Annotated in this window: 96 protein-coding genes and 1 tRNA gene (1 of these 97 only partly in view); 65 read left to right on the top strand and 32 right to left on the bottom strand. The window is 51.8% G+C overall.

Features of this window, described 5'->3' with window-relative positions:
• Nucleotides 1-665: 665 nt before the first annotated feature.
• From ACCI51_RS08270 to ACCI51_RS08245, 6 genes are all read right to left on the bottom strand, one after another.
• Complete coding sequence (locus ACCI51_RS08270; RefSeq protein WP_371843256.1) at nt 666-1,829, bottom strand: acyl-CoA dehydrogenase family protein; 1,164 nt, start codon at nt 1,827-1,829, stop codon at nt 666-668.
• Between the two features lie 11 nt (nt 1,830-1,840).
• Complete coding sequence (locus ACCI51_RS08265; RefSeq protein ID WP_371843255.1) at nt 1,841-3,865, bottom strand: acetyl/propionyl/methylcrotonyl-CoA carboxylase subunit alpha; 2,025 nt, start codon at nt 3,863-3,865, stop codon at nt 1,841-1,843.
• Nucleotides 3,865-4,668 carry an enoyl-CoA hydratase/isomerase family protein gene (locus ACCI51_RS08260; protein ID WP_371843254.1) on the bottom strand — a complete coding sequence of 268 codons (804 nt, stop codon included), beginning with the start codon at nt 4,666-4,668 and terminating at the stop codon, nt 3,865-3,867. Before ACCI51_RS08260 ends, ACCI51_RS08265 begins: the two co-directional genes overlap by 1 nt.
• A 10-nt stretch (nt 4,669-4,678) precedes the next feature.
• Complete coding sequence (locus ACCI51_RS08255; protein ID WP_371843253.1) at nt 4,679-5,845, bottom strand: acyl-CoA dehydrogenase family protein; 1,167 nt, start codon at nt 5,843-5,845, stop codon at nt 4,679-4,681.
• Between the two features lie 83 nt (nt 5,846-5,928).
• Nucleotides 5,929-7,536, bottom strand: a complete 1,608-nt coding sequence (locus tag ACCI51_RS08250) for an acyl-CoA carboxylase subunit beta (RefSeq protein WP_371843252.1) — start codon at nt 7,534-7,536, stop codon at nt 5,929-5,931.
• Nucleotides 7,536-8,429 (bottom strand): SDR family oxidoreductase, encoded by an 894-nt coding sequence (locus ACCI51_RS08245; RefSeq protein ID WP_299587511.1) that lies wholly within the window; start codon nt 8,427-8,429, stop codon nt 7,536-7,538. Before ACCI51_RS08245 ends, ACCI51_RS08250 begins: the two co-directional genes overlap by 1 nt.
• A 204-nt stretch (nt 8,430-8,633) precedes the next feature.
• Here ACCI51_RS08245 and ACCI51_RS08240 point away from each other — a divergent pair, with 204 nt between their 5' ends.
• Both ACCI51_RS08240 and ACCI51_RS08235 read left to right on the top strand, forming a co-directional pair.
• Nucleotides 8,634-9,278 carry a TetR/AcrR family transcriptional regulator gene (locus tag ACCI51_RS08240; protein WP_371843251.1) on the top strand — a complete coding sequence of 215 codons (645 nt, stop codon included), beginning with the start codon at nt 8,634-8,636 and terminating at the stop codon, nt 9,276-9,278.
• Between the two features lie 175 nt (nt 9,279-9,453).
• On the top strand, nt 9,454-11,949 hold the full coding sequence (locus ACCI51_RS08235) for a hypothetical protein (RefSeq protein WP_371843250.1): 2,496 nt from the start codon (nt 9,454-9,456) through the stop codon (nt 11,947-11,949).
• On the opposite strand, the gene yciH is transcribed toward ACCI51_RS08235, so the two are convergent.
• On the bottom strand, nt 11,946-12,269 hold the full coding sequence (yciH, locus tag ACCI51_RS08230; protein ID WP_371843249.1) for a stress response translation initiation inhibitor YciH: 324 nt from the start codon (nt 12,267-12,269) through the stop codon (nt 11,946-11,948). The two genes, ACCI51_RS08235 and yciH, sit on opposite strands and share 4 nt — an antisense overlap.
• 185 nt (nt 12,270-12,454) lie before the next feature.
• Between yciH and ACCI51_RS08225 the strand changes: the two genes are divergently transcribed.
• Nucleotides 12,455-13,288 carry an ion transporter gene (locus ACCI51_RS08225; protein ID WP_299587522.1) on the top strand — a complete coding sequence of 278 codons (834 nt, stop codon included), beginning with the start codon at nt 12,455-12,457 and terminating at the stop codon, nt 13,286-13,288.
• 116 nt (nt 13,289-13,404) lie between these two features.
• On the opposite strand, the gene ACCI51_RS08220 is transcribed toward ACCI51_RS08225, so the two are convergent.
• Nucleotides 13,405-13,869: a PaaI family thioesterase gene (locus ACCI51_RS08220; protein WP_299587525.1), complete on the bottom strand. Its 465-nt coding sequence runs from the start codon at nt 13,867-13,869 to the stop codon at nt 13,405-13,407.
• 110 nt (nt 13,870-13,979) lie between these two features.
• On the opposite strand from ACCI51_RS08220, the gene ACCI51_RS08215 reads away from it, so the two are divergent.
• The 14 genes from ACCI51_RS08215 to ACCI51_RS08150 all read left to right on the top strand — a co-directional run bounded on the left by ACCI51_RS08215 (nt 13,980) and on the right by ACCI51_RS08150 (nt 31,872).
• Nucleotides 13,980-15,125 (top strand): serine hydrolase domain-containing protein, encoded by a 1,146-nt coding sequence (locus ACCI51_RS08215; protein WP_371843248.1) that lies wholly within the window; start codon nt 13,980-13,982, stop codon nt 15,123-15,125.
• A complete protein-coding gene (locus tag ACCI51_RS08210) occupies nt 15,125-15,352 on the top strand; it encodes a SlyX family protein (RefSeq protein ID WP_299587530.1) in 228 nt (75 codons plus the stop codon). The genes ACCI51_RS08215 and ACCI51_RS08210 overlap by 1 nt, the downstream gene beginning before the upstream one ends.
• Before the next feature lie 687 nt (nt 15,353-16,039).
• On the top strand, nt 16,040-16,687 hold the full coding sequence (locus ACCI51_RS08205) for an OmpA family protein (RefSeq protein WP_299587533.1): 648 nt from the start codon (nt 16,040-16,042) through the stop codon (nt 16,685-16,687).
• A 327-nt stretch (nt 16,688-17,014) separates the two neighbouring features.
• Nucleotides 17,015-17,485, top strand: a complete 471-nt coding sequence (locus ACCI51_RS08200) for a hypothetical protein (RefSeq protein ID WP_299587536.1) — start codon at nt 17,015-17,017, stop codon at nt 17,483-17,485.
• Nucleotides 17,486-17,788: 303 nt separating this feature from the next.
• The gene (locus ACCI51_RS08195; RefSeq protein WP_371843247.1) at nt 17,789-18,352 is read left to right on the top strand and encodes a hypothetical protein; all 564 of its coding nucleotides are present in this window, start codon (nt 17,789-17,791) and stop codon (nt 18,350-18,352) included.
• A gap of 42 nt (nt 18,353-18,394) precedes the next feature.
• Nucleotides 18,395-18,802, top strand: coding sequence for a SpoIIAA family protein (locus ACCI51_RS08190; RefSeq protein WP_299587541.1), 408 nt, complete (start codon nt 18,395-18,397; stop codon nt 18,800-18,802).
• Nucleotides 18,803-18,837: 35 nt separating this feature from the next.
• Nucleotides 18,838-19,641 (top strand): class I SAM-dependent methyltransferase, encoded by an 804-nt coding sequence (locus tag ACCI51_RS08185; RefSeq protein ID WP_371843246.1) that lies wholly within the window; start codon nt 18,838-18,840, stop codon nt 19,639-19,641.
• Between the two features lie 366 nt (nt 19,642-20,007).
• Nucleotides 20,008-21,381 carry a glutamate decarboxylase gene (locus ACCI51_RS08180; RefSeq protein ID WP_299587546.1) on the top strand — a complete coding sequence of 458 codons (1,374 nt, stop codon included), beginning with the start codon at nt 20,008-20,010 and terminating at the stop codon, nt 21,379-21,381.
• Nucleotides 21,382-21,496: 115 nt separating this feature from the next.
• Nucleotides 21,497-22,387: an SMP-30/gluconolactonase/LRE family protein gene (locus ACCI51_RS08175; protein ID WP_371843245.1), complete on the top strand. Its 891-nt coding sequence runs from the start codon at nt 21,497-21,499 to the stop codon at nt 22,385-22,387.
• 604 nt (nt 22,388-22,991) lie between these two features.
• Nucleotides 22,992-30,137 (top strand): FG-GAP-like repeat-containing protein, encoded by a 7,146-nt coding sequence (locus ACCI51_RS08170; protein ID WP_371843244.1) that lies wholly within the window; start codon nt 22,992-22,994, stop codon nt 30,135-30,137.
• On the top strand, nt 30,130-30,504 hold the full coding sequence (locus ACCI51_RS08165; protein ID WP_371843243.1) for a hypothetical protein: 375 nt from the start codon (nt 30,130-30,132) through the stop codon (nt 30,502-30,504). Before ACCI51_RS08170 ends, ACCI51_RS08165 begins: the two co-directional genes overlap by 8 nt.
• Before the next feature lie 122 nt (nt 30,505-30,626).
• On the top strand, nt 30,627-30,923 hold the full coding sequence (locus tag ACCI51_RS08160; RefSeq protein WP_371843242.1) for a hypothetical protein: 297 nt from the start codon (nt 30,627-30,629) through the stop codon (nt 30,921-30,923).
• Between the two features lie 121 nt (nt 30,924-31,044).
• On the top strand, nt 31,045-31,377 hold the full coding sequence (locus ACCI51_RS08155; protein ID WP_371843241.1) for a hypothetical protein: 333 nt from the start codon (nt 31,045-31,047) through the stop codon (nt 31,375-31,377).
• A gap of 162 nt (nt 31,378-31,539) precedes the next feature.
• Nucleotides 31,540-31,872, top strand: coding sequence for a hypothetical protein (locus tag ACCI51_RS08150; RefSeq protein WP_371843240.1), 333 nt, complete (start codon nt 31,540-31,542; stop codon nt 31,870-31,872).
• Between the two features lie 198 nt (nt 31,873-32,070).
• Here the strand turns inward: ACCI51_RS08150 and ACCI51_RS08145 are convergent, their stop codons facing one another.
• Together ACCI51_RS08145 and ACCI51_RS08140 are read right to left on the bottom strand one after the other, a co-directional pair.
• Nucleotides 32,071-32,625, bottom strand: a complete 555-nt coding sequence (locus tag ACCI51_RS08145; RefSeq protein WP_371843239.1) for a BON domain-containing protein — start codon at nt 32,623-32,625, stop codon at nt 32,071-32,073.
• 544 nt (nt 32,626-33,169) lie between these two features.
• The gene (locus ACCI51_RS08140) at nt 33,170-34,060 is read right to left on the bottom strand and encodes an AraC family transcriptional regulator (RefSeq protein ID WP_371843238.1); all 891 of its coding nucleotides are present in this window, start codon (nt 34,058-34,060) and stop codon (nt 33,170-33,172) included.
• A 220-nt stretch (nt 34,061-34,280) separates the two neighbouring features.
• Between ACCI51_RS08140 and ACCI51_RS08135 the strand changes: the two genes are divergently transcribed.
• The 4 genes from ACCI51_RS08135 (at nt 34,281) to tnpA (ending at nt 38,365) form a co-directional block, all read left to right on the top strand.
• Complete coding sequence (locus ACCI51_RS08135) at nt 34,281-35,624, top strand: flavin-containing monooxygenase (protein ID WP_371843237.1); 1,344 nt, start codon at nt 34,281-34,283, stop codon at nt 35,622-35,624.
• A 13-nt stretch (nt 35,625-35,637) separates the two neighbouring features.
• Nucleotides 35,638-36,606 carry an SDR family oxidoreductase gene (locus tag ACCI51_RS08130; RefSeq protein WP_371843236.1) on the top strand — a complete coding sequence of 323 codons (969 nt, stop codon included), beginning with the start codon at nt 35,638-35,640 and terminating at the stop codon, nt 36,604-36,606.
• A gap of 7 nt (nt 36,607-36,613) precedes the next feature.
• Entirely contained in the window at nt 36,614-37,441 is an 828-nt protein-coding gene (locus ACCI51_RS08125) for an SDR family NAD(P)-dependent oxidoreductase (protein ID WP_371843235.1), read from the top strand.
• A 489-nt stretch (nt 37,442-37,930) separates the two neighbouring features.
• Nucleotides 37,931-38,365 (top strand): IS200/IS605 family transposase, encoded by a 435-nt coding sequence (gene tnpA / locus ACCI51_RS08120; protein WP_371843234.1) that lies wholly within the window; start codon nt 37,931-37,933, stop codon nt 38,363-38,365.
• A 158-nt stretch (nt 38,366-38,523) separates the two neighbouring features.
• Here the strand turns inward: tnpA and ACCI51_RS08115 are convergent.
• Nucleotides 38,524-38,611 (bottom strand) — tRNA-Ser (locus ACCI51_RS08115).
• A 165-nt stretch (nt 38,612-38,776) separates the two neighbouring features.
• Nucleotides 38,777-41,707 carry a ribonuclease E gene (gene rne, locus ACCI51_RS08110; protein WP_371843233.1) on the bottom strand — a complete coding sequence of 977 codons (2,931 nt, stop codon included), beginning with the start codon at nt 41,705-41,707 and terminating at the stop codon, nt 38,777-38,779.
• 802 nt (nt 41,708-42,509) lie between these two features.
• Here rne and rluC point away from each other — a divergent pair.
• Nucleotides 42,510-43,505: a 23S rRNA pseudouridine(955/2504/2580) synthase RluC gene (rluC, locus tag ACCI51_RS08105; RefSeq protein ID WP_299580991.1), complete on the top strand. Its 996-nt coding sequence runs from the start codon at nt 42,510-42,512 to the stop codon at nt 43,503-43,505.
• 11 nt (nt 43,506-43,516) lie between these two features.
• Complete coding sequence (locus ACCI51_RS08100) at nt 43,517-44,161, top strand: HAD-IA family hydrolase (protein ID WP_299580994.1); 645 nt, start codon at nt 43,517-43,519, stop codon at nt 44,159-44,161.
• Here ACCI51_RS08100 and ACCI51_RS08095 read toward each other — a convergent pair.
• On the bottom strand, nt 44,151-44,750 hold the full coding sequence (locus tag ACCI51_RS08095) for a Maf family protein (RefSeq protein ID WP_371843232.1): 600 nt from the start codon (nt 44,748-44,750) through the stop codon (nt 44,151-44,153). The genes ACCI51_RS08100 and ACCI51_RS08095 overlap by 11 nt on opposite strands.
• 107 nt (nt 44,751-44,857) lie before the next feature.
• On the opposite strand from ACCI51_RS08095, the gene ACCI51_RS08090 reads away from it, so the two are divergent.
• The 22 genes from ACCI51_RS08090 (at nt 44,858) to ACCI51_RS07985 (ending at nt 63,148) form a co-directional block, all read left to right on the top strand.
• Nucleotides 44,858-45,400, top strand: coding sequence for a YceD family protein (locus ACCI51_RS08090; RefSeq protein WP_299581000.1), 543 nt, complete (start codon nt 44,858-44,860; stop codon nt 45,398-45,400).
• Nucleotides 45,401-45,473: 73 nt separating this feature from the next.
• Complete coding sequence (rpmF, locus tag ACCI51_RS08085) at nt 45,474-45,668, top strand: 50S ribosomal protein L32 (RefSeq protein WP_299581003.1); 195 nt, start codon at nt 45,474-45,476, stop codon at nt 45,666-45,668.
• A gap of 3 nt (nt 45,669-45,671) precedes the next feature.
• Nucleotides 45,672-46,718, top strand: coding sequence for a phosphate acyltransferase PlsX (plsX, locus tag ACCI51_RS08080; RefSeq protein WP_299581006.1), 1,047 nt, complete (start codon nt 45,672-45,674; stop codon nt 46,716-46,718).
• Nucleotides 46,719-46,770: 52 nt separating this feature from the next.
• Nucleotides 46,771-47,715 carry an ACP S-malonyltransferase gene (fabD, locus tag ACCI51_RS08075; protein ID WP_371843231.1) on the top strand — a complete coding sequence of 315 codons (945 nt, stop codon included), beginning with the start codon at nt 46,771-46,773 and terminating at the stop codon, nt 47,713-47,715.
• Nucleotides 47,716-47,759: 44 nt separating this feature from the next.
• Nucleotides 47,760-48,515, top strand: coding sequence for a 3-oxoacyl-ACP reductase FabG (gene fabG / locus ACCI51_RS08070; protein ID WP_371843230.1), 756 nt, complete (start codon nt 47,760-47,762; stop codon nt 48,513-48,515).
• A 222-nt stretch (nt 48,516-48,737) separates the two neighbouring features.
• The gene (gene acpP / locus ACCI51_RS08065) at nt 48,738-48,974 is read left to right on the top strand and encodes an acyl carrier protein (RefSeq protein ID WP_152453358.1); all 237 of its coding nucleotides are present in this window, start codon (nt 48,738-48,740) and stop codon (nt 48,972-48,974) included.
• A gap of 190 nt (nt 48,975-49,164) precedes the next feature.
• On the top strand, nt 49,165-50,406 hold the full coding sequence (fabF, locus tag ACCI51_RS08060; protein ID WP_371843229.1) for a beta-ketoacyl-ACP synthase II: 1,242 nt from the start codon (nt 49,165-49,167) through the stop codon (nt 50,404-50,406).
• 46 nt (nt 50,407-50,452) lie between these two features.
• Nucleotides 50,453-51,223 carry an aminotransferase class IV gene (locus ACCI51_RS08055; protein ID WP_371843228.1) on the top strand — a complete coding sequence of 257 codons (771 nt, stop codon included), beginning with the start codon at nt 50,453-50,455 and terminating at the stop codon, nt 51,221-51,223.
• Between the two features lie 68 nt (nt 51,224-51,291).
• On the top strand, nt 51,292-52,281 hold the full coding sequence (mltG, locus tag ACCI51_RS08050; protein ID WP_371843227.1) for an endolytic transglycosylase MltG: 990 nt from the start codon (nt 51,292-51,294) through the stop codon (nt 52,279-52,281).
• Between the two features lie 5 nt (nt 52,282-52,286).
• Entirely contained in the window at nt 52,287-52,907 is a 621-nt protein-coding gene (tmk, locus tag ACCI51_RS08045; RefSeq protein ID WP_299581018.1) for a dTMP kinase, read from the top strand.
• A gap of 63 nt (nt 52,908-52,970) precedes the next feature.
• Complete coding sequence (locus ACCI51_RS08040; protein WP_371843226.1) at nt 52,971-53,999, top strand: DNA polymerase III subunit delta'; 1,029 nt, start codon at nt 52,971-52,973, stop codon at nt 53,997-53,999.
• A 91-nt stretch (nt 54,000-54,090) separates the two neighbouring features.
• The gene (locus ACCI51_RS08035; protein ID WP_371843225.1) at nt 54,091-54,444 is read left to right on the top strand and encodes a PilZ domain-containing protein; all 354 of its coding nucleotides are present in this window, start codon (nt 54,091-54,093) and stop codon (nt 54,442-54,444) included.
• A 6-nt stretch (nt 54,445-54,450) separates the two neighbouring features.
• The gene (locus ACCI51_RS08030; RefSeq protein WP_371843224.1) at nt 54,451-55,227 is read left to right on the top strand and encodes a TatD family hydrolase; all 777 of its coding nucleotides are present in this window, start codon (nt 54,451-54,453) and stop codon (nt 55,225-55,227) included.
• 27 nt (nt 55,228-55,254) lie between these two features.
• The gene (locus ACCI51_RS08025; protein ID WP_299581024.1) at nt 55,255-55,881 is read left to right on the top strand and encodes a dUTP diphosphatase; all 627 of its coding nucleotides are present in this window, start codon (nt 55,255-55,257) and stop codon (nt 55,879-55,881) included.
• 130 nt (nt 55,882-56,011) lie between these two features.
• Nucleotides 56,012-56,992, top strand: a complete 981-nt coding sequence (locus tag ACCI51_RS08020; protein WP_299581026.1) for a malate dehydrogenase — start codon at nt 56,012-56,014, stop codon at nt 56,990-56,992.
• Nucleotides 56,993-57,161: 169 nt separating this feature from the next.
• Nucleotides 57,162-57,683 carry a DUF2244 domain-containing protein gene (locus ACCI51_RS08015; protein WP_299581028.1) on the top strand — a complete coding sequence of 174 codons (522 nt, stop codon included), beginning with the start codon at nt 57,162-57,164 and terminating at the stop codon, nt 57,681-57,683.
• 82 nt (nt 57,684-57,765) lie between these two features.
• Nucleotides 57,766-58,242 carry a thioredoxin-dependent thiol peroxidase gene (bcp, locus tag ACCI51_RS08010; protein WP_371843223.1) on the top strand — a complete coding sequence of 159 codons (477 nt, stop codon included), beginning with the start codon at nt 57,766-57,768 and terminating at the stop codon, nt 58,240-58,242.
• Between the two features lie 423 nt (nt 58,243-58,665).
• Nucleotides 58,666-59,112 (top strand): helix-turn-helix domain-containing protein, encoded by a 447-nt coding sequence (locus ACCI51_RS08005; RefSeq protein ID WP_020415217.1) that lies wholly within the window; start codon nt 58,666-58,668, stop codon nt 59,110-59,112.
• A 111-nt stretch (nt 59,113-59,223) separates the two neighbouring features.
• Entirely contained in the window at nt 59,224-59,556 is a 333-nt protein-coding gene (yajC, locus tag ACCI51_RS08000) for a preprotein translocase subunit YajC (protein ID WP_299581034.1), read from the top strand.
• A gap of 131 nt (nt 59,557-59,687) precedes the next feature.
• Complete coding sequence (locus ACCI51_RS07995) at nt 59,688-60,278, top strand: OsmC-related (seleno)protein (protein ID WP_371843222.1); 591 nt, start codon at nt 59,688-59,690, stop codon at nt 60,276-60,278.
• A 77-nt stretch (nt 60,279-60,355) separates the two neighbouring features.
• On the top strand, nt 60,356-61,381 hold the full coding sequence (locus ACCI51_RS07990; RefSeq protein ID WP_371843221.1) for a D-cysteine desulfhydrase family protein: 1,026 nt from the start codon (nt 60,356-60,358) through the stop codon (nt 61,379-61,381).
• 108 nt (nt 61,382-61,489) lie between these two features.
• Nucleotides 61,490-63,148, top strand: a complete 1,659-nt coding sequence (locus ACCI51_RS07985) for an alanine/glycine:cation symporter family protein (protein WP_299581043.1) — start codon at nt 61,490-61,492, stop codon at nt 63,146-63,148.
• A 123-nt stretch (nt 63,149-63,271) separates the two neighbouring features.
• Here ACCI51_RS07985 and ACCI51_RS07980 read toward each other — a convergent pair whose 3' ends face one another.
• Together ACCI51_RS07980 and ACCI51_RS07975 are read right to left on the bottom strand one after the other, a co-directional pair.
• Nucleotides 63,272-65,404 carry a M4 family metallopeptidase gene (locus tag ACCI51_RS07980; RefSeq protein WP_299581046.1) on the bottom strand — a complete coding sequence of 711 codons (2,133 nt, stop codon included), beginning with the start codon at nt 65,402-65,404 and terminating at the stop codon, nt 63,272-63,274.
• 434 nt (nt 65,405-65,838) lie between these two features.
• On the bottom strand, nt 65,839-67,173 hold the full coding sequence (locus tag ACCI51_RS07975) for a glutamine synthetase family protein (protein WP_299581049.1): 1,335 nt from the start codon (nt 67,171-67,173) through the stop codon (nt 65,839-65,841).
• 295 nt (nt 67,174-67,468) lie between these two features.
• On the opposite strand from ACCI51_RS07975, the gene ACCI51_RS07970 reads away from it, so the two are divergent.
• The 4 genes from ACCI51_RS07970 (at nt 67,469) to cysB (ending at nt 71,605) form a co-directional block, all read left to right on the top strand.
• Nucleotides 67,469-68,758, top strand: a complete 1,290-nt coding sequence (locus ACCI51_RS07970; RefSeq protein ID WP_371843220.1) for an NAD(P)/FAD-dependent oxidoreductase — start codon at nt 67,469-67,471, stop codon at nt 68,756-68,758.
• Between the two features lie 87 nt (nt 68,759-68,845).
• Nucleotides 68,846-69,526, top strand: a complete 681-nt coding sequence (locus ACCI51_RS07965; protein WP_371843219.1) for a TetR/AcrR family transcriptional regulator — start codon at nt 68,846-68,848, stop codon at nt 69,524-69,526.
• Nucleotides 69,526-70,428 (top strand): 5'-nucleotidase, encoded by a 903-nt coding sequence (locus tag ACCI51_RS07960; protein ID WP_371843218.1) that lies wholly within the window; start codon nt 69,526-69,528, stop codon nt 70,426-70,428. Before ACCI51_RS07965 ends, ACCI51_RS07960 begins: the two co-directional genes overlap by 1 nt.
• Nucleotides 70,429-70,633: 205 nt before the next feature.
• Complete coding sequence (gene cysB, locus ACCI51_RS07955; RefSeq protein WP_299581061.1) at nt 70,634-71,605, top strand: HTH-type transcriptional regulator CysB; 972 nt, start codon at nt 70,634-70,636, stop codon at nt 71,603-71,605.
• Between the two features lie 20 nt (nt 71,606-71,625).
• Here the strand turns inward: cysB and ACCI51_RS07950 are convergent, their stop codons facing one another.
• The 3 genes from ACCI51_RS07950 to ppsR all read right to left on the bottom strand — a co-directional run bounded on the left by ACCI51_RS07950 (nt 71,626) and on the right by ppsR (nt 74,346).
• Nucleotides 71,626-71,922, bottom strand: coding sequence for a hypothetical protein (locus tag ACCI51_RS07950; RefSeq protein ID WP_299581064.1), 297 nt, complete (start codon nt 71,920-71,922; stop codon nt 71,626-71,628).
• A gap of 180 nt (nt 71,923-72,102) precedes the next feature.
• Nucleotides 72,103-73,434, bottom strand: a complete 1,332-nt coding sequence (gene pabB, locus ACCI51_RS07945) for an aminodeoxychorismate synthase component I (protein WP_371843217.1) — start codon at nt 73,432-73,434, stop codon at nt 72,103-72,105.
• Nucleotides 73,435-73,518: 84 nt separating this feature from the next.
• On the bottom strand, nt 73,519-74,346 hold the full coding sequence (gene ppsR, locus ACCI51_RS07940) for a posphoenolpyruvate synthetase regulatory kinase/phosphorylase PpsR (protein ID WP_299581068.1): 828 nt from the start codon (nt 74,344-74,346) through the stop codon (nt 73,519-73,521).
• A gap of 198 nt (nt 74,347-74,544) precedes the next feature.
• On the opposite strand from ppsR, the gene ppsA reads away from it, so the two are divergent.
• The 3 genes from ppsA to rraA all read left to right on the top strand — a co-directional run bounded on the left by ppsA (nt 74,545) and on the right by rraA (nt 78,522).
• Nucleotides 74,545-76,908: a phosphoenolpyruvate synthase gene (gene ppsA, locus ACCI51_RS07935; RefSeq protein WP_371843216.1), complete on the top strand. Its 2,364-nt coding sequence runs from the start codon at nt 74,545-74,547 to the stop codon at nt 76,906-76,908.
• 519 nt (nt 76,909-77,427) lie between these two features.
• Nucleotides 77,428-77,910: a L,D-transpeptidase gene (locus ACCI51_RS07930; protein WP_299581074.1), complete on the top strand. Its 483-nt coding sequence runs from the start codon at nt 77,428-77,430 to the stop codon at nt 77,908-77,910.
• Between the two features lie 132 nt (nt 77,911-78,042).
• Nucleotides 78,043-78,522 carry a ribonuclease E activity regulator RraA gene (gene rraA / locus ACCI51_RS07925; RefSeq protein ID WP_299581077.1) on the top strand — a complete coding sequence of 160 codons (480 nt, stop codon included), beginning with the start codon at nt 78,043-78,045 and terminating at the stop codon, nt 78,520-78,522.
• An 83-nt stretch (nt 78,523-78,605) separates the two neighbouring features.
• Here the strand turns inward: rraA and ACCI51_RS07920 are convergent, their stop codons facing one another.
• Nucleotides 78,606-80,042 (bottom strand): di-heme oxidoredictase family protein, encoded by a 1,437-nt coding sequence (locus tag ACCI51_RS07920; protein ID WP_299581080.1) that lies wholly within the window; start codon nt 80,040-80,042, stop codon nt 78,606-78,608.
• A 267-nt stretch (nt 80,043-80,309) separates the two neighbouring features.
• On the opposite strand from ACCI51_RS07920, the gene ACCI51_RS07915 reads away from it, so the two are divergent.
• Nucleotides 80,310-82,544, top strand: coding sequence for an acyl-CoA dehydrogenase (locus ACCI51_RS07915; protein WP_299581083.1), 2,235 nt, complete (start codon nt 80,310-80,312; stop codon nt 82,542-82,544).
• A gap of 24 nt (nt 82,545-82,568) precedes the next feature.
• The gene (locus ACCI51_RS07910) at nt 82,569-84,776 is read left to right on the top strand and encodes an acetyl-CoA hydrolase/transferase C-terminal domain-containing protein (RefSeq protein ID WP_371843215.1); all 2,208 of its coding nucleotides are present in this window, start codon (nt 82,569-82,571) and stop codon (nt 84,774-84,776) included.
• Between the two features lie 4 nt (nt 84,777-84,780).
• Here the strand turns inward: ACCI51_RS07910 and pta are convergent, their stop codons facing one another.
• The 3 genes from pta to ACCI51_RS07895 form a co-directional block, all read right to left on the bottom strand.
• Entirely contained in the window at nt 84,781-86,946 is a 2,166-nt protein-coding gene (gene pta / locus ACCI51_RS07905) for a phosphate acetyltransferase (RefSeq protein WP_371843214.1), read from the bottom strand.
• Between the two features lie 2 nt (nt 86,947-86,948).
• A complete protein-coding gene (locus ACCI51_RS07900) occupies nt 86,949-88,157 on the bottom strand; it encodes an acetate kinase (RefSeq protein ID WP_371843213.1) in 1,209 nt (402 codons plus the stop codon).
• A 262-nt stretch (nt 88,158-88,419) separates the two neighbouring features.
• Nucleotides 88,420-90,018 (bottom strand): isocitrate lyase, encoded by a 1,599-nt coding sequence (locus ACCI51_RS07895; protein WP_371843212.1) that lies wholly within the window; start codon nt 90,016-90,018, stop codon nt 88,420-88,422.
• A 114-nt stretch (nt 90,019-90,132) separates the two neighbouring features.
• Here ACCI51_RS07895 and ACCI51_RS07890 point away from each other — a divergent pair, with 114 nt between their 5' ends.
• The 7 genes from ACCI51_RS07890 (at nt 90,133) to ACCI51_RS07860 (ending at nt 100,861) form a co-directional block, all read left to right on the top strand.
• Entirely contained in the window at nt 90,133-91,068 is a 936-nt protein-coding gene (locus tag ACCI51_RS07890) for a LysR family transcriptional regulator (protein WP_299581098.1), read from the top strand.
• Between the two features lie 189 nt (nt 91,069-91,257).
• Nucleotides 91,258-93,432 carry a malate synthase G gene (locus ACCI51_RS07885; RefSeq protein WP_371843211.1) on the top strand — a complete coding sequence of 725 codons (2,175 nt, stop codon included), beginning with the start codon at nt 91,258-91,260 and terminating at the stop codon, nt 93,430-93,432.
• A gap of 1,151 nt (nt 93,433-94,583) precedes the next feature.
• Nucleotides 94,584-96,764: an FUSC family protein gene (locus ACCI51_RS07880; protein WP_371843210.1), complete on the top strand. Its 2,181-nt coding sequence runs from the start codon at nt 94,584-94,586 to the stop codon at nt 96,762-96,764.
• A gap of 17 nt (nt 96,765-96,781) precedes the next feature.
• Complete coding sequence (locus ACCI51_RS07875; RefSeq protein ID WP_371843209.1) at nt 96,782-96,994, top strand: DUF1656 domain-containing protein; 213 nt, start codon at nt 96,782-96,784, stop codon at nt 96,992-96,994.
• Between the two features lie 2 nt (nt 96,995-96,996).
• A complete protein-coding gene (locus tag ACCI51_RS07870; protein WP_371843208.1) occupies nt 96,997-98,118 on the top strand; it encodes an HlyD family secretion protein in 1,122 nt (373 codons plus the stop codon).
• Nucleotides 98,119-98,170: 52 nt separating this feature from the next.
• Nucleotides 98,171-99,625, top strand: a complete 1,455-nt coding sequence (locus tag ACCI51_RS07865; protein WP_299581235.1) for an efflux transporter outer membrane subunit — start codon at nt 98,171-98,173, stop codon at nt 99,623-99,625.
• Nucleotides 99,626-99,976: 351 nt separating this feature from the next.
• Nucleotides 99,977-100,861, top strand: a complete 885-nt coding sequence (locus tag ACCI51_RS07860) for an arylamine N-acetyltransferase family protein (RefSeq protein ID WP_371843207.1) — start codon at nt 99,977-99,979, stop codon at nt 100,859-100,861.
• A gap of 314 nt (nt 100,862-101,175) precedes the next feature.
• Here ACCI51_RS07860 and ACCI51_RS07855 read toward each other — a convergent pair whose 3' ends face one another.
• Entirely contained in the window at nt 101,176-102,597 is a 1,422-nt protein-coding gene (locus tag ACCI51_RS07855; protein ID WP_371843206.1) for an 8-oxoguanine deaminase, read from the bottom strand.
• Between the two features lie 522 nt (nt 102,598-103,119).
• On the opposite strand from ACCI51_RS07855, the gene ACCI51_RS07850 reads away from it, so the two are divergent.
• On the top strand, nt 103,120-103,701 hold the full coding sequence (locus ACCI51_RS07850; RefSeq protein WP_299581119.1) for a TMEM175 family protein: 582 nt from the start codon (nt 103,120-103,122) through the stop codon (nt 103,699-103,701).
• An 18-nt stretch (nt 103,702-103,719) separates the two neighbouring features.
• Here the strand turns inward: ACCI51_RS07850 and ACCI51_RS07845 are convergent, their stop codons facing one another.
• From ACCI51_RS07845 to ACCI51_RS07820, 6 genes are all read right to left on the bottom strand, one after another.
• Nucleotides 103,720-104,142, bottom strand: a complete 423-nt coding sequence (locus tag ACCI51_RS07845) for a GNAT family N-acetyltransferase (RefSeq protein WP_371843205.1) — start codon at nt 104,140-104,142, stop codon at nt 103,720-103,722.
• Between the two features lies 1 nt (nt 104,143).
• Complete coding sequence (locus ACCI51_RS07840) at nt 104,144-105,298, bottom strand: cupin domain-containing protein (protein WP_371843204.1); 1,155 nt, start codon at nt 105,296-105,298, stop codon at nt 104,144-104,146.
• A 150-nt stretch (nt 105,299-105,448) separates the two neighbouring features.
• Nucleotides 105,449-106,822 (bottom strand): adenylosuccinate lyase, encoded by a 1,374-nt coding sequence (gene purB, locus ACCI51_RS07835; protein ID WP_371843203.1) that lies wholly within the window; start codon nt 106,820-106,822, stop codon nt 105,449-105,451.
• Nucleotides 106,823-106,837: 15 nt separating this feature from the next.
• The gene (gene hflD / locus ACCI51_RS07830; protein ID WP_371843202.1) at nt 106,838-107,473 is read right to left on the bottom strand and encodes a high frequency lysogenization protein HflD; all 636 of its coding nucleotides are present in this window, start codon (nt 107,471-107,473) and stop codon (nt 106,838-106,840) included.
• Between the two features lie 9 nt (nt 107,474-107,482).
• Nucleotides 107,483-108,643, bottom strand: a complete 1,161-nt coding sequence (gene mnmA / locus ACCI51_RS07825; RefSeq protein ID WP_299581131.1) for a tRNA 2-thiouridine(34) synthase MnmA — start codon at nt 108,641-108,643, stop codon at nt 107,483-107,485.
• Nucleotides 108,644-108,718: 75 nt separating this feature from the next.
• Nucleotides 108,719-109,339, bottom strand: a complete 621-nt coding sequence (locus ACCI51_RS07820; protein WP_299581134.1) for a pseudouridine synthase — start codon at nt 109,337-109,339, stop codon at nt 108,719-108,721.
• Nucleotides 109,340-109,488: 149 nt separating this feature from the next.
• Between ACCI51_RS07820 and icd the strand changes: the two genes are divergently transcribed.
• On the top strand, nt 109,489-110,739 hold the full coding sequence (gene icd / locus ACCI51_RS07815; protein ID WP_299581137.1) for an NADP-dependent isocitrate dehydrogenase: 1,251 nt from the start codon (nt 109,489-109,491) through the stop codon (nt 110,737-110,739).
• A gap of 113 nt (nt 110,740-110,852) precedes the next feature.
• Here the strand turns inward: icd and cspD are convergent, their stop codons facing one another.
• Nucleotides 110,853-111,161, bottom strand: a complete 309-nt coding sequence (cspD, locus tag ACCI51_RS07810; protein WP_299581140.1) for a cold shock domain-containing protein CspD — start codon at nt 111,159-111,161, stop codon at nt 110,853-110,855.
• 280 nt (nt 111,162-111,441) lie between these two features.
• Here cspD and clpS point away from each other — a divergent pair, with 280 nt between their 5' ends.
• On the top strand, nt 111,442-111,822 hold the full coding sequence (gene clpS / locus ACCI51_RS07805; RefSeq protein WP_299581143.1) for an ATP-dependent Clp protease adapter ClpS: 381 nt from the start codon (nt 111,442-111,444) through the stop codon (nt 111,820-111,822).
• Between the two features lie 134 nt (nt 111,823-111,956).
• Nucleotides 111,957-114,236 carry an ATP-dependent Clp protease ATP-binding subunit ClpA gene (clpA, locus tag ACCI51_RS07800; RefSeq protein ID WP_299581147.1) on the top strand — a complete coding sequence of 760 codons (2,280 nt, stop codon included), beginning with the start codon at nt 111,957-111,959 and terminating at the stop codon, nt 114,234-114,236.
• Between the two features lie 92 nt (nt 114,237-114,328).
• Here clpA and infA read toward each other — a convergent pair whose 3' ends face one another.
• Nucleotides 114,329-114,547, bottom strand: coding sequence for a translation initiation factor IF-1 (infA, locus tag ACCI51_RS07795; protein WP_252465869.1), 219 nt, complete (start codon nt 114,545-114,547; stop codon nt 114,329-114,331).
• Nucleotides 114,548-114,673: 126 nt separating this feature from the next.
• Nucleotides 114,674-115,343, bottom strand: the 3' portion of a protein-coding gene (locus tag ACCI51_RS07790) for an arginyltransferase (RefSeq protein ID WP_371843201.1). It continues 50 nt past the right edge of the window; the window shows 670 of its 720 coding nt (coding positions 51-720); its start codon lies beyond the right edge, outside the window; the stop codon is at nt 114,674-114,676.

Genomic DNA, 115,343 nt, shown 5'->3' with positions numbered 1-115,343 from the left:
TTTCGAGCTCTCGTGGTGACACGTTGGCGTGGCGTGGCTTGGCTGTGCGCTTCCCTCTCTCGTTATAGAGGCGGGAAACTGAGCGTTGAGACGGTAGCCTACGGCTGCCAATACTGCCGATTACCACAAAATGATTGTTAATTTCATCCCATACTATTTGTCTTCAAGGGTAATCGATTAATGTGGGGCTAGGAGATGCTTTAGAGAAAGCAGATTCTCGGTTACGAAATATACGACTTTAAACAGAGTGACCGAATACTCACAAGTGGCATAAGCGGGCAAGTAGAATTTCAACGGTGTGTTTAGAAAGTAACCAAAATATCGTTAAAGGATAAGGTAGACTTAAGTGGTGATACTCCAAGAATTTAGTCGCATCCTGATTCATATTGTCGATGTTTGAGCAATATGTTGTTCTCCTGTTTTTATACTGGCTATTGGTTTCTGTGTTCAATGGTCCTAGGTTAAAAGTGTAGTAGTTCATGCCTAGGGAATCTTCGTTCTATGGCTTTCACGCCACGTGTACTAGATTCTCCCGGGGAGAGAGGCCCTCTTGGACCTGGGCGATTCTTACTCAGAACTTTTGTACAAGAGGGTCGAATTTCGGGGTGCGTTCTCAAAATATCATATGGTGTTCTTTTATATTTCTTTGGTTAATATTTTGTTTGCTAAATCCCCATCTGCCTGGAAGCTAGGTCCCGCATAATTTCTTCAGAGCCTCCACCAATCGCATTCACCCGAACCTCCCGATAAATTCGCTCAATCCGCCCACCGCGAATATAGCCAGAACCGCCCAACACCTGCATAGCTTCACGCGCACAGAATTCGAGGGTTTCTGTCGCCTGTACTTTGAGCAGGGCAATGTCAGCGACTTTTAGCTGGTGTTGTTGTTCTGCCCAGGCACACAGATCGAGATAAGCTTGGGTGGCATTGATACGTTGCAGCATCTGCGCAAATTTATGTCGGATGACCTGATGATTGGCCAGACGCTTGCCAAAAGTCTGGCGTTCTTGCGCCCATTCGATAGCATCTTGAAGGCAGACGCGGCTGTACTCGACACAGGAGGCGGCGATACCCAGGCGCTCGCGATTAAAGTTGTGCACTATCGGCAAGAAGCCTTGGTTTTCGCCGCCGATCAGGTTGCTCTCGGGTACGCGCACTTGATCAAAAAAGATACTGGCGGTATCCGAGCACCACCAACCCTGTTTTTTATCGAGCAGCTGCCGGCTCACGCCCTCTGCATCTGCAGGGATTAACAGTAAGGAAATCCCGCCGAAACCCTCGTCACCGGTGCGTACAGCAGCGGTAAACCAATTGGCGCGCATGCCGCCGGTTATATAGGTTTTTTCTCCGGTCACAATGTAGCTATCGCCATCACGTACCGCGCGACATTGGATATTGGCCACATCGGAGCCGGCTCCGGGTTCGGTGACCGCCAGGGAAATATGTTTGTCGCCGCGTAAAACTGAGGGAATAACCCTATCTTTCAGAGCGTCGCTGCCGTAGTGCAGCAGCGGGGGCAGGGCGATGCCGTGGACCATCAGGCTAGCGTAGAGGCCGCCGGCGCCGGTGCGGGCCAACTCCTCGGCGGCGATGATCATGTGGAATGCATCGGTTTCAATACCACCGTAGTTTTCCGGATAGCCCATCTTTAGAAGGCCAACGTCCGAAGCTTTTTTCCAGAGTTCTTCGGGCAGCTGCCCCTCTTCGTCCCATTGAGTGATGTAAGGGATGATCTCCCGGTCGACAAAGCGGCGCAGCTGGTTGCGCCATGCCTGGTGGCTTTCGTCGTAATAGGGGCTTGCTATGCGGGAGGCATCGATATCGTACATGGTGAACTCCTTTAGGATGTGGCGTCGCTGGGAATTTTGGCGCTTTCACTGGGTGCGGCTTCGATCTGCACCAGCAGTTGTCCGCCGCGCACCTGGTCTCCGGCTTGAGCGCCGAGTTTCATCACGGTGCCATCGCGGTCTGCCCTTAGGCTGTGTTCCATTTTCATGGCTTCCATCAGGGCAATGGTATCTCCACATTGAACGGCTTGATTGGGCTCGACCAGAATTTTCACCAGGCAACCGTCCATAGGCGCAGTAATTCGGCCGCTGCCCTGATTCAGGCTAGATTTTGCCGGTGCGTGGGTGGTGTCCTCAAAATGGTACTGCCTGCCATCGCACAGTAGATAGAGGTCATTTCTGCGATGTAGGAACAGCCTTTTATAGCTGACGCCATTTACCAGTAGTTCTGTACTAAAGAGCTCGACTTCTTCTTGAAGCTTTACAAAATTGATTCGTTGAAGCTGGAATCGTCGGTCTCCAAGAGTGACTTGATATGTATTTTTTTCCAGCGCCAGTAGTTCGCAATTAAGTGGTTGCCCAGAAATTTCCAGGCGATAGCTTAGGGGAACGCTGCTATCACCATTGCGCCAGTCATTGCGACCGCTACGTTGATCTTGAGGGTTGGCGTGGCGCAGGTGATTGAGTAGCACCGCTTGGACCGCAACGTCCACTGGAACCGGTTCGGGAGACGTCAACGAGTTGTTTTGGTCAAGGAAGCTGGTGTCCGCGTCGCCGGCAATAAACTGGGGTTCCGCCAGGATCTTTTGCAGGAAGTGAATATTATTTTTCGGGCCGATAAATTGCAGCTGGGTTAGGGCACGGGTGAGTTTGCGTCGCGCTTCCTCGCGATCCTGCCCCCACGCAATTAACTTGCCGAGCATGGGGTCGTAAAACGGAGTGATATCGCCGCCACTCTTTAAGGCGTGGTCGATACGGACTCCTTGCCCCTTTGGCGCCCTCCAGTGGAGTACTTTCCCAGCCTGGGGCAGGAACTGCTGCTCGGGGTCTTCCGCGTAAAGACGCACTTCTATGGCGTGCCCCTGCTGCGTCATTTGATGTTGGGCGATGGGAAGGGCTTCGCCACGGGCTACGGCCAGTTGCCAGGCGACCAGGTCAAACCCGGTCACCATTTCCGTAACAGGGTGCTCTACCTGCAGGCGAGTGTTCATCTCCAGAAAATAGAATTCGCCGTTGGGGCAGAGCAGGAATTCCACGGTACCTGCGCATTGGTAGCCACAGGCGTGTGCGACGGTGACTGCGGCATTTCCCATTTTCTCTCGCAGATTGGTATCTACTGCGGGTGAGGGGCACTCTTCAACGACTTTTTGATGACGCCGCTGTACGGAGCAATCCCGTTCTCCCAAGTGAATGCAGTTGCCTTGGCTGTCTGCAAAGACCTGGATTTCAATATGTCGCGCATTGATCAGTGCTTTCTCCAGGATTAATTCATCGCTGCCAAAGGCACTCATGGATTCGCTGCGTGCCGCACGCAGCTGGGAGGCCAGTTCGGCATCTCCCTGGGCCAGGCGCATGCCGCGCCCGCCACCGCCGGCAGCGGCTTTGATCATCAAGGGAAAACCGATGCGCTGTGCCTCGGCGATCAGAGTGTCGTCGTCCTGGGCTCCCTGGAAGCCGGGAATACAGGGTACGCCGGCGGCAGCGACAAATTCTTTGGCTTTGCGCTTGTTGCCCATCAGTTCTATGACTTCAGCGCTGGGGCCGATAAAGCGCAGTCCGCTCTCCGCACAGGCATTCGCGAAGTCCGCATTCTCGGCGAGGAAACCGTAGGCGGGGTGTACCGCAGTGGCCCCGGATTTTTTTGCTGCGTCGAGAATTTTGTGGATATCGAGGTAGGATTCCGCTGAGGTCTGTCCGCCGATTGCCACAGCGATATCTGCGCCCTGGGTGTGTAGCGCATCGCGGTCTGGGTCACTGTAGACAGCAACAGTGCGATAGCCCTCCGCCTGGGCGGTACGTATTATGCGCAGGGCGATTTCACCACGGTTGGCGATAAGCAGGGTTTCTGTTGTCGACATCAGTGCTGCCACTCCGGTGATCGTTTTTCCAGAAACGCGCGGGCGCCTTCTCGGCCCTCATGGCCCTGAATTGCGCGGGAAAATTCCTGTGCGGCGCCGTCCAGCAGTTGGCCGAGGGCGGTTTCGTCGCTGACTCGCGCCGCATCCAGCAATATCTGTTTGGTGGCGGCCAGTGCGCCGGGGGCACAGGCGTTGATGGCGCCCAGGTGTTCCTGAAGCGCGCCTTCGAGGGCCTCGGGTCCGTCGAGCAATTGATGAATTAATCCAATCGCCAAGGCTTGTTGCGCATTCACTTTTGCCCCGCTGAGGGCGAGGCGCCGGGCCTGGGAAAGACCAACCCGCGCCACCACAAATGGGGCGATCTGCGCAGGCGGTAAACCCAAACGGGTTTCCGGCAGGGCAAAGCGACAACTGTGATCGGCGATGGCAATATCAGCACTACAAGCGAGGCCAAAGCCTCCGCCCATCACCGCGCCTTCGAGTACGGCAATGACTACGAGGGGAGTCCGGTTAAACTGCTGCATCAATTCGCCGAAGCGACGGTTGAGGTGAAAGAAAGCATCGCGATCACCGTCACCCGCACCTTGTTGGGCGTTGAGCATATCGGCAATATCGCCGCCGGCGCAGAAGTTGTGTTCCGCACCCCGTAGTACCAGCGCCCGTACCTGTGGATCCTCTTCCGCTTCTGCAAGTTTTTGCAGAAGCTCATCCACCATTTGCAAACTAATCGCGTTGCGCTGCTGGGGGCGGTTCAGAGTAAGATGGCGGGCGATACCGATGGTTTCAACAATAATTGTCTGCACGGGACTTACCTCACGCTGTGGGTTTACGCTTGCCGGGCAATATGCCCATCAGCTTGCAGATGATGCCGAGCATCACTTCGTCGGCACCGCCGCCGATGGCGGTGAGACGGCTGTCGCGATAGGCGCGGTTGATAACGGTTTCCTCGATATAGCCCATACCGCCCCAAAATTGCAGGCATTGGTCTGGAATAGAGCGGGACAGGCGGCCCGCCTTGAGCTTGGCCATAGAGGCAAGGGTGGTGACATCCTCTCCCGCCACATAGGCTTCCACCGCGCGCCAGGTCAGTGAACGCAGGCACTCCACCTCTGTTTGCATTTCCGCAAGGGCGAAATGGATAGTTTGATTGTCAATTAATGGCGCTTTAAAGGCGTGGCGTTCGCGCACATAGTCGATCGTCGTGCTCACACAATTTTCTAGCCCCTTTAAATTCAACGCGGCACCGGCAAGGCGCTCTTCCTGGAATTGCAGCATCTGTAACAGGAAGCCGGCACCTTCATCACCGATACGGAAATGTTTGGGTACCCGCACATTGTCAAAAAAGATAGGGGCGGTTTCTGATGAACGCATGCCAAGCTTGTCGAGCTTTTCACCGATGCGTACGCCTGCGGTTTTGGCCGGAATAATAATCAGGGATTTATTACTGTGTGCCTTGCCCTCACTGGTGTTGACCAGGGTGCAGAAAAAGTCGGCACAGGGGGCGTTGGTGATCCACATCTTACTGCCGTTGATCACATAGTCATCGCCGTCACTTTTGGCGGTGGTTTTTATCGAGGCCACATCGGAACCGGCTCCGGGTTCGGATACGGCAATGGCGCCGACCATTTCTCCGCGTACGGCGGGAATCAGGAACTGCTCTTTGAGATCCTGGCTACCAAAATTTGCCAGGGCGGGAGTACACATGGAAGTCTGGACTGAAATTGACAGGGGCACGCCGCCGCAGTGGGCACCGCCCAACTCCTCCAAGAAAACCGTTTCATAGCTGAAGTCGAGGCCGAGGCCACCGTAATCGCTGGACTTACTGATGCCGAGCAGGCCGAGGCCGGCCAGTTGCTGAAAGATTTCGCGAATAGGAAAGTGACCGGCTTTTTCCCATTCTGCCACGTTGGGGTTGATTTCCAGCTGAACGAAATTTTGTACGGTGCGCTGCAGTTCCCGGTGTTGATCGCTGAGTATCATTATTGTTTTCCCTGCCTTGAAGTGTGAACCCGGTGATTGTGATAATGGGCAACGGCACTTCCTTGTTGCCCGGCGTTTTCGCTTTAAAACCTCGCCACGCCGAAGGTGTTTTTATTCAGTTGGCTGTACTCGGCCTCTTGGCAAACCTCCAGCAGCATACCCAACAGTTTGCGCGTATCGCGGGGATCGATAATGCCGTCATCCCACAGGCGGGCGCTGCAAGCGAGCGCATCGGAATTGCCTTGCATAAAGGCACTGGTGTCGTTTTCCAGTTTGTCCAATACCGCCTCATCCACATTGCCGCCACGCTGCATTTTTTGTTCGGTGACGATACGCATAACTTTGCCGGCCTGTGCTGCGCCCATCACTGCCGTACGGGAGTTGGGCCAGGCAAAAATAAAGCGCGGATCGAACCCGCGTCCGCACATGGCGTAGTTGCCGGCACCATAGGAACCGCCTACCACTATGCTGAGCTTGGGCACGCTGGCGTTGGCTACGGCCTGAATCATTTTCGCCCCGTGCTTGATAATGCCGTTGTGCTCCACTTCGGTACCCACCATAAATCCGGTGGTGTTGTGTAAAAACAGTAGTGGGGTACCACTCTGTTCACACAACTGGATAAATTGCGCGGCCTTATTGGCTCCTTTGGGGGTGATGGGGCCGTTATTGCCGATAATGCCTACGGGAAAGCCTTCGATACGGATATGGCCACATACTGTCTGCCGGTCAAATTCCGGTTTGAAATCCAGCATGGCGGAACTGTCGGCGATTCGCGCGAGAACCTCGCGAACGTCGTAGGGTTTTTTGCTGTCGGCCGGAATCAGGCCGAGCAGGTCGTCGATCGGGAGGAGTGGATCTTGGTAATCTCTTTCTAAAGTATTCTGTTTTGGCGAGGGCAGGGCAGCGACAATTTCTCGCGCCATACGAATGCCATCGGCATCATTTTCGGCCAGGTAATCGCCACTGCCGGATTCGGTGCAGTGCATTTCTGCCCCGCCGAGACTCTCCTCATCGGCAATCTCACCGGTGGCGGCTTTCAGCAGCGGCGGTCCGGCCAGGTACATACCGGTTTGCCCACGCACCATGATCACATAATCCGATAGCCCTGGCTGATAGGCACCGCCGGCAGTGGCGCCACCATGCACAACGGTAATCTGTGGGATACCGGCGGCGGACATACGCGCCTGATTGGCGAAGCCGCGTCCGCCGGGGGCAAAAGTATCGGTTGCGTACATTAAGTTAGCGCCGCCACTTTGTGCCAGGCTGACCACCGGCAGGTGGTTCTCCATAGCGATGCGCTGCATGCGCAGAGCTTTATCCATTCCGGCAGGGGAGATGGTGCCGCCTTTCACTGCGTAATTATCCACTCGGACCATACAGCGGCGCCCGCTGATCTGGCCGATGCCACAAATAGCACCGCCGCCAGCGCCGCTACCATCCTGATCGTCGTAGAGTTTGTAGCCGGCGAGTGAGCACAGTTCGATAAAAGGGGCGCCGGGATCAAGCAGCAGGTTGAGGCGCTCTCGCGGCAGTAGCCAGCCGCGATCGCGGTAGCGGGCAGCCTTGTTTTTTTCCGCCTGTACCGGTTTTTGCTCAGCCTCGCGAAATTCGCTGATCTGCTTCAGCATTGCGACTCTGTTGTCATTAAATTCTGCCGAGCGGTTATCCAGCTGGGAATCAATCGGCTGCATTAGAGCTTGCCCTCCGCTTCCAGCTCTTTCACCACCTGTGGCCGGTGTTTGCGATGGAAGCCGTTGAACCGGTTTGAGTTATTGGCGGCCTGTGGTTGCCACAGGGGGGAGTGGTGTTTGAGGCTGGAGCCTCCGTCAATGCGCAGGGTTTGCCCGGTGATATAGCTGGCGGCATCGCTCAGTAGAAAGCATACGGCGCCGCTCACTTCAGCCTCTTCGCCCAGTCGGTAGAGGGGAATACTGTCGCGGAAGCCTGGTAGCAGCTCGCGTAGGAATTCCGGATCGTAGGTGTCGAAGCCGCTGGAGAGGATGTAGCCGGGCGCCACAGCGTTGACTCTAACTCCAGAGGCGGCCCACTCCAGTGCGGCGGTTTCGGTAATATTTTCCATGCCCGCACGGGCGGCACCGGAGTGTCCCATCATGGGCATGCCACCGGAATTATCTGCAGTGATATTCACGATGCTACCGCCATGCTTTTTCATCGATTGCAAAAAAACTTCGCGTGACATTAGAAAACCGCCGAGCAGATTGCTGCGCACGACCGCATCGAAGCCTTTTGTATTGATCTGTTCAAGGGGGGAGGGAAACTGTCCACCGGCATTGTTCACCAGTCCGTGAATCGTCCCCTGTGCCAGAACGATCTGGCCGATAGTTTCCTTTACGCCTTCCTCATCGCGAATATCCAGGCTGAATACGCTGCACTCGCCACCATCGCTGTTGATCTCACCGGCAACGCGTTCCAGTTTGTCGAGTTTGCGTCCGATCAGCACCACATGGGCGCCAAGACTGGCGAGTTCATGGGCAATACAGCGGCCGATACCACTGCCGCCACCCGTGACGATATGGGTTTGTTCGCTAAAGCTGCCGGGGCGCAGCTGGCTTTGATAGCGCATGGGCATTTCCTCTTCTAGAGCCCTTGAGGGCTTTCTCAGTTTTTATTGTTTTAACGAGCGCTTGCGCCCGTGATTGGTAATGCGCAGAATAGCTTAACGCTACCAAGCAAGCGCTTGGTATTCAATAGTTGGCGCTTATTTGATTATGTAATTGATGAGCCGCTGTTTTGACCGCTATCAAAATACAAAGTAATGGGAGTCACCGTGCAAGAGGCTGCACAAGTACTGGAGGAGGCGCAGAGTGAGCTGTCGCCGCAACAACTCATTGGAGCCCTGGTAAAAAAGGGTGAGCTAACAGACCCGGGATCTCCACGTGGACGTTTACTCAACGCTGCTGCGCGCCTGTTTGAGCAAAAGGGATTTTCCCGTACCACTGTACGAGATCTTGCTGCCGAGGTGGGTATTCTCTCCGGTAGTATTTTTCACCACTTCTCCAGTAAGGAGCAGATCCTCTGTGAGGTGATGAAGGAGGTCACTATTTTTGCCAGTGCGCGCATGCGCAGTGCGATGGAAAGTGCTGGTTCGCCACAGGAGAGATTGCGGGCTTGTATCCAGTCCGAGCTTGAAGCCATTCACGAGCAGGCGGTACCGGGGTTTTCCATCCTGGTGATGGAGTGGCGTAGTTTGTCAGAGGCAAGCCAAAAAGAAGTGCTGTTGCAGCGCGATGAATACGAGCAAATATGGCTGGATGCGATCAATACGGCCCAGTGTCCTGGCGGCGATGCCGCCGTGGTGCGTCGCCTTTTGGTCGGGGCTTTGAGTCATACCTACAGCTGGTTCAAACCGAGGGAGAAAGGTTTGACTATTCCAGAGCTGTCAGATCGTGTCTTTCAGATATTTGCGCCGTGATACTGCCGGCAAAGTGTCGTTAAAACTGTGCACTTTGCCACCTTTCCTGCCAAATTATCCGCCGGCACCAGTTTCCTGAGAACTGGTGCCCACCTGACGTTCTCTGAATCTTTTACCCTGCGCGCAAGATGTATTAATTGTGACAATAAGTGTCACTTGGTGACAGGAGAGGGAGATGGCGGGCCAGGATTTCTATCAGGTGGTTTCCACGGGAAGGATGCTTCACGCCAAAAAACCGGAGTCGGTCACAAGCGCCGTGGCCGAGTTGTTCTCAATTCCTGAAGCCCAGGCCCGCAGGCTGTTGTTAAAGGGCTGGGTGATTAAGGACAGGCTGAGTTCGGCACAGGCTGTGGAGTACCGGACCGGTCTGCATAAAATTGGTCTGCGTGTCGAGGTTTGCCCCGCGGGAAAATTCGATAACCAACGATTGATTGCGAAGATCAAGGTGGCCCAGCGCCGCAAGGCCAAGGCGATTCAAAAAGAGGGATCAAAAAATACGGCTGCTGTAGACGGGGCGACAGAATCATTGTCGCCGGCGATGAAAAATATAGATTCCAGGCGATCTAAGGCTTCCGTCAGGCCCAAAACAACCACAAAAACTGAGCCTCTCTTTAGTGATATAAAAACACCTGTGACCTCCATGGGGTGGCGAGCGCTACTGGGGTTGCTGCCTGCTCTGGTCATACCCGCCGTTTTTATCTGTGCAGCGGCACTGTGTTTGTACGGTGCCGGCTTGGCTTTCTGGCAAATCCCCGCGGCCGTTTGGCAGGGTGAGCTAAGTGGTGGAATTGTGTTCGCCGGTCTGGGGGGGGCAACCTTCTGTATTTTTCTACTTCTGTTGCTGGCCTTTCCCTACTTTTACTTTCCAAGGGATACTCGCGCGCGATCCGCTGAAATATCCCTGGAGCACCCTGAAAGCAAGGATGTGTTCGCACTATTTAAGCAGCTATCCAGCGCCACAGGGCTACCGAAAATTCACACGATTATCATTCGCCCCGATGCCAGAGTTTTCAGTATGCCCAGATTTTCTGAGGTGATGCGCCAGGAATTACCGCTGCACCTGGGGTTGGCCAGTGTGGCCTCACTGGATGGGCGTGGAACTCTAGCGCTGGTGGCGCGGGGGCTCGGTATCTATCAGGGCAAATTAAACGGATTGTTGGCCTGGCTGGTATTAGATGGTGTGCGCCGATTGGAGCAGATGCAGTGGGCATTGGAGAACGAACGGAGTGTGCTGAGTAGTACCGGTGAGCCGGGTCTGCTAAAGCCCTTGCATCAAATACTGGTGACCTGTGGGCATTTTTTACTGCCGCTAATTGAGCGGTTGGAGAATCTGCATCGGGCGGTAACCCGTGGTAGCGCGCAGTACCTGGAATCCCGCGCTGACCTTTGGGCTGCCGACTTGATTGGCAGTGCGGCTTTCGCCGAGTTTGCAGAAAACTGGCATCGCTTGGTACATGCAGACCTGGTTGTTGCCGAGACGAGCCGTGAGGCGGCAGCCGTCGGGCAGTGCTTTGAAAATATTCCTGCCGCTGTGGCTTGGACCGGGGAAAACCTGGATGAAGAAACCCGCAAGGCCATAGAGTTGGCGATGGGGCAGGCCAGCGACCCCTGGGATATTTTCGAGGCGGCAGACCTGCAACGTATAGAGGCTGTGCAACAGCGCAGTTTGAGTGCGCGTATGCAACGAGAAATATGTCTGCGTACGCTTTTTGCCGATTTTCCCAGGTTGGCTCGCGATATCAGTGTGATTAGCTGTGCACCCGATTGCCAGGTGGTGGAGAATCGCCGCTTACTTTGTGCCAGCCGTGAGGCGGAAGAGGCGCAACAGGTGTTGGCGGTGTATTTTAATCGTCTGCCGCCGCTTACCTTACTTCCTCTGCGTCGTCCGGCCTCACCGGAAATGCAGGCGATGGGGTTACAGGCCAGTATCGACTGGCTGCGCGGAAAGTTAATAGAGCTGCGAGAGTTGCGAGAGCAGCGCGAAAGCCGCCGCACGCAGATGGTGACGGTGCAACTGGGCGCGGCGTTGATTCGGGCCAAGGTGCGCATCCAGCCACAAGACTACTTATTGACCAGTGTGAACCTTGCCACAGCGCAGGAAGTGGCGGCGGTGAAGAGATCGGAGTTCGAAGAAGTAGAGCAGCAGTTACAGCACATCTATGCAGTTTTTTACCAGCGCTTGTGTCTTGCAGTAGTGGCAATGCCAGCCCGCGAGCGACAACAAGCGCGGACTCTTCTGAGCCATCTGGCCGCTTATGATGTACTCGCCTCCCACCTGGAGCGCCTTGCGGGCTACAGTGTCAGCCTCACGTTGTTTGCCCACCGTTTGTCCCAGGACTTGGCTGAACGTGAATTGGTACAGAAATACCTGGCGCTGTCTGCGCGGGAACTGGATGCGACCTTTGCCACGGTGGAGTCTTCTGAGTTATTAAAAGCTCAGGGGTTGGATAGCGCTCTTTGTATCAAAGCAAAGCGCGAGCCATTACAGCAACTGCCCCAGCGTCACCAGGAAGCACTGGCTGTGGTAGGTACTGCGGATGCGCGCTGCAAATACGCCAGTGCGGTAATCATGGAGCACTATCAGATCCAGCTGTCTGCACTGCTGCAGTGCTGTTTGCGCCGGGAGGAGCAATTGGAGCTGAGTCCGTTGCGCCTCTTGCAGGCTGTCTAGCCGCCAGCGAGTTTTACTTTGTAGTTTTTGGACTCCAGCAGGGCTTGGATTTCAACGCGTTTGTCTCCCTGGATTTCGATCACCCCGTCTTTTAGGGTGCCGCCACAGCCGCAGCGCTTTTTCAGTTCGGCCAACAGCAGCTTCAGTTCACTGTCGCTGCCGGCTAGGCCGCGCACACAGGTGACTCCCTTGCCTTTGCGCCCCTTGGTTTCGCGCTGAATACGCACAACCCCATCTCCTTGGTGACGCTTCGGCTCTGCTGCCTCCTCTTTGATGCGGCCGCGGTCGGTGGAATAAACGAGACGATTTTCCTTGGCCATAAACTAGGGCTTCCCGGTAAATTGATGTACAGAGTGTTTGGGCGCGATTGTGCCCGAGACAAGGGGGAAGTCAAAGTGTCGGCGAAGCTGTAATCCCGGTGAAAAAGGAATTGGGGGCGACCCGCCAGCCGGCAGGAGGTAAAATTTCCCCTAAAGCAATAGCATTTGGTCCTAGAGGTGAATCCATGGCGTTGACTGGGCGTCGCAAACTGCTCAATGAAGTGATCTTTGGCACTGAGACGCCCGCCGGGCGAAACTTCGATGTGTTTTTGATCTGGGCGATTTTAATTAGTGTGGGCCTGATACTGCTGGCTTCCATTGGTCCCATAGCAGAACGTTATGGGCCATTCTTAACCATGTTGGAGTGGATCTTCACGGGTCTGTTTACCGTGGAATATGCCGCTCGTATTTATTGCTCGGTGAATCGACGCAAGTATATTTTCAGTTTTTATGGGATCGTTGACCTACTGGCCATTCTGCCCAGTTACCTAGCTCTCCTTTATACCGGTGCCACTTATCTGTTGGTGATACGCCTGTTGCGGGTATTGCGTATCTTTAGAATACTCAAGTTAGTCCGCTACCTGCAGGATGCCAACCTGTTACTGCGGGCCCTCGGTTTGGCCAGACGAAAGATCCTGGTGTTTTATTCCAGCGTTTTTGTAATGTGCATTATCTTCGGATCGCTGATGTTTGTGGTGGAAGGGCCTGAACACGGGTTTACCAGTATTCCCACCAGTGTGTACTGGGCTATCGTGACCATTACCACTGTAGGCTATGGGGATATTTCGCCGCAGACGCCGCTGGGGCAGACGATTGCAGCCATGACGATGTTAATTGGTTACTCAATTATCGCTGTACCCACAGGTATTCTCACCGCGGAGCTCGCCGGGGAAATGAATCGTGAGCGCAGGTACCATCGCTGTAATAACTGTGGTCGCAGCGCTCATGATCCGGATGCGGAGTACTGCAAGTTTTGCGGATATAGGTTGGAGCCGCCCGCTGTTTCGGGCTGGGGTTGATGCTGCTTCCATAGGCGCCGACTGCCCCAGGCCCCGTTTAGGCGAGATCTGGGGTTATCCCCTGAGGTGAATGATAGAGGAGGGGGAGTCTCCTTGCGCGAATCAGCTTGTATGGATCACCACTGGTCGGGCACACGCACAGCGACAACCTCGGCCTTGGCGCAAACGCGCCCATCGCTGCTGAGCTCGCAGTGCAGAATGGTTTTCTTGGGCCCGCGTCCGACAATAGTGGCTTCCAGGATCACCGGTTTATCAATGGCCGCCGGTGCCAGGTACTTGATGTCCAGCTTGCCGGTGGCGAACCAGATTTTGTCTCCGCTACCCGCTTCACGGCCCGCTTGTAAGTAGCCATCGGCAATTGCACTACATACGGTGTGGCAATCAATGACCGTGGCGATAATGCCACCGTTCAAATATTGAGCGGGTCCAGCGTTGTGGAAGGGGCTGGGGGTGAACACACAGCGGGATTTATCCGGCTCCACCCAATAGCTTTTAATGCGCAGGCCCTGGTCGTTATCTGGCCCGCAGCCAAAACAGTGGTTGCCCTGAATTTGATCCTGAATGGCAGTTTTTTCAGTCATAACTATCCCTCGCTGTGGACGGGCCATGGTACCGATTTGCGCCAAAGAGGGGAAGAAACTAACCTTGCGGACTTGCAATCGAGTTACCTGAATTATCTGGACATAGATACATGGAAATATACGGCTTTTGCGCCCCTGGTTTTGAAGCCTTGCTCGAGGCCTTCGCCAAGAATTTTCGCGAGTGTGGGGATACTGGCGCAGCCTTTGCGGTGCGCCAACACGGTGAGCTGATCTGTTCGCTATGGGCGGGCAGCGCCGACCGGGATGGGCAGCAGCCCTTTACTGAAGAGACCCTGGTGAATGTATTTTCATCCAGCAAAGGGGTGCTGGCACTGCTCGCCATGCAGCAGGTAGCGGCGGGCAGGCTGGACCTGGATCGCCCGGTGGCAGATTACTGGCCGGAATTTGCAAAGAATAATAAAGAGTCTGTCACCGCGCGCCAACTTCTCAGCCACCGCAGTGGGTTGGTCGCTTTCCGCGAACGTGTAGAAGAGAGTCTTATCTACGACTGGCAAGCGGCTTGCGATGCGGTTGCGGCTACCAACCCCTGGTGGGAGCCGGGCAGTGCGCAAGGGTATGCCCCTTTTCTGTACGGTTGGAGTTTGGGCGGTCTAATCGAAAAGGTTGCGCAAAAACCCCTATTGGAACTTTATCGGGAATCGCTAGCCAAACCCCTCAACCTCGATGGCGGCTTTGGTGCGCTGGGGCATCGTTCCGCCCGTATTGCCGATGTGAGCCCACTGAAGCAGCCACTGCCAGAGCTGCGTGAAAATGCCATTGGCCGCGCGATTAAAGAGGACCGCAAAGGTCCGGTAGCTATGGCCTTTAGTAATCCGGTTAGCTTGATGATGGGGACTAATAGCAGCGAGTGGCGCGGTGCCCTGATACCCGCCGCCAATGGTCACTTCAGCGCGCGGGACTTGGCGGCTGTTTATGGTGACTTGGCAGGGGAAAACCCCACAACCCTAGAGAAAAGATGGGTCAATGAAGCCGCCCATGAACAGAGCCGTGGGCGGGATAAAGTATTGCAGGCTGAGGTGAGCTTCGGCTGCGGCTTTATTCGCAGTAGCCATTCCGCCGACCTGCGCTTCGGTGGAAAGCAGGGTTTTGGCCACCCTGGAGCCGGCGGTAGTGTTGGATTTGCCGATCCGGAGCAGGGGCTGGGGGTTGCCTATATCACCACACGACTGGGGCAGAGCCTGTTTATGGATCGCCGTGCGGTTGGCTTGGTAGAAACACTGTACGGATTAATATGATGACAGAAGACGTTATGCAACTGGTTGAGCGGGTAGATGAACTGGAGAGCCGCCTGGCTTTTCAGGAGGATACAATCTCGCAGCTAAATGACGTAATTACACGCCAGGATGCGGAGATTCGCACGGTGGTGGCGAGAATGAGCGAGCTTGGGGAAAAATACAGAACACTGACTTCTGAAATGCATGGCGGTGCGAAGCAGGCCGACGAGAAGCCTCCCCATTATTGAGGGCGTTGGGCGAGCAGCCTGAGAATGAAATCGATGAATCTACATTTATTTTATGGCTGCCAGAATAATGCGGATTCTTTGCCCTTTTTTTGACCTGTTTAGCGTGGGTAAAAATTGGCACCAGGCGCCAAGGGGCGGTGGAAATTATTTGGTGCCAACTCGCCATAGCTTTAAGTCTTAATGTGTCTAAAAAAATTCTGACTTGTGACCGCTTTGCTATTGACAAACTTTTCCACATTCAAAACATGGCGGCTTGGCGTCCTGATATTTGTCGGTATTGCCAGTACACTATTTTAGTGAAAAGTTCTAACTTATTGTTTTTAAAGTAAAAAACCAAAGAGTTTAAAAAGTATGCAAAGTGCTGCAAGCGAGGGTTTACGCCGCCTGGCGCAGAACCTGGTTTATTAGTGCACAGAGTTATCCACAGAAGCTGTGGAAGAAGTTTGTTCTGTTGGTTTTTCGTTCAACAAATAAGTACCCCAGTCCCTCATCCGCCGAATTCAAGTCGCGCAATGGGGACTGGTCAATAGAACTGGTGATCAGTTCGCCGTAATCTACACAAAATTTGGTTGGGTTGATTCAGCCGCCGGTCAGCTTTTAGTTGGATAATACCGGCACTGTGCAGGGCGCACTGGATTCAGTGCATCCGATACCCGTTTATTAAAAAATGCGTTAGGAGAACCAATAATGAAACATTGGGTAGCAATTCTCGCTATGGGCTCACTGGTAGGCTGTTCCACTTTGGACCCTTACACCGGAGAGCGTAAAACCAGCAATGCCGCCAAGGGGGCTGGCATTGGTGCTGTCACCGGAGCCATTATTGGCGTGGCCACAGCGAGCAAGAAAGATCGCGGTAAAGGCGCCCTGACCGGGGCCCTGGGTGGTGCGGCAATTGGTGGTGGTGCTGGTTACTACATGGATCGCCAGGAAATGGCACTGCGCCAACGTTTAGAAGGGAGCGGTGTGCGGGTTCAGCGCGAGGGGGATAATATTCGCCTGATTATGCCCGGCAATATTACTTTTGGTACTAATCGCTCAGATATTCGCACCGATTTCTACGATACGCTGGAATCGGTCACGGTGGTTCTTCAGGAATTTGATAAAACCGCCATTCGCGTAAGTGGTCATACCGACAGCACGGGTTCGGACGTGCACAATCAGTCTTTGAGCGAGCAGCGAGCCAATTCTGTGGCGAGCTTCTTCAATCAAAATGGTGTTTCCTCCGGCCGCGTCCAGGCAGTTGGTTACGGAGAGCGCTACCCGCTGGCCAGTAACAGCTCGGATTCTGGTCGCCAGGCCAACCGCCGTGTTGAGCTTGAGCTCTTGCCGCTGTAATCACCCTGTGCAGTTGATGCTCAGCTGCACGTCACTGCGCCGATATTGCCCTTCATCAGCGGGAATATTGTGTGCAGTGGCTCCTTCCTCTTCTACCCGGCCAATCCCTGCACCGACCCCATAAGCCCGCTCTTGGGCAAACTCCCCCTCCAGACTCTCTTTCCACTCGCTAGCTTATGTTGACTCAACGGCTTGGGTTTATTCGCTTCACGCCCTTGGTTTCAGTGAAAAGGAAAACTTGCTGATTCCTACCGGGTAAAACCGACGGTTAGCGGGCTGACTGTGCTATCTCTACATCAGCGAATAAATGAATAGTGGAGTGGAAGCGTGAATCGTTACCTTTTCAAATGGAAATCCGTGTGGAGTTTTGTCTTGGCGCTACTTTTCATGGGGGGATTTACCGCGGCAGGCTTCGCCTGGGAGGGGTCGGCAGTGGAATCCAGTGCCCACCTGGAGATCCGTTTTAGTGAGGCGGCCGTCGTTGCGCAAGTGAAGGTGATTGGTATTCACCGGGATGTGGACAGTGCGCTTTCAGAGCCGGGAGTGACCGCAATATCCGGCTATGTGTATTCTGCTGAGCCGAGCCAGGTATGGAAGGGCATGGTGGCAGATCAAATTACTTTCCGGTTGGGGCTAGAGTATTGCGATAAGAAACTTGAGCAAGGTGAGCACTATCTGATTTTCGCCAGCTTAGATAGCTACGGTAGGTTGCAGTTGCACAGTTGCGATTCGGCGGTTGTGGAGTCGGAGGCTGAGGCGCTGTTGGCGGAGCTCAATGCGTTCACCTCTCAGGGTTGAGGTGAACTGGGGGGCTCACTTCAAGCCGCTTAGAACATCCCGTTGTAAGTTATCCTCTATTTACAGCAATCCAAACTCTCCCGCTATAGCTCATTGCCTTGAAGAACTCTAATGCCGGGTTATTCTTATTTATATTGGCGCCATCTTCTTTAGCCGATAGAAGTTGATGTCCCTTTGTCCCGGCGTCAAAAAGGCTTTAAGTCAGCGAGTGCTTCGCAAGTGGTGTACTCCCCTATCGTTGAGTGCTGGCTGGCCAAGTAAGAGCGCAATGTCTAAAACTGCCTGGGGTCGAGAGGTCGACGTATGAAGAAGTTATTGATTCCACTGATCATTCTGCTGCTGATCATCGGATACTTTATGTCGCGCAGTGGTGAGCATAAGGCCAAGGAAGCCTATGACTCGATGAATTCCCCCAACAGCGGGCAGATGAATGACAATTCTAAGCCAGCTGGCAGCGGAAGTGATTCAACCACCCCAAATGGAACCACCACACCTCCAGATGGCATGGGCGACCCCGATGCACAAATGCCTCAGGACTCAGATCAGACCGATCCAACACCGCCGGGAGGCGCTGGGGGGAGCGGCGAGGGCAGTGGTGCCAGCGGACCCGTACCTATGCCCGGTAGCACCGGCGCTGGGTCACCAGGAGATAGTGACGCTGGTGGTCCTCCCCCTGTCCCCGGTGCCAATGGCCAATCTGCAGAAATGCCTGGAAGTGGGGATAACGGCCAAGCCGATCAAGTGATCGATGATGCATCGAAGGAAGCCGATAAAGCGGTGGAGGGTGCCGAAAGTCTCGATAGCAATATCCCGAACTCAGAGACTGAGACGGATCAGGGTATGGAGAGTAATTCCGACGAACCTTAGTGTGTATGACAAAGCACACGCGTAAAGTCGCAAGGAGATAAGGTGGGCCGCCACGTCAGGCGGCCCACCGCTTTTGATAGAATGATCGAACATAAATGGATTCAGGGGCATAAAATTTTGCAGATTCAGCCTCACGGGGCATTTACCGTGGAGGATTTCCATCGCCTGGCGGAAAAAATAGACCCAATTATTCGCGAGCAGGGCAGGATTGAGGGGCTACTAATCGATACTCGAGACTTTGCCGGCTGGAAAAGCTTTGTTGCGATGATCTCGCATTTCCGCTTCGTACACGATCATGAAAAGCATATCCAAAGAATCGCGGTGGTGTCTGATAACCCCGTGTTGAAATTTATGCCTCATCTGGTTTGCCATTTCATTAGCGCAGAGGTGCGACCTTTTACGCCTGGGGAGTATTCCGAGGCCCTGGAATGGCTGGAAAATTCGGGTTAGCATCGCGCACCGTTTAACTGTGTTATGGAGTGCCGGTGAGCCCAGCATTGGCCATTATTGCCGCGACGATTGATGATTTACCCGCGGCTCAGCAATTGTCCCGTCAGCTTAGTCTTCCCTGTTTGGATCTTCTTCCTCCTTCTGAGATCAACGACTTTCCCCAGGTTTTATCCTGTGGCGAGCAGCTAAAGCTCTGTGCAACCGGGCGCAAGGCGCCGGGCCCCGTCTCTGTGGATTTTGTCGGAGGAGCCCTGGCACATCGACGAAAATTCGGCGGAGGCAAGACCCAGCCGGTGGCGAAGGCTGTCGGTATACGCTCGGGCTTTCACCCTCGTGTACTGGATGCAACGGCTGGATTGGGTCGCGATGCTTTCGTACTGGCAACGCTCGGTTGTGAAGTGCAGATGCTTGAGCGCAACCCAGTAGTGCATCTACTTCTGCAGGATGGTCTACGGCGCTTACAGGAAGCCTCGATCAGTGACCCTGAACTCAACGCTATTGCCGGGCGTTTAACATTGGTCGATCACGACCTACCTGCGGCCGAGTGGCTCCAACGCCAGGATGCGGCGTCTTGGCCAGTCGTATATCTGGACCCTATGTTCCCATCCCGAGGTAAGAGTGCCAAGGTAAAGAAGGAGATGGTGGCATTTCACCATCTGGTTGGAGAGGATCAAGATGCGGATGAACTGTTGGAACCCGCATTCAGGGCCTGCTATTACCGCACCGTGGTCAAACGCCCCAAGTTGGCTCCTTATCTTGCGGGGAGGAAACCGACACTTTCTTTTGAGGGAAAATCTGGTCGTTTCGACATCTATACCAAGCATGGCGTGCCGGGTTGAAAACCGGGGACTCAATACCCTTAATGGCCACAAGCACAAGCACAAGCACAAGCACAAGCACAAGCATTAGTTTCTATATGGCTGGCTTTTGTCTTGATCGCCGTAATGGCGCTCAGTCTGAGTAATCATTCTCTATTTACGGATAGTTGCCGTAGTGTCTTTTGTCCTGGCGGTGTCTTTCCTCTCTCTCCACTGGCTGACCGTTGCCATTTTCAAAATCCAGGTAATGCAAGTCATTGCTGGGATTGTGATTTCGATCGCTATTCCTCTGCTAATTTATAACCTGTGAAAGTCCTCCCTGCGAAAGTAAGGCGGGGATTTTCAGCAATCAATTTTCGATATTGACGAGTGACAAGGAGGTCGTTCGTGAAGCAGAAATCGCCATTCGATATTTTTTTTGATGAATACAACGAAGATATTCCAGAGGATCACTTTCCCAGGGATAGTATTTCCGCTCATGCGGCAGAGGCCATAGTGACCAGTGAGACTTGGTCTGATGCCAAGCCGGCTATGAACCTGTCTTCCTTTGTTACCACATTTACCGAGCCTGAAGCTTTTGAGGTGGCCAAAAACCACTACTTGAAAAACTATATCGACCATGACATGTATCCCCAGCTGTTCGCAATGGAAGCGCGTATGGTGCGATGGCTGCATGAATTGTGGAACGGGCCCAAAGATATGGAACCCTATGGTGCCGCTACCATAGGGTCCTCTGAGGCTTGTATGCTGGCGGGCTTGGCGCACAAATGGAACTGGCGAAAACAGAGGGAGAAGAGCGGCAAGGATGCATCCAAACCAAATCTAGTAACCGGGGCCAACGTACAAATCGTTTGGGAAAAGTTTATGCGCTACTTCGATGTGGAGCCGCGTATAGCACCACTAAAACCTGGGCAGTATCGATTTAATAGCAAACACCTGGATGAGCTGGTCGATGAAAACACCATAGCCGTGGTGGCGATTGCCGGGCAGACGTTCACCGGGGAAGATGACTCCTTCCGGGCGATTCATAACTGGCTGGATCGCCATCAAGAGAAAACCGGCCATGATATTCCCATGCATATTGATGGTGCTTCCGGGGGATTTGTAAACCCTTTTTTATATCCAAACTATCATTGGGATTTTCGCCTGCCGAGGGTGAAATCCATCAATGCATCGGGGCATAAGTTTGGGCTGGTGCCGCCAGGGTTGGGCTGGGTAATTTTTCGTGAGCGCTCCGTTTTCGATGAAGACCTGATGTTCTATGTCAATTACCTGGGAGGGGAAATGCCCACGGCCACGTTGAACTTCAGCAGAAATGCTTCACCGGTTGCCTACCAGTATTATAATTTTATTCGTCTCGGCTTTAAGGGTTATAGGGATATCATGCAACACACGCTGGCCAATGCTCAGACGCTGCGTGGCAGATTGGTGGACAGTGGTTACTTCGAGATTATGAATAAAACGCAACGTATACCCGTAGTTGCCATGACCCTGAATACTAAATACACCAACTTTAATGAATACGATATTTCCGACAAGGTACGCGAACGCGGCTGGGTATTGTCGGCCTACTCAATGCCACCCAATGCCCAATCGGTAAATTCCCTGCGCATCGTAGTGCGCCCACATCTCAATCTAAACGCCATTCAGGGGCTTGCCGACGATATTATCCACGCGTGTGAATGGTTGGAAAAACATGGTGGCAACGCCACACCACCCAAGCTTCATGACCCCCACAAAGTGGCCGCGAGTAAATGTTAAGCGTCGAGGCTATATCGGCTGTGCTTGTTTCATAGCTGAGTCGATAAGAGTTAACCATAAGAATACAATTGACTAATTTGAGTCACGGTGTTGATAGAATTTCAAGGTAAATCCTATGAAAAAACGTGTGCTTTACAGTGACTTGCAGGAACCAGAGGGGCCTGTCTGTCTGCCGGATGGAAAAATCTATGTTGTCGAAATGTCGAGTACGCGTAACTGTGTGAGCCGCATTGATACCTATGGGCGATACCAGCAGGTAGGTCATCCCGGATGGCGCCCGAATGGTATGGCAATCGATGGTGATGGCAATTTGTGGATTGCCGGAGCTGGGGTTAAAAAGCTGGTGCGTATGCGGCCCGATGGCGTAATCCTCAACACCTATGAGGGGCCTGAGGGTCGCCCCTACCTTTGGCCAAATGATCTGGTGTTTGGTCAAAATGGTTTGCTCTATATGACAGACTCCGGGATTGATCCAGACAAATTTTTTGAGGGGCAGACTATTCGTGCTGACTTCCGGGATTGTGAATACGATGGGCGAGTATTTGAAATTGATCCCTCTAATGGCCGCGTATTGCGAGTCATTGATTCTGGGTTATCTTTCCCAAATGGCATCGCATTTGATGCTAATGATGTATTGTATGTGGGTGAAACCCTAACAGGAAATATTTATCGTTACGATCTTATCTCTTCGGCCTCTATTGAAGCGAAATTGTTTGGTAATGTTGTTATTGGGTTACCGAACGACTGTGTTGGGCCGGATGGAATGGCTTTTGGCGATGACGGCCAACTTTATTGTGCCGTATTTGGGCAGGGGGATGTGAGTGTCCTCGACTGTGACGGCAGGATTGTCGAGCGTATTCCAACCTGTGGTATACGTCCCACTAATATCGCATTTTGTGAAGACCGCACGGGTGGAGCGGTAGTAACGGTATTAGATCTCGGCTGCCTGGAATGGCTGGACCTACCATGCCGAGGCAGAGGTTTGTATCGTCCAAAGCTGAAATGACTGTCTTTGGCGCGCTGGTTTTCTATTAAGTTATTAGCGAGTATTTCGCTTTTCCCTTTCCCTTTTTCTTAATGTTGCTTTTTATAGGTGGATCTTAAAAGAAAAATTATCTCAATTTCATTTTTTATTTGGGTGGGTGTTCCTTTTTTATCCTTTTTTTAGTGGTTATTTTTTGTTTGGGGTTTGAGTGAGGTAGCCTGCCAAAGCGATTGGCTGGTAATGTGTTTTAGGGGGGGCAAAAAAATTTGAACTTTTCTTCCTTTTTTAGATGTCTTTTTTTAAAACGATTTCCTTTCTTTTTGAGACTGTTTTGTTTTTTTTATCTTTAAAAACCTTTTAGATAAAATGACTTTACCTTCCTGGTCTGACCTGTAAGTCAAAAGCATCTTTGTTGCACACTTTCGGTTTGTTTGAAAAATGTACGGCTATTATACTCCGCGTCCTTCTTGGGCGCAGAGTTGATCATGGTAAATGCTGCGTGCTGAGTTTGTATGCTAATAAAGATTGCATTGAAAAAAATACTACTGAAGCAGTTTAATAAGGTATAAATTCCCATTTTATGGCCTTAAAGGATTGCCCTGTTGATGTCTTTGTAGAGATAGTTATGCGCATTTCTTATTTTTTCCTGTTGGTCCTTTGTGCCACTTTCTCTTCTGCAGTGCTTGCTGCTTCGGGAATTCAAAAAAATGGATATACGGTTTATAAAGGAGATATAGATGATGATGGGCGTGAAGATCTATATTTTGAGTATAACCGACCGATAATTCTTATTCATGGAGACATAATTACCCCTCTGGTAATGCCTCAACTTCCGAACTTTGTCTTGTATTTAAAAAGGGATAAAGAGAGTTATGAAGACCCGGAGGAGGTAACCCTAACGGAACTGGAAATCGCAAATCTTGAAAAATTAGATGGGGGCCTTTCACTACTGGGCGACTTTAATGGTGACGGCGCAACAGACCTATTGCTTCTTGCAGCTATGCCTCTCGTCATACATGCTCAGGGGAATGGTTTGCCAGTACTGATGCAAACCCTCTCTACTGATAATAGCGATGACACAATTTCTTATGCAGCAGCCATCCTGGCCAGTGTAGGCGTCGACTCTGTATTGGTGCAGGATAAAAATGAGGATGGGAGAGAAGACATCACTGCGGGAGATTTTGTTTTCCATGCCGATGAATCTGGCACCTTTGGTGAATATTCCACTCCGGCCAATATCCAAACGCCCAATATGGCAGGGGCTTCTGGTGGTCAATTCCGAGTCAATGAATCCGGCGCGGCAACTTATGCCTTTCCAATAGCAACTGCCGCAGGCACAGCGGGAGTTGTACCCGAGATTTCACTGAGCTATAGCAGTAGTGGTGGTAATGGTCTGGTTGGTAAAGGCTGGGGTATTGGTGGCCTATCTGGAATTTCTCGTTGCCGTCAGACACTGTCAATTGACGGTAGTGTTGGGCCCATTAACTGGACCGAGTCCGACAGGTTCTGTCTGGATGGACAGCGCCTAATAATTGAAAGTGGTTCTCAATATGGCGCTGTTGGCGCGACATATAAAACGGAAATGGATTCTTTTGCCAGAGTCACATCAATAGGTGGCAGCCCTGGTAAGCCATCTTATTTTAAAGTGGAGCGCAAGGATGGTTCAGTTAGTTATTACGGCAATAGTAGTGACTCCAAGCAGCTTGCAGGTAGCAATGTACTCACTTGGGCCCAGAATCGTTTTGAGGATAATGTCGGCAACCCTATTGAGTTTTTGTATGAGGGTAATTCGGAATCAGGGCACCGTGTTAGGTCTATCCGCTATGCCTACGGTTCGGGTTCCTATGAAGCAGAAGTAGAATTTTTCTATGAAGATCGCCCTGAGCACCTTCGTGGCTTTACCGCAGGCTATGAATTCATTACCACCAAGCGTCTGGAAAAAATTGTCTCAAGCTCCAATGGCAAAGTGATTCGCGAGTACAATCTAGGATACAACCCAGTCCTGCCCTTTATTCCCCGTGAAAAGTATAATGATAGAACCTCATTGCTAACCTCATTACAGGAATGTGTAGGTTCAAGCTGCCTTCCCGCAATTAGCTTCGAATGGCTGCAGGCGCCGTGGAGGCAATATGGAGATAAGTCGGAAGCTATTGACTTTTCACCCACTAAGCATCGCTTCCTGAGTGATTATAAATACGCCGATTTTAATGGCGATGGTAAGCAGGATATTGTCTGGATCGAAGGGTATGCTGATGATGGGAGCGATACCGATATTCGCGTTAAATATGCGCTCTCATACGGATCTGTTTTCATCAAGCAGGACTTCACAGGCGGTGCATTTTCTTCGGAATACTTCACCCAGTCCAATGTTGATGAGGGATTCGCCATACGAGTATTGGATTTTAACGGTGACGGTCGCCATGATCTGGCGATATATGATCCGCGCTCCAGTTATGGTCTGCCTGCGAAATCTTGGCTTGTCTTCCTAAGTCGCTACGATACTGGGAGTAAACGCTGGAAGCTGCACTCCTCGCCGATTGCTACCGACCGAACAAATAAAGATGCCATCTTTGCCGACTTTAACGGCGATGGTCTGGCAGATTATATCTCTGTGAGCTACAGCAAAAGTTCTGGGGCGAAAGTAGTTGTACGCCTTTTGGAGTCCGTAGGCAGGGCGGTTTCCTCAAAAAATTACTATAAATTCAGTGATGAATACACCAGTTACCCATTGAATATTTCTGGCGCTGCCAGCATGAAGTCCATCGGCCGCGTGCCCGATACCTTGGGCGATTTTAATGGCGATGGCGCTATGGATATTCTGGTGGCCACTTCGGCTGGATTTGAAGCTGCGGTATTTGATCAAGAGGCACAGGAATTCCGCTCCATTGGCGTGCTCTCGACGACGAATACTTCAAAAAGCCCAATTGCGGTCGATATTAATGCCGACGGCCTCACGGATATTGCCTACCCAGGAAATTCTGGTAGCTTTTATAGCAAGCTCAGTACTGGGACAGGCTTTAAGGATCTGGGGTACCTTGGAAGCAGTAGGGGTTCTTTTGTAGACCTGAATAACGATGGTTATCAGGATTTTGTCTGGCCGGTTTCCAGTCCCTATAATGATGTGAAAGTTCGCTATTTTGACCAAAATACCGGCGATTTTATTGACTATGATGATCGCAGAACTTTTGATCATCTCTCTGATTGCTCGGGTAGTGCTTCGTATTGTGGCACGATAGCTTCTAATGACATGGTATGGTTTGCGGACACGAATGGCGATGGAGAGGCCGATTATCATCGCTATGATGCATCCAGTGGTATCGTTTACACTCGCCTGGATAATACCCGCGATTCTCAATATAAGAATATTCCGCGGAATGTGATTAATAAGATTGATAATGGTCTTGGTAATGTTACCAATATCACTTATCAGAACATGCGGTACGATGAGCTTTACACCCGCTTGGACGTAGCAGCGGCAGGCAGCACGGATGCTTTCTATACCGCACTGAATGGCGATTGGGATCTGCCTGCCGATAGCCACACTTTAGGTAAAGATAAGCCGGTATTGGATATTCTGAGCCCTATGTACCTGGTTGCTAAGGTGGAGAGTTCAGCCCCTGCCGCCGCTGCCGCACCGGGTTCTGTTGACCCGTCTGCCCTCAGTTCCGTGTCTTACCACTACCATCAGATGAAACTCCAGGCTGCCGGCCGGGGTATGTTGGGCTTCCAGAAAATCCGCACTACCGATGATCAAACCGGCGTAGTGACGGAAACTACCTACCGCCAGGACTTCCCCTTTGTGGGCATGCCATTACAGACCGAAACCCGTACAGCCGAAGGGCAGCTACTGAGCCGGGCGACCAACAATTGGCGTCTGCAGGGCTGGAATGGTAGCGGGAAGCCTCTGCCACCTTATCAACCCTATATTTACGAAGCGGTGGAAGAAACGTATGACCTGAAGGATGCGGGTACTTCGCAGGGAGAATTGCTGCAAAGCGTGACCACCACAAACAGCTACGATGCCCATGGCAATGCGCTGAGTATCGATGTTGTCACCAAAGACGGTATCTCCGGCGACCAGTTTGTTAAGAAAACGGAAAATACCTATGGCAGCAGCGTTTGGGAGAAAGAGAAGGGCCGCTTAATCGCAACAAAAGTGACCAGCACCCGCCAGGGTATGCCAAGCCATATCCGCGAGTCGGCCTTTACCTATTATGCATCGAGCACACAGAAAGGCCTTTTGAAAAGCGAAGTTATTGAGCCCAATAAGCCGGAATACAAGCAGACCACCGCTTACGAATATGACAATTTCGGCAATGTGAATAAGAAGACGGTAACGGCTCCCGGCGAAACCGCCCGCAGTGCAAGAACGGTCTATGACCTTTCCGGCCGCTATGTGTTTGAAAGCTACAATGCCCTCGATCACCTCACCGAAAGGGTGGTTTCCCGTAACCACTTCGGCGCTCCGCTGGAAGTTCAGGGGATGAATGGGCTGGAAAGCGTGTTCGCCTACGATAAGTTTGGCCGCGAAACCATCAGCCGGAGTAGCACCGGCGCGGATAAACTGACAGATTATGAGCGCTGTGTTATCGGCTGCCCGGCCGGCGCACAATATATGGTGACGACTCACAGCAGTACCGGTAGTTGGAGTAGGGAATACTTTGACGCACTGGGCCGCTCTATGCGGACTGAAACCAAGGGCTTCAATAGTAAAATCTATACCGATAAAGAATACGATAATCTGGGCCGGGTGAAGTTTGCCAGCGAGCCTTATTTCTCTGGTGATACCCGCCTGTGGTCCACAATGGAGTACGACCTGCTCGGTCGCCCGAGCCGAGTGACTGCGCCAGATGACTCTGAGTCCAGCATGACTTATAGCGGCTTTAAGACCATCACCACCAATGATAAAGGTCAGCAAAAAACGGAGATGAAAAATGTGGCTGGTGAGTTGGTTGAAGTCATCGATGCGATCGATGGTCGACTGACTTATGAATACGACAGCCAGGGCAATTTGCATAAAGCCAAATCCTGGGGCAAGGCGAATACTGCCGGTGCCCATATCGATGAGGGCGATGGTCTTAGTTATCCCATTGTGGTCACAATCGAATACGACGACCTGGGTCGCAAAATCCGTATGGACGACCCGGATAAGGGAGAGTGGCACTACGAATATACCGGCTTCGGCGAACTGAAAAAGCAAACCAACGCGAATGGTCATACCGTCGAGTTAACCTATGATCGATTAGGTCGACAGTCCACGCGCATTGAAAAGCCTAAGGGTTCCTCTAACCCCGCTAGCGATGTCTCCTGGTTCTATGACAGTGCCACCAATGGCTTAGGGCAGGTGGAGATGGTCATGGACAGCGTCTCTGGTTATCAGGTGGTGTATCAGTATGACCAGGTTGGCCGAAACCATATCCAGGCGGTGGATGTTGATGGGGCCGGTGCGCAACCCTCCTACGTCACCACCACGGTATTTGATGGCCATGGCCGTGTTGAATACAGTTACGATGCGCTGGACAGCATGCTCGATGGGGGTAAATCAGGGACTCAGAATTTCTACAATGCCTATGGGTATCTCTACAAGGTGGTAGACCTGGCCACTGGAGACCTGGTTCAGGAAGTGAAAGCCCAGACCGCTCGTGGCCAGTTGAAAGAGCAGCTATTGGGTAACGGCGCAACGTCTAATTTTACTTACGAAGCGGCCAGCGGCCGCCTAACAAAGCAGACCTCTACGGTATTGGGAGCCTTTGGTATCCAAGATATCAGCTACCAGTGGGATACCCTCGGCAATCTCACCAGCCGTCACAACCAGAGCGGAAGCAAGGATCTGCGTGAGAGCTTCTGCTATGACAAGCTCAACCGTTTGATAAAAACCCATATTGGTAACAGCAATGTCAACTGTAGTGGGCTCAGTACGTCCGAACAGGATATCCGCTACAACGCTATCGGCAATATCACCTTTAAAGCCGGCGTGGGAGAGTATATCTATGGTGAAAATGGCGCTGGCCCCCATGCGGTGACAACCGCTGGAGGCGTTAGCTATAACTATGACCTCAATGGCAATATGACTTCGGATGGTTTTGATGGTGGCCGCACCATCAGCTACACCACCTTCGATAAAGCCTCCCTGATTAAAAAGGGAAATAACACCACAGAGTTCCTCTATGGCCCCAGCCATAGCCGCTACTACCGCAAGGACACCAATAGTAGTAATGGGGAAGTGACAGAGACCTGGTATATCGGCGGTATCGAGCGTATCCAGAAGTCCAGTAAGCCCAATGAGATCGAGTGGAAGCGTCACCTGGTGGGCACGGCGGCCTATACCGTAAAAACCGACAAGGAATTCAAGGTACTCTCGACTGATAAACTGTTCCTCTACAAGGACCACCTGGGTTCCATGGACCTGATTACCGATAAAACCGGTAAGGTGGTGCAGGAAATGTCCTTCGATGCCTGGGGGCAGCGCCGCAATAGCGCCAATTGGAATGCGTTATCCCTGACTGCACTTTCAAACTTCGATGACAGCCGCACAACCCGTGGTTACACCGGCCATGAAATGCTGGATGAGGTAGGGCTGATTCATATGAATGGCCGTATCTACGATCCGCGTTTGGGGCGCTTTATGCAGGCGGATCCGTTTATTGATGGGGAAATAAATACCCAAGGTTATAACCGGTATAGCTACGGGAAAAATAGTCCCCTTAGCGGCGTTGATCCAAGTGGTTACGGATTTTTCTCCGAGGTATTTGATGACATCTTAGGTATTACTGAGAGCTCAATTCTTAATGCTGTTGCCCAAGCTGCTGCTTGTTACTATGGTGGCCCAGCGGGTTGTGCTGCCTACGCAGCGGCATCTGCTAAAGGACATGGAGCATCTTGGGGGGATGCATTTAAAGCAGGAGCTATAGCTTATGTTTCGGCCTACGCGTTTGGAGAAATTGGTACTGGTTATGAAGCAGGTGCTATTTCCTTGGGTGAAGCAGCTCTCTATTCTGGGTTAGTAGGCGGAACAATGAGTGTTTTGCAAGGTGGAAAGTTTGGGCATGGTTTTGTTTCTGCTGGAGCAATGGCAGCTACGGGCCCACTAATAGGAAATATAGGCAACAGAGCTGCTCGCGTTACTGGCCGAGCTATATTGGGTGGTACAATTTCTAAGCTTACTGGTGGTAAGTTTGCAAATGGTGCAGCGACAGGAGCATTTCATGAGGCGGTTAGTTCAAGGACATCTGATAAAAATATCTCTGATGATGATTTAGTGGGGAAAATGGTTCCTGAAGTCCAATGGAATCAACTTGATGATGCAGCTGCATATCAATATGCCGCAGAAGGGTTAGCGGCAATGGAGGGGGATTTGAATGTCGATCAGGGGGCCCTTCGAGTTGCCCAATATAGGTTGGGTGCCCATCGAGTTATATCAAGCTTGGCTGCATCTACACTAACTTCTAAAGAGGTTTCTTGGGCAGTGTTTAACCATAATTTTTATCGCGATCAAAAATATATTGCTATTGGTGGTGCTGGCGTTTTGTGTGGAGGTTTTTTCTCAGCCTGTACTAGTGGGTTAAGTTATTACGGTTATGGCCAATTAGGAAAATCCACTTATGATTTGGTTACTGACCCTTCTGCCGGTAATGGGTATCGTTTTGGTGTAAATGTTACTAGAGAAGTGTTTACAACAATGGCACATCAAGGGGCACCAGCACCAATCAAACCTATCATTTGGTTTAATGCAGCTGTTGGTGAGGCTGCGGGGAGGATTCCAGTTGAATAGCCATAGAAAAGTTCGGGAATTTATTTTAATCTTTAGTACTGCTTTAGCCTTAGTTCCTGTTTGGTTTGTAGGGATAGTCGAGGTCGAGATTTGGGTTTTGCTGCGAGTAATTTTGTTGTTTTGTGCATTGATGCTCGGCCTAAAAATTTATGATCTACTTGGTGTGTATGAACTAAAGGTAAGGCTCGTAAGGTATGGTTTTTTATCTTCTGCGCTTATCTCAGTAATTTCTTTTCAGTTTTTAAGGGGAGGGTTTGCTGGGGTTTCAGAAAGAGAGTGGTTTGTTGCGGTTTCTTTTTTGCCGTTAATCACTGTTGTGCTTATGCAGAAAATAGTTTCTTTTAGGGGGTTGGGTAAGGATGAGTAAGGAATAACTGGGCTCAGAGTAAAATGTTGGTGTTATATGTCTCTTTGTGAGAACAATAGGGCTGGGAGTAAGTGGTCGGTGCTGATTTGACTTTCGAAAATGTCTTTTTATAGGGTATTTTGATGGCTGGGTCTTTAATAGTTTTAATAGTGCTTCTCTGCGGCTGTTCTCAGGCATATTCAGATTCTGAGAGTTCAGATTTGAATGGAAAGGTATCTGGTTTTATAGATGGGGCAGAATCAACTTTGATAAAGTTGATTCCGGAAATGCGTAATTATTCGAATGGTGAGCCTGTCTATACTGATAAGTTTTTATGTTCTATAGATCCTGATACAAATGGGAGGGGAAAGTATTTGTTCATAAAAAATTCTTTGCTCTTGATAACAGGAGAGGAGTTTCCTTGTGAGCGAGGTATATAGGTAAACCAGCACTCCTGTCGGTGTTGCTTGGTTGTAAAGAGGTTACGCTCAAGTTGAGTTTTGTTTAAAGCTGGTTTTTTCATTTTAGAATGTTAATTTTTTATTAGTTGTGGTGTTGATGGTGGAAATTTTTAAAAATATATTATTTTTTGGCATTTTTTTGTTAAGTGTATCTGTGGCAGCAGCTGAAGGGCCATTCACCACTGATGTCCCTCCTTGGGCTAGGGTGTCATCAGACGGGAGTTTTGTGATTTATCCTATTCCCGCTTCGGCTAACTGCCATGATAATAAAGTTGGTGTGGTTGATTTGGGGGGTCCAGATGTGAAAGGGATGGTGCTGTCCTTAGTGCTTGCTGCACAAATGTCTGGAAAGAAGGTAAGTGTCTGGGTGGATAGGTATGGTTCAACGACGCCGCAGCGCTGCAAAATTGCATTTATCGAAATTGATCAGTAGTTCGGGTAAAAATAATAGATTTTCAGTTGATATTGTTCTTATTGCATAAAGCATCGCGTTATTTAAGATGGTGTTTTGTGTGATCATCGCTCAGTTATCTGTTGTCGAAGTCTGTGAAGTCATATTCTATCGTAATATTATTTTCCTATATTAGAGGTAAAAATGAAAAGCTTAAATAAGCCCTTATTCTTTTGGCTGATTTTTCTCAGTGTGTCTGTGTCGGCCCTTGAAGGGCCTTTTGTCAGTGATGGTGCTCCTAAGGTTCGGGTGTCATCCAGTGGGGGGGTTACTATCTATCGTATGCCTAGCTCGGCCAACTGTTATGGCGATAAAATTAATTTAGAAAGCACAGAGAGCGTGGACTTTAGGAAAATGGCATTGTCTATGGTAATTGCTGCGCAATTATCCGGGAAGAAAATTAATGCATGGATAGATCGTTATGATTCTACTACGCCGCAGCGTTGCAAATTGGCGTTTATGGAAATTGAGCAGTAAGTGCTTATTTCCAGTTATCTTTAGTTGGATTTTCTGGTTGGTTCTTATCGATGTTGATGGTTGCTAAAGTCTGATTTTGGGGTTTTTTTTAAAATAAATCCAAGTGACAGGCTTAAGGTGCGCAGTGTATTGGGGGCGACCTAGTCTACCACATGCGAAGAATATATGGGGCCATGACGGCCCCGCTGAGTTAACTCTTTATTTAACTATGGTTAAATTATTCACAACCTTCTTAACGTCTTCGGTATTTTCTGCAATCGCTTGAGCGAGATCTTTCTGTGCACTGGATTTTACTGACCCTTTGAGGGTGATAGTGCCACCTTGGGCTGAGACGTCAATTTTAGTTCCTGGAATTTGTTGGTCGAGCAATAGTCGGGTTTTTACTACGGTTGCGATCTTGGCGTCTGTGTATTCGCTAGAAATGGTATCGCTGATACTTTTTTTGTCGGTAACCATCAGTTCGTTGTTTATTTTCTTGACGCCGTCTATTCCGGCAACCAGTTCGCCAGCCAGGCGTTTATCAATATCGCTATTGACCTCTCCTGTTAAGGTGACAATGCCATTGTTGACTTTTGTGTCAATGGTGAAGCTATTTAAATTTTTGTTGAGTAAAAGCACGGTCTCGGCTTTCCCGTCGAGCCATGCATCGCTCATGGCTGAAGATTTCTGGCCAGGTTTTTCCTCGGCTATAACCACGGCTGATGCAAGCATGGCTATTGCAATACAATTTAGGGTATTTTTTATGAGGGGCATAAATGAATCCTTCAGTTGTTGAGGGGCATGTCTACAGATAGGTAGGATATTGCATGTAGATTTTTTGGATAGTTTCTAGTTTGCGTTCGTTGTAGGAGATCAGGTGATTTTAACGCGGTGGATGGTGTTCAGTAGCGCATCGACCTGTGAGCAATCCAGTTCTAGAGGGTAGCTGTGTGAAATATGTGTTGTGAATGATCATTTTTGCCGTTGAAAGCTGGGCGATAATTTGGGTGTTTATACGCCGGAAATACACTGTGAACATCATGACCTGTGAAGCCATATAGTAGAGTTCAGCGTGCCTGTCAAACATACGGCGCAACACTCATTGAGTGCTGGGGTTGGCAGTAGTGTTTTATTTACTTCTGGTTTGCATTATTTATTAATACCTCGCCTCAGTTGGATGTGATGTGTCGCTCACCGATTAAGCGGTTGTCTATATAATAAGGCGGTGCGCATGCTCTATAAAAAGTTAGTATTTAAATCTAGGAAGGTTACTAAATTCAACGGGGTTATTTATTAAGCAGTCCGTCAGATTTAGCGATTAAGTAGTTAGGCATTCTCGATAACAGCCGGGAGAGACTCCCTCCCATCGTCTGAAGGCTTTGCCAAAGGCACTCTCATCGGAGTACCCCAAGGCTGTGGCGATCTCGACAATCGATTTGTTGCCTTCCATTAACCATTGCTTAGCATAATAACTGCGTACCTCATCCTGAAGTTTACGAAAATTGACCTGCTCACCTTGCAGTTTACGACTCAAATGCCTGGGACTAAGGCAGAGATGTTTGGCAGCCTGTTCACGGGTTAAGTCGGGGGATTGTTGAAGTAAGAGTGACACCTTACGGTGTAGGGACTTTTCTGCGAGTGCCTGTAAATGGGCATCTGCTTTTGGCTTTAAACAGGCCACAACATCTCTATCAGCTGCGGCTAGAGGAAGTGCCAAGTAATGGGCGGGGAATCGGATGGCTGAAACCTGTGCATTGAACGTTACTGGTGTTTGTAGAAGCGCTTGATACTGTTGTTGTAGGGCGAGACTGGGGGCGGGATAGGAGAGCATTATCTTGTGTGTTTGAAACTTTCCACCAGTCATAATCCGGGTTTGAGCCAGACAAGCAGCGAGTACCGTTTCTACACGGATCTGTGCGTAGCTTAAGAAATTGGGGTGGTAGCAGAGATTTACAGTCAGGGCATCGCGACGCATTTCAAAGTGACCCCCTTCCCCAAGTAACGGGTGGTAGGTAATCAACTGTTCTATCGTTGCACCCAGGTCTTTTTGGGTCATCAGTAAGTAACCCACTAGTCCAATCTGATTGGTTTGCATGGCAAGCCCAAGCCTTATTCCCAGTAAGGGGTCTGGGTAGCTGTCAATTAGCGCTTCCCAAAGCTGCTCCTGCTGATGAATTGGAACACGTTCCTCCCGGTTTATTTGGGACAAAACTTTGTGGGCCCCTTTTGGTTGAGGAAGCCCCAAGCTGGACAGTGCCTCAACTAAAGCCCTGGCATAGCTGAGGTGCACACTTCTAGAGTCGTTCAACACTATCTATATGTCCCAAATTAACCAGTATCTGCCCGATAATGACGATCTGCTGTGAATTTGTCACGGTATATTCTTTTGGCTTGGTCCTAAAACGAATAAAAAGGCAAGGGGAGCGACCATGAAACCCTACGCAGTGATTGGCGCCGGCCCCATGGGCCTGTGTACCGTGCGACATTTGCTTAAGCTTGGTATCCCCTGTGTTGGCTTTGAGGTGCACAGTGAGGTCGGTGGCTTATGGGATATCGATAACCCAACCAGCACAATGTATGCATCGGCACATCTTATTTCCTCGAAGAAGATGACTGAGTTTGCCGATTTTCCCATGGATGAGGACGTCCCTGATTATCCCAGCCATCGTGCTATGCGTGATTATTTCCGGTCCTATGCGAGAAAATTTGGACTTTACGGCCACTACGAGTTTAATACGGAAGTCTTGAAATGCACTCGTAGCGGAGGAGGCTGGCTAGTTACTACTCGTCGAAAGTGGCAGGAAAAAACGCGAGCGTTTAGTGGTTTACTCATTGCCAGCGGCACATTACACCACCCGAACCAACCCGAACTTCCTGGTAAGTTCTCTGGGGAGTTATTGCATTCCGCGCAGTACCGATCGCCCGAGGTCTTTACCGGGAAAAGAGTCCTGTTGATTGGTTGTGGTAATAGTGGAGCAGATATTGCTGTAGATGCGGTACAGAGAGCGAGCAGCGTGGAGATCAGTCTGCGTCGCGGCTATCACTTCTTGCCGAAGTATATTGCCGGTAAACCTGTCGATCAGCTGGGTGGAAAACTTAAGCTCCCCGATTTTTTCAAGCGCCGAATAACCAGGGCGCTCACGAATTTCTCATTAGGGCGTCCATCTCAATACGGATTACCCGAGCCAGATTACCAACTCTTTGAATCCCACCCCGTAGTCAATTCCTTACTGCTGCACCACATTGGCCATGGGGATATCAATCCAAGGCCGGATATTACATCGGTAAATGCCGCTAAAGTGCGATTCTCGGATGGTGAATGCCGGGAGTATGATCTGATTGTGCAAGCTACGGGTTATACGCTTAATTATCCGTTCATAGAGAGCCGTGAGTTGAACTGGAGTGGCCATGCGCCTAGCCTTTATCTAAATGTATTCCATCCAGAGTCAGACAACCTTTTCATGATGGGGATGGTCGAGGCGGCGGGGCTGGGGTGGGAAGGGCGTAACAAACAGGCAGAACTTGTTGCGCTTTATATACACCAGTTAATGGCTGGGGCTCCCTCTGCGAGTCGATTCAGGAAAACGATCCAACAGAGAGCGGGTATACGCATAGACGGTGGTATGCGGTATCTGAACCTTGAGCGCATGGCGTATTACGTTCATAAAGAAGCGTACTTGAAGGCTCTTGCAGTTCACAAGGCAGATTTGCAGAAAGATCTTCTCCCGCGAGCAGCGTTTTACCAGACCGGCGGATCAGAAGTGACTTCTTGATGGAGGCTTCACGATGGAACAGCGGATTTTGATTACAGGGGCCTCAGGCTATATCGGCCATCAGCTGGGGGAACGATTGAGTAAAACTCTTCCGGTTTTCGGGATTGATATTCGATCTAAAGCTGCGAGCTTTCCAGTTTATGTTATGGATATCTGTGATAAGGCCCTTGGGGCATTAATGCAGTCGAAATCTATTACCCATGTGATTCACTTGGCGTCGGTAATGTCTGCAGGGCGCGATCAGGCGGCCGAGTATCGCATCGACGTGGAAGGCACCAGAAATGTATTAGATGCCTGTCTCTACGCGGGTGTTGAGCATATCACTGTGTCAAGCAGCGGTGCGGCTTATGGCTATTATCCTGATAATCCATCCAAACTCGATGAACATCATCCACTGCGTGGTAATCCCGAATTTGGTTACTCCTACAACAAGCGTCAAGTTGAGGCGTTACTGGCTGAATACTGTGAAAAGCACCCACGCCTCAAACAGCTGATTTTTCGCGTTTCTTCCGTTTTGGGGGCCAAGACCAATAACAAAATCAGTGCCCTGTTTAGCCAGCAGGTAATCCTGGACCCGGGAGGCCACAATTCTCCGTTTGTTTTTGTTTGGGACCAGGATGTTATCCGTGCAATATCCTTCGGCGTGAACACTAATGCCGGAGGTATCTTCAATCTGGCTGGTGACGGTCGTGTCAGCCCCAGGGAAATCGCACATACACTGTCTAAATCGCTTATAAAGCCACCGATATGGCTGGTAAAAGCGGTTCTTCGACTAGGTTATAGTCTCCACTTAACAAATACCCATCCCAGTCAAGTGGCCTTTTTGCAATATAGGCCTGTCCTGGATAACCGTCGCTTGAAAGAAGAGTTGGGGTTTCTTCCGGAGAAGACGTCCAAAGAGGTTTTTAATTTTTTTGCAGAAAAGGCACTCGGCATAGCACCGGCTTCTCGCAAGTGCTCTTTGCCTATGGGGGAGATCTGAGGTGGCTGTGAATAAAGCTGAAACCCCAAAAAAGACTTTTGTGATTACTGGTGCTGCGGGGGGCTTGGGCTGGGCGATTACCGAGTGCCTTACGAGAAAATTTACTGCCGAATTCGCCCTGGTTGATAGTGCCGTCAATACACTTCGCCAAAGAGAAGCTCAGCTTAAGGCTCGCGGTATTCGAGTTAGGGTTTTTGTGGTTGATTTATCTAATAGCAAAGCACTTGAGGCGTTGATTCAGCTCTTAAGAGGCGCGTATTCAAGGGTTGATCTGCTAGTAAACAACGCTGGCATTACGCATCGTAGTCCCTCCGTTCAAACGACCAGCGAGGTCCTCCGAAGAGTGATGGATGTCAATTACTATGCCCCGGTAGGACTTGCTCAGGGGTTGTTTACAGAACTAAAAGCTGCTTCTGGCTGTGTGGTAAATATTAGCTCCATGGCCGGCTGGATGCCCGTATTGGGCCGTGCGGGTTATTGCGCAGCCAAGAGCGCTTTGCACCAGTATTTCGAGACATTCCGTGAGGAGGTGCGGCGTGAGAGGGTAAAAGTGCTGATGGTGTACCCAAGTTTCCTAGCTACAACGATCGAAGAAAATGCTTTAGCCGGCGATGGTGGGCTGGCCAAGCACCAACGAAGTACTATAGGAACTGTGCGCAGTGCTGAATGGATGGCCAATCAAATTGTAGCGGCTTTAGAAAAGGGGAGGGAGCGGTGGTTCCCAAAAGATGTAAGCCTTGTAGGTGCTTTTTTGTATCGACTGGCTCCGACTACCTTCCTTAAACAGATGAGGAGGAGCTTCCCGCTTGAGATGTCGGCAGCTTCGGAGAGCTAGGCCGCTCAGGCTGATGAGCACCTCGATATATTCGAAGAAAAATTTGCGATCTCAAGGGGTACTTTTTAGTGAGTTTTCAGCTGTAAATTTAGCTTTATTCAAATGTTTTTTTGGTTTAAACGCCCTCATCAAAAGCGATAAACCCTTCGTTTCAAAGGGGTGCGTCAGGTTTTGCCTTAACCAATGTATATAGCTTGTAGCATCCCGTGTAAAACCCTCTTCAAATGGTTTTTCTGTTCTTCCTTTACGGCGTATGTATACAACGTTTTGCTCTATTCTAGTCAGCCTTGCTCGCTAACTAATCGACAGGGAAGCGGGGGAGAGTAGCGGCGCAGTCATGTGCACTTCCCGCCTCCTTGGCAGCAAGAGATAATTAACAAATAGGTAAACCACCGCCTCAGGCGGTGAGACTTGATAAGGCTCTGCCGTTCCGGCGTGCAGAGTAAAAATATGGCCTCCATGAACCGGCAAGTTCTTTAAGGAGGCCATATGCGAGATTGGCAGTGCCAAGCTCACGTTAAACATTATTGCAGGTACCATGTGGTATTTTTGCCCAAGTATCGAAAGAAAGCGTTATTTGGAGCATTGAGACGTGAGATTGGAGCAATATTCCGAGACTTATGTTGTCAGAAAGGCATTGAGTTGGTCGAGGGGTACGCAATGAGGGACCACATTCATATGTTGTTAATGATTCCTCCAAGGTTAAGTGTTTCCAATACGGTTGGGTTTCTGAAAGGGAAATCTGCGATCCAGACATTTCGGAAGTACAAGCATGTGCAGAGAAATTTCACAGGAAGACATTTTTGGGCTCGGGGCTACTGCGTGAGTACAGTAGGTCTTGATGAGCAGATGATTCGAGAGTACATCAAGAATCAAGAGGTTGAAGAGCGCCGGCAAGAGCAGATGCAACTGGCGGGGTTGTAAATAGCCCCCTCTGGGGGCTTTCACCATACCACCCGCTATGCGGGTGGTTGCTGATTTTGCGTTGAGACTTTGTTGAGACCTGAACGAAAAAGGGCGGTACCAAGAAAATTGGTACCGCCCTTGGTTGCTTGTAACCCATTGATTTACAAGACTTTATATGGCGGTGGGGCAGGGATTCGAACCCTGGGACCTGTTACAGTCAACGGTTTTCAAGACCGCCGCTTTCGACCACTCAGCCACCCCACCAAATTATGCTGCGCATTATACCCAGCTTCGTGCTACATACAAGTGCCCTTGTGAATTTTTTTAATAAGTTCAATAGGTTAGGTGATTTATTGACCAATCCCGACACGTGCTCGGGAATAAAAAAGCCGCCAACACCTCAGGTGTTGGCGGCTTCACGGGGCTCTGTTAGCCGGCTTCTGCAGAGTTGCGGTTAGAATCCGCGTCTGCCTGGGCTACGCTTCGAGCCAGGCGAGGGTCGTTAGCCGGGCGGGTGAGGGGGCGAGGATTGTGCTCAATGGCCGCTGGTTGGGCGGTATCCAGCGGCTGCTGGATGCCGACTTCACGGTGCTCGGTAACGATTGCCAGCTCAAGTAATGGCTTGGGATTGTTACGAGGGTCATTACCTGCGCGACCGCGAGTTGCCGGGGAGGTGATTTCTTCGGAGGCTTTGGCCTCAGCGGTCATTACCTCTTCCCTGGCGAGAGCGTTGCTCAGCTCTTCCTTTGCCTTAGCCGCTTCACTGGCCTCTTGCAGAGCGGTCTCTTCCGCATCCTCCGGCGATTCCACGGCAGAAGGTGTTTCTTCAGCTGCTTTATTTGCCGTTTGATGGGTGGTGGATCGCTCTTCTTGGGCAGCGGCGGGTGCTACTTGTGTCGCAGAGGTTGCCGTTACTTTGGGTGCCTCCACGGCAGTGGCCGCCGGTTTCGCTCTTTCTTCGGTATTTGCTACAGATTTTGCTTCCTCTTGTCTTGTGGTGGCTTCTTCCGCAATCGGGGTGCGTGCGGGGGCCTCTACAGAGGGTTTGGCTTGGCCTGCCTGTGCGGGTTTCGATGGCCTCCGTTCTTTGCGCTCGGTTTTACGCTTCGGAGTTTCGCTTGCTGGCGTCTCACTAGCGACATTTGTGGCAGTGTCCCTGGACTTTCTGGCTTCACTTTCAGCTTCGTCAATGGCTTCATTAACTTCGCGGTCCAGCTCTTCCTGGCTTTGGGCAACGGCGGTAGCGGCAGTATTCTCCGGGCGGCGGCCTCGGCGGCGAGCCTGCGGGCGGCCGCGTACATTGCTGGGGCGGCGTGCCGGGCGCTGTTGATCGGTGCTTTCGTCTACCTGGACACTGCTTTCTGTGGCGCTGCTTTCAGTGATGTTGCTGCGATTTTCGTCTTTGCGACGATTGTCTCCGCTGCGGCGGCGGCGACGGCGGCGCTGCCCTTCTCCACGCTCTGCTCCACCTTCACGATCATCAAATTGCTTGGAGGTTTGTCTGGCCTCTCGCTGATCTTCGCCCTTAGCATCTTCGCGACGATCGTCTTTGCGGCGCGTCTGGCGCTCACCGCGATTGCTGCGGTTACCACTGCGTTGATTGCGATTACGGTTGCGGTTGCGCTGGTAGTCTTTACCTCGGTTTTGAGACTTTTGATGCTTTTGGGGCTCTTCCTCTTTATTGGAGAAAAGCTCAGCGATGGCACTGATCAGGCGACTGAATAGGCCCGGTTCCGGTTTTTTCTCCGGAGTGGGCGCCGGTATAGTGTGGGTGATCGGCTTCACCGCAGCCTGGGCCGGGGCGCGCTGGGGTTGCTCTTCTTTCTTGGTAACGGTTTCCTCTGCACTTCCGGAAATCTTGTAGGAGGTTTCCAAGGTGGCGGTATCGTCATCGCGCAGGCGCTGAACTTCAAAATGCGGTGTTTCAATGTCCGCATTGGGTACAACAACCACTCGGGTCTTGTTGCGGGACTCGATTTGGGAAATGGCTTTGCGCTTCTCGTTGAGCAGGTAGGTGGCGACATTCACGGGGGTGATTGCGCGAATCTCTGCACTGCGCTCTTTCTTGGCTTCTTCTTCCACCAGGCGAAGGATAGAGAGTGCCAGCGATTTAGTGCCGCGTATGGTGCCCTGTCCACTACAGCGGGGGCAGACGCGGAAGGTGGTTTCACCTAGAGACGGACGCAGGCGCTGGCGCGACATTTCCAAAAGGCCAAAGCGGGAGATGCGGCCAACCTGTACGCGTGCGCGGTCCATGCTGAGGGCCTTTTCCATACGCTTCTCAACTTCGCGCTGGTTGGACTTGCTCTGCATGTCAATGAAGTCGATGACGACTAGGCCGCCCATGTCGCGCAGTCGCAGCTGGCGGGCAATTTCGTCAGCTGCTTCGAGGTTGATGTTGCGCGCGGTTTCCTCAATATCGCCGCCCTTAGTGGCGCGAGAGGAGTTGATGTCGATAGAAATCAGCGCTTCGGTGACATCGATAACGATGGAGCCGCCGGAGGGGAGTTTGACCTCGCGTTCGAAGGCCGTTTCAATCTGGCTTTCGATTTGGTAGCGGTTGAACAGCGGAATAGAGTCTTCGTAGAACTTAACCTTGTGGCTGTAGTGGGGCATTACCTGGTCGGCGAAACCTTTTGCCAGCCCGAAGGAGTCTGCGTCATCGACAATCACTTCACCGATATCGTCGCGCATGTAGTCGCGGATAGCGCGAATAATTACGTTACTTTCCTGGAAGAGGAAGTGTGGGGCTTTAGAGGTGTCCGCCTCGTCTTTTATGGCGTTCCACAGTTGTAGAAGGTAGTTGAGATCCCATTGCAGCTCCTCGCCGCTGCGGCCAACACCGGCGGTGCGCACGATAATGCCCATGCCTGAGGGGACATCTACGCTTGCCAGGGCATCACGCAGCTCGGAGCGTTCGTCGCCTTCGATGCGGCGGGAGATGCCGCCGGCGCGGGGGTTGTTTGGCATCAGGACCAGGTAGCGCCCGGCGAGGCTGATAAAGGTGGTCAGAGCGGCCCCTTTGTTGCCTCGCTCCTCTTTATCTACCTGAACGATGACTTCCATGCCCTCTTTGACGACATCTTTAATCTTGATGCGGCCTTCGATGTCCTTGGGCTGTTTGAGGAAGTATTCACGGGAAATTTCTTTCAGGGGGAGGAAGCCGTGGCGCTCTTCACCGTAGTCGACAAAAGCGGCTTCGAGGGAGGGTTCTACACGGGTAATTTTGCCTTTGTAGATATTGGCTTTTTTCTGCTGACGGGTGCGGTTTTCAATGTCCAGGTCGTAGAGCCACTGGCCGTCGACCAGGGCTACACGCAACTCTTCAGGTTGGGTTGCGTTGATTAGCATTCTCTTCATGCGTGTCGTTTTCCTTGCGTTGCGCAAAGGTATGACACCGCTGTTTGCAGACTTGCTTGTGGGCCACCAAATGGAGAGGACCAGATGGCGGGGCAGGGAAATCAAAAGCGCTGTCTCTGCCGCAAACTCAGTCTACGCGGCTTATCTGAGACGATCGTTCGCCTATAGTTCTCACTGCAAAAACTCCGGATAAACGCTGTTGTGGTGCTATCCGTTGGTACTTTGAGTACCTTTTTTCCTTGAGTACCTTTTGTTAGTACTGCCCTGTACCAGGGCCGTGGATTTCCATGGCCGGGTTGGGCGCCACCCTTCGGTCAGTTTCAAGCTGGGTGGCAAGGTTTGCGTCGTTGTTACTGGCTCTGCAGCTCGGCTTTTGGCCGGTGCCTATCTTCTTTTACTTTGTTCACCAGGTTATTGGAAACAGTTGAACCCTGGTTGCCAGTTCGGTCGCTGGCATCATCATCTGCAGAGCGGGACGCAAATTTTATGAGTTGTCCTTTCAAGCGCTGCGGGTTGCGGCCCGTCTTACCTTCGCGATAGTTACCCACTTAACTGTGGGCTGTTGTGCCGGTGAGGCCCCTTGAGATTCTCGTTTTGGGGTGCGCTCATCAGCTAAGTTTTTTATCAATGACGCGGTATGCCCGCGCACTGGCCGAACAGCGGTATTTTCTCTGAAACCTTGGCTATCTCTTCATGTGGGAAGCCGCCAATGGCCGAAAACCAGCCGAATCCAGGCCGGCCGAATATAGCACGGGCAGGGTGGTGCTTCAATTGTCCTGGCCGCGGCGCTATGATGCGCGTCATGCGAAGTACATCCCCCCATAAAGCGGCTGCGGCCGACACCCCCTCTGATACCTGGAAAGCCTCTGGTGGCGTACAGTTCTTAACTGTGCCCGATGAGCTGGCAGGGCAGAGGGTTGATAATTTTCTAATGGCGCGCCTTAAGGGCGTGCCCCGATCGCGAGTTTATCGAATCCTGCGTAAGGGTGAGGTCAGAGTAAATAAAGGACGGGTAAAGGCAGAATACAAGTTGGTGGCTGGTGATGTAGTGCGTGTGCCGCCAATTCGTGCTGCGGAACAGGCTCCTGCTCCGCTTGCGGGAGAACCGCTGCGTCAGCTGATAAAAGATTCCATACTTTACGATGACAAGGGCCTGCTTGTGATCAGTAAGCCTGCCGGCCTCGCTGTCCATGGCGGCAGTGGAGTGCGGCTCGGTTTGATTGAGGTGCTCAGGCAAATGTATCCGCAGAGCCCGTTTATCGAGCTTGTGCATCGCCTTGATCGGGATACGAGCGGCGCGATTATGGTGGCGCGCAAGCGCGCGGTTTTACAGCATGTGCAGTCAGAGCTGCGCGATGGTCGTATCGGTAAGTCTTATTTGGCTCTGGCAGTGGGTAAATGGCCCAGGGGTCAAAAGGTGGTTGAGGTGCCTTTGCGCAAAAATACGCTGAAGAGCGGTGAGCGAATGGTCTCGGTCCACCAAGATGGCAAAGCTTCCGAAACGCGCTTTCAAGTGCTGGAGCGCTTTAAGGCGGCGACGTTGCTAGCCGCAGAGCCTGTGACCGGGCGTACTCACCAAATTCGAGTGCATGCTCAATTTGTTGGCTGCCCCCTGGCGGGTGACAGCAAATACACGGCTGATGAGGATAATCGGGATTTTCGCGAACGGGGCCTCAAGCGTCTTTTCCTTCATTCGGCCTCGGTGCGCTGTACGCTACCAGATGGTACCAGTGTGCATGTTGAGGCGCCTCTGCCAGGTGAGTTGCAGGGGTTGCTGAAGAAGTTGCGGGATGAGTAGGGTTTGTAGTTATGCTGGTAATACTTGACTGGGACGGCACAGTTTGTAATTCCGAGGCTCGGATTGTGGCATGTATGCTGCGTGCAGCTGAGCGGGTAGGGTTGCCAGTGCTCGCTCCAGAGGCCGTAAGCAATATTATTGGGTTGGGGCTGCCGGAGGCCGTGGCGAGCTTGTTTCCTGAGGCTGCCAGCGAGGATAAGCAAGCCCTGCGGCAGTTCTATTCCGAGGAGTGGATGGCTGCCAGGGTGGACCCTCTGCCTTTGTTTGAGGGTGTATTGGACACCCTGGACAAACTGCTTTGTGGGGGGCATCGGCTGGCGGTTGCTACAGGAAAGAGTCGGCGCGGTCTCAACCGGGAGTTTGATGAGCACGGCTTGGGGCATTTGTTTGTAGCGAGTCGCTGTGCGGATGAGACGGCGTCCAAGCCAGATCCGCGAATGCTTAGTGAGCTGCTGACCGAAACAAGTTGTGGTGTCGATGAGGCCGTCATGGTGGGCGATACGGTTTACGACCTAAATATGGCTGCGGCGATTGGTATGTCTTCTATCGGGGTAAGCTATGGTGCCCATTGCCCGACTCGTCTACAGGGGTGCAAGCCTCAGATCATCATAGATGAGTTTGCCGACCTGCTTGGTTGGTCCCCGCTTAGCACTTAATTTCTGGGTTTAGTGGGTCTATACCAAATTCGCTGAGGAAGTCTACCAGTCGGATCAGGGGGAGGCCCACAAGGGTGTTGATGTCGCCCCCGTCAAGCTTCTCAAATAAGGTAATGCCCAGGCCTTCTACCTTAAAGGACCCGGCGCAGTCGTAGGGTTTCTCCAATTCTACGTATCTTTCGATCTGCGCTGAGTTCAATGTGCGGAAGTACACCGTAAAAGTCTCCACCGTGCTTGTTTGTCGCCCACTTTCGCTGTCGAGGAGTGAGAGGCCGGTGTGAAAGGTGACTTTGTGGCCGGAGCAGGTCTGAAGTTGGGCGATGGCCTTGGATCGATTGCCTGGTTTTCCTAGTATTTGCCCGCGGCATTCGGCCACCTGGTCTGACCCTATGATCAGGGCGTGCGGGTTGTTGACGGCCAAAGCCTCAGCCTTTCTTTTGGCTAGTCTCAAGGCCAGCGCGTCGGCACCCTCTCCGGGCCTCGCCTCTTCATTTATATGGGGGGCCGCGTACTGGAAGGGAAGTTGCAACTGTTGCAGTAGTGCTCTGCGGTAGGGGGAGCTGGAGGCTAGTATCAGTGGGGTGGCCATTATTTGGACAATTCCATGGTTGGTTGGTCAAGGTTTGTGCGTGGGCGATACTGCAGTGGCTTAATTGTTTTGACAAGGGTGGGGCGAGTCCATAGAATTGCGCGCTTATGTCGATAGCCCCCCCTAAATCAGTATTGCCGAAGAGCGTTGACGCTCGAAAATTGGTGCAGCGCGAACAGTTTCTGGACGGTATTTTACCTCTGGAGTCACTGGAGCGTCTCAGTGAGGCTGTAGAGTCTGTGGATGGGGAGATCGCGACTGAAATTCAGTTTGGCCGTGATCTGCAAAATCATCTCACTGTCAGCGGTAAGGTATCGTGCGCAGTGGACCTGCTATGCCAGCGTTGTTTGCATCCTGTGCGAGAACAGCTGGAGGCGCAGTTTTGCTGGGGTATCGTTTGGTCTGAAGAGCAGGGCAGGGCCCTCCCTAAAGACCTGGATCCGGTTATTCAAGACGGCGATGAGCTGGACTTGCACTTGATCCTTGAAGATGAAATTTTGCTCAATCTGCCGATGGTGGCTTATCACGATGAGGAATGCGTCTCTAAGGAGAGCTTTCACGTTGGTGAGGAAGAAACTGAAGCGGGGGAGCAGCAGGAAAACCCCTTTAAAGTGCTGGAGCAGTTGAAGGGTTCTTCGGGTAAATCCTAGATTTTCCGGGGAGTTTGGGCTCGCCGGTAGGCGCCCCGGTTCCAGCGAAATTTGTTTATTTTAGGAGCTAGCAATGGCTGTTCAACAAAACAAGAAGACTCGTTCCCGTCGCGGCATGCGCCGCTCTCACGACGCTCTGGGCGCCGGTGCCACCCTTTCCGTAGATCCGACTACCGGTGAAAAGCACCTGCGTCACCACGTGACCAAAGACGGTTTCTACCGTGGTCGCAAGGTGCTCGAAATCGGCGGCGGCTCCGAAGAAGAGTAAGCTTTGTCCAGCCAATTGCGATTGGCCGTGGATGCAATGGGCGGGGACTTAGGTCCCCGCTCTGTCGTTCCGGCCTGTGTTAGATTCCTTCAAAACTTCCCCGCAGCGCAGCTGAAACTCTTCGGTCCCCGCGCGCAACTAGAAGCACTGTTCCTGGAGCAGCGCCACCCCCGCATTCCCGATCGTCTTGAAATTGTTGACTGTGAACAGGTGGTTACCCAGGAGTGCAACCCTCTTCAGGCTGTGCGTCACAAGCGTGATTCCACAATGGCCGAAGCGCTGAGAGCGGTTGCTGAGGGCGATGCTCAGGCTATGGTGACCTCTGGAAATACCGGCGCGCTTTTAGCTTTGAGCCGTAGCGTTCTGGGTAATATTGAGGGCGTTAGAAAGCCGGCACTGGGTAAGTCTGTCCCTTCGGGGCACGGCTCCTGTTACCTTTTAGATCTGGGTGCAAATGTGGGGTGCAATGCGGAGGACTTGTTGCAGTTCGCTCGGATGGGGATAGAGGCGCAGCATCTTCATACCGGAACCCCCCGCGCAGACATTGAAGTGGCTCTATTGAATATAGGCGCTGAAGCGCACAAGGGAACCGCTGAGATCCGTAGGGCTGCAGAGCTCTTGGAGGCAGACCCGGAAGTCAATTATGTGGGGTTTGTGGAGGGGCACGATATCTTTACCGGTGCCGTCGACGTGGTTGTATGCGATGGGCTGATGGGGAATGTGGCCATGAAATCCGCTGAAGGTGTAATTAGACTTATGGGTCAAAAAGCGTTCACTATTGAAAAGAAGGGTTGCTTTAAGCGTTTTTTTGGCCAATTAGCCATAAAGTTGTTGCGAAAATGGCGCACACAGGTAGAGCCTGCTCGCTATAATGGCGCCAGTTTTGTAGGAGTGAAGGGTAACGTGATCAAGAGTCACGGAGGTGCCAGCAGTGAAGCCTTTTACCGGGCCATGGTGACGGCTAAAGAATGTGCCGATGCTAACCTAGCCGCGAGAGTCGGTGCCGCTTTGGTGCAGGCTGGCGAGCGAAACTCAAGGGCAATAGGGTAGAAAGCATGCCCTTCTCTTACTGAAATTTGCCAAACAGATTTAAGGATGTCTTATGACCAATGCCGCGCTTGCATTCGTCTTTCCGGGGCAGGGATCTCAAAAGATCGGAATGCTCTCCGAAATTGCCCAGGAAGCCCCTGAAATCCTCGCCACTTTTGCCGAAGCTTCGGAAGTCCTCGGTTATGACCTTTGGGACCTCTGCCAAAATGGCGAGCAAGAAGCAATCAATCTTACTCAGCGTACCCAGCCACTGCTTTTAGCCTCAAGTGTTGCTCTTTACCGACTCTGGCGTGCCCGTGGCGGCGCCCTGCCCGCAAGCATGGCGGGACACAGTCTTGGAGAGTGGTCAGCATTAGTTTGTTCGGGAGTCTTGGCGTTCAAGGATGCAGTTCACTTGGTCCGTGAACGCGGCCGCCTGATGCAGGAGGCCGTCCCTGTCGGCACGGGGGCTATGGCTGCTGTGATAGGTCTTGACGATGCCGAGGTAGAAGAGGCTTGTACCAGTGCGGCACAGGGCGAGGTAGTTGCCGCGGTGAACTATAACTCTCCGGGTCAAATTGTCATCGCTGGCAGCAGTGCTGCGGTTGGGCGTGCTATTGATGCCTGTAAGGCGGCGGGTGCCAAGAGGGCAATGCCTCTGCCGGTGAGCGCACCATTCCATACTGAGTTGATGCGTCCGGCAGCGGAAAAGCTTGCTCCCCAAATTGAGGCGGCAGAATTCAGTGCACCTGAAATTCCCGTAGTACACAATGTACATGCCGAAACCGAGGCTGATCCGGCGAAGATCAAAGCGCTTATGATTGAGCAGATCTATAGCCCTGTGCGCTGGTCTGCCTGCTCCCAAAAGTTGGTGGCTGATGGTGTTATGCAGCTGGTTGAGTGTGGGCCCGGCAAGGTGCTGGCGGGTTTGGCTAAGCGAATCAATCGCAGCGTTGCCTGTCATGGCATCGACACTCCCGGAAGCTTTAATGAGGCACTGAGATCCACAGCCATCTGAGTTGCTCGGGTGATTGGAGATGATCGAATAAGGATAAAGCAAGTATGAGCTTAATGATTTCCCTTGAGGGTAAGGTAGCCCTGGTTACCGGTGCTAGTCGCGGTATTGGTGCGGCAATTGCAGATATGCTGGGCGGTCAGGGGGCGACGGTGATTGGCACTGCGACCAGTGAGGGTGGAGCAGAGAAGATCAGTGCCCGTTTTGCTGATAAAGGAATCCGTGGGGCTGGTATGGTGTTGGATGTCACCAGTAAAGAAAGTATTGCCGAAGTGCATGCGGCGATAAAGGCCAATTTTTCTGTGCCCACCATTTTGATTAATAACGCTGGTATTACCAAAGACAACTTGCTCATGCGCATGAAAGACGATGAGTGGGACTCGGTGGTTGAGACGAACCTATCGGCGGTCTATCGAATGGCCAAAGCTTGCCTGCGGGATATGACCAAGGCCCGCTGGGGGCGTATTATCAACATCAGTTCCGTAGTGGGCAGTATGGGCAATGCGGGACAGAGTAATTATGCGGCGACCAAGGCCGGTGTGGCGGGATTTGCGCGTTCCCTGGCTGCAGAAATCGGCTCTCGGGGTATCACTGTGAATACGGTTGCGCCGGGATTTATTGATACCGATATGACCAAAGTACTGCCAGAAGCCCAGCGCGAGGCGCTGCTTGATAGGATTCCCTTGGGCCGTCTGGGCCGGCCCGAAGAGATTGCCTCGGTTGTGGCTTTCCTGGCAAGTGATGCCGGGGCCTACGTCACAGGGGAGACAATACAGGTCAATGGCGGCATGTATATGACCTGATGTACGTCGCAAAAATTTTAATAAATTATTGATTTTTAAGATATTTTTGTATTTGCTGATGGTGTTGAAGGGCCGTGCATTACAACCCTAAAAAGTTGGGGTACAATGGCCTCTGAATTATCCAAAAGCTGTGTGAGCCGGTCGTTATCGCCGTTAATTGGATTGGCGAAATAACAATAGCGACTAAAACAGATTTTTACCCACTAGGAGTTAAATTGAATCATGAGCAGCATTGAAGAGCGCGTGAAAAAGATCGTTGCTGAACAACTGGGCGTGAAGGAAGAAGACGTTAAGCCTGAAGCCTCTTTTGTTGAAGATCTGGGCGCGGACTCACTCGACACAGTTGAGCTGGTAATGGCTTTGGAAGAGGAATTCGAGACCGAAATCCCCGATGAAGAAGCAGAGAAAATCACTACTGTTCAGCTGGCAATCGATTACATCAAGGATAACCTTGGTTAATTCCTGCTGGGTAGTTTAGGTGCGAACAGTCTAGTTGCTGTACGTGGCCAAGCGTTTCTGAGAGCCGTTCTATGTTTCATAGCGCGGCTCTCTTTTTATTAGGACTATGGAATTGTAACTGCTGTTCGTTGGTAATTTTCTTCGCAAGGCGAGGGAGAGCAGTAGTAGTAAGAGTTTCGGGGGGACCGCAGTGTCGCACAGAAGAGTTGTTGTAACCGGTATGGGCACAGTGAGCCCACTGGGTAACACCGTAGGAGAGACTTGGTCTGGCATCCTCAGGGGGGTCAGTGGAGCAGCTCCAATAGAAACGTTTGATGTCTCGACGTTCTCAACCCGTTTCGCAGCTACGGTAAAAGATTTTGATCCTACCCCTTATATGCCTGCGAAAGACGCCCGCAAGATGGATAAATTCTTGCAGTATGGTCTGGTCGCCGGTATTCAGGCGATGGAAGATAGCGGTCTTGAGGTAAGCGAGGGGAATGCACCGCGTATGGGGACCTGTATCGGTTCCGGTATGGGCGGTATTATGGCAATCGAAGACAATGCGCTATTGATTGCGGAAAAGGGACCCCGACGGGTTTCGCCATTTTTTGTGCCGGGCGCCATTATTAATATGGTGGCCGGCAACCTATCGATAAAATACGGTCTGAGAGGGCCAAACCTAGCGGTAACCACCGCCTGTACTACAGGCACTCATGCCCTGGGACTGGGTATGCGGACCATCCAATACGGTGACGCGGATGTCATGGTTTGCGGTGGGGCTGAAATGGTTACCACACCGGTAGGTCTCGGTGGTTTTTGTGCGGCCAGAGCGCTCTCCACCCGCAATGATGATCCAAAGACGGCGAGCCGCCCATGGGATAAAAGTCGGGACGGCTTTGTCTTGGGGGAGGGGGCTGCAGTTCTTGTCCTGGAGGAGTATGAGCATGCGAAGGCCCGCGGTGCGACAATTCACGCTGAGCTAGTGGGTTTTGGTATGAGTGGAGATGCCCATCATATGACTTCGCCTCCGGAAGATGGGGCTGGAGCCGCACTCTCAATGCAAAATGCGCTCAATAATGCGGGCATGGCCCCTGCTGATATCCATTACGTCAATGCCCACGGTACCTCTACGCCTCTGGGGGATACCGCTGAAATCAAGGCTGTTCGCAATGTATTTACCGATTCTGTAGAAAAGCTGGCTGTAAGTTCGACTAAGTCAATGACCGGGCACCTGCTTGGTGCCGCTGGAGCTATTGAGGCGGTCTTTTCTGTCCTCGCATTGCGTGATCAAATGGCCCCGCCAACGATTAATCTCTACGATCCCGATGAAACCTGTAGGGATATGAATCTGGTGCCGCAAGAGGCTCAGCCGATGATTATTGATTCAGTACTTTCCAACTCCTTTGGGTTTGGTGGTACCAACGGCTCATTAATCTTCAAGCGAATCTGACCTACCCGCCCGCCTTTTGGCGGGCAACTCCCAGCCTGAGGCGTGCATGCTCAAATTGCCGCAGTGTTTCCACCGGGGCCAGCTTGTCCAGAGCTTGCCTGCCGATGGGCATTATCAAAATGGAATCCTGGAAACCATGCGCTGTCACAACGGAAGATTACCGCTGTGGCCGTTACATAGGCGGCGTCTCGCTCGCAGTACGCTTCCAGCTGGGCTGACTCTGGATGAAATTGAAAAACATCTTTTTCGGCTAGTGGCGGAGCTTCGGCACCGGGAGGCGATTGTTCGTTTGCGCTTAGGCCGTGTGAGTGGTAGTGACTGTTGGGATCTTACTTTTTTGCCTCTAATACAGAGCTCAGAAAGTGAACTGGGAGTCCACCTTTTTCCTTGTGAAACGTATCTGCCGGTATCAAAAAGTTGGAACTCTGGCTGCAAACTTCTGCACCGCAGTCGATATAATAGGGCGAAATCTGAACTGCCTGAGGGAGAGCACTTGGATGGCCTTATGCTCGATAGTGAAGGGCGGGTCATTGAGAGTTTGCGATGTAACTTGTTGGCGCGTTTTGGCGATGCCTGGGTAACGCCCAGTTTGCAGCGCTGTGGTGTGCGTGGAGTCATGCTGGATTGGTTGCACGGTAGGATTCAGTGGCAGGAGCGGGATATGGATATTCGGGCCCTATGCGGCGCCGATGAGTTGGCACTGTGTAATAGTGTTCGTGGAATCATGCCCGTTATCGAGATTATTGGCCATAAAAGTTGGCCGATAGGGGCTGGTGTTCAAGGGTTACAGCATTTGATCGTGGAATCGTTGTGGTAAAGAAAAAACAGAAAAGCTCTCCAGCGAAGTTTTGGAGACCTCTGTTTGGAGGTTTTCTGCTCGCTTGCATGCTAGTGGTAGCATCCCTCTGGATACTACAGGTGGCGCTAGCTGCGCCCCTTCCATTGGGGGAAAAAGGGTTGCGGTTCCAGGTAGAGAAAGGCAGCAGCCTCTCTGGTACCCTGCGCAAGCTTGAAGGGAATGGAGTCATACATTGGCCGCGGTTGGTCCTCGCCTACGCCTATTGGGAGGGGAAAACTGAGATCCACTCCGGCGAATATTTAATACCCCGCGGCAGTACCGCTATGGATCTGATCGGCCGTCTTAATCGAGGGGAGGTCACTACCTATCGCCTGACCTTGGTCGAGGGTTGGACTTTCCGGCAAGCCCTGCAGAAAATCCGCTCCGGGCAGAGGGTTGTTAAATCAGAGGCGGCCAGTAGCGTCCGCGCGGCGGCTCGGTTACTGGGCTTGGAAGAGGGCTCCGTGGAGGGGTGGATATTCCCGGACACCTATGTGTACCGTTCTGGCACTACGGATATTGAGCTGCTGCGCCAGGCCCATGAACGTATGCGGCGTGTGTTGGAAGAGGAGTGGCAGGCAAAAGGGGAGGGGCTTCCCTACGCTTCTTCTTATGAGGCTCTGATTATGGCCTCGCTGATTGAAAAGGAAACAGGGCAGCCCTCTGAGCGCAGCGAAATCGCAGGGGTATTCGTGCGTCGCTTGAATAAGGGGATGCGCCTGCAAACCGATCCCACCGTGATCTATGGATTGGGGGAGGATTACGATGGGAATCTCACGCGGGCCCACTTACGTGCGTCAACTCCGTATAATACCTATGTAATCAACGGGCTGCCTCCGACGCCTATCGCGTTGCCGGGTCGTGCGGCTATTCGCGCAGCACTCAATCCAAAGCCCGGTAAGAGCCTTTATTTTGTAGGTAAGGGTGATGGCTCCCATCATTTCTCAGCCACTCTGACAGAGCACAACCGTGCGGTGCGAGAGTATCAGTTGAAGAGACGGGCGGATTACCGCTCCAGTCCGGCAGAAGGAAATTAGAGATAGTGTCGCGCGGAAAATTTATCACCCTGGAAGGCGGGGAGGGGGTCGGTAAGTCCACCAACCTGCAATTTATCACCCAGTGGCTAACCGATCGCAATATTCCATTCATTCAAACCCGTGAGCCCGGTGGTACACCACTTGCCGAACAGCTGCGAGAATTACTCCTGGCGAAACGCGAAGAAATTGTGAATCCTACGGCGGAGCTGCTCATGGTTTTCGCGGCTCGGGCACAGCACTTGGCCCAGGTGATCGTTCCAGCCCTGGAACGCGGCGACTGGGTGGTTTGTGATCGCTTCACCGACGCCACTTATGCCTACCAGGGTGGTGGGCGAGAGCTGAATAGGGCGTTTATAGAACAACTGGAAAAAGACGTGCAGGGTGAATTGCGGCCAGATAAAGTGCTCCTTTTAGACCTGGATCCGCAAATAGGTTTACAGCGAGCAGCCCACACCGGAGCTGCCGACCGTTTTGAGAGTGAACATTTGGCATTTTTCCACCGTGTGCGTGCAGCCTATCGTGAGCGCGCGGAGGCGGCGCCGTCTCGCTATTCTATCGTTGATGCCAGCCAGACTTTACCAGAGGTCCAGCAGCAGCTGGCGCAGGAGTTACAGCGTTTACTCTAATGTACGCCTTGAATGATCAGCCCAGCTTGGCTGAAGAGAATTATCTGATTATCAATTTGGCGAATGGCTGTGTCTGAAATTCCTGAACATACTCCCATCCCCCAGTTACTGCCTTGGCAAGCCGAGCAGTGGCAGCGTCTCAGCACTCAGTGGCGAGCAAGGCGGTGCCCGCATGCTCTATTGTTGAGTGGCCAACCGGGTCTCGGTAAGCGGGCTTTTGCCGATGCTTTTTCTGCGGTGGTACTGTGTGCACAGCCTCAGGATGGACAAGCCTGCGGTAGCTGCAAAGACTGCCATCTTTGGCAGGCAGGGTCACACCCGGATTTTCTTCGGGTAGAACCGGAAAAAGTGGGTGCTCCGTTGAAAGTGGAGCAGATTCGGCGGTTGGATAATTTTGTATCCCGCACCAGCGGGCGCGGAGGCGCGCGCTTGGTGTGGCTGGCACCGGCGGAGGCAATGAATATCAATGCGGCCAATGCCCTGTTGAAAAACCTGGAAGAGCCTGCGGCATCGGTTATTTTCTTGCTGATCAGTGATTCTCCTGCGGGTTTACTGCCAACCATTCGCAGCCGTTGCCAATCTATTGTGTTTCCCTCCCCGCCAGAAGAAATGGCGCTGCAATGGTTGCGCGGACGCGGACTGGAAGAGTCTGCGGCAGTTAGGGCCTTGCCGCTTTCCGGTGGGGCGCCCCTACTGGCGGCGGAACTTGCGGATACTAAGTGCGAGGAAGTCCGGCAGCAATTTCTTCAGGAAGTTACGGCATTATCCCAAGGGCGTGTCGGTGCGGTGGCAGTCGCCGGGCGCTGGGAAACCCCCCCTGAACACACAGATTTGGGTCAGCTTTTGCAATTTTGGCAGCAGTGGGTTACGCAGATGGCGCGGGTGCGCAGCTGTAATTCGATGGGGGATACCCAGGTGATGGCGTTATTGCAACGGTTACCGGGTGCGGGAGAGGGGAGCCTGCGTGCATTGTTTGCTTTTTACGACCAGTTGCTTCAAGCGCGCAAGGGGCTTGCAAGTGGAGCGAACCCCAATCGCCGCTTGCTTCTGGAAGAATTGATGATCCGTTGGTCCAGGCTCTTTTCCCAGTGAATACTTGCCCATTTTCGAAAGAGCGGGGGTTCTGGACAGAAACAGTACGCTCGGATAAGTTAGCGCAACATTAAAAACATTGAGGTTGAGCATGAAAGCCATGGGAGGCGGTGCCCGAAACGGCATCCTATCGCTGAAAATTCAGGATAAATCGGTTCTCTATGCGGCCTATATGCCTTTTGTAAAAAATGGCGGCCTGTTTATCAGTACGGATAAATCCTACAGCCTCGGTGATGAAGTGTTCCTGCTGTTAAGCCTGATGGATGAGCCGGAAAAAATTCCGGTGGCGGGTAAGGTAATTTGGATTACTCCCAGCGGAGCCCAGGGTAACCGTACACCGGGTATTGGTGTTCAGTTTGGGGATAAAGACAACATTGCGCAAAACAAGATAGAAACTTACTTGGCTGGTGCTCTTGAATCCAGCCGGCCCACTCACACGTTGTAACTTCACATGCTCGTAGATTCTCATTGCCACCTGGATAGATTGAAACTAGATACCGTTGAAGGCGGCCTGGACGCGGTTCTGGAGCTCGCTCGCAGCCGCGGGGTCGGTAAGTTCCTGTGTGTTGGTATCAGCCTTGATAATGCCGATACCGTCGTAGAGATCGCCTCCAGGTATCAAGATGTGGTTTGTTCTGTGGGTATTCATCCGCTGGATGTGGAATCCGGCCTTGCCGGAGTGGATGAATTAATTGCTATGGCCGCACGCCCCAATGTAGTGGCTCTTGGGGAAACCGGTCTCGATTATTACTACAGCACCGATACCAAAGAGACCCAGCAGCAGAGCTTTATTGCCCACCTGCAGGCCGCAGGCCAGGCAGAGCTTCCCGTTATTGTGCATACCCGCGATGCCCGCGAGGATACCCTTCAGCTGATTCGTGAGCATGGTAACTTGGATACTGCCGGTGTATTGCATTGTTTTACCGAGAGCTGGGAAATGGCGAAATCCGCACTCGATCTCAACTATTACATCTCCCTTTCGGGCATTGTTACGTTTAAAAATGCTGAGGACTTGCGCGATGTGGCCCGCAAACTGCCACTCGAGCGTCTGCTGGTAGAGACCGATTCGCCCTATCTGGCACCGGTTCCCTACCGTGGCAAGCCAAATATCCCGGCCTATGTGCGGGAGGTGGCTGAATTTATCGCCGAATTGCGCAGTATCTCCTACGAGCAGCTGGCTGAAATCACCACTGAAAATTTTCTTCGATTATTCCCCCGGGCTGCCTGAGTCCGGCTATAGGAAGTACCCCCCTTGATGATGAAACAACAATTGCAGGTCATGCTGACCTTGCAGGATGAAATTAATACCGTCGTTAACGAAAATTGGCGTGCACAAAGCTATGCATGGTACCGCGCAATCTGGGTTGAAAGTGCGGAACTCCTGGATCACTATGGTTGGAAATGGTGGAAAAAACAGCAGCCGGAAATGGACCAGGTAAAACTGGAGCTGGTAGATATTTGGCATTTTGGGTTGAGTCTTGAGCTGCAGCAGGGTTCTCCGGCCCAAGTAGCTGAAAAGATGTTGAGCGAGCTGAGTACTGGTGAGTGGACGCCCGGTGATTTTCGCGAAAATCTGGAGGCCTTTACTCTCAATACATTGGCGAGTAGGCAATTTGATCTTGTCGGATTTGCCCAGCTACTTGCCGATGCCGAAATGCCTTTCACCGAGCTGTATCAGCGCTATGTCGGCAAGAATGTGCTCAATCGTTTCCGCCAGGACAACGGTTACAAAGATGGTTCATACATAAAGAATTGGGGCGGTCGGGAAGACAATGAGCATCTCGCTGAAATTGCCGGTCAACTCGATGCGCACGCTGAAGATTACAGTGAGCAGATTTATCGCTCACTAGATGAGCGCTACCGGGAAATTGCGCTGGTGTAAGCCATTTTTATCCCCCTGTTGGATAAAGTGAACATTTGTTAAGCCGATTGCGCTGGTATTTTTTCAGCTTGAGGTGAAATTTACTCGCGAGGCCCTATAATGCGGCCGCTTACAAACGAGGAGAACTATCGTGAAAGCACCTGTTCGTGTTGCTGTTACCGGCGCTGCCGGTCAGATCAGCTATTCGCTGCTGTTCCGCATCGCTTCCGGCGAGATGCTGGGTAAAGATCAACCGGTTATTCTGCAGCTGCTGGAAATTACTCCGGCACTGGAGGCGCTAAAAGGCGTGGCCATGGAGCTCGAAGACTGCGCTTTCCCGCTGCTCTCGGGTATTGTTCAGAGTGATGACGCCACTGTTGCGTTTAAAGACGCTGACTACGCTCTACTCGTGGGTGCACGCCCCCGTGGACCGGGTATGGAGCGCAAAGATCTGCTGGAAGCTAACGCCGCTATCTTCTCTGCACAGGGTAAAGCCCTGAATGACGTTGCCTCCCGCGATGTAAAAGTACTGGTTGTTGGCAATCCAGCCAATACCAATGCTTTGATTGCACAACGCAATGCACCGGACCTGGATCCACGCAACTTTACCGCAATGACTCGTCTTGACCACAATCGCGCGCTGTCGCAGCTGGCCAATAAGACGGAGTCTAGTGTTAATGACATTACTCACATGACTATCTGGGGTAACCACTCTTCCACTCAGTATCCGGATCTGCACCAAGTGAAGGTTTCTGGTGCTGCGGCGATGGATAAAGTGGAGCAGGATTGGTACGAGAACGACTTTATTCCGACCGTTCAACAGCGTGGCGCTGCGATCATCAAGGCGCGCGGTGCTTCTTCCGCAGCCTCAGCCGCGAATGCCGCGATCGATCATATGCACGACTGGGCTTTGGGCACCCCTGACGGTGACTGGACCAGCATGGCTGTTTACAGCGATGGCTCTTACGGTATCCAAGAAGGCCTGATTTACTCTTTCCCTTGCACTTGCAAAGGTGGTGACTGGGAGATTGTTCAGGGTGTTGATATCAATGAATTCTCCCGCGAGAAAATGTCTGCTACTGAGCAGGAGCTTGCGGAAGAGCGTGATGCGGTTGCCCACCTGCTGCCGTAATCTTATGGACACACCGGCCTAAGAGGCTGATCTGTCTTAAAGGCCCGCACATCTGTGCGGGCTTTTTTTTTGGCGGTACACAGCTAGAAAACTGGCGGGTCGTTATACAACTGTGGGCTGATGATGGCGGCACTACACTGATTGTAAGTACTATTCGGAAGCGCTTGCCATGGTTACAGAAGTCGGTCGCCAAGCCCCCCGATGCGCCTGCATCCTTCTTCAGCCAAATCAATCCCTGTCTGCATCAGGCAACCTCTGGGTGTTTTTTTCCCTAGTCGGGGTCTCCCTTGGTATTAGTCTGGCATTTGCCTTTGCTGGGGCCTGGATGATCCTGCCCTTTGCGGGGCTGGAAATTCTGCTTCTGGCGGTTTTGTTTACCTATGTCTACCTCGAGGGTACTCGTCGAGAGGTCATCCGGATTAACGACGAGCGTGTGGTTTTTGATTGCTGTAAAGGGGTGCGCCAACAATCTGTCTATCACCGGGAGTTTTCTCGGGGCAATTTGGCGTTGTTGGTGCGTATGGGAAGCAGTGCGGCTGAGCCGGCCTCAGTGACTTTTAGTGGGCCTGAGGGATGCCTTGAGGTGGGTGAATTCCTCACCGATGCAGAGAAAGCGGACTTGGTACAAAAGCTCGGGCGAATGGGCATCATTGCGCGTCGGGAGAGGGAGTTTCGCCTGCATCAATTCTGATTTAAAGGTGCCCTCGGCCTCTTGGTAAGCAGTTTTCGTTATAATCCTCCAAAGATTTACAACAAAACCCAGGGGATTTCTCATGGCTTTTCCCAAGATTGGCAATTTGGCACCGGCTTTCACTCTAACAAACCAGAAAGGAGAGAAGGTGTCGCTAAAGGATTTTCGCGACAAAAATAATGTTGTGCTTTATTTTTATCCCAAGGCCCTCACGCCGGGTTGCACTACCCAAGCGTGCGGCATACGGGATAGCGCTGAGGCGTTTGATGAATTGGATACGGTTGTTCTCGGAGTTAGCCCAGACCCGGAAGCTAAATTACAGCGCTTTATTGACAAGCATGAACTGAACTTTGACCTCCTCTCAGATGAAGACCATAAAATTGCGGATAAATATGGTTGCTGGGGGCTAAAGAAGTTTATGGGCAAAGAGTACATGGGCTTGATCAGAACCACGTTCATTGTCGATAAGAGTGGCCGTTTATGCCATATTATCGACAAGGTTAAAACCAAGACTCACAGTGAAGATGTGCTCAGTTGGGTCTCTGAAAATCTGAACTGATTTTTGTTTTTCGCGGAGGCTGCCAGCTCTTCCAGCGAAGGCCTGCTGGCCCCGTTCCCTCGAATTCCCTTATGTTCTATAGGGGGCTGAGCAGATCAGTCAGTCAATTTTGACTTATACAGCACAATAAGATGAAAAAAACCGCTGTCGCCCCTTGCATTCTTAATTCTTGGTCTATACTGGCAGATGTAAAGGAAAGGTGCGCCGGCGAGAGAGTGTTTCTCTTTGGGTATTGCCGGAGCGGTTAGTTTAAAAATTGTACATCTCTGTGAAGGATTCGATGTCTGTTTTTGGTGCATCCCCCATCGAGTAGTAGTCCGCCGAAGTTTTTGGTGTGTTGGTGTGGGCAGGAGTAACCGGGATTCGCTGGATGCGGACATAGAAAAATAACTGCGGCTCACGGAACTCAAAAGGAGCAGCTCGATGAACCATACTCAGCCCGACCAAACTTCGCTCTCTGAAGACAAATCCCTTCAGCAGGCCAGAATATCCGGTGATCCGAATATTCTTGACCAGCTGCTGGCCCCCCCGGAAGCCACCAGCTTTGGCATTGCTGCCAGGGTCATCGATGTGCTGGAGCAGCGCATTGGTAAGGCTTCTCTCGCCATTCGCCCCGTTGCCTCCGATCTAAGCATGTCCACCCGGACCCTGCAGCGTCGTTTGCAGGAGCACAACCTGAGCTTTGCCTCGCTCCGGGATCATGTGCGTTTTCGCCACGCGGTGCATTTCCTCAAAGATACCGCTCTCAGCGTTGACGGAATTTCAAGGATTTTGGATTTTTCCGACAGGACCAGCTTTACCAGTGCCTTCAAGCGCTGGACTGGAATGTCGCCAACTGGCTATCGTCGCCAGGTTCGCCAGCGCTTTTAAGTGGGAATGGGTTAGGCCGATCCTTTTTGGATCGGTCCGATCCGTTGCCTCAACGGGGTAAACCCGTTAGAGTTGGCGGCAATTTTATAGGCTGACTCTTTGAGGTTTTGCATGAGCTTTTTTATTCCCTCTGCCATGGCACAGCAAGCAGCGCCGTCACCACAGGGCAACCCGATGATAACCCTGTTGATGTTTGCGGGTCTGTTCGCATTCATGTGGTTTTTTATTATCCGCCCTCAGCGCAAGCGCCAAAAAGAGCACCAAGAGTTGGTTGGTGCCCTCAAGAAAGGGGATGAGGTGGTGATGAGTAGCGGTATGCTGGGGCGTGTTGATAAAGTTGATGAGGACTACATCGTGCTGGAAGTTGCAGACAATATGTCTCTGAAGTTCCAGAAGGTGTCAGTTCATGCTGTTTTGCCGAAAGGCACAATTAAAAAGATCTGATCACTTTGTTTTGATCTTTTATTTGTCACTTGAGAGCCCGGCAGTCGCCGGGCTTTCTCGTTTTTGCCAGTTTGATTTTTATAGGCGATGTTCTAGGTTTATTGGTGTAGGAAAACTTATAGGAAATACCTATGCCAAACAGTAGTCAAGATAAGCCGGGGGCCGCTATTGTCAGAAAAGTAAAGGCCCTTCCTGGACTATCAAAAATTCAAGTGGGTATCCCGGATAGGAAAGAGGGCGGCTTTCATTTTCAAGTTAACCTCTCTGCTGAGGCTACTTTGGGGGAGGGATTCCTGAAAACTGCTACGGTCCAGGCCAACGTGCCGGGGTGTGGGGCTTTTGAATTACTGTGTGACGAGGGCACTATCATTGGAGGTAAAGATAGCGCACCGGCGCCACTGGATTACCTGTCAGCGGGCATCGCTTTTTGTTTTCTTAGTCATCTATCTATCTATATCGACCAGACAAAACTCAACATTGAAAGTGTTCAGGTTGAGCAGCAGATGCGTTTCAAGGCTGGGGTTTACAAGATGCAAGAAGTTGTAGAGGCGCCTCATAGGGGTATTTGTGAGGGGATAGATACTGTTGTCTTTATAAAATCTGATGAGCCTAGGGAAGTGGTTGAGAAAATGATGTCTGTTTGCCAGGCTGCCTGTATGGGGCTGCAAACTGCGATGAATGCTGTTCCCGTTAAGATGACATTAGTTTACAACAAGCCCTAGAGGTCACTTATTTCTGGAAAGTGTCAGTTAGGCAGGGTTCCCAAACTCTAATCCCGCTATTCTAAGTGGAGTTTTCTGTGTCTGAAAGCTTGCCAATCCCTTTGCCCAGTCGCTTACGTCTGGCTCATCTTCCCACGCCTCTGCAGCCTCTTGATCGAATCAGTGAGCGCCACTCTTTTCCTTATGGTGGGCCGAGGATATGGGTGAAAAGGGATGATCTGACAGAGTCTGGGATGTCCGGCAATAAATTGCGCAAACTTGAGTTTGTTGCGGCTGAAGCACTTGGTCAGGAGTGCGATACCCTCATCACTTGCGGGGGTGTTCAGTCCAATCACTGTCGCACCACAGCGCTTGTCGGAGCGCGTTTGGGATTTAAGGTTCATCTATTGTTACGCGGTGAGCGAGATGCTGCGATAGATGGAAACCTGCTGTTGGATCACCTTGCTGGTGCAGATGTAACTATCTACCCACCTTCGGAATACGCTGGAAATTTGGGCCGGATTTTTACTCATTGGCGTGAGCGTTACACTGCGCTGGGGCGCCGTGCATTTTGCATACCCACCGGAGCCAGTGATGGTCTGGGCATTTGGGGTTATCTGGCCGCCTCAATGGAGTTAATGCAGGATTGCCGTGCCCAGGGCTTTGTGCCCGATCATATAGTTTGTGCGACTGGCAGCGGAGGAACCCAGGCCGGGTTGACATTAGGCTGCCAGTTGCTTGAGGTAGAAAGCAGGGTTACTGGATATGCAGTGTGTGACAATGCAGCATACTTTCAGAACAAGGTTCGCGAAGATATTCGCCACTGGGTGGACCTTACGGAATGCAGTGTTGATTTGGCATCCCTTACAATTAATGTTAATGCGAACTATATGGGGCCAGGGTATGGGGAGGCGGGCCCAGAGGTCTATCAAACAATAAATAAGGTGGCGAATCTCGAGGGACTTTTATTGGACCCGGTCTATACCGGTAAAGCGTTCCATGGGCTTTTACAGGAACTTGGCAAGGGCCGTTATTCGGGCTGTAGCAACTTGGTATTTGTGCATTCGGGAGGGCAATTCGCTTTGTTTCCCCATCGTGACAATTTCTCATTTAGCGGGGTTTAGGCCCCATTACTGTTCTAGTGCTGCGGAAGCTGCTAACCTGCGCAACAAATTGCGGCTACTGCTGTATATAAAACAATCAGAATTAGATCAGAGAAGTGGGGGGTTAGTTTGGATTCCTTTAATCAGCTACTACTGTCATTGGACGGTGTGCTCGGTTCAGCGCCTTGGTTCCCCTGGGTGTTGCTCGGGGTAGGTTTCTTTTTCACTATCTATTTAGGGTTTCCACAAATCCGCTACTTTGGACATGCAATCAAGATTGTTCAGGGTAAATACGATAAACCCAGTGACCCCGGTGATACTTCTCACTTCCAGGCATTGGCCACGGCTCTTTCCGGGACTGTGGGTACCGGTAACATTGGTGGTGTGGGTCTTGCTATCTTCCTGGGCGGCCCAGCCGCGCTTTTCTGGATGTGGATGACCGCCTTCCTTGGTATGACAACCAAGTTTGTTGAGGTCACACTTTCACACAAGTACCGTATCAAGGCAGCAGACGGCTACTATGCCGGTGGCCCCATGTTCTATATGGAGCGCCGCCTCAATATGAAATGGTTGGCGGTGCTATTTGCCATTGCCACAGTGATCTGTTCCTTTGGTACTGGAAGCCTCCCTCAGGTAAACAATATTGCCCAGGCCATGCATGATTCCTTTGGTATTGAGAAAGCGCTTACCGGTGGTGTGCTCGCAATACTGCTGGGTATGGTCATCATTGGTGGGATCACTCGGATCGCCAAGGTAACCTCCACAATTGTTCCCACTATGGCATTGATTTATGTGGTTGGTGCCTTAGGTGTGATCATCTATAACTACGAGAATATTCTTCCATCTTTTGCTGCTGTGTTCCGCGATGCCTTTTCTGGTAGTGCCGCGGTTGGTGGCTTCCTGGGTGCCAGCTTTGCCTATGCTTTTAACCGCGGTGTGAATAGAGGGCTCTTCTCGAATGAAGCGGGCCAAGGTTCCGCGCCTATTGCCCACGCCGCCGCGCGTGCCGATGAGCCGGTTTCAGAGGGGATGGTCTCTCTGCTCGAACCATTTATCGATACCATCATTATTTGTACCTTAACTGGCTTGGTGATCTTGTCTTCTGGTGTTTGGAGTGAGAAGCACGAGAACTTATTTGAAGGTGCGGACACTTATGTCGTCGAAGGGCGTTACGAAGAAAGTAATCCGGAGGAAGTTAAGCAGTTGTTTAACTACCTGAGCAGTCAGCCCAGTGATGTGAAGCCCTATAACGGTTCAGTGGTGGTCACGGATGGACAGCCGCTCAATGTCCAGGACTTTACCCTGATCCATGCTCGCTCTATTGCTGAGGATCTGAATTTTAAAGTTGGAGAGGATGAATTTAGCGGTGTTCTCAATGTTGTAGATGGGAAGTTTGCCAACGAAAAAGTGGAAATTTGGGGTAAATCCTTGGTTCACTCTGTGGCGCTGACGAATAAAGCATTCCAGCGTGGCTACTTTGGTGAATACGGCGGGTTGATCGTGACCCTTGGTATTCTTCTGTTTGCTTTCTCAACTGCGATTGCCTGGTCTTACTATGGTGACCGCTCCATGATTTACCTGTTTGGCCCCAAAGCGGTGATGCCTTATAGGATCGTGTATGTGATAGCTTTTTTCTGGGCGGCGATTGAGGATACAACCGTGATTTGGAACCTGTCCGCCGTAGCCATCGTGATTATGACGCTACCTAACCTGTTTGGTATTACGATATTGGCTAAAGAAATGAAGGACTCGGTGAAGGATTACTGGAAGGATCCCAGCCATAAATAACAGGGGTTCACCAAACGCCCCGTAGCAAAAACAAAAAAGGCAGCCAATTGGCTGCCTTTTTTGATGCCTGGGTCAGCTGGTGTGTCTGCTGACTCAGGTTATCTATGCGCTTAGCAAAACAGCTTATTGTGCTTGAGCGCTGAGAGTAATACCGGAGTAGGAGGAGTAGCCACGGATGCTGATGTGCCAAGTACCTGCCTGGGGGTTGCTGATGCTGCAGCTCTCCTCATTGCCCCATTTATAAGGGCGGCAGTCCCAGTTGTTGCGAGTCGGGGTTGAACCGTAGCGTACGTAGAGGTCTCCGTCGCCGCTGCCACCCTGCATGTTGACGCTCAGGGATGACATGCCACTATCGACAACCAAAGTGTAGTGGTTCCAGCTATCTGTAGAGCCGGATACGTCGGTTTCTTCCCAGCCATCGGGGTTGCCGCCGCCATCACCCTCAGTGAAGCTGCCTACCAAGCTGACGCCAGAGAAGGAGCTATAGCCGCGCACCATGACATAGTAGGTGCCAGCTTGAACATCCCCATCGGCGATTTCACAGACTTCATTATTTCCACCGCTGAATGGACGACAGTCATAAGTGGAGCTTGTTGGAGCTGAGCCAAAACGCACGTAGAGGTCTGCGTCGCCGGTGCCTCCGGACATCTCAAATTTCAGATCGGTCGCATCGGCTGTAACGTCCAGAGTATAGAGTAACTCATCGCCGGAGCCGCCAGATAAGCCGCTTACTGGTACACCGTTGTCTAGTGCACCGGGGGGTGGGGGTGGGGTGTCATCACAGGTAACACCGACGGTATCGAAAGCGGCAGTGACATCGGCAGAGTTATATCCGAGATCTTCTGCTGCAGAAATCACACCACAGGCCCCATCGTCATATTCAGTTTGTGCTTGCCAGTACATCTGATTGGCGAGAACGAAAGCGTCAAACGCCGTGCGAGTATTCCAGCCGTTGGTATTGGCGAGAAGATAGAAGGCACGATTGTAAACCCCGGAGCTATAGTGTACGTCCATGCCGTCATAGTAATCGTCCGCATGACCGATAGAGCTACCGTCTTGGGTGGGATCCGCAAAGTAACGTAGGGCGCCGTTGGATTTGAAAATCTGGGAGCCCACCAGCCAGTCATTACTACCAGTCATATAATATTCAGCAGCTTCACCAGAGATGTCCGAGAAGGACTCGTTGATGCCACCATATTGTCTAGTGTATTCAAGCCCGGAATTCTGCTCCGTAAAACCGTGGCTGACTTCGTGTGCGGTCACATCCAGGCTAACCAGGGGGTAGAAGGTGTTGCGGCCATCCCCGAAGGTCATCTGGCTGCCGTCCCAGAAGGCATTTTCATAGTTGTTGCTGTAGTGAACTCGTAGACGCAGCTTCTGGGTGAGTGGTGAGGTGTTGTACCAATCACTGAACATATCGAAGACCACACCGCCAAAGAAGTGGGCGTCGTTCAACGGAGAGTAAGCGCCGTTGATTTCTTTGTGGTCATTGTACGGGCAGGTGAATGAGTGAACGCTGCCACCACTGGTAGCATGATTCAAGTCAACGGTTTCGACGTTGGTGGTATCCATACGGCAATTACTATCCACTTCCATCGATGGGAAGTCGATACCGTATTCATAGCGCCCGGTTTTCTGGTTGCCGCCTGGGCCCTGTGCATCCTGGAAGGTAAGGCCATCCCAATGCTTGATCACCTCACCGGTCATAGCATCAATGAAGTAGAAGGGGCGCTTGGGCTCGTCACCATACTCAACCCAGTTCACCAGATAGGCAAGGCGAGCTTCATCTTGATCATTGATATAGACATAGAGTTCTTTCTTCTGGTTTTTGGCTTCCAGTTTAAGAACCGGTAGTGAAAGTGCGCCCTGCATAACGCCCTGCTGGGCGCGTAGGGTTACCTGGTGATTCATTGCGCGATCTATTGCATTTTTTGCATCGATAGATGCGCGCACAGTGGGTACTTCGAGTTCAAGGCCGGTGAGAATGTTGCCGCGTACTTCGGTAATAAGACCCTGACCTGAGCTGGTTACGGATTGCCCCCACACAGGAATGCCCTTGTGGGTTTGTTGATAACGGGCGACAGTTTTGCCACTTCCAAGAGTACGCTCACGAACCTTTACCAGGGCCATATCAGATCCGGCAACAGTACTTAATGTCTGAGGCGAGAGCATATCTGGGGTGGCTGGGACACGGTCGGCGGCCTGAGCACTGATAGCCATGGCTAAAGTGCAGGTAATTCCTACGAAATGCTTCATTGCTAGCTTTCCCTTTATATAACTTTTTTATTAGTTGCCGAGCACCGCCAACCGAAAACAGTGAATATAGAAATCACTGAATACTTCGGCAGTTCGATGCAAACGGTCTTTATGGGTGGTAAGACAGCAGAAGAAGGCCGGGCATCAGTGGTGGGGCCATAAAATGGCATTGACGTCCGCTTTCTCAAACCGGTTGCCCAAAATTTCCGGGCAACCTGAGATTACCTTGCATGCGCTTAGTGGCAACAAAAAGGTGATGACAAACTCATATATTTGAATTCTTTTCAATATTTTTGCATGGGTAGTCACAATTCAGCAAATAATATCCTGCCGAAGAATCCAAGTGATAGCGCGTAAATAAACCTGATAAATGGGTGGTGCGCCAGTCAATTACCATTTTTCATAAAAGTCTCAATTTTTTTTCTTGGGAATATCTACACGTTAAGAAGAAGATATTCCCGCTCCCAGGAGCTGATGACCCGATTAAATTCTTCGTACTCATCGCGCTTGATTGCACTCCATGCTTTTACGAATTTTTTGCCAAACATTTCTGCGGCGGCTTCACACTCGGTTAAAAGATTGAGCGCGTGTTCCTGTGTGCGTGGGAGAGTGATCGCTTCTTTGGAGCAGTCGCCCTGATAAGGTGCGCTGGGTGCCACTTTATTAATCATACCCAGATAACCGCAGGCGAGAGAGGCGGCAATGGCGAGGTAGGGGTTACAGTCGGCGCCGGGAAAACGGTTTTCCAGTCTTTTTCCTTGTGGTGAGCTGTCCGGAACTCTAAGTCCTGTGGTGCGATTGTCATAGCCCCAGTGCAAGCTGGTAGGGGCCGCCATTTCCGGAGTGAAGCGCCGGTAGGAATTTACGTTTGGGGCTAGAAAGCTAATAAATCCAGGGGTGTACTCCTGCATGCCGCCAATAAAATTCAGGAAGGTATCGTTTTCTTTGCCGTGACTATCGACAAAAATATTTTTTCCGGTTTTTATGTCGACAATACTTTGGTGTAAGTGCAGTGCGCTGCCCGGCTCATCTTCCATGGGTTTGGCCATGAAGGTGGCATAGATGCCGTGGCGAAGGGCAGTTTCACGGACTGTGCGTTTAAAAGTAAAAACCTGATCGGCGAGATGTAATGGGTCCCCGTGAAGGAAATTTATTTCCATCTGTGCGGTCCCGGATTCATGAATCAGGGTATCGACATCCAGGCCCTGCGCCTCACAAAAATTATACATGTCGTCGATAATAGGTTCGTATTCATTGGCGGCATCAATGCTATAGGATTGTCTGGTTTTTTCTGTACGGCCGGATCTTCCTACGGGCGCTGAGAGCTTTTCATCCGGATCCAGGTTGCGCTTGACCAGGTAGAATTCCACTTCTGGAGCGACAACCGGTTTCCATCCTTGCGCTTTGTATTTTTCCAAAACAAATTTGAGAATATTCCGCGTGCTAATCGGATGAGGTTGACCATCGCGGGTATAGCAATCATGAATAATTTGAGCAGTGGGATCATTGGCCCAGGGGTTAAGTCGAACAGAATCGGGATCGGGCACCAATAACATATCGGTATCGGCAGGATCTACTAGCTCATTGTGTTCATCGACAAAATCACCGGTGACGGTTTGTACAAGGATGCTCTCGGGCAGGCGGCTATCCTGGGTGAGAAACTTGTCCGTGGGGGTAAATTTACCCCTGGCGTTGCCCGACATATCTGGTACCAAGCACTCCACCTCGGCAATATCATGCTCGGCGAGCCAATTTGTAATCTTGTCCATTCGGTTGTTTTACCTGGTGTGATCCAATCTAAAGGTTGCTCCAGTATATGCTTGACTCTCTCAGTTGCGGTAGCTGGGTAGCTGGGTAGCTGGGAGTTGGGCAGTGCCTTGGTAGGCCCAGGTTGTGGGGTTGCTTAAGTGTGTCTGAAAACGGTTTTGAAATGGACGGTGAAAGGAGTGCTGAACTAGGATCTGGAATAGGGGCTAAAAGCGAATTACCATTTGACAATTCTCGGGGCTTGAGCATTCTTTGTCTGAATCCCCGACCGGCTCAACGCCTTAAAGGGCTATATCAATGAATACCATACCTGGGTATACAAATTCCTATTATTCCGCGAGCGCCAATTTACAATCTTTGTACCCCCAGTTAGAGGGGGATATGGAGGCGGATGTTTGCGTGATTGGAGCTGGCTATACCGGTCTCTCTACGGCGTTGCACTTAGCTGAACGAGGTTACAAGGTAGCTGTATTGGAGGCGGAACGAGCGGCTTGGGGAGCCTCTGGACGCAATGGGGGGCATGTGGGTGTAGGGCAGCGGCGCTGCCAGAGTGAGCTGGAAGAAATGTTCGGGCTCGATATTGCTAAAAGGCTTTGGCAGTTCAGTCTTGAGGCGGTGCAACTGGTTGAGCAATTAATCGGTAAATACCAAATAAATTGCGACTTGAAGCGCGGCATAATGCACCTTGCCGCCAAGCCTAGTCATGACAATTATCTGCGCGAGGAAGCCGAGCTACTCCGGGAGCGTTATGGTTACTCTGGTGTGCGTTATGCGGATGAGCAGGAAGTGGGTGGCCTTGTGGGTACCCGGCGATACCTGGGAGGGCAAATTGACAGCGGTTCACTACATTTGCATCCCCTGAACTACGGCCTGGGGCTGGCGGCCGCCTGTGCTGGCGCCGGGGTTGCGCTTTTTGAGCAAAGCCGGGTAACGGGATATCGGAGTGGGCGCCCCTGTAGTGTTGAAACAGCCAGGGGGCGGGTGAAGGCACGCAATATTGTATTGGCTTGCAACGGCTACCTCGGGAATCTCGAGCCCCGCTTAGCCGGTAAAATTATGCCGATTAATAACTTTGTCCTGGCAACTGAGCCCTTGTCCGAACCCTTTGCGCAGAAACTGATCGCTAATGATTACGCGGTTCAGGACACGCTCTTTGTCATCAATTACTGGAAACTCTCTGGTGATAACCGCCTGATTTTTGGTGGTGGAGAAAATTATACGACCCGCTTTCCCGCCGATATCCGCAAGTTTGTGCGAAAAAATATGCTGAAAGTGTATCCGCAGCTGGAAAAGACCCGCATTGATTATGGTTGGGGAGGCACTCTGGCCATCACTATGAATCGCATGCCACATATGGGGAGATTGGAGCCCAATATCTACTACAGCCAGGGTTATTCTGGCCATGGGGTGCCGACGGCCACCTTTGCCGGCAAGTTGCTTGCGGAAGTGATTGCAGGGACTGAGGAGCGCTTCGATATTATGGCGAGGATTCCGACCGATACATTTCCCGGGGGCACACTACTGCGTTGGCCGGGGTTGGTACTGGGGATGCTGTACCACAGCCTGCTCGATAGGTTTGGGCACTGATTGGACTTCTTCTGAGTCCTATTCTGAGCTGAAATAGATGGCTGGATTGGTGGTAATATGCCCAGAGTTTCAATTGGGAACCCGATCTTGTCCAACGCCGAACAGCAAAAACGTAAAAGTCAGCTCTCCCCTCGCCGTGAACCAGTACAGGCCCGTGCACGGGCTCGGGCACGGCAAATTCTCGATGTCACCGGGCGCCTCCTCGAAGAGGTGGGTCTCAATGATCTGACCACTATTCTGATTGCACGAAAGCTCGATATTTCGGTGGGTTCCCTCTATCACTACTTTCCCAATAAGCATGCGATTCTCTACGCAATGGGTGAGCAATGGCTTGCCAGCATCAATACGGTGTTGCGTGAATTGGCCGAGCTCGACCTTGAAGGCATGGCACTTGAGGCATTTATCGAGGAGCTTACTGGGCGCCTGCTGTCTGTGTACCGTGAGCAGCGCGGTTTGCTGCCGCTGGTACAGGCCATGTGGGGGATTCCCGAGCTGCATGAGCTGGATGAATGCCACGATGAATTGGTGATCGGGCACTTGGTGGATACCTTCCGGCGCCTTGGCTTTGCCTGTCCGGCCAATGAACTGAATCGTCTTGGCAGACTCACCTTGGAAACGTGCCACGCACTGTTGCTGGTTGTTGTCAATCAGGCGGAAATTCGGGCTTATCGTACCCGCCAAGACCTGCAGCGGATGCTGCTCACCTTGCTCAGTAACAGGCGCAGTGATAGTAGTCCCGAGGGGCTCAACGATGTGGAGACCCCCTGATGAGCGCCCGACCGGATAAGTTGGTAATTGCCATTTCCTCACGGGCCCTGTTCAACCTGAAAGACAGCCATCAGGTTTTTGAAAAGCAGGGGTTACAGGCTTTTTCCCGTTACCAGGTAGAGCGGGAGAATGATATTTTACAGAAGGGCGATGCCTTCCACTTGGTAGAGAAATTCTTAAAGATCAATTCTCAGCTTGGGGGGGAGCCCAGAGTCGAAGTTATCCTGCTTTCGCGGAATAGTGCCGATACAGGCCTGCGGGTATTTAATTCTATTGAGCACTACAGACTGGATATTACCCGGGCTGCTTTTTGCAATGGCGAAAGCCCCTACCGTTATATCGCCCCTTTTGGTTGCAATTTGTTTCTGTCGACCGATGGGGTGGATGTGCGGCGTGCTCTGGAGCAGGGGGTTGCTGCGGCTACTCTGGTGGCTGGCGGCCATCGCGAGCATCGCGACGATGTTTTACGTTTTGCCTTCGATGGTGATGCGGTGATCTTTTCGGATGAAGCCGAGCAGGTTTACAAGCGGGATGGGCTTGCCGCCTTCACCGAGGCTGAGCGGGCCTCTGCCCAGATGCCACTTGGTGGCGGGCCGTTCAAAGGGTTTCTTGAGGCCCTGCAAAAATTGCAGGCAGAGTTCGGCCTGCAAGGCTGCCCGATCCGCACCGCACTGGTAACAGCCCGATCCGCACCGGCACACGAGCGGGTTATTCGCACTCTGCGCGCCTGGGATATCCGCGTGGATGAATCCGTTTTCCTGGGTGGCTTGCCGAAGGGGGAGTTCCTGCGGGCCTTTGGCGCAGATGTTTTCTTTGACGACCAGCCGGCGCACTGCGCCTCTGCTGCCGAGCATGTGGCTACAGGCCATGTACCTCACGGTATTGCCAATAGTGAGGCTTAATCCGGACCCCAGGTAGGTAGCTTTATCCCCAAAGTCGATTGACACCTGGGGCTCATCACCGGATATTCGTCTGTCCGTTGGCCCCGACTTCAATTGGCTGCTATTCTTTTCTCGCATAACTCAAGATGTTTTTTATAACTAACAATTTATCTGTCAGAGTTGCACTCGTCCTGAGGCGGGGTGATTGATACTAAAGGGAGGACTTATGAAGCTGCAGCAGTTGCGATATATCTGGGAAGTGGCACATCACGATCTCAACGTTTCTGCTACTGCGCAGAGCCTCTATACCTCTCAGCCGGGTATCAGCAAGCAAATTCGGCTGCTTGAGGATGAGCTGGGAGTAGAAATCTTTGCCCGCAGTGGCAAACATCTCACTCGTGTGACGCCCGCCGGTGAAGCCATTCTTAAGACCGCTGGCGAAATTATGCGCAAGGTGGAAAACATCAAGCAGGTCGCGCAGGAGTTTAGCAACGATAAAAAAGGTAGTCTCGCGGTTGCCACCACCCATACCCAGGCGCGCTATGCACTGCCGCCGGTGATCAAGTTATTTATGTCTCGCTACCCGGATGTATCCCTGCATATGCATCAGGGGACGCCCATGCAAATCTCGGAAATGGCGGCGGATGGCACTGCGGATTTTGCTATCGCCACTGAGGCGCTGGAGCTTTTCAGTGACCTGGTGATGATGCCGGTCTATCGCTGGAATCGCTGCGTGCTGGTACCGAAGGATCATCCCCTCTGTCATGTCAGTAAACTGGACCTGGAAGAGGTCGCGAAATACCCGATTGTAACTTACGTGTTCGGTTTTACTGGCCGCTCAAAACTGGATGAGGCTTTCCTGGAAAGGGGGCTCTCACCAAAAGTGGTGTTTACCGCGGCAGACGCGGACGTCATTAAAACCTATGTTCGTCTGGGGCTCGGTATAGGTATCGTGGCGGATATGGCGGTGGATGGCGAGGATGAAGATCTGGTGGCGCTCGATGCCAGCAATCTCTTTGAGCCCAGTGTGACCAAGATTGGCTTCCGTAAGGGAATTTTTCTGCGTGGCTTTATGTACGAATTTATCCAGCAGTTTGCCCCGCACCTCACCCGAGAGCTGGTAGATCAGGCTGCACACGCGAATTCCAGAGCGGAGGTGGATGCGCTATTCGCTGAAACAGAGCTGCCTGTTTATTGAGGTGGGCCGGCGGGTAGAGGCTATGAAGCCTCTACTTGCTGTGCCAGTGGCCGCAAAACTTCTTTGGCGAATTTGAAGTAGACAGTATAAATTTCCGCTTCCTGCCCTTCACGCTCAACCACAAAAAACGGCGCTCGCTGCACATCAAACTGTTGCGCAACTTGCATACCGGCACTTTGCGGGTCGCGCACATCGGCTATCAGGGTCTGGTCGATAAACTTGAGCTGAGCGTTTTCTTCCAGCTTTTCCTGCACGTCGCGGCACTTGGCGCAGGGGGAGCCATCGGCGAGTACTTTTTTGACCAGTGTGATCTTCACGATAAATTCCTTGATCCAAATAAGTGCCGAGATCGGCACTAGTGGCATTGAATCTATCAGATGGCCTAATAACTTTGAAATATCAATCCTAGATAGATCTATAACTAAAAAGCTGTAGTGAGACTACAGAAATGCCCGCCAGAAAGGTAACTTGAAGATAGATTCCGGCGAGTGAGTTGATCAGTGCAGGAATTGCTCGGCAGTTTCCAGCAGCAGGCGTACTTTGGCCAGGCACTCGTTGTATTCTGCCGCGGGGTCGGAGTCGGCGACGATACCGCCTCCCGCTGCGCAGGTCATACGGCCGTTACTGGCACTGAACGTGCGAATGGCGATATTGGTGTCGGCGCGGCCGCAGCTGCTGATATAACCGATACTGCCACAATAAATACCCCTGGGGCTGCTCTCCAATTCGCGGATCACTTCCATCGAACGGCGCTTGGGGGCCCCGGTAATTGAGCCACCGGGAAAACAGGCCGCTAGGAGATCACTGTAGGAGGCGTCCCCGTGTATCTCGCCGGTCACGACACTCACCAGGTGGTGAACATTGGCAAAGCTGGCCAGTTGAAATAGTTCAGGCACCCGCACGCTGCCACTGCGGCACAGTTTGCTGAAGTCATTGCGAAGCAGGTCGACAATCATCAGGTTTTCCGCGCGATCTTTTGGGCTTTTCTGCAAAGTAAATGCGGCGCGCTGGTCTTCTATTGGATCGGATACCCGGGCAGCGGTGCCTTTAATGGGCTCGGTGCGCAAGCTGTCGCCATCGGCGCGGATAAAGCGCTCTGGCGATAAGCTCAAGAGGCTGCCTTGGGGCAGTTCCATATAAGCAGAAAAGGGGCCCGCAACCCGCTGGCGCAGCGCGAGGTAAACACTAAAAAGGTCCCCCTCATAGGGCGCGCTGAAGCGCTGAGTGAAGTTTGCCTGGTACACATCCCCAGCCGCAATGTATTCGAGGATGCGCTCGATACGCTTCCGGTAGTCTCTTGCGTCGAGTTCGTGGGCAAACGGGGCCAACAGGCGAAAAGCCTTAGGTGTCAGCGAACGCTCCCACTGCACCGCTTTAAAACGGTCGATAAGTTCTCGAACTTGCCGGGGCGGACAGGCCGGATGGAACACCAGATGGCTACTGCCCAGTTGGTGGTCGGCGATAAATGCCCAGCTGTAGAGGCCAAAGAAACCCGCGGGCAGATCTGTCGCGCGGGTGTCGGCTGACAGGTAGTTACCTTCTCCGCCCAACTCATAGCCTGCAAAACCAATGACCCCACCACAAAAGGGAAGCTGAGAATCCCGTTCCTGCGGGCAGAGCTCGCAGGTTAGATCATCCAGTTGGGAGAAGGGCTCTGGACTGTTAGCGGTCAACGCCAGGGTGCTGAGGGGGTCGGCGCTGATTATGTCGTAGCGCCCGCCACTGCTGAGTGGGCGGCCGCTATCGAGCCAGACTGGTGCGGGTAGATCCGCTACCGCCTGGAAAGCTGCTGCTGAGTTGAGTGAGTAGGGTAGGGAGACTATTTGCATATCAAAACACGGCAGTCTGGAAGACGGCGCACACTACACATTTTGACGCGGTGTGAAAAGGGCGCGTGGCCCTTTAGTCAATCCTTAGTCAATTCTTCGCTCGATACCTGCCTGGGACATTAGGCGGGTGGCGAGCTCCTCCACGGAAAGCTGGGTAGCATTGAGGAAGGGCACCTGAGCCCGCCTCAGCATCTGTTCGACCTGTCGTACCTCAAATTCGCACTGTTCTTTAGAAGCGTAGCGGCTGTTGGCGCGCCTTTCCTGTCGAATCTGCATCAATCGTTTCGGATCAATGGTGAGACCGAACAGTTTGCGATGATAGGGGCGCAGTATCTTCGGTAGAGTGGTGGAGTCCATATCCTCTTCGGTGATGGGATAGTTGGCCGCACGCAGGCCAAACTGCAGGGCAAGGTATAGGCAGGTGGGGGTTTTACCGGAGCGGGAAACGCCGAGTAATATCACATCGGCCTGTTCGAATTCGCTGATACGGCGGCCATCGTCATTATCGATAGCAAAGTGCACCGCATCGATACGCTCGCTGTAGCGCCGGTTGTCGGCGATACCGTGGGAGGCGTTGACGGTTTGGGTGGGATCACACCCAAATAAATTGGCCAGGGGTGTCAGGTAGTTCTCAAATACATCCAGCATCAGGGCAGAGCTTTGGTGCAGCTGATCACGAATCCGGTCGGAAACGATACTGGTAATAATAATGGGCTGAAGGCCCGATTCCTGCGCGGTCCGCTCTATACGCTGGAGTGCCTGCTGGACTTTTTCGCTGGAGTCGATATAGGGCAGGGTCACCTGCTCGACATGCTGGTCCTGAAACTGCGCCAACAGACTGTGGCCAATGGCCTCCACGGTGAGACCGGTTCCATCGGAAATAAAAAAGGCGGTGCGTTTATCTTTTGCCATGCTTTTTCTCTGTCTGTTGGCGGGTGCTGCTGAGAGGCCGCTAGTATAGGGGCGGCGGGCCAAAAGGTCTTACCTTCGTGCGGTTGTCATTTTTTGTAGAAAATTTACAACATATTGGCCATTTTTTCTGGGCTATTTTTTACAAGACTCATCCTTATAATCAGCGCCCAACAAAACCTGATTTCAGAGGGGCTTCACTTGACGAATTTCACCATCGACTTTGCAAAACTGGGAATGGACGATGTCGATAAGGTCGGCGGTAAAAACGCATCGCTCGGCGAGATGATCTCATCTCTGGCCGGTGCTGGTGTGAGTGTACCGGGCGGCTTTGCAACCACAGCGGATGCCTTCCGGGCATTCCTCGTCCACGAACAGTTGGAGCAGCGCATTGCCGAGCGTCTGAAAGGGCTGGATGTTGGCGATGTTACAGAGCTTGCGAAGGCTGGTGACGAGATCCGTAACTGGATCTTGCAGACCCCCTTTCCCGCACAGCTGGAAAAAGAAATCCGCGAAGGTTACGAGGCCCTGGGGGGCGGTGCTACCGCTGTTGCGGTGCGCTCCTCTGCAACCGCGGAAGACCTGCCCGATGCCTCTTTTGCCGGCCAGCAGGAAACTTTCCTGAATATCCGTGGAATCGATGCGGTTCTACAGGCTGTGAAAGAAGTGTTTGCTTCCCTCTACAACGACCGCGCTATCGCTTACCGAGTGCATACCGGTTATGCGGATGTGGGCGTGGCCCTGTCTGCGGGCATCCAGCACATGGTGCGTAGTGAAACCGGCGCCGCTGGTGTGATGTTTACCCTCGATACCGAGAGTGGGTTCCGCGATGTTATTTTTATCACTGCGGCCTTTGGTCTGGGAGAGACGGTCGTTCAGGGTGCGGTGAACCCCGATGAGTTCTACCTTTACAAACCCGCCCTGGATGCGGGCCGTCCGGCTATTCTGCGTCGTAATCGCGGCAGCAAGGCCATCAAGATGGTGTACGACCAGAGTGGTGAGTGCGGGCGCTCCGTAAAAACTGTCGAAGTTGCAGAAGAAGACCGTCAGCGTTTTGCCCTCAATGATGAAGAGCTGACCAGTCTGGCTGTGCAGGCGCGCAAGATCGAAGAGCACTACGGCCGCCCGATGGATATCGAGTGGGCCAAAGACGGTGACACCGGCAAGCTGTTTATCGTACAGGCGCGTCCGGAAACCGTGCGTTCTCGCGATCAGGGTACCAGTATTGAACGCTATAGCCTACAAGAGCGCAGCGAGGTGCTGTGCGAGGGGCGTGCAATCGGCCAGCGTATCGGTGCCGGCCGTGTGCGCAAGTTGAAGTCCGTAGAAGATATGGCGGCGATGCAGGATGGTGAAGTCCTGGTAACCGATATGACTGACCCCGACTGGGAGCCCGTTCTAAAGAAGGCCAGCGCAATTGTCACCAATCGCGGCGGCCGTACCTGTCACGCGGCAATTATTGCCCGTGAATTGGGAATTCCCGCAGTGGTTGGTTGCGGAAACGCCACCGAACTTCTGGAAAACGGCACTCCGGTAACGGTGTCCTGCGCTGAGGGTGATACCGGTTTCGTAATGTCTGGAGAACTGGATTTCCAGCGTGAGGAGACCGAAGTCGCCGAAATGCCAGATCTGCCCTTCAAGATCATGCTCAATGTGGGCAATCCGGATCGCGCTTTTGCCTTCAGCCACCTGCCCAATCAGGGGGTTGGCCTCGCGCGTTTGGAGTTTATTCTGAACCGCATGATCGGCATCCACCCCAAAGCCCTGCTGGATCTGGATAAGCTACCGGAAGACCTGCAGCAGAATATACGCGAGCGCATCGGTGGCTACGCATCACCGGAAGACTTCATTGTTGAGAAACTGGTGGAAGGTATCGCTACCCTCGCGGCAGCGTTTGCCCCCAATCGCGTGATCGTGCGTCTATCGGACTTTAAGTCCAACGAGTACGCACACCTGGTGGGCGGACAGTTGTACGAGCCCAGCGAAGAGAACCCGATGCTCGGTTTCCGCGGTGCGGCTCGTTACCGCTCCGAAGATTTTCGTCAGTGCTTTGCTCTGGAATGTCGCGCGCTGAAGAAAGTGCGTGATGAGATGGGCTTGACCAATGTGGAAATCATGGTGCCCTTCGTGCGCACGCCGGAAGAGGCCGAAGAGGTTGTCGGTCTGCTCGCCGAAAACGGCCTTCGCCGTGGAGAGGGTGGCCTGAAGGTCATCATGATGTGTGAGCTGCCCTCCAACGCACTTCTGGCTGAGGAATTCCTACAGCACTTTGACGGTTTTTCTATCGGTTCCAATGACCTGACTCAGCTCACTCTGGGCCTGGATCGGGATTCCGGTCTGGTGGCCGACCTGTTTGACGAGCGCAATCCGGCTGTGAAAGCACTGTTGTCCCGCGCTATTCAGGCTTGTAAGAAAGCGGGTAAGTACGTGGGTATCTGTGGTCAGGGCCCCTCTGACCACAAAGACTTTGCTCGCTGGTTGATGGACGAGGGGATCGATAGTGTTTCCCTGAATCCCGATACGGCCGTAGATACCTGGCTATTCCTGGCGAACGAAGAAGCCTAATTTTCCTCTAAAGGCGGCCCCAGTGGGCCGCTTTCCTATCTCATGGTTGCTCTGGCCTCCTAGAATTTTTTTTGCATGGGCCAATGCGTCTTTGCTGGAAATTTAGACCCCTGTTGCGGCATTCCCCAATTACCCCGAAATTTATCCTGCATTTTTGTGTGTGATATTTGTGCATCACACCCTACCTAAAAAGTTCAAACCTCTATGGCTCCCCATCGAGAGAAGAAATCATTCTAAGTTTTTACGCCTGCCTCAATAGAATCCAAAGAGTCCTGAGGCAGCGCATTAACAAAAATACTCCGCGCAATTTGCTTTGGTGCTGATTCACCTGTTGGGGATATTTCCCTCGGTGTTGAAGTTCAAGTGGTATCGGTTCGGCTGTTTTCCTTACCGCCCACTTTGGCAGAGCAGAAAAAATTGTTGAGGTGAGCTATGCATACGAGCAGACAGTTACAAGTCCCGATTTTTCATATATTTCTGATGTTGTGCCTTCTGGCATTTCTCGCAGTACCCCCTGCAATGGCCAAGCCACGAGGCGGTAATTGGTTTGATGACCGAGCCGCAGCCCGCGGAGGGAGCCCATCGATCAGAATTGATTTGAGTGAGCAGCGCGCCTACCTCTACAAGGGGGGTAAGTTGGTCGGGGTATCACGAATATCCTCAGGCAAGCGAGGCTATAGCACACGGCCTGGGCATTTCCGTGTGCTCTCCAAACACCCAAATCATCGCTCTTCGATTTACGGTAGCTATGTGGATAGACGCACGGGCCGTGTGGTTAGGTCCAATGTAAACACCCGCAAGCATCGCCGTCCTTCCGGTACGGTATATCGCGGTGCAAAAATGAATAATTACATCCGTTTCAACGGTGGTATTGGCTTACACGCTTCGGGCCATGTACCCGGATATCCCGCCTCCCATGGTTGTGTACGCATGCCGCCGCATATGGCGAGTAAGTTTTACCGACATGTGCGTGTAGGCACTCCGGTTCGCGTCACACACTAAACAGTTTTGTAGCAGCGAAGCCTTAGCCGGGTATTATCAATAGGGGTGATACCCGGTATTTTTTTGTCCGCCTGCCACCAGAGTAACAGTACCGCTATCATAATTTTTTTAAGGAAGCTTGCGAGAGAGATTATGTCAATTTCAACACCTGATTTGTGTGATGCCCACGGCGATGCGGTACAAGTAGTCGAACCTATGTTTATTAATTATGGTGGCCGTGAGCGTTTTGGCGGGCAAATCGTAACTATCAAATGCTTCGAGGATAATTCCCTGGTCCGTGAGCTAGTGGCGGAGCCGGGGCAGGGCAAGGTTTTGGTAGTCGATGCAGGGGGCTCTATGCGCCGTGCATGCCTGGGAGATATGCTCGCCGAAAAAGCGGTAGCCAATGGTTGGGAGGGGATTTTGATGTATGGCTGTATCCGCGATGTTGACCAGATCTCAGCTTTGAATCTGGGAGTCCAGGCCCTGGGTACACACCCCATGAAAACTGAAAAAAAGGGGATCGGCGAACGGGATCTGGCAGTGACTTTCGGTGGGGTGACATTCCGCCCGGGCGATTATCTGTATGGGGACAACAACGGTATCATTGTTGCTCAACAATCTTTAGTGTGAAATAAATTTTTAATAAGAACTTACCGAGTGAAAATGCCCGCAGGTAATTTGCGACTCCACAGGCATTTTCCTCGCGGCACTTCCTAGCGATTGATTAAATCAGAGACTGGATCTCTGGGCATTCTCAGAGACATCAGAAAATACAGAATTTTGTTTTTGTCATCGTCACTGAGGTTGTTGAAATTTTGGGCCGCATAACCGGCTTCGCTACCGGGATTATCGTGCAGCAGAATAGCTTCAACCAGGGTGAGTGCCCGGCCATCGTGCATATAGGGCGCCGTATCCGCAACCCCCCATAAGCGCGCGGTGATAAATTCCCTGTTTTGCACTTCATCCTGGAAGAAGGCTGTTTCAGCCAGCGCTATACCCATATCATGTCGCTTGAGATCTGAGAACATCTGGACTTCAATTCCAGCCCCAAAAATGGACTTGAAGATCGTGGGTGGTTTGCTCAGGTCCACCTCATAGAAGGTATCTTCGAAGGGAGTGTGTGGGGAGCCGGTTAGTTTAAAAGGTAACTTTCTGCGTTCCGTCGTCATAACGGGACGATGACAGTCGGCGCAGCCTATCTCATTGAATAACCTGAAACCGTTAGTGTTTTTTGAGGACTCTATTTGGAATGGGCGATCCAGAGTCGCAACAAAGATACTGAGTGCAGAGAGATCGCCGACAGAGATTTCATTGGTGACGCCATCTTTATCAAAATCGGCATCCGCGCCACCAAACTTCTCCGTCGCCTGCATCCCCATATGGAAGACCAGGGCGTTTAAACCAAACTCACGGGCTGAGGCATTATCCCCTTTCCTGCCAAAAGGTCGCACGACTAAGTCTTCATCGACACCTTGAACATTGCTGGTGTCCAGGTTGCCATGCTCATCAGCAGCGATAGTGCCAAAATTAACGGATTTTGTATCCAGGTTGACAATCACTCCGGGGTTGTCCAGGGCATACTGCTTGAGATGCTGAAGATCTTCGGTCATTTCCCTAGCCACTAATTCGATGCCCCCAGAACCAAATAAAAAGAGGGGGTTGATCAGGCGACCGTTATATTCGGCAGTCCCATCGAAGTCTTCGTCAATCACATCGATATTTACCGGACGAAGCATTGCACTGGTGCTAAAGCCACCACCGCCGCCAATACCGAGGGTGGCTGGCACTGTGCGGTTGCTGACGATGCTATGGCACTCGAGGCAGTTTTGAGAATCGAGTCCATTTACCCTCAGGTAGGTGCCATTGCCCTGTAAGGTTGGCCTGTTGCCGGACTCGGCCGAGTTATTATCTGGCTCGGAGCTGTCGTGCTCGCCATCCCCATAACCATCCTGGCGATTAAATGGGGTGCTAAAGATAAGCAGTCCAGCTTTGCGAATTTCATCCAGGGTCAGCTCGCCCTCGACTATCTGCCCTTGAGTAATTCTGTCTTCCGGGGCTAAGCGGGGGCCTTCTCCCGCCAGGTTGGCGAAGAGTAGGGTGGGTGATAGCAGGCCGACAACGACAACCGAATTCATTAGAGTCAGCTTCATATGAGCATCCTAATTCAATGCTTTACATCAATAGATCCTGATCTTCACTGGCGGCGTCCATTCCATTTTTTTAAATATAGGTAGTTTTTCTTAGGGATATGACGACAAGTGGCGCCTATTACATCTTATCGGTGTTTAAACGATAGGATCTCCTGGGCGCCGGCTCTTTTATTCCATTCGTTGCCTATCATTGTGTTTTGATAACTCTCAATGGCCTGTGGGAAATGGCAGGGTATTTCGCCGATACTGCAGCTACAGAAGGTAAAAATGAGCGAGTTGCGTAAGAAGTTCTTTACCAAACCTCTTCTGAACATTATTAAGAGGGTTTTGCCGCCAATTTCTCAAACTGAGCGTGAGGCCATGGAGGCCGGTGAAGTTTGGTGGGATGCCCAGCTACTTTCGGGCAAGCCAGACTGGAAGCAACTGCTGGATATGGGCCCGCCGGAACTGAATGAGGAGGAGCAGGCCTTCGTGGATGGCCCCGCTGAAGAACTCTGTAAGATGGTGAACGACTGGCAGATCAGTTTTGTCGATCACGATATCCCTGAGCATGTTTGGGCCTTTCTGCGCAAGAACCGCTTCTTTGGCATCATTATCCCCAAAAAATACGGCGGCCTCGGCTTTTCCCCTACTGCGCATGCTGAAATTGTCACCAAAATTTCTACACGCAGTAACACTGTGGGGGTGACGGTCATGGTGCCCAACTCGCTGGGACCGGGGGAGTTGTTACTAGCCCACGGGACCCAGGAGCAGAAGGATTTTTATTTGCCTAGGCTCGCCGATGGCACTGATATTCCCTGTTTTGCCCTCACCAGCCCCCAGGCGGGCTCCGATGCCGCATCCATGATTGATCGCGGTGAGGTCTGCTATGGAGAGCACAAAGGGGAGAAGGTCCTGGGTATGCGTGTTAATTGGCATAAGCGCTACATCACCCTGGGGCCAGTGGCTACTATATTGGGGCTCGCTTTCAAGCTCTACGATCCAGAGCATATCCTCGGTGATAAAGAGGAACTGGGGATCACAGTGGCTTTGGTACCTACTGATACCGAGGGCGTTACTATCGGCCAGCGCCACCTTCCCGCCATGCAGTCGTTCCAGAATGGTCCCAACTGGGGCAAGGACGTCTTTATTCCCATGGAGTGGATTATCGGCGGCCAGGACAATGTCGGGAAGGGGTGGGAAATGCTGATGAGCGCCCTGGCGGCGGGGCGGGGTATTTCCCTACCTTCACTCTCCACTGGCGGCGCGAAAATGGCGGCCAGGGCCACTGGTGCTTATGCGCGTATTCGCGAGCAATTTAATATGCCCGTGGGGCGTTTCGAAGGGGTTCAGCGGCGTTTGGCAGAGATTGCCGCTATCGCCTTTGTGCTCGATAGCGCTCACAAAACTACCACCAGGGCGCTGGATGATGGGCTCAAGCCGGCAGTGATTACCGCAATCATGAAAGCCAGTGCTACGGGTGGACTGCGCCAGGCGATCGATGATGCTATGGATATTCATGCGGGCAAGGCGATAATGGACGGCCCGATGAATTACCTGGGCAATGCCTATCGCGCGGTGCCCGTGGCGATTACGGTGGAGGGGGCCAACCTCTTGACTCGCAGCTTGATGATCTTTGGTCAGGGGGCAATACGCTGTCACCCGTATCTACTCGATGAAATGCTCGCGGCAGAAAATCCCGATGAAGAGGAGGGCCTGGAGCAACTGGATAACCTTCTCCCGAAGCATATGTGGTTCCAGATCAAGACCTTGTTTCGGGGCGTATTCCACGGGTGGACAGTGGGGCTCTTTGCCAGTAGTCCTCGCAATGTGGGCGGCGCAGCCAAGTATTTCCGCCAAATTAATCGCTATTCCGCTGTGCTTACGCTAGTGACAGAATTCTCCCTGATGACACTGGGGGGGGAATTAAAAAGAAAAGAACTGATTTCTTCCCGCCTTGGCGATGTGCTTAGTCAGTTGTACTTGCTCAGTTGCACGCTCAAGCGTTTCTATGACGATGGTAACCCCAAGGATGATTTGCCGCTGTTGGAGTTCGCTATGCGCGATGGCCTGTACAAAATTGAAGTTGAACTCCTGGAGGTTTTTCACAATTTCCCGCGCCCATTTTTTGGTCAGTTGATGCACTTCCTGACCATGCCTTGGGGGCATAGTATCCATACCGCATCGGACCGTCAGGCACGGGCCTGTGCCGAACTGTTGTTGAACCCGTCCAAAACCCGGGACCGCCTCACTCGTGGTGTCTTCCTCGGTAACCCCGGCGATGGAATTGATATTGTTGAGCAGGCTTTCAACAAGGTGTGCGCCTCTGAGCGCGCGCGGCAAAAACTGAAGAAAGGTGGTATACGCACTCTTAGCCGCGAGTCTGTGGAGGAGGGGTTACAGCGTAACCTGATCAGCGATGAGGAAGCGGGTGCATTGCGAGAGGCCGCAGATGCGGTGGACAAGGCTATTCAGGTGGATCATTTTGATCACTTAGGAGAGGAGGCGGGAAAAATCGAATAGCCTTGCCTGGGAAGCCAGATATCAATGGGAGCACCCCTCAGCAAAGTCCCGCAGCGCTTTACCAGTGTCGATAAGTGCATCGATACACTTTTGCAACAAGTCGGCAAAAAAATTGTACTGGGATTGCCCCTGGGGCTGGGCAAGGCCAACCACTTCGTTAACGCCCTCTATGCACGCGCAGCCACCGACCCCTCGATTTCCCTCACTATATTCACTGCACTGACCCTTGAGCGCCCCAGGGGTAGCAGCGACATCATGCGTCGTTTCGTGCAACCGTTACTGGATCGTCTCTACAGCCACTACCAGGATCTGGGTTATGTGCAGGCGCGTAGCAAGGGGCAGCTTCCGAAAAATATTGAGGTGATCGAATTTTTTATGGAACCCGGCGCACTGCTGGGCAACCGCTACGCGCAGCAACACTATATCAGTGCAAATTATACTCAGGTACCCGCGGATCTTTTGCGCGGGGGGGTTAATGTTATTGCGCAGATGGTGTCACCTTCGCCGGAAGGGGGTAAATACAGTTTGAGCTGTAACCCAGATCTGACTTTGCCACTTTTAAAAATGGCGGAAGAGCGCAAAGAGCCGCCTCTGCTTTTACTGGGTGAGGTCAATCCCCAGTTGCCTTACATGGTCGGTAGTAGTGAACTTGCCGAAGCGGAGTTCGATTTTTTGCTCGAAGGGAAAGCCTTCGATACCCCCCTTTTTGCGGCGCCCGCGATGCCGGTGAGCTTTACCGAATACGCGATCGCTTTCCATGTCGCCAGCCTGATCGCCGATGGTGGTACTTTGCAAGTGGGCATCGGGGCGCTGGGCGATGCAGTTTGCCATGCGCTGCGCTTGCGACAGACAGAGAATGCGCTCTACACGCGACTACTTGAATCGCTCAGCGGAGTACGCCTTGCCGCTTACCGGGAAAACCTACCCCTGCAAAAAGTACCGTTTCAACAGGGGCTTTATGGAGCCAGTGAAATGGTTCCCCATGGCTTTTTGCATTTGCGCAGGGCGGGAATTCTGATCCGTGAAGTTTTTGGGGATAGGGCATTACAGGAGCTGCTCGATTCTGATGCTATTACCCACACCGTCAATGAGGAAACCCTGCTTGCGCTTAAAAAATGTGGCCGTATCCACTGCCCGCTCACCCCGGAGGATACGAAGTTCTTGCAGCGCTTTGGCATTGTCGATGAGAGCTATAGTTGGCGCGGCCACAAGTTACTGACACCGGATGGCGAGGAGGAGGAGTGCGACCTCCACAGTGAGCACGGCCGCCGGCGCCTCATCGGTGGCTGCCTGAATCAGAAGCTGAAGGGTGGCATTTGGCTTCATGGCGGTTTTTACCTCGGCCCTGAAGTGATGTACCGGGAATTGCGTGACCTGGCTCCAGCAGAGCGGGCCGGTATCGATATGACGTCAATCGGGTTCACCAATGACCTATACGATCAGTTGGCGCTGAAACAGGCCCAGAGAAAACATGCGCGTTTTGTCAACTCTGCCATGATGGTCACCCTCGGCGGGGCGGCCGTTTCCGATGGATTGGTGGACAATCAAGTAGTGAGTGGTGTCGGCGGGCAGTACAATTTTGTGGCCCAAGCTTTCGCCCTGTCCGGTGCTCGTTCGATTATTGCGCTGCCCAGTACTCGCGTTCGCGATGGAACCTGTGAGAGTAATATTGTGTGGGAATACCCCCACACAACCATACCCAGGCACCTGCGCGATATTGTGGTTACCGAATACGGAGCGGTGGATCTGCGCGGTAAAACAGACCGGGATGTAATGGTCTCGATGCTGAGTATTTGCGATGCGCAATTCCAGGCGGTATTGCTGGAGCAGGCAAAACATGCGGGCAAGATCGAAAAAGACTTTAATATTCCCGCTGAGTTTAATCAAAATACGCCGGAACATATTGCCGAAACTTTCTCTGATGAGAAATCTCTAGCGATGTTGCCTTACTATCCTCTGGGGACCGATTTTACCGATGACGAGGGGCTGCTTGCCGTTGCGTTACAGCAGCTGCGGGCGGCAGATCGCAGCTGGTGGCGAATGCTGGTAGCGGTGATCAAAGGGCGCAAGGTCTGGCGCGACAAATCTGATAAATTGACGTACCTACAGCGCTGCCTGGAACGAATGGGTTGTGATCATCCTGCCACTTATGAGCATCGTCTGGAGGCCTATATGATTGCCGCCGCGTTGTATCAGTATATCGATCCCCGTCGCCCCCTCAGTTGGGAGTAAGCGGTTATTTGTTTTTCTGATCCTGTTGTCGCAGCTGGGCCTGAATGGCAGTGAGCGCAATGGTGTAAACAATATCGTCGACTAAAGCACCACGAGAAAGGTCATTCACCGGTTTTCGTAGCCCCTGCAGCATGGGACCAATACTGACTAAATCTGCACTGCGCTGCACCGCTTTATAAGTGGTATTGCCGGTATTCAGATCGGGGAAAATAAACACAGTCGCATGCCCGGCTACAGGGCTGTCCGGCGCTTTTTGTTCGGCCACATTTTCTATCAGTGCCGCATCGTATTGCAGCGGTCCATCAATTATCAATTCCGGTCTTCTTTGTCTAGCAATTTGGGTGGCTTCACGGACTTTATCTACGTCGGAGCCTGTTCCCGACGTGCCGGTGGAGTAACTGATCATCGCCACGCGTGGTTCGATACCAAACGCCGCAGCGGAGTCCGCCGACTGTATCGCGATCGAGGCCAGCTGGCGCGCATTGGGATCTGGATTAATGGCGCAGTCCCCGTAAACCAATACTTGATCGGGCAGAAGCATAAAGAAAATCGACGATACCAATTCCTCACCCGGTGCCGCCTTGATTAATTGCAGGGCGGGGCGGATGGTATTGGCTGTGGTGTGAATAGCGCCCGATACCAATCCATCTACCTCGTCCAGTGCCAGCATCATGGTGCCCAGCACCACATTGTCCCGGAGCTGCTCTTTGGCAACCACTTGGGTGAGCCCTTTACTTTTACGCAGAGTCACCATCGGCTCTATATAGTTCTCACGCACATCCTCTGGGTTGATGATCTCAACGTTGTTATTGAGTTTCAGGCCCTGTTGCTCAGCCACTCTTCCAATGGTTTCGGGCCTCCCCAACAATACGGGCTTTGCAATATCGCGATCTGTACAGGCCAGAGCAGCTCTGATGGTGCGGGGCTCTTCCCCCTCCGGCAGAACAATCCGTTTTGGGGCGCGTCGGGCCAGTTCCGTTAGGTGGTAGCGAAAAGCTGGGGGCGCTATACGGCGCGGGCGCTGAGAAATTTGGGTGAGGGATTTCACCCAATCGTTATCCAGGTGGCTGGCGAAGAAGTCTTGCACCCTGTTTATCCGCTCGCGGTCATCAGCGGGCGTGCGCAGGTTAAAGCTTTGCAGGTCCATGACGGTACGCCAGGTATTGGACTCGACCAGTAGGACTGGCAGGCCGGTCTCCATGGCTGGGGTACAAAGCTTGTGTACACCGGGATCGAGTCGAAAACCCCCAGTCAGGAGCAGGCAACCAATTTTCACTCCGTTCATTGCTGCCAGGCAGGCTCCTGTTACCACATCGGGTCTATCGGCCGATGAGACCAACATGGCTCCCGATGTGAAACGGTGGAGCATATTGGCGAGTGATCGCGAGCAGAAAGTCACACTGTGCAAGCGGCGGCTTTCGAGCTCTCCGCGATTGATCATCTGCGCATCGAAGTGCCGAACGAGATCCAGGGCGCGAGGGGCTAGAAGCTTTGCGTTCCAGGGTATAGCACCAACAATCCGCAAGGGTATCTGGCGGTACAGCGCCTTGCGGTCGATGGCGGCAGCGGGGGGCTCCTGCTGGGCGCCCACAGAGATAAAATGCGCACCCGGTGGGTCAGATACGCGAGTGGGTGCGTCCAGTTTATTGAGAATGCAGCCCACTACCGGGTTGGATGGGCCCCGGCCAAATAAGCGCATCGCAAATTGCAGGCGCTCTTTTAGCTGGTGAATATCCCCTGCATGGGGGCTGGCCACCAAAATCACTTCCGCATCCAAGGTCTTGGCCACCTGGCAGTTCAGTTGGTCGGAGAACTGGTTTAGCCCACTGGGTAAGAGGCCCTCCACCACAATCACTTCCGCTGCCTGAAAGCTGCTGCGGTAGAGGCGCAATATCTTCTCCAGCAATTCTGTGGTCTCTCCCGCTGCAATCATGCTTTCCGCTTGCTGTGCACTGAAAGAGCGGGGAATTTTTAAGCTGGTCGTTTGTCGCAATATCTCTGTGGTTCTCTCGATTGTGCCATCGCGGGAAGGGGGCTCACTCACGGGTTTGAAAAACTGAATTTCCGCTCTGTTACGCTCAAGTGCCCTTATCAGGCCCAGGCTTACCGAGGTGATTCCGACACTGATATCAAGAGGAACCAGCATGAGACTGCGTGCGCTGTGCGACATTCTTATTGCGCCTTGGCCGCGAGGCGGGCGGTGTCGCGGGCGATTACCCAATCTTCCCGAGTGGGAATGACAAAAATATCCGGTGTTCCGATTCTGGAAATTCTTCCCTCCGCCCCAAAGCGGATTTTTTCGTTGCGCTCGGCATCCAGCTGATAGCCCAGTGGAGAGAGCCAGTCTATGGTTTTGCGCCGCACCCAGCTGGAGTTCTCGCCGATGCCACCGGTGAATACCAGGGCATCGAGCCTTTTGAGCGGTACCGTATAGGCGGCGATATATTTGGCCAGTCGGTAGCAGAATATATTCAACGCCAAGCGTGCTCCAGCATGCCCCTTAGCCATGGCTTCTTCCAGTTCGCGACAATCATTACTCAGCTCAGAAATCCCCAGAAGCCCACTTTTGCGGTTTAGGAGAAGCTCGAGTTCCGCTAAGGAGTAGTCTAACGCCTCGCCCAGGTGCAGTAGCAGGCCGGGGTCCAAGTCCCCGCAACGGCTGCCCATCACCAGCCCCTCTAGTGGGGTCAGCCCCATGCTGGTATCCAGGCTTTGCCCGCCTTTAATGGCGCATATGGAGGCGCCATTGCCAAGGTGCCCGGAAATGATGTTGACCTTATCGATGGGCGTCTTCAGCAATTGAGCGCCGCGTTCGGCAATAGAGCGATGACTACTGCCGTGCATGCCGTAGCGGCGGATATGGTGGTCCCGGTAGAGGCTGTAGGGCAGGGCGTATAAATAGGCGTAGTCCGGCATGCTTTGGTGAAAGGCGGTATCGAATACCGCCACTTGTGGCAGTTGCGGGAAGGCTGTTAACGAGGCCTGTATTCCTTGCAGGGCAGCGGGATTGTGTAGCGGCGCCAGTTCACAGCAGTTGCGAATAGCCGATAGGACCTTTGTATCGATCAGGGCGGAGTCGGCAAAGTGCTCACCGCCGTGGACCACTCTGTGACCTATGGCCATAAGGCGTTCTCGAAGGTGAGACCAGGATTCAGCAAAGCGCCCCACCAAGGCCTCGATAATGCTTTCGCAGTCATCGGTGGGGGAGAGCTGCTCGTCTCCCTCCTCATTGTGCTGACGCCATTTCAGTCTTGCGGCAGAGGTGCCCAGGGCTTCGGCCTGGCCATATAAGGATTCTGCGCCATCCGCGGGGTCAATGGCGGAGAACTTCAGCGAGGAGCTGCCGCAGTTGAGGATCAATACAAGGCTTGGGCCGGGCATAGGCTATGCACACTCCAGCAGATATAACCTAAGGCTAGACAATTTGTCGTAAAAATCTTCAGAAAGGGGCTTTGCGGAGAAACAAAAAAGGGCCGCGATTGCGGCCCGGATTCAAAGTGCAGAGATTAAAGCGCAGTTTGCAATAACTGTTCTTCTTCGGCGGAACCATAAACCGCTGGCCGATTTGGCCAAGGGGGGGAGTTCCTGAAGAAAAAGGCGGCTCACGCCGCCTTGAATCTACCTAAAAGGTATAAGAGCGTACTTAGCCGAACTGGTTCATGGTGTTGTCTTTACCAGAAGCTTTCAGGGCAGCTTCACCGGCAAAGTATTCTTTGTGGTCGTCACCGATATCGGAACCGGCCATGTTCTGGTGTTTAACGCAAGCGATACCCTGACGGATTTCCTTGCGCTGTACACCTTTCACGTAGCCCAGCATGCCTTGCTCACCGAAGTACTCTTTGGCCAGGTTGTCGGTGGACAGGGCCGCAGTGTGGTAAGTGGGCAGGGTGATCAGGTGGTGGAAGATACCCGCTTCACGGGCAGCATCTGCTTGGAAGGTGCGGATCTTCTCGTCAGCCGCGGCAGACAGCTCAGAGTCATCGTACTCAGCGCTCATCAGGTTGGCGCGGTCGTAGGCGGAGATATCTTTGCCTTGTTCAGCCCAGGCATCGAATACCTGCTGGCGGAAGTTCAGGGTCCAGTTAAAGGACGGGCTGTTGTTGTAAACCAGCTTCGCATCGGGAACGACTTTGCGGATCTCGTCCATCATGCCGCCGATTTGGCGAACGTGAGGCTTCTCGGTTTCGATCCAAATAAGATCAGCACCGTTTTGCAGGGAGGTGATGCTGTCCAGGATGCAGCGCGCTTCACCGGTACCTTTGCGGAATTGGAACAGGTTGGAAGGCAGACGCTTAGGACGCAGCAGCTTACCTTCGCGGTTGATGACAACGTCGCCATTGGCCAGGTCGGAAGGTGCGATTTCTTCGCAATCCAGGAAGGCGTTGTACTGGTCGCCCAGGTCGCCCGGCTCTTTGGTCACGGCGATTTGCTTGGTCAGGCCGGCACCCAGGGAGTCGGTACGGGCAACGATCACGCCGTTATCTACACCCAGCTCCAGGAACGCGTAACGTACCGCGCGGATCTTGGCGAGGAAGTCTTCGTGGGGAACGGTTACTTTACCGTCCTGGTGGCCACACTGCTTCTCATCGGAAACCTGGTTTTCGATCTGGATACAGCAAGCCCCCGCTTCGATCATCTGCTTGGCCATCAGGTAAGTGGCTTCCGCGTTACCGAAACCGGCATCGATATCGGCGATGATGGGTACAACGTGGGTCTTGTGGTTGTCGATCTTGTCTTGAGCCGCTTTCTCGGCAGCTTTGTCACCGGCGTCGCGGGCGGCGTCCAGCTCGCGGAACAGGTCGTTCAGCTCGCGGGCATCGGCCTGGCGCAGGAAGGTGTACAGCTCGTTGATCAGGTGTGCAACAGAGGTCTTCTCGTGCATGGACTGGTCGGGCAGAGGGCCAAATTCGCTGCGCAGAGCGGCGACCATCCAGCCGGACAGGTACAGGTAGCGGCGATCGGTATTGCCTTCGAAGTGCTTCTTAATAGAAATCATCTTCTGTTGGCCGATAAAACCGTGCCAGCAGCCCAGAGACTGGGTGTACTTGGAGGTGTCCTTGTCGTAGTTCTCCATGTCTGCACGCATGATATTGGCCGTGTACTTGGCAATATCCAGGCCGTTCTTGAATTTGTTCTGGGCGCGCATGCGGGCGACGGATTCGGGATCAATGGCGTCCCAAGAGCCGCTCTTGCTGTCACGGAGCTTAGCTACCGCGTCGATGTCTTGATTGTAAGTGGACATGACAGTGTTTCCTTAAAACGGTGACTGCGATTAGGTGTTGAGTATCTTAGGAGGAGTGGCATAATTTGCCTAATTTATTGATTTTATTTTCACTATCGATTTGGCAAATGTTGTATGCAACTGGAAAGAGCTGACCTGAACCTGCTGGTGTACCTAGATGTGCTATTACGTGAGCGCAATGTCACCCGCGCGGCTAACTACCTTGGGCTGTCCCAACCCGCTATGAGCAATGGCCTCAAACGCTTGCGTGAACTTTTTGACGACCCCCTACTGGTACGCACCCGAGAGGGAATGATGCCCACAGAGCGCGCACTGGAACTCCAGCCGATGGTGCGCGAGGCGCTATCCAGCATCGATCGGGTGATTCAGCCCAACCGGGATTTCGATCCCGCTAATACCCGTCGAACGTTTCGAATTATGGCCAGTGACTATGCGGAATCCACATTGATTCCACCATTGCTCAAGCAGCTGCGGGATAACGCACCGGGCATTAGTCTGGATATCATGACCCCCAGCGATGTGAGTTTTGTGGATGTGGAGCAGGGCAAGGTGGATATGGTCATCAATCGCTTCGACAGCATGCCGCAGAGCTTCCACCAGGCGACGGTATGGCGTGACAGCTTCTCCTGTATCATGCGGGCAGATAACCCAATTCTCGAAGACTACAATCTGCAAAGTTATTTAAAGGCCCAGCATATCTGGGTGAGCAAGACCGGAATGGGCGTTGGTGTGGGGGTTAACCCGGAGGATGTACAGCGCCTTGGCTGGGTGGATGAAGCCATCGGGCAGTTGGGGGAAAAGCGGGATATTTCGGTGTTCACCCGACATTATCAAGTGGCCATGCTGCTGGCGGAGCAGAGCGACTTGATCGTAACAGTACCCACCCGCCTGGCTCAGCTTGCCAGTGATAACCCCAGAGTGGTGCGCCGGGACCCACCACTGGATATTCCACCGCTGGAGCTGAAAATGGCTTGGAGTCCGCTTTTACAGCAGAGCGCGCCACACCGCTGGTTGCGCCGCCTGATCCTGGATATTGGCCGAGCCCTGTAAGTGACCAGCGGGTAAGCGGGCATGTGTCTTGCCGATGAATGGTTAGTTCTTCGAATGAAGTTTCATGCGCCATCCGCATTCATAAAAATTTGATCTATGAATAGTGGAAATTGTGTCTATAAATTAGCGGTATGCCGAAATGGCTGTTTAGAATGCCGTAATTCCAACAATCAGTGAGAGGCCCAGGGTATGACGGAACGCGTCCAAATCGGTGATTTACAAATCGCACCAGAGCTTTACAACCTGGTTTGCGAGGAGGTGATTCCAGGAACCGGGGTTGATGCCGAGAAATTTTGGGCTGGACTCGATGCGATCGTTCGCGACTTGGCTCCGGTAAATCGCTCTCTACTGCAGAAGCGCGATGAGCTCCAGGAAACCCTGGATCGCTGGCACAGCGACAACCCGAAAGGTTTCCGTGACTTGGAAGGTTATCAGTCATTCTTGCGTGAAATTGGTTACCTGGTGGATGAGCCAGCTGATTTCGGTGCCTCCACGGAAAATGTGGATGAAGAAATCGCCACTCTAGCCGGCCCACAGCTGGTTGTGCCGGTGATGAATGCTCGCTATGCACTCAATGCCGCTAACGCCCGTTGGGGAAGCCTCTACGACGCCCTTTATGGCACTGATGTGATCAGTGAAGAGGGTGGTGCTGAAAAGGGCAGTGAATACAATCCGGTGCGCGGCGCCAAGGTCATTGAGTACGCGCGCAGCTTCCTCGACCAGTCTGCTCCGCTGACTTGTGGCAGTCATAAAGAGGCCGTTCAGTACCGTATCAATGGCTCTTTGCTGGAAGTCGTTCAGGCCAATGGCGATATCGCCACCCTAAAAGATGGCAAGCAATTTGCTGGCTACCTCGGTGATAGCGAAGAGCCCACCAGCATTCTGCTCAAGCAGCACGGCCTCCATTTTGAAATTCAGGTGGATCGCGAGAGCCCCATTGGTAAGACCGACGACGCCGGTATTAAAGACGTATTGATGGAGTCTGCGCTGACCACCATCATGGACTGTGAGGATTCCGTAGCCGCTGTGGACGCGGAGGATAAGGTTGTGGTTTACCGCAACTGGCTCGGTCTTATGCGGGGTGACCTAAAGGAAACCATCAATAAAGGTGGTAAGGCTTTCGAGCGCAGGCTCAATGCCGATCGCGAATATATCACCCCGAATGGCAATCAGCTTACGCTACCGGGCCGCAGCTTAATGTTTGTGCGCAACGTCGGCCACCTGATGACCAACGATGCGGTTTTGTATGGGGGTGGCCAGGAGATTCCTGAAGGCATTCTCGACGGCATGATCACCAGCCTGATTTCCCTGCACGATCTACGCGGCAATAATGCGATCAAGAACTCCCGTGAGGGCAGTATCTATATCGTTAAGCCGAAGATGCACGGCCCGGATGAGGTGGCTTTCGCCAACACTCTGTTTAACCGTATCGAGGATGTCCTCGGACTGCCCCGCTATACTGTGAAGATGGGCATCATGGATGAGGAGCGCCGCACTACGGTGAACCTTAAGGCCTGTATCGCTGAAGCGAAGGAACGCGTGGTGTTTATTAACACTGGATTCCTGGATCGCACCGGTGATGAAATCCACACCTCCATGCTTGCCGGGCCCATGATTCGCAAGGGCGATATGAAGCAGTCCGCCTGGATCAACGCCTACGAAGAGTGGAATGTCGATGTAGGTCTTAACAGCGGTCTCAAGGGTAGAGCGCAAATTGGCAAAGGCATGTGGCCAATTCCTGATCAGATGTCAGCCATGATGCACGCCAAGCTCGCGCATCCTATGGCCGGCGCGAATACGGCCTGGGTTCCATCCCCCACAGCAGCCACCCTGCACGCACTGCACTACCACAAGGTAGATGTGAACCGCCGCCAGGAAGAAATTCAGCATCGCCACCACGCCAAGCTGGAAGATATTCTCACGGTCCCTGTAGCTGAAGATACAAATTGGAGTGCCAAAGAAATCCAGCTGGAACTCGACAATAATGCCCAGGGAATCCTCGGCTACGTAGTACGCTGGGTAGAGCAGGGTGTGGGTTGCTCCAAGGTCCCGGATATTAATGATGTTGGTCTAATGGAGGACCGCGCAACTTTGCGAATTTCCTCTCAACATATTGCCAATTGGCTCAAGCATGGCATCGCTACGGAGAAGCAGGTGCGTGAAACCATGGAGCGTATGGCCGCCGTAGTCGATCGCCAGAATGCTGGGGATGCGAATTACAACAATATGGCTCCTGACTTCGATAAGAGTGTCGCCTTCCAGGCAGCCTGTGAGCTGGTGTTTGAAGGTTGCGCGCAGCCGAATGGCTACACCGAGCCGGTACTGCATCGCCGTAGACGCGAGTTTAAGGCTTTGAATGCATGATTGTTGAGCGGATTGAGTATTAAAAAGGCCCCGAAAGGGGTCTTTTTTGTTGATAAATGTCAATTCTTCGGAAGTTCTTTCAATATCTCAGCCTGGGAAATCTGTATTGTGTTTGTAGAGTTCAAGCAAAATTCATGTTTTGTATGGGCATAGAAAAATCAATACCTTATAGGCACGGGGTTTATCTCACTGGCAATAGAGCGGCTAATGATGGACTGAACCATCGTGGCACATGATCTTTTTGCTTCGTAAAGGGGGGATTGTCAACAGCAGTTTACGGCGATTATATTTAATAAAGAGTGATGATGAGAAAAATAATCGTTGTCTTATTTGTGATTGTAAATTCTGGGTGTGTTTCTGACGACCCAAAATTAAAAAGTGAGCAATCGGCCATATAGAATTCAATAGGGGTACATAAGCTCTGGCTGGTGCCAGAAAGAAAATATGGAACTGTTAAAGAGGTTAGTGTGGCCGATTGTTCTAGAGCTCCATGTGGGGGAAACTGTGGGGTAATTCAGAAAAAGCTATCGAACCTTAAAGGCAAAAGTGGCTGCTTAGGCGTGGATGCACTTGTTGAAACAAACTGTTCAGCTGCCCCGTTAGTGAATAGTTACTGGGTGGCACAAGTTTGCTCTGGTATTGCTGGGAAGTGGTCGGATATATAATTAGATTATATTTAGTTAAATATGTTGTGTGTATTTTTTGAGAGGGTACAGTATCTTTCCTCGAAAGAATGCGCGACACGAGCTAGCAGTTATAACGACTTTGCAGGTTGGGATGTGCCATTCGAATAGCTGAATAAGATGACGCAATACACGGCTTGATAATTGGTTTACGTAACTAGAGGTCTCCTTATAGTGTTTAGAACCTTTTCTTTGTTATATGTGATGGCACTCCGTGGCTTCGAATATATTGTGATTGTCAAATTACTGCTTTCTAAAAGCAGTAGATATTAAAGTTTCATATGATTTTTTTGGTTATGACGCATAATTAAGCAATCGATACTCTTTGCCACAGTTTTATTTTCCTGCCCTCCTATATGCCATACTCCCTTTTGGCAATTCACCATAAATTTATGACATATATGTCTTGCTGCGCCAAAGAATAAATAGGCGTTACTGAGGTATCCAAATATATAGTCGGAGAGAGTCTTGCATCTATCTCGTAATGCGAAAGAGTCGATCAAACTCGCAGCGGCCCTGGTGATTGTTTATGCCATTGCGATGGGGCTCAATTGGGAGAAGCCTTTTTGGGGCGGGTTTGCCGTTATTGTATGTAGCCAGGCTAATTTAGGGCAATCCTTAAACCGCGCCATTTTGTGGATACTTGGGACTCTTTTTGCGCTAGTAGGTGGGTGGTTAATAGTCGCATTATTCCCCCAGGATCGTTGGCTGTTTATGATTGCCCTCTCTATTTGGGTTGCTACCTGCGTTTATCTCTTACAGAGGTCTCGGCATCAGTATTTTTGGGTGACGTGTGGCTATGTCATTTTACTGTTGTGGGATGCCACTGGCGGGGATTTGTCCATTTCCTACGAAGAGGGTATTTTACGTGTTCAAGAATCATTGCTGGGGATTGTTGTTTACGGCCTCATAGCGGTGCTGATATGGCCTAATTGCAGCCGAGAGGTGTTGCGCAAAGCCTCTATTGTGCTTTTAGCCAGGCAGAGACTATTTGCGGCTGGTTGTTTTACCCGAATTAAAAGTCAGGAAAAAGTCATGCTTCATCCTGATAAACGGGTCGAACTATTGAAAGCGGATGCGAGTCTGAGAGCAGCCATTGATGATGCCTGTTCTGACAGCTATGAGATTTGGGAGTGTCGCAAGCAGTGGAATCATTTCGGTTCTCGTGCAACGGCTCTAACACAATCACTCCTGAAGCTGGAAGAAAGTCTAGCTCTTTCTAACCAATTAGGAGTTGCAGATTTTTTTTCCGGAGTAAATGATTATATTGATGATATACAGTGCCGTTTAAATGAGATAAAGCTGACAGTTGATGAAGGTGTTCTGGCTAATATGCCAAAGGAAAGGTGTATTCAAGGCGATATCGATAAAATAAAGGCATTGTCTACATCCCAAACTGCAGCTTTGGCCGTTACTAAGCAATCGTTAAATGACCTTGAAGTGGAGTCGAGGTCATTAATAGATTCTGTGAATGATATTCAGGTAATGGGGGACTCTTATTTAAAATTTCCGAGTGAAGATGGGGCATATTGGCTTGGCCTGCTTATGCCGGACCCAGATAGGCTCGCTAATGTTGTTCGTGTAATTGTTGGTCTATGGATTTCATATCTGGCATACCTATTTGTTCCGGGTATGCTCGGTGGGTTATTGGTTGTGTTGCTAATTACGGTTATTGCAATAATTGCAGCCCTCAGTCCGCAAATTAGATTGTTTGAAACTTGCTTTTATACCATTATCGTTTGTTTGTTATCTGCACCGATGTATTTTGTTCTTATGCCCAAGCTGCAAGGGTTTTACTCCCTGGGGATAATGATATTTGTTTGGAGCTTTATTGTTTGTTATCTGGCCAATAGGGCTTTTGGTGCTCAGTCAATGATAAGGACGTTGGTGCTGATTTTTCCGCAAATCATTTTCAATTTCAACGACTATCAAGTCTACAGTTTTGTTGTATACACGAACTATATTTTTGTGTTGGCTATTATTTTTTGTATTTTGGCCGTATCCAGAAATATACCATTTTCTTCACATCCCGAAAGAAATTTCAAAAAAAATGTAGATCGATTTCTCAATAGTGCCGGTTCGCTGGTTGTTCAGGGTGATATCCCAGAGTCTAGAAGGCAATCTTTTTTTTATCGTTTGTATGTTCTGTATCACATCAACATTATTATGGTTTCGCGTAAAAATATACTCTATTGGATGGAGGGTATTGATAAAGAGCGTATTAGGGGGATGTCAAAAGATCAAATGAGAAGCCTTGTTGATTTGTTGATGCTGATCGCTAATCAGGTGAAAATTTTATATAGAGTGGATAGGGGTAAGATGCGCTTCGTGGCCACTAAAAAAATGTTACGAGAAGCCTTTATATGGCGATGCCTTGCTGCGAAGGTGTTTTTTTATCTTTCTGGAAGAAAGAGAGAGATTCATATTGATTCTTTGAGGCGGGGATATAGGAGGGTTTTTGATAGGATCAACATTGAAGTTGGTGAGTTGATGGAATTAAGGGAGAGTGATGAGCGGTCTAAAGAGGGAGTATCTAATTTTTTATATTTCTTAGGGGTTGTTCATTGTATTGATAATTATTTGTCGGATTTATTTCATTTGTCAGAGCTTGTGGATTGGAGCTGTTTTTGTGAGGATCGATGTCTTTGATGGGCGTAGGAATTTGGATGGAGAAAATACCGCATGACATATCATTCGGTGGATTCTATCTTTCCCCAATTCTGGTTTCTGGATTGTTTGGTGTGCTTGCCGCACTGCTTACGGCAAGGTTGTTGGATCGTTACCGCCTCTCAAGATATTTTGCAAATCCTCCGGTTGTTATTATCTCGCTGAGTATTATTTATTCAATTTTCTTCGGGGCAGTATTTGTGGGGATATAAAAGTGAAGAAATTTAGTAAATATATTCTCACTGGAGGTATTGTTTTTGTTGCTGTGTTGTTACTGATCTTGCAGTTTTGGAAATACCTCAATAACCCCTGGACTAGGGATGGAACAGTCCAGGCAGATATTATACAGATTACGCCAAGGGTTTCCGGTCAAGTTGTTAAGCTACCAATTAGAGATAACCAGTTCGTTAATGCTGGGGACCTCTTATTCCAGATAGATCCTAGAACCTATGAGGCTGCGCTTGCGGAGGCTAAGGCTCAATATGAGGAAGCGATTGACACTTATAACGCACAAAGAGAAAACATCCTTGCCTATGAAGCCAGAATACGCGAATCCGCGGCGGCAATAGATCAGGCTCAAAGCAATATAAATGCGCTAGAGGCAGACATAATAAAATCCAGGGCAGAATATAAACGTCAACAGGAATTACTTCCGCAGCGTGCTACTTCGGTGAGGTCCTTGCAGGCCGCGCAGGCTGAATACGAATCTTCTGTGGAGTATCGCGCAGGTGCGGAGGCAAGACTCGCTGAATCCTTGGCCTCTCTGGAGCAATCTCAAGCGGAACTGGCCAGGGTACGGGTACAACTTGGCGCACTTGGTGCTGACAACCCTGGTGTACGCGCTGCTCAAGCTTTAGTGCGTCAAGCGGAGCTTAACCTTGAATATACTAGTGTTACCGCGCCAGTTTCCGGCTATGTGACGAACCTTGACTTCCGTTTTGGCGATCAGGCTGTGGCCAACCAACCGGCCCTTTCAATCGTGGATGTCAGCACCTATCGTGTGGAGGGTTACTTTCGCGAAACATTAATTCGCCGTATATCACCTGGGGATCGGGCCATAGTGACATTGATGGCCTATCCATATAGACCATTAAATGGCTTTGTTGAAAGCATTGGTTGGGGTATTGCACAGCAGGATGCAACCGCCGGTAATGATTTACTGCCGAGGGTAGAGCCTACATTCGAGTGGATTCGTCTGGCGCAGCGGATACCGGTAAGAGTTTATTTAATTGATCCCCCTGAATCAGTTGATTTACGTGTTGGTTTTACCAGCTCAGTACTTGTTTTGAGTGGTACTGCGGGCACTGAACAAGATGAAACGGCGAAGAGTCCCTAAGCGCCTAGGCATAAGAATTTTGCGACTGCCAGTAGCTGTTGGTGCCCTTGCTATGTTTGTAATCCATGGTTGTATGTTGGGCCCCGATTACGTGCCTCCACCAGTGAGCGTTGAAGATTCTTGGATTTATGGGGAAGATAAACGTCTAGATAGCCTTGAAGCGATTAACCCTTTGTGGTGGCAAATTGCTTTTTCGGATCCAGTGCTCGATGACTTGGTGGCTCAGGCAATAGAAAATAATTTGGAGTTGAGGTCGGCAGCCCTGAGGGCTCTACAGGCCCAGCAGGTTCTAGCCATTGCCGTTGGAAATCAATACCCCCAGGTACAACAACTCGACGGCTTAATTGATCGTTCAAAATATGTTCGGTCAGGCATAACTGGTAACTTACAAAATGAATATTATCTTAATTTTAATCTAACCTGGGAGTTAGATATGTGGGGTCAGCTTAGGCGATTAGTAAATTCTGCTGCAGCTGATTTTGAAGCGAGTTTGGCTGAATACGATGGTCTTCTCGTTTCGATTATCGCCCAAGTGGCTCAGGCGTATATAAATATTCGTACTGTGAAGCGTCGCCTAGAGGTTGCCAGGGAAAATATTCGCACTCAGAGGGAGGGATTGAGGATTGCAGAAGTAAAATTCCGTGCGGGTGAAGTTAGTGCTTTGGATGCAGAGCAGGCTCAGACTTTATTGAGTAATACCGAGGCTACTGTACCTGGATTGGAAATTGCTTTTCAGCAACTTAAAAATTCTCTGGCCATTTTACTTGGAATGCCCCCGCGCAGTCTTAATGAGATACTCTCAGTACGCCCAACAGTACCGCAGGTACCCGCAATTACGAGTATTGGAATGCCGCAAGATCTTCTGCGGCAGCGGCCGGATATTCGCCAGGCAGAACGCTTGCTCGCTGCGCAGGGAGAGCTGATTGGTGTGGCAAGAGCAGAACTTTACCCAAACTTTTCCATCGGTGGGTTAATAGGGGCGATTGATATTAGGGGGGGGCAGTTAAATGGTAGAAGTGACGCATGGGATTTATTTCTCGAGTTCGATTGGGATATTTTAAACTATGGAAGACTGCGCAATAATGTGCGCCTGCAGGATGCTACCTTCCAGCAGCTGGTTTCAGATTATCAACAGGTCGTTTTGCAGGCTCAAGTTGATGTGGAAAATGCCATCGTTGCTTATCTTAAGTCCCAGGAGCAACAATTTTTTTACAAAACTGCTGCTATGGCCTCGGAAGAAGCTGTTAATCTCTCTTTGACTCAGTATGTCGATGGGCAGGTTGAATACAATACAGTGATCACTACCCTGATATCCAACCTTCAACAACAGGATATTCTGGTGATAGCACAAGGTGCAGTGGCAGCAAATTTAGTACAGGTATATTTGTCACTCGGTGGAGGTTGGCAGATCCGTGATGGACTGACTCCTCTGGAGCTATTACCGGAAGAGACAATAGAGGATATGCTTTGGCGGACTCACTATTGGGATAAATTCTTGAGTGAATAATTTTGTACCAAGTATTTCCCGGGCTAATCCCGAAAGGTGAGTGTACTCAGTATTTCTAAAGCCTACTCCTGCATCATTACTATTGCAGTTAGCTTACTAAATCTATCAAGCCCCGCGTTGCTAAAATTTTAGCTGGATATTGACCCTGGAATTCTTTCACATAGGCGTTATGTAGTTTGATTCACATGCGAAGATGTCTCAGTCATCAATCGAGTTTTGATTTGTCAATGGGATCACATCTATTCATAAAAAAAGTGGGTGTATTAGAGCTCAGCACTTGGTATTGACCTCAACTTAAGTTTAGGTATTAAGCTTGCTTTATTGTTGATTGACCCTAAGGATTAAAGCGAAATGACTACGGATGCACACAGTGTTGACTTGAAAAAATACTTCGAACGTATTGACTATCATCAAAATCCATCCCAAAACCTGCAAACATTGAATGACATACTTGCTCAACATGTCCGAACCTTGCCGTTTGAAAATCTAACCTCCTTTCTTGGAAGTCCGGTAAACATTGATCTGGCGGCAATTGAAGAAAAACTCGTACAACAGAAACGCGGTGGGTATTGCTTCGAACAGAATGCCCTGCTGGGTGCGGTATTACGGCAGATTGGCTTTTCTGTTACTGGTCTCGCCGCTCGCGTCTTGTGGCAGACCCCCGCAGGACATGAACCAGCTCAATCCCATATGATATTACTTGTGGAGGTGGGCGAGGTGGCCTATTTGCTGGATGCGGGCTTTGGCAGTAATACTCTCACCGCACCTCTGCGTTTAGATATCAATGCCCCACAAAAGACAGTTCACGGAATCTACCGTCTTACTCGAATAGAGGAAGATTACCTGCTACAAGTAAGAGTCGCGGGTACTTGGCAGTCGATGTACAGTTTTGATTTAAGGCCGCGTACCGCAGGCGATTATAAAATTGCTAACTGGTATTGCTGTACTCACCCGCAATCCCGTTTTGTTGAGCACTTGATTGCAGCCCGCGCATTTCCGGAGGGGCGCCATGCATTATTGAATCGTCAATTGAGTTTCCAGCCTGTTGATGGCCCTAAGAGCGTGATTATGTTGGCCAATATTACTGAGTTAAGAAATGCCTTATTGGAGGTGTTTGAAATCGAGGTGCCGGAGGATTTTAGTACTGAGAAGAAGCTGGCGAGCATCTTCGAGGATATGTCGAAGCCTCTGGGTATTGGCAGCAATGAATTGGTATCCAGTCGAGTACTGTCATGATCCAAGTAGGTGTTGTTTATCACTCGGTTTGCGGAAGCATAAAGGTTCTGGCAGAGGCTATTGTGGAGGGAGCGGATAGTATTTCTGACCAGCAAAGAGTGCTATCCAAGAATCGCGATCCAGGAATTGGTTGATTTAGAGCACGGTTGGCAAAAGAGCAGCCTTTCTAAGCGCCGAGCTCTCTGAGCGAGGTCGGGTGTACCTTCGAGTTTTGGCGAAGATTGTGTGCCGCGAGCTGAATATTGTCAGGGAATTAAAATATCTTGAAACCATCTAGGCCAGCATTTTTCCTCCCAAGCTTGCCGTCATGGAATTTAGCTTCCCTTCAGCAGCCTAAGGCTCCACGTATTGTGCTCCTTAATTACTGCTGCCATATCTAGAGAGTTTATTTCTCCATTATCAACGATTTTCTGACCGTGAATTACCACCGTTTGCGCAGACTGTGGGGCACAGAAGATTACTGCGGCCACGGGGTCTGAAAGTCCACCAGCATAATTGATAGTGTTGAGCTGTAGAGTAAAAAAATCGGCGCAACGCCCAACTTCAAGCGCGCCAATATCAGAGCGGTTTAGGACTTTGGCCCCTCCAAGGGTGGCGAGTTCCAGGGCTTCGCGAGCACTCATCCACTCCGAAGAACGCAGGGGGTGGGACTGGGAGAGCTGGGAGTAACGATGTGGACCCTCTGGGGGGCGCAGGCCCATCCTTAGTCTCGCAAGTAGCATTGCCTGGCGAGTTTCCATAAGCATATTGGATGCGTCATTGCTCGCAGCCCCATCTACACCGAGGCTAACTTTCACACCGGCAGCCATATAGTCTTTAACGGGTGCAATCCCCGAGGCGAGGCGCATGTTAGAACTCGGGCAGTGGGATATTCCGCACCCAGTGCGTGCAAAAATGTTTATCTCTTCAGAATCAACATGTATGGCGTGGGCGAACCAAACATCGGGGCCTAGCCACCCCATTTCCTCCATCCACTCCAAAGGGCGTTTGCCAAATCGTTCAAGCGTGTAACGCTCCTCATCGAATGTCTCACACAGGTGTGTGTGTAACATGACGCCTTTATCTCGAGCGAGCAGGGCTGTCTCCTTGAGGAGAGCCTCTGAAACCGTAAAAGGGGAGCAGGGAGCCAGGACAATTCGAGTTAGGGCGCCAAAGCTGGCATCGTGATAGCGGTCAATAACACGGATACTGTCTTTCAGTATGAAATTTTCTTCTTCGACACTCTCATCTGGAGGCAGGCCCCCGAGAGACTTACCCAAGGACATGGAGCCACGACTAGCGTGGAATCTCACGCCTAAATCCCGTGCGGCTTCAATATGGATGTCGACCTTGTTACCACTCTTGAATAGGTAGGAATGATCAAACACCGTAGTGCAGCCAGAGAGAATAAGCTCGCCTAAACCAATCAGGGCACTTGTTCGTGAAGCCTCAGGATTAATGCGGGTCCAAATGGGATAGTGCAGCTGTAGCCAGGCAAAAAGATTCTTATTTTGGCAGCAGGGCAGGTTACGGGTGAGTGTTTGGTTGAGGTGATGATGGGTATTCACCATTCCGGGGAGAACGATCTGTCCTGTGGCATCAATGACCGTATCGGCACTGGTGGGAAGAGACTTGGTCTGGCCCACAGCGGTAATTAGCCCATCTTCGGCAAAAATACCGCCCTTGGTGATTTCACGCCTCTCAGCATCCATGGTTACTAGGATATCGGCATTTTTTAGCAGTAAGGTCTTTGCCATGAGGAATGATTGCGTTCTCTTAAGAGATGTTAGGCCCTCTAATATTAGCTAGGCTCCTCCTGAGCATGGGACAGCCTGTCTTTATCTAGACTCCAGGCTATATATCCACTTGAAAAAAGTAGACCGCCGGCCGCCATATTCATCCCAGTAGAATCCTGTAAAACCTTGCGTTTTCCCTCCTGGATAACCATGAAAATTGAGCATTTTATCCGGGGTCTTTAGGTCACACCCACCATGCCGCTCCCAGCCCCATCCGGTTCAATAAAAATAGAGCAGCAATATTTTGAGTATCTGCAATGATCGATTAAAGAATACACTTATAAAGCCGTTATCTTCTTGCCTTATAAACATTTACTAGCAACATCTCCTGAACTTGTTGTCAGGATTGAGGGAAGAAATAAGGTAAGGGGCACCTTAGTGGGTAGTTTGGGAGGAGCATAGTCTTTACTTGAGAGGGTATTCAGGCCATGAACGTGGTGATCTATGCTCCATCGAGCCTTTTTTTCAAGTCGGATTAATGGGTTGAGTGATGGTGTTTTTGCTATAGCCATGACGCTTCTTGTGTTCAACATTCAGATCCCCGATTTGGCCGACATTAAAACGGGGGCGGACTTTCACAATAAAATGCAGGAGCAGGTCCCCCACATATTTTCCTGGTTGTTGAGTTTTGCGATCCTCTGTCGCCTGTGGCTGACCCATAACCATCTGATGTCTGATCACACGTCAAAATCTGCGAGTTTTACCAGCTGGAATTTTCTGCTGTTAGGTGCGGTTGCATTTACACCATTTCCGGCCGGGTTACTGGGGGAGTACCCAGATCAAACCTGGTCCGTGATTCTTCTTTCAATCACCTACGCGGTAGCGGCACTGTCGATTGCGGGTATGTGGTGTATCGCACCGAATCGAGCCAGTGCGGGTGCGCGACGAGTGGTATTGATTAGCCTGGTGATGTTGTTGACCAGTATTTCCGCTAGCCTTCTCGCGGCTCTGAACCCCTTCTGGGGATTGATTTTGTGGATTGTGTATGTACTTGGTATCGCGCCCCTGGCCCATTTCCTGGAGCGCTATGTTTTCCGCGGTGGGGATAAAATTGAAGGCGAGTGAGGGTGTTTTTCCTGTCGGTCAGCTCAGTTCCAGGACCATTTTCAGGTGGGGAATGCCCGCTTCATGGAAAATTTCGCCCTGCGCACTAAATCCGGCTTTCGCATAGAAGCCTTGCGCATGTTGCTGCGCATGCAAGTAGATATTCGGGTAGCCTCTTTGTTCAGCGTATTCGCAGATGACCTGGAGCAGCTGAGCCCCAAGCCCCTCGCCCCGATCGGACTTACTGATTGCCATGCGTCCGACTTTGCCATCTTTACTCAGTCGCCCGGTGCCTACGGCGCGCTCATTTTTGAAAACCAGGAAGTGTTGTGCATCTCCCTCCTGGTCATCCCACTCCAGCTCCGCAGGTACTTTCTGCTCTAGTACAAAGACCGTTTCCCGAATAGCGCGAATAGAATCACTCTCGCTTTTCCAATCGGCGGGGCGTACGAGAATTGCCATATTAGAAATCCTCAGGTGGATAGATCAGGGTGCCCTGGGATACCAATTGATCTACCAGTCCATCGGAACCGGCGATCTGCGGGAAGGTTTCGATATCACTCCAGGATATCTTATGGATGTTAACAAACCGTTCTGCAAAATTCAGCGGGGCAGGGAAGGCTTCACCATCGACAAATAGGGTTGCGGGTTCTCGGCAAAAAGCGGCTCGCGAGGCAGGATTCAGGATCAGTTGTACTCCCTGGGGTAACTGGTCGCGCCAGTCGACGGCATCATCGGCGTCTAATGCCACTGTGTCCGGATACTTCACCTCTGTCATTACGGCTCCAAACCACTGGGCAATCTTTTCCGGCTGCTTTAACCAGGCGCCAAGTTGCTGCTGTAGCCGTGCGACGGAAGCTGGGTCTACTTCGCCCGGGCATTTTGCAGGTTCAGATCCGGCATCGGTATACCTCAGACTGTCTGGTAAACCCATCGCTACTTCCGCAGCGAGGTCCTCGAGAATGACGGCTGCAGACGGGGCACGGAAGCCAATGGAAATGGTGGTACAAGCGCCCTCGGCGATTCCCCAGTGGCTGTATTGTGGCGGGAGATAGAGCATATCACCGGGCTCCAAGACCCAGCTGTTTTCCGCATCAAACGCTTTAAGGATATTGAGCGGAGTTCCCTCCACGCGCGGGCTGCTCTCATCCACTTTGGGCCCTTGCTGCCAATGGCGCTTGCCTTCGGCTTGTAGCAGGAATACGTCATAGTGATCGTAGTGTGGGCCGACGCTGCCCTTGTCGGCGGCGTAGCTGATCATAACGTCGTCGAGGCGCCAGTCGGGGATAAAACGGAAGTACTCTTTTAGCTCCGCAATTTCGGAAAGCCATTGATCCACCGCCTGTACCAAGAGTGTCCAGTGTGTTTGGGGCAGAGAAAGAAAGTCCTCTTCTGTAAAAGGGCCGGTTCGCAGCTCCCAGGGGCCACTCTCACCATTTTCCAGGACTAGGCGCGATTCCACCGCTTCTTCCAAAGCCATTCCGGCGAGCTCTTCACCGGATATCGGTGCTTCGAAGTTGGGGAATGCATTGCGGATCAACACAGGCTTTTGTTGCCAGTAATCGCGCATAAACACTTCAATTGGCATATCACCGAGATGGGTAAGGGGGCTGGCCACGGTAATTCTCACTGTCTGATAGGGCTGTGGTTGCTCTCAATATCTGCACAGGGTCATGTCTCAGTACCGAGCAGCGACATGGCAGGGGAGAGAATAAGGGGTTATTAGTAAGCTACCGGCCACAACGGTGTGGTCGGTAGCTCGGCCCGCTTAGATTTTGCGGGCTTGCTCTGTAGCATTACCGATATAGGAAGCTGGGGTCATTTCCAGCAAAGTGCTTTTGGCTTCTGCGGGAATTTCCAAATTCTCGATAAACACTTTCAGGGTTTCCTGAGTGATACCCTGGCCGCGAGTGAGGTCTTTCAATTTCTCGTAGGGTTTTTCAATGTTGTAGCGGCGCATAACGGTTTGGACCGGCTCGGCCAACACTTCCCAGGAATTATCCAGGTCTTCTGCCAGGCGCTCAAGGTTAATTTGCAGCTTACCCAGGCCTTTCATTGTGGCGGCGTAGGCGATTGCGGAGTAGCCCGCGCCCACCCCCATATTGCGCAGCACGGTGGAATCGGTCAGATCCCGCTGCCAGCGGGAAACGGGTAGTTTTGCTGCCAGGTGCTGGAATACGGCATTGGCCAGGCCCAGGTTGCCTTCGGAGTTTTCGAAGTCGATGGGATTCACCTTGTGCGGCATGGTGGAGGAGCCCACTTCGCCGGCAACCACTTTCTGCTTGAAGTAACCGAGGGAAATATAGCCCCAGATGTCGCGATCGAAATCAACCAGAATAGTGTTGAAACGTGCGATGGCATCAAACAGCTCGGCAATATAATCGTGTGGTTCGATCTGGGTGGTGTAGGGATTCCAGGTCAGACCGAGGGAGGTTATGAATTCTTCCGCATTCTTTTCCCAGTCGATGCTGGGGTATGCAGATAGGTGTGCGTTGTAATTACCTACGGCTCCATTGATTTTCCCCAGTAGAGGTACGGCCTGTATCTGGCTGATCTGGCGGCGCAAGCGAGCTGCGACATTGGCCAGTTCCTTGCCGACGGTGGTAGGGCTGGCGGTCTGTCCATGGGTGCGGGATAACATGGGCACATCGGCGAAATCTTGTGCAAGAGCGGCGATTTTGCCTACGAGTGCATTCATTGCAGGCAGCATCACGTCATCGCGGCCGGCACGCAACATCAGTGCATGAGATAGGTTGTTAATATCTTCAGAGGTGCAGGCGAAGTGAACAAACTCGCTCACTTTCTCCAGTTGTGCATTGCCACTGATTTTTTCTTTTAGGAAATATTCAACGGCTTTAACGTCGTGGTTGGTGGTGCGCTCGATTTCCTTGATGCGTTCGGCATCTGCCAGGGAGAAATCGGCAACAATGCTGTCCAGAAGCTGGATGGCCGTTTTATCAAACGGCTGAACCTCGCTTATTTCTGAATGTGCGGAGAGTTTTTGCAGCCAGCGCACTTCTACTTCAACACGGGCACGAATCAGGCCGTATTCACTAAAAATTTCACGTAGGGGGGCAGTCTTGCTCTCGTAGCGACCATCAATAGGGGATACCGCTGTGAGTGCGGAAAGCTCAACTGTCATAGTAAATCTCCGGGATTAGTGTTTTATAGATTCGATCTGTGTGATCAGCTCGTTAGTCGCCTGTAATAGCTTTTTACGCTGAAATAGCAGGTGCAGACGGCGCCCTCCTAACTGTCGCCAAAGGGTGGCTGAGCGAATACCGGCAAAGAGCATGGAGCGGATCTGGTTTGCGATACGCTGCTGCTGCAAATAGTTAAAATCTCCCAGGACCTGGATGCGGAAACGGAAAGTTCCGAGAGTGTCGCTATAGATGCTGGCAAGGTTGGAAAATACATTTTCGTGGGTAGGGGTGAAATGTTCAGCCTGGGTCTTGGCTTTATCCAGACGGTTACCGATGATTGAGAGCAATTCCCCCTTCTTGCTTAACTGCCGCTGCAGATAGAGTATCGACAGCGCGTAGCGCAGGCAGTCGGTGTACTCGGGGTGCTGCCTGGACTGCAGCAATTGCCGCGATACCTGTAAGCCAGACAGCAGATTTTCAGTGCCGGCAAAGACATCTTCGGTGCGGTCTGGATTAAGCTGGAAGAGGCTGTAAACCCCAGTTTCCAGCTGTGTCTGGGGCGCGGTGCCGGTTTTGGCCAGTCGCTCCACCAGTGTTGCGGATTGAAAAATTCCGGCCAGCGCCAGTGCCTGATCCCGCCAGTTATTCAAAATTATTCCTTAGTGTTTCTTGTACTTGTCCGGTACGGCGGAGCCAACGCCTGTGGCCTGCTCTATCACTGCACCTCCGAGGCATATCTCACCATCGTACAGTACCAGAGACTGCCCCGGTGTAATTGCGCGCTGTGGTTCGTCAAATTCCACAACGAGATTACCATTCTCCCGAACGTGTACGGTGCAGTTTTGATCTGGCTGGCGGTAACGGGTTTTTGCCTGGCAGCGGATTTGGTCGCTGGGGGCTGCGCCATTGATCCAATGTGTCTGGGTTGCTTTGAGGCCGGTTGCGTATAGCAGAGGGTGATGTGCACCCTGGGCAACAATTAATACGTTGCGCTCGAGGTCCTTCCCGACGACGTACCAAGGCTGCTCACCGGCGCCCTTGACTCCGCCAATGCCCAACCCCTGACGCTGACCGATCGTGTGGTACATCAGACCCGCATGGCGGCCCATTACCTCACCTTCGGGTGTCTCCATGGCGCCGGGTTGGGCGGGTAGGTACTGCTCCAGGAAGTCCTTAAAGCGGCGTTCGCCGATAAAGCAGATACCAGTGCTGTCCTTCTTGTTATGGGTGATAAAGCCATTTTCTTCGGCAATGCGTCGGACTTCAGGCTTTTCCAATTCCCCGAGCGGAAACAGAGAGCGGGTGAATTCCGCCTCTCCCACGGCGTGCAGGAAATAGCTTTGATCCTTGTTGCCGTCGAGCCCCTTAAGCAGGTAAGTGCGACCATCAATATCCCGGCGCCGGGTGTAGTGCCCAGTCGCGATGGCGTCCGCACCCAGAACTTCAGCGTATTCCAGGAAGACTTTGAACTTGATTTCCCGGTTGCACAGGATGTCCGGGTTGGGCGTGCGACCAGCTTTGTACTCCGCCAGGAAGTACTCGAATACGTGATCCCAGTACTCCGCCGCAAAATTGGCGGTGTGCAGTTTGATCCCCAGTTTTTCACAGACGGCCTGGGCATCGGCCAGGTCCGCTTTTGCGGTGCAGTATTCGGTGCCGTCGTCCTCATCCCAGTTTTTCATAAACAGACCCTCCACCTGGTAGCCCTGCTGCATCAGGAGGAGAGCGGCCACAGAGGAGTCCACACCGCCGGACATACCGACGATGACGCGTTTTGGCTGTTTGTTGTGCGGAAAATCAGGCATAAGAAGGACAGTCATTACTTCACTGGGATGGAAAGGGGGCGAATTTTACCTGTGAATGGCCTCTCTGACCAAGGCCGCTTTAATCTTTGGTTATTGCTTAGTACCTCGGCGCGGGCGATTGCGCCTTTGGGGCGGCTTCGATTTGGGGTTGGGCTTTGGCCTGGGGGGGCTTGGGGCTTCCTCCATTCGATAGCTTCCTGGCTGCAATGCGTCGAGCTTCCAGTGGCCGATTGCCATGCGAACTAGGCGGAGGGTGGGGAAGCCGACAGCCGCAGTCATGCGTCGGACCTGTCGATTGCGCCCCTCATGGATTGTGAGTTCCACCCAGCTGGTGGGTATAGATTTGCGCTCGCGAATCGGTGGGGTACGTGGCCACAGGTCGGTGTCGATGAGTCGTCGGGCCATTGCTGGAGCAGTGAGGCCATCTTTCAGGTCGACACCGCGGCGCAGAAACATCAGGGCGTCGTCGGTAATGTCCCCCTCTACCTGAGCCCAATAGGTCTTGGCCATCTTTCTTTTCGGATGGCTGATTTGATGTTGTAGCGCTCCATCATCGGTCAGTAACAGTAGGCCTTCAGAATCATAGTCGAGCCGGCCGGCGGCATAGAAGCCTTTGTGAGGGATATAGTCCGCCAGTGTGGCGCGCCCCTGGCCGTCTGTGAATTGGCTTAACACGCCAAAAGGTTTGTTGAGGAGAATAATCTTAGTCATAAGAAAAATTGAGTATTGTAATCCAACTACAAAAATTAGCCGATGCTGCTATAATCCCGCCGATTTTTATCCCCGCCCAATGGTCCCGGGGGAGCGGTGCAAGCAACGCTGGACCTAAAAAGTCATAGAATTTTGGGAGTTTACGCAATATGGGTCACATCCAAGTGCCGGCAGACGGCGAAAAAGTTACAGTCAATTCCGACGGTTCGCTGAATGTTCCGAATCGCCCGGTAATTCCGTTCATCGAGGGCGACGGCATCGGTGTGGACATCACCCCGGTAATGCGCAAAGTAATCGATGCGGCTGTTGAGAAGGCTTCTGCCGGCGACAAGAAAATCGAGTGGATGGAAATCTACTGCGGTGAGAAAGCAGCAGAAACCTATGCTGGCGACTGGTTCCCGGCTGAAACCCTTGAAGCGATCAAAGATTACGTTGTTAGCATCAAAGGCCCTCTGACAACTCCAGTTGGCGGCGGCTTCCGTTCCCTGAACGTAGCGCTGCGCCAAGAGCTGGACTTGTACGTGTGTCAGCGTCCGGTCCGCTGGTTTAGTGGTGTACCTTCTCCGGTTAAAGAGCCGAACAAGGTGGACATGGTGATTTTCCGTGAAAACTCCGAAGATATCTATGCCGGTATCGAGTGGAAAGCGGACAGCGATGAAGCGAAAAAAGTCATCAAGTTCCTGCAGGACGAGATGGATGTTAAGAAAATCCGTTTCCCAGAGCACTGTGGCATCGGTATTAAGCCGGTTTCTTCTGAAGGCACCAAGCGTCTCGTGCGCAAGGCTATTCAGTACGCTGTTGACCAGGATCGCGATTCCGTAACCCTGGTACACAAAGGCAACATCATGAAGTTCACCGAAGGTGCCTTCGCCGATTGGGGTTATGAGCTGGCTCGCGATGAGTTCGGTGCTCAACCTCTGGACGGTGGCCCCTGGCACAGCTTCAAGAACCCGAAGACTGGTAAAGAGATCGTTATTAAGGATGTAATTGCAGACGCTATGCTGCAGCAGGTCATTCTGCGTCCGGCAGAGTACGATGTCATTGCTACCCTAAACCTGAATGGCGACTACCTGTCTGATGCACTGGCTGCGCAGGTCGGTGGTATCGGTATCGCTCCGGGTGCGAACCTGTCTGACGACGTTGCTCTGTTCGAAGCGACTCACGGTACTGCGCCCAAGTATGCTGGTCAGGACAAGGTAAACCCTGGTTCTCTGATCCTGTCCGCCGAGATGATGTTGCGTCACCTGGGCTGGAACGAAGCTGCGGACCTGGTTATCAAAGGTGTAGAGGGTGCTATTGAAGCCAAGACGGTGACTTACGATTTTGAGCGTCTGATGGATGGTGCTGAATTGAAGTCCTGCTCTGCGTTTGGTGACGAAGTTATCAAGCATATGGCCTAAGTGGCAAATACAGGGCCGGGTCGTAGGATCTGGCTCTGACCCAAAAAAGCCCTTTGCTTTGCAGCGAAGGGCTTTTTTGTTGGTGCGCTGAGATCATTTGGCTGCGCAGAGCGTTAGTCGAGTACTTCGGCCTCTTTTTCTCTGATGTTCTCAGCGTGGGCGAGGTCGGTATCAATGCTGGTATCGGCACTGTGAGCGCCAGTTTCAGCCTCTGCGGACACTGCGGCGGAAATATTTGCAGCGTGATAGCCCTTGTCACCCCTGACGATGTCAAAGGTTACTTGCTGACCGGCTTTCAGGGTTCGGTAGCCTTCCATCTGAATTGCGGAATAGTGCGCGAACAGATCCTCCCCTCCTTCATCTGCAAGAATAAACCCATATCCCTTAGCGTTGTTGAACCACTTTACGGTACCAGTAGGCATAACGAATTCCCTCTAATTGCCTGAGTGGCCGTCCGGCCACCTTACAGAGTTTTTATATTTATTTGACCTGCGGATTAGTCGACTGCAATCCTATCTGCGACTAACGGCTGTGCGCGAGCAGGCACTACCTCTTGTAGTCAACTGGTATGGGAATGTCAAGGAGCCGCTCTCGACGCTGTGATGTCCCTGTGTCGTTGGTCAAATAAGGTTACAATGGCAGGCCGTTGATGGTTGCGAGTGTCGCACTTTCTGAGCTCGATAGAACACATTGATAATTGTTATGAGTATTTTGCAGGTCATTAAACTAGGCTCCGGTAACTCTGGAGAGGACTACTACGATCATGAGGGTGCAGATGGCGAGCTCGCGCTAGAAGAGGCGCCGCCAAAGCTGAAGCGCCCCCCTATGTATAAAGTCATCATGCTGAATGATGATTACACCCCCATGGACTTTGTTGTGGAGACTCTGGAGTTATTTTTTGGGGTTAACCGGGAGCGCGCCACACAGTTGATGATGCAAGTACACATGCGGGGAAAAGCAGTGTGCGGTGTCTATACTCGGGATATAGCGGAGACAAAGGCTGCACAGGTCAATCAGTTCGCTCAGGAGAATGAACATCCACTGCTGTGTGAAATTGAGGCGGACGAGAGTAAAGACGATTGACTTTTAATAGAACCGCTTTATTACAAGGGCCCCGTCACCTGAAGGGAGTCAGCCAGGAGATAGACGCCGGCAAAGGGTGCGCGCCTACCAGCGGAGTCGGCGGGAAATATTGGCGATTAGGGTTTGAGGTTTAAATGCTCAGCAAGGACTTAGAGGTAACGCTCAATCTGGCGTTCAAAGGTGCGCGAGCGAAACGGCACGAATTCATGACTGTGGAGCACCTGCTACTAGCGCTCCTGGATAATGAGTCAGCCGCTGACGTGTTGCATGCCTGTGGAGCCGACCTGAGTGCATTGCGCCGCGAACTACTGGAGTTTGTGGATTCCACCACGCCATTGATCCCGGAGGCCGACACCGATCGCGAGACCCAGCCCACACTCGGTTTTCAGAGGGTCCTTCAAAGGGCCGTTTTCCATGTTCAGTCCTCGGGCAAAAAAGAAGTGACCGGGGCCAATGTGCTGGTGGCTATTTTCTGTGAACAGGAAAGCCAGGCAGTTTACTATCTGAAGCAACAGAGTGTTGCGCGCATTGATGTAGTCAATTACATCACCCATGGGATTTCCCGTGTCGGATCCAGTGGCAACAATCATCATCACGGCTCTGACACCGCAGCAGAGCAAGTGGAAGAGGAGATTACGACTGGTACTGAGCCCGGAGGTTCGGACCCCTTAGAGAGCTACGCCACCAACCTGAATCAGGAGGCGATCCTCGGTCGTATCGATCCTCTAGTCGGGCGTGGCCCAGAAGTAGAGCGAGTCACTCAGGTACTTGCGCGACGCCGTAAGAACAATCCTTTGCTGGTTGGTGAGTCCGGTGTTGGCAAAACTGCGATCGCTGAAGGGTTGGCCAGGCGTATAGTGGATGAAGATATCCCCGAGCCGCTGAAAGATAGCACTATCTACTCCCTTGACCTCGGCTCTCTTCTCGCTGGAACCAAGTACCGCGGCGATTTTGAAAAGCGCTTTAAGGCCCTGTTGGCAGAGCTAAAAAAGCGTGAGCACGCGGTTCTGTTTATTGATGAAATTCATACGATTATTGGAGCCGGCGCAGCATCTGGTGGCGTTATGGACGCCTCCAACCTGCTCAAGCCGCTACTTTCCAGCGGCCAGCTTCGCTGCATTGGCTCCACCACTTTTACTGAGTATCGTGGCATTTTTGAGAAAGATCGCGCGCTTTCTCGTCGTTTTCAAAAAATTGATGTCAGTGAGCCCTCCGTAGAGGAGACCGTGCAGATACTGCAGGGCCTCAGGAGTTGTTTCGAAGATCACCACAAGGTTCGCTTCACAGACGCGGCCCTTGACGCAGCAGCTCAGCTTTCCAGTCGTCATATCACCGAACGTTTCCTGCCGGATAAGGCGATCGATGTGATTGATGAGGCGGGAGCCTACCAGTCTCTGCTGCCACTTGGAGAGCGTACAGAGGTGATTGGTATCGGTGAAATTGAGGCTGTGATTGCCAAGATGGCCCGAATTCCCGCCAAGAGTGTCTCCGCATCGGATAAAGAGCAGCTGGCGAGACTCGATGACAATCTCAAGATGGTTGTATTCGGCCAAGACAGAGCCATTGAGGCCCTGAGTACGGCAATTAAGCTCAGCCGTGCTGGGCTCGGTGCGGAAGAGAAGCCCATTGGCTCCTTCTTGTTCTCTGGCCCAACTGGTGTCGGCAAGACCGAGCTGTGCCGCCAGCTGGCCAAGGTCATGGGCATCGAGCTGATCCGCTTCGATATGTCCGAGTACATGGAACGACATACAGTTTCCCGGCTGATCGGTGCACCTCCGGGTTATGTTGGCTTTGATCAGGGCGGGCTTTTAACCGATGCGGTGACCAAGCATCCGCACAGTGTGGTATTGCTCGATGAGATCGAGAAGGCCCACCCGGAAGTCTTTAATCTGCTTTTGCAGGTGATGGATCACGGAACCCTGACAGACAATAATGGGCGCAAGGCGGATTTCCGCAATGTGATCCTGATTATGACTACGAATGCCGGGGCTGAGCTGATGAGTCGTCGATCGATCGGCTTCTCCAGTCAGGATCACTCTTCCGATGGTATGGAGGAGATTAAAAAGATGTTTACCCCGGAGTTCCGCAACCGTCTCGACAGCATTATCCAGTTCGGTTCCCTGCCGTTGGATGTCGTTAAGACTGTGGTCGATAAGTTTATCGTTGAGCTGCAGGCACAGCTGGACGATTCCCGTGTGACTCTGATCGTGGATGATGAGGCGCGCGAGTGGCTGGCGGTTCGTGGTTACGATGAGAAGATGGGGGCCCGTCCCATGTCTCGCTTGATTCGGGATAAGCTGCGCAAACCTCTAGCGGAGTCTGTTCTCTTTGGGGAGCTGGCAGAGGAGGGTGGTCGTGTCGTGGTGGTGATAGAGAATGATGAGCTGTCGATACAAACGGCGGTGCCCGCCTGAGCAGGTACGAAAGCCCACCAAAAAAGCCACCTTACGGTGGCTTTTTTGTATCCCGGCAAATTACCCCTGAAGGTATCTGCCTGGCGAGCTAATTAGCGAGCGCGGTAAGTAATGCGGCCTTTGCTCAGGTCGTAGGGGGTAAGTTCCACCTTGACCTTGTCGCCAGTGAGAATGCGAATGTAGTTTTTGCGCATTTTTCCTGAGATGTGCGCAATGACCACGTGTCCGTTTTCCAATTTTACTCGGAAAGTGGTGTTTGGCAGGGTGTCGACCACCTCACCTTCCATTTCAATATAATCGTCTTTTGCCATGCGGCAGCAACCTTCAAATAACTTGATCAGACCTTTACCCCGGAGGCAATCTTGCCTAGCCGCGGCTCGACGGGCGAGCATTTTGCACGAAAAGACTGAATAGAGCAAAGGGCGCGTGCGTTGGGGTTACAGAGACTTCAGACTCCAGCGGTTTTCTGTAAGCATTTCGATCGGCCGGAACTGACTTTTGTAAGCCATTTTATGGCACTGCTCGATCCAATAACCCAAATAGAGGTTCGGCAGGCCGAGCCGTCGGGCCCACTCAATCTGGTAGAGAATGCAGTAACTACCGAGGCTGCGCTTGTCCTCATCGGGGTCGAAGAAAGTATAGATGGCCGATAGACCCGCTGTGAGCAGGTCAGTGACCGCTACAGCGATTAACCGCCCGCGCGCGCGCAACTCAATATAGCGCGTCGCTCCCCAGGCTGGGCTCAGGAAGCTGCGGTATTGTTCACGACTTGGGGGGTACATTTCCCCATCGGCGTGGCGCTGCTCAATGTAGCGTGCGTAGAGCTCGTAATGCTCATCGGTATCTATGGACTCAATATGAAATATATCCAGGTCTTTGTTGCGCTTCCAGCAACGGCGTTGGTTACGATCGGGCACGAATAGGCCCACTGGCACACGTGCGGGCACACAGGCTCTACATGAGGCGCACTGTGGGCGATACAGGTAGGCGCCACTGCGACGGAAGCCGAGCTCTGACAACCGGTTGTACAGGCGCTGATCTACCTCTGTCTGTGGGTCCACAAACACGGTAGTGGCCTCCCGGTCCGGCAGGTAACCGCAGGGGTGG

The sequence above is a fragment of the Microbulbifer echini genome, from assembly GCF_041447225.1.
GTDB lineage: Bacteria > Pseudomonadota > Gammaproteobacteria > Pseudomonadales > Cellvibrionaceae > Microbulbifer > Microbulbifer echini.
Note: the sequence above shows the minus strand (reverse complement) of the source record. Positions and strands in the feature narration are given on the sequence as shown.

What these genes read in the sequence shown, in the direction of transcription:
- ACCI51_RS07860 (WP_371843207.1), top strand. Translation starts at nt 99,977, where the DNA reads ATGACTACGGATGCACACAGTGTTGACTTGAAAAAATACTTCGAACGT.
- fabG (WP_371843230.1), top strand. Translation starts at nt 47,760, where the DNA reads ATGAGCTTAATGATTTCCCTTGAGGGTAAGGTAGCCCTGGTTACCGGT.
- ACCI51_RS08225 (WP_299587522.1), top strand. Translation starts at nt 12,455, where the DNA reads ATGGCGTTGACTGGGCGTCGCAAACTGCTCAATGAAGTGATCTTTGGC.
- clpA (WP_299581147.1), top strand. Translation starts at nt 111,957, where the DNA reads ATGCTCAGCAAGGACTTAGAGGTAACGCTCAATCTGGCGTTCAAAGGT.
- ACCI51_RS08135 (WP_371843237.1), top strand. Translation starts at nt 34,281, where the DNA reads ATGAAACCCTACGCAGTGATTGGCGCCGGCCCCATGGGCCTGTGTACC.
- tnpA (WP_371843234.1), top strand. Translation starts at nt 37,931, where the DNA reads ATGCGAGATTGGCAGTGCCAAGCTCACGTTAAACATTATTGCAGGTAC.
- ACCI51_RS07820 (WP_299581134.1), bottom strand. Translation starts at nt 109,339, where the DNA reads ATGACTAAGATTATTCTCCTCAACAAACCTTTTGGCGTGTTAAGCCAA.
- ACCI51_RS08215 (WP_371843248.1), top strand. Translation starts at nt 13,980, where the DNA reads ATGGAAATATACGGCTTTTGCGCCCCTGGTTTTGAAGCCTTGCTCGAG.
- ACCI51_RS07855 (WP_371843206.1), bottom strand. Translation starts at nt 102,597, where the DNA reads ATGGCAAAGACCTTACTGCTAAAAAATGCCGATATCCTAGTAACCATG.
- ACCI51_RS08090 (WP_299581000.1), top strand. Translation starts at nt 44,858, where the DNA reads ATGTCGATAGCCCCCCCTAAATCAGTATTGCCGAAGAGCGTTGACGCT.
- ACCI51_RS08195 (WP_371843247.1), top strand. Translation starts at nt 17,789, where the DNA reads ATGAAGAAGTTATTGATTCCACTGATCATTCTGCTGCTGATCATCGGA.
- clpS (WP_299581143.1), top strand. Translation starts at nt 111,442, where the DNA reads ATGAGTATTTTGCAGGTCATTAAACTAGGCTCCGGTAACTCTGGAGAG.
- ACCI51_RS08005 (WP_020415217.1), top strand. Translation starts at nt 58,666, where the DNA reads ATGAACCATACTCAGCCCGACCAAACTTCGCTCTCTGAAGACAAATCC.
- yciH (WP_371843249.1), bottom strand. Translation starts at nt 12,269, where the DNA reads ATGGCCAAGGAAAATCGTCTCGTTTATTCCACCGACCGCGGCCGCATC.
- ACCI51_RS08245 (WP_299587511.1), bottom strand. Translation starts at nt 8,429, where the DNA reads ATGCGCTATCAAAGCCAGCTGCGCCCCGGCAGCTTTAGCGAACAAACC.
- ACCI51_RS08040 (WP_371843226.1), top strand. Translation starts at nt 52,971, where the DNA reads ATGGCTGTGTCTGAAATTCCTGAACATACTCCCATCCCCCAGTTACTG.
- ACCI51_RS08175 (WP_371843245.1), top strand. Translation starts at nt 21,497, where the DNA reads ATGAAAAAACGTGTGCTTTACAGTGACTTGCAGGAACCAGAGGGGCCT.
- ACCI51_RS07970 (WP_371843220.1), top strand. Translation starts at nt 67,469, where the DNA reads ATGAATACCATACCTGGGTATACAAATTCCTATTATTCCGCGAGCGCC.
- ACCI51_RS08205 (WP_299587533.1), top strand. Translation starts at nt 16,040, where the DNA reads ATGAAACATTGGGTAGCAATTCTCGCTATGGGCTCACTGGTAGGCTGT.
- ACCI51_RS08095 (WP_371843232.1), bottom strand. Translation starts at nt 44,750, where the DNA reads ATGGCCACCCCACTGATACTAGCCTCCAGCTCCCCCTACCGCAGAGCA.
- rne (WP_371843233.1), bottom strand. Translation starts at nt 41,707, where the DNA reads ATGAAGAGAATGCTAATCAACGCAACCCAACCTGAAGAGTTGCGTGTA.
- ACCI51_RS08270 (WP_371843256.1), bottom strand. Translation starts at nt 1,829, where the DNA reads ATGTACGATATCGATGCCTCCCGCATAGCAAGCCCCTATTACGACGAA.
- fabD (WP_371843231.1), top strand. Translation starts at nt 46,771, where the DNA reads ATGACCAATGCCGCGCTTGCATTCGTCTTTCCGGGGCAGGGATCTCAA.
- ACCI51_RS07890 (WP_299581098.1), top strand. Translation starts at nt 90,133, where the DNA reads ATGCAACTGGAAAGAGCTGACCTGAACCTGCTGGTGTACCTAGATGTG.
- cspD (WP_299581140.1), bottom strand. Translation starts at nt 111,161, where the DNA reads ATGCCTACTGGTACCGTAAAGTGGTTCAACAACGCTAAGGGATATGGG.
- ACCI51_RS07875 (WP_371843209.1), top strand. Translation starts at nt 96,782, where the DNA reads ATGGAGAAAATACCGCATGACATATCATTCGGTGGATTCTATCTTTCC.
- mnmA (WP_299581131.1), bottom strand. Translation starts at nt 108,643, where the DNA reads ATGACTGTCCTTCTTATGCCTGATTTTCCGCACAACAAACAGCCAAAA.
- ACCI51_RS07845 (WP_371843205.1), bottom strand. Translation starts at nt 104,142, where the DNA reads ATGGCAATTCTCGTACGCCCCGCCGATTGGAAAAGCGAGAGTGATTCT.
- ACCI51_RS07895 (WP_371843212.1), bottom strand. Translation starts at nt 90,018, where the DNA reads ATGTCCACTTACAATCAAGACATCGACGCGGTAGCTAAGCTCCGTGAC.
- purB (WP_371843203.1), bottom strand. Translation starts at nt 106,822, where the DNA reads ATGACAGTTGAGCTTTCCGCACTCACAGCGGTATCCCCTATTGATGGT.
- ACCI51_RS08130 (WP_371843236.1), top strand. Translation starts at nt 35,638, where the DNA reads ATGGAACAGCGGATTTTGATTACAGGGGCCTCAGGCTATATCGGCCAT.
- ACCI51_RS07995 (WP_371843222.1), top strand. Translation starts at nt 59,688, where the DNA reads ATGCCAAACAGTAGTCAAGATAAGCCGGGGGCCGCTATTGTCAGAAAA.
- ACCI51_RS07975 (WP_299581049.1), bottom strand. Translation starts at nt 67,173, where the DNA reads ATGGACAAGATTACAAATTGGCTCGCCGAGCATGATATTGCCGAGGTG.
- ACCI51_RS08170 (WP_371843244.1), top strand. Translation starts at nt 22,992, where the DNA reads ATGCGCATTTCTTATTTTTTCCTGTTGGTCCTTTGTGCCACTTTCTCT.
- ACCI51_RS08160 (WP_371843242.1), top strand. Translation starts at nt 30,627, where the DNA reads ATGGCTGGGTCTTTAATAGTTTTAATAGTGCTTCTCTGCGGCTGTTCT.
- ACCI51_RS07900 (WP_371843213.1), bottom strand. Translation starts at nt 88,157, where the DNA reads ATGCCCGGCCCAAGCCTTGTATTGATCCTCAACTGCGGCAGCTCCTCG.
- ACCI51_RS08100 (WP_299580994.1), top strand. Translation starts at nt 43,517, where the DNA reads ATGCTGGTAATACTTGACTGGGACGGCACAGTTTGTAATTCCGAGGCT.
- ACCI51_RS08035 (WP_371843225.1), top strand. Translation starts at nt 54,091, where the DNA reads ATGAAAGCCATGGGAGGCGGTGCCCGAAACGGCATCCTATCGCTGAAA.
- ACCI51_RS08055 (WP_371843228.1), top strand. Translation starts at nt 50,453, where the DNA reads ATGCTCAAATTGCCGCAGTGTTTCCACCGGGGCCAGCTTGTCCAGAGC.
- ACCI51_RS07915 (WP_299581083.1), top strand. Translation starts at nt 80,310, where the DNA reads ATGAGCGAGTTGCGTAAGAAGTTCTTTACCAAACCTCTTCTGAACATT.
- bcp (WP_371843223.1), top strand. Translation starts at nt 57,766, where the DNA reads ATGGCTTTTCCCAAGATTGGCAATTTGGCACCGGCTTTCACTCTAACA.
- ACCI51_RS07980 (WP_299581046.1), bottom strand. Translation starts at nt 65,404, where the DNA reads ATGAAGCATTTCGTAGGAATTACCTGCACTTTAGCCATGGCTATCAGT.
- pta (WP_371843214.1), bottom strand. Translation starts at nt 86,946, where the DNA reads ATGTCGCACAGCGCACGCAGTCTCATGCTGGTTCCTCTTGATATCAGT.
- rraA (WP_299581077.1), top strand. Translation starts at nt 78,043, where the DNA reads ATGTCAATTTCAACACCTGATTTGTGTGATGCCCACGGCGATGCGGTA.
- yajC (WP_299581034.1), top strand. Translation starts at nt 59,224, where the DNA reads ATGAGCTTTTTTATTCCCTCTGCCATGGCACAGCAAGCAGCGCCGTCA.
- mltG (WP_371843227.1), top strand. Translation starts at nt 51,292, where the DNA reads ATGCTAGTGGTAGCATCCCTCTGGATACTACAGGTGGCGCTAGCTGCG.
- ACCI51_RS07885 (WP_371843211.1), top strand. Translation starts at nt 91,258, where the DNA reads ATGACGGAACGCGTCCAAATCGGTGATTTACAAATCGCACCAGAGCTT.
- ACCI51_RS08250 (WP_371843252.1), bottom strand. Translation starts at nt 7,536, where the DNA reads ATGCAGCCGATTGATTCCCAGCTGGATAACCGCTCGGCAGAATTTAAT.
- ACCI51_RS08150 (WP_371843240.1), top strand. Translation starts at nt 31,540, where the DNA reads ATGAAAAGCTTAAATAAGCCCTTATTCTTTTGGCTGATTTTTCTCAGT.
- ACCI51_RS07930 (WP_299581074.1), top strand. Translation starts at nt 77,428, where the DNA reads ATGGCCAAGCCACGAGGCGGTAATTGGTTTGATGACCGAGCCGCAGCC.
- infA (WP_252465869.1), bottom strand. Translation starts at nt 114,547, where the DNA reads ATGGCAAAAGACGATTATATTGAAATGGAAGGTGAGGTGGTCGACACC.
- ACCI51_RS08255 (WP_371843253.1), bottom strand. Translation starts at nt 5,845, where the DNA reads ATGATACTCAGCGATCAACACCGGGAACTGCAGCGCACCGTACAAAAT.
- ACCI51_RS08015 (WP_299581028.1), top strand. Translation starts at nt 57,162, where the DNA reads ATGGTTACAGAAGTCGGTCGCCAAGCCCCCCGATGCGCCTGCATCCTT.
- ppsR (WP_299581068.1), bottom strand. Translation starts at nt 74,346, where the DNA reads ATGGCAAAAGATAAACGCACCGCCTTTTTTATTTCCGATGGAACCGGT.
- ACCI51_RS07910 (WP_371843215.1), top strand. Translation starts at nt 82,569, where the DNA reads ATGGGAGCACCCCTCAGCAAAGTCCCGCAGCGCTTTACCAGTGTCGAT.
- ACCI51_RS08025 (WP_299581024.1), top strand. Translation starts at nt 55,255, where the DNA reads ATGATGAAACAACAATTGCAGGTCATGCTGACCTTGCAGGATGAAATT.
- ACCI51_RS07960 (WP_371843218.1), top strand. Translation starts at nt 69,526, where the DNA reads ATGAGCGCCCGACCGGATAAGTTGGTAATTGCCATTTCCTCACGGGCC.
- pabB (WP_371843217.1), bottom strand. Translation starts at nt 73,434, where the DNA reads ATGCAAATAGTCTCCCTACCCTACTCACTCAACTCAGCAGCAGCTTTC.
- rluC (WP_299580991.1), top strand. Translation starts at nt 42,510, where the DNA reads ATGCGAAGTACATCCCCCCATAAAGCGGCTGCGGCCGACACCCCCTCT.
- rpmF (WP_299581003.1), top strand. Translation starts at nt 45,474, where the DNA reads ATGGCTGTTCAACAAAACAAGAAGACTCGTTCCCGTCGCGGCATGCGC.
- ACCI51_RS08220 (WP_299587525.1), bottom strand. Translation starts at nt 13,869, where the DNA reads ATGACTGAAAAAACTGCCATTCAGGATCAAATTCAGGGCAACCACTGT.
- ACCI51_RS07865 (WP_299581235.1), top strand. Translation starts at nt 98,171, where the DNA reads ATGTTTGTAATCCATGGTTGTATGTTGGGCCCCGATTACGTGCCTCCA.
- ACCI51_RS08030 (WP_371843224.1), top strand. Translation starts at nt 54,451, where the DNA reads ATGCTCGTAGATTCTCATTGCCACCTGGATAGATTGAAACTAGATACC.
- ACCI51_RS08210 (WP_299587530.1), top strand. Translation starts at nt 15,125, where the DNA reads ATGACAGAAGACGTTATGCAACTGGTTGAGCGGGTAGATGAACTGGAG.
- ACCI51_RS08145 (WP_371843239.1), bottom strand. Translation starts at nt 32,625, where the DNA reads ATGCCCCTCATAAAAAATACCCTAAATTGTATTGCAATAGCCATGCTT.
- ACCI51_RS07920 (WP_299581080.1), bottom strand. Translation starts at nt 80,042, where the DNA reads ATGAAGCTGACTCTAATGAATTCGGTTGTCGTTGTCGGCCTGCTATCA.
- icd (WP_299581137.1), top strand. Translation starts at nt 109,489, where the DNA reads ATGGGTCACATCCAAGTGCCGGCAGACGGCGAAAAAGTTACAGTCAAT.
- acpP (WP_152453358.1), top strand. Translation starts at nt 48,738, where the DNA reads ATGAGCAGCATTGAAGAGCGCGTGAAAAAGATCGTTGCTGAACAACTG.
- cysB (WP_299581061.1), top strand. Translation starts at nt 70,634, where the DNA reads ATGAAGCTGCAGCAGTTGCGATATATCTGGGAAGTGGCACATCACGAT.
- ACCI51_RS08265 (WP_371843255.1), bottom strand. Translation starts at nt 3,865, where the DNA reads ATGTCGACAACAGAAACCCTGCTTATCGCCAACCGTGGTGAAATCGCC.
- ACCI51_RS08235 (WP_371843250.1), top strand. Translation starts at nt 9,454, where the DNA reads ATGGCGGGCCAGGATTTCTATCAGGTGGTTTCCACGGGAAGGATGCTT.